A 115,343-nucleotide genomic window follows, 5' to 3' on the forward strand; every position below is an offset into this window, starting at 1 on the left:
GCCCTCTCTGCGGTGTTCCTCCCGCAACAACTTTTACAGCAAAAACAACAACTCAATAGCAACCTAGGTCAAGCAACTTTAGCCACCTTACAGTTTCAAGCTTTGCTTACTATACTGCTGATTGTCCTGTTTCCGCTATTGGAGGATACCTCTTCGACACAACATGGTATTGCCTACTTTGCGGCAATCATTGCCACCATTTCAGGGTTATTCCTCGCCAGTCGTTATGTCGTTCGACCTTCATTCCGTTTCTTAGCCCGTAAAAACAGTATCCATCTCATTCCTGTACTCAGCTTATTGATCCTGCTTACAGTGATCTTGATCATGGATATTCTCAACATTCATCTATTGATTGCTGCATTTTTAGCAGGGCTATTACTTGCCGAAACTGAATTTAAAAGTGAAGTTGAACGCATTCTCGAACCCTTTAAAGATGCTGCCATCGGATTGTTTTTTCTGGCGATTGGCTTAGGCCTATCCTTGAATCCCTTAAGCCAAACCCCACTGCTGATCTTGGCCTCAATTTTTGGTCTGGTTTTGATTAAGGCAGTGATCATTGGCGCAATCCGCTATTACCAACAAGGTCTTGCCAAGCCTAGCATCCTGTTAGCCATCACGTTGGCACAAAGTGGTGAATTCAGTTTTATTCTGCTCAAGTTGGCAGAAAATGAAAAATTACTCAGCACAGCGTTATTAGAATCAACCTTTCTAATTATCTTGGGTTCGATGCTGCTCACTCCGTTGCTGTATACCTTGTTTGATCGAAAAATTTTGCCAATGCTGCAACAGAATAAAGTCGCTGTATCTGATGCTGCAGCCGATGTTCCACAACATCCAATTCTTATCATTGGATTTGGCCGTTTTGGACAAGTCATCGCGCGCGCTTTACATGCGCAGGGCAAACACTTTAGTGTGATCGATAGCAACCAACCTGATGCTGATTTTATTGAACAATACGGGCATCGTTTTATTGATGCCGATGTGACTCAAGTTGAAAACCTGCGTGCTGCGGGAATCGAATATTGCAAGTTACTGATTGTTGCGATTGATGATGTTGAAGACAGTATGAATCTGGCGCGACACCTGAGCTTGAATTATCCAGATTTAACCATTTTGCTTCGGGCCCGTGATCGGCATCATGCCCATTTACTGCATGGCTTGGGCATCTCACAAATCTGGCGTGAAACCTATGCCTCTTCGTTAAATATGGCACAGCAGGCCTTGATTGAAACAGGTCTTGCTCATGACGAAGCACAAACCCAGATTGCGCAATTCAAACAGCAAGATGAACGACTCCTCACACAGCAACATTGGATATATGACCAACAAACGCTGGCTGAAAGTTACCCAAGCGCCATTGCAGAACTGGAGTATTTATTTGCCAATACTCCAACTTTGCTGACAGATCGTGTGAGCAATGAGCAAAACACACAAAGTGATGCAAATTCCCCCAATGAACAAGCTTGAGTTTTCACAAACTGACACCATTATTGACTGCATACATGCACCTTTTTATAAAGCTCAAAGTGCTTTTCAAAGCAATTTATTGCTTTGTTTTCCCCTCGCGGGGACTGGAGAAAAATATGTCTGATTTACGCCAACGCTTTTTTATCGAAGACTGTCCTGTTCGCGGTGAAGTGGTGCATCTGGAAGAAGCACTACAAACCATTTTGGCGCAACGAGAATATATGCCTGCGGTACAAAGCCTGTTGGGTGAAATGCTCAGTGCAACTGCCCTGTTGGCAAGTACACTCAAGATTCGTGGCCGTATTAGCTTACAGATTCAAGCCAGCGGTACATTTAAATGGGCAATGGCAGAGTGTAACCATTTAGGTGAAGTGCGTGCCTTGGCAGATTATGAGGAAGACCCTCGTTTTGTTGAGGGTGCAGATAGTCGTACCGTATTGGCGGCTTTAACAAGTCCCGTATTGTTCATTAATATTGAACCTGAGCACGGTGAACGCTATCAAGGCATCGTACCGCTTGATCAACCAACTTTAGCAGGTTGTTTGACGCAGTATTATGATTTGTCTGCACAGATCCCAACACATATTGTTTTAGCAACCAACAACAAACGTTCAGGTGGTTTATTGATTCAGTTACTTCCTCGTAATGATGAAGAAGAACAAAAGCTGGTGGATGAGGACTTATGGCCGCGTCTGACCATGCTCACTGAAACGCTTAAACCTGAAGAACTGACTGATCTTTCAGCCAATGAAATTCTGTATCGTTTATATAACGAAGAAGAAGTGCGCTTACCTGAAATCGAGCAGTTAAAGTTTGGCTGTACGTGTTCTAAAGAACGCTGTGCGCATGCCTTGATCCAGATCGGTGTTGCTGCAGTACATGAAACTTTAGAAGTACAAAACCCAATCCAGATGGATTGTCAGTTCTGTAATACACGCTATGAATTCACCGCCGAAGAAGCTTTAGGTTTATTCGGTGAACATTTAAGTTAATTAAATAGCGAGAAATAAAAAAAGACGGGCTTCCGTCTTTTTTTATTTTGTATTAAGGTCTACGGGATAAAACAAGATTCAAATCTCCCAATAACATAGACCGTCCTCTTACCTTATGAACTACTTCGAATACCTGCTGTTTATTATTAGTGTTGTTGTGCTGATTGCTACTCCCGGCCCTGTGATGATTCTCGTCGCCAGCGCAGGTCTCAAAGGTGGCTATAAAAAAACATTGCAAACCATTTTTGGCACCAATTTCGCCTCCTTAATCCTGATTTTTATTTCAGTGTTAATTCTCAAAGGCTTTCTGACGATTGATGAAAACTATCTAAAAGGTATCCGGGTATTGGGGTGCCTTTATATTGCCTACCTCGGTTATAGCATCATCAAAGAAGTGCTTCAGGCACCACATCCCGCAGCGATTCAAACGGTGTCCGCACAAAATGGCGGTTTTAAAAAAGGCTTTCTGGTGGGGATTTCCAACCCCAAAGATATTATTTTCTTTTCGGCTTTTTTCCCGCAATTTATTTCCATTTCACCAAATATCAATTTCAGTTTAAGTCTTCTGACTGTGACTTGGATTATCCTGGATTTCCTTACTCTATCTTTGGTTTATCTGTTTTTCCGTCGCTTGTCACAAAGCAGTATTTATCCCAAGATTTTGGGGCTATGTGGTGTCCTACTGGTCTTGATTGCAGTCTATGGGCTGGTTGAAACTTTTATTTAACACCGCCATAAAATAACCTCCAAGTTACAACCCAGCAGCTACGTTCAGCCAAGCAGAACAAGTCTTATACAATCGAATCCATTGAAATCTCTTGGATTCGTTTCATAATGAAACAAACATCTCATTATTATATTTAAGATCATGGCAAAAAATTATTATGAAGAGCTAGGTGTTTCCAGAGATGCCTCAGCAGATGAAATCAAAAAAGCCTACCGAAAATTGGCACGTAAATATCATCCTGACATTAGTAAAGAAGCAGATGCTGAAGCCAAAATGCAGGCGATCAATGTTGCTTATGACACTTTGAGTGATAGCAGCAAAAAAACCGAATACGATCAAATGCTGGATCATCCACAAGGGTTTTCTAATTTTGGACAAGGCAATCAAAGTGGCTTTGATGGTTCTCAGTTCTATCGACAAAGTTCAAGTGAAGGAGCTGATTTTAGTGGCTTTGAGGACTTATTTGGTCGCTTTGGATCAGGCTTTGGTGGCGGACAACAGCGCTCTCAACGCCAGCAGCGCAGCTATCGTGGTGAAGATCAGCATGCCAGTATTCAGGTCGACATAGACATTGCCTATCACGGTTCAACTCAACAGATTACACTGCAAATTCCAACCTATAATGTGTATGGTGAGCCTGAAGTCCAACGTAAAACTTTAGAAGTTAAAATTCCAAAAGGCATGAAAGAAGGCCAGCAAATCCGCCTCAATGGCCAAGGTCAAAGTGGTATCAACGGCGGTGAAAATGGCGATCTGTATATCGAGATTCAATATAAAGATACCGACCGCATTCGCGTTGAAGGCGCTGATGTTTATCAAACCATTGATGTCAGCCCTTGGGAAGCAGGCTTGGGCCAAAGCATTGAGCTGAGTACCCCCGCTGGACAGCTCAAGGTCAACTTACCGAAAAATGCCAAAAATGGACAACAACTACGCTTAAAAGATAAAGGGATTCCAAATAAAACTGCCGGGCAGTTATACCTGATTATTAATATTGTTTTACCGCCAGCGCACAGTGAGCAAGAGCAGCAGGCTTATCAACAATTTGCCGATGCCTTTGCTGCATTCAAACCTCGTGCCTCATAAGGAGTAAGATCATGACAACCATTCAATACAAAGAAATTCAATATGACGGTCACAGCCAAGTTGAAATCATTGATGAACAATTGGCACTCGATCTTGAGCACTTCGCTGAAGCATGTGGTCAAAGTACCGATTGGGTGTTAAAACTGATTGATTATGATATTTTGCAGATCTCTGTTGAACCACAAAGCTATCAGTTTATCGGTGAAGATGTCAGTCGCGCCAGACGAGCCTATCGCCTGCAACGTGATTTTGATGCCAGTCTGTCTGCCGTAGCGGTGATGCTGGATTTAATTGATGAAGTGCAACAACTGCGTAAACAGCTTAAACATTTTCATTAAGCTATGATACAAATGACCAAGTTCGAACTATTTCAGCTTGGTCATTTTCTCGACTTCTTTCAGCGTTTGCTTAATCGGTTCATAGTCAAGGAACCACAACAAATTAAAATTACGCTGCCGATGCTGTTGAGCCAGCAAATCAATCACACTGCGCTCACCACGTCCAACCAAATGCTGCTGATAAAAATAGTACAGTAATAACACGGTACTCATCAGCATCACACCCAGCATAATCCAGAAGCCCACAGGGGATTTTAATCCGGGAATAAACTCAAAGTTCATTCCATAGACCCCCGTCAGCAACGTTAAAGGCGCAAATATGGCCGTGATAATGGCCAAGATACGCATGTTTTCATTGGTTTGGTTGGCAATCGCAGAAAAGTGTAAATCGATTGCAGACTGAATCGCGCTCCTTAACCGCAAGGTATGCTTCTGTACCCGCTCAACATGGCTCATCAGGTCATTCAAACGCACCAACAGAATATCTTGTGCCTTGTGCTTATGCTCACCCACCACATGATGATAATTATCGACCAGCTCATCTCTAAACTCCTGCAAGGTCTCAACCTGTTCTTCGCATAAGTTTTCGATTTGTTGAAAGGCCATATCTTCATGGAACAATTGATGCCATTGTTTAAAACGACGATTGCCCTGTAATAACTGCTGCTGCCAATATTCAACACGACGTGTTAACGGTGTACGCAAATTCAGATAACCATCAATCATGCTATTCAGTAGGCGCAGACATAAATCAGCAGATGTGCCCGCTAATTTACGCGGTTTATTCTGTTCCATGATCGGACGACCCATGATGGTCTGGATACGTTGAATATAACTTTCCACCGCTTTATTGCCCTGCTCACGGACACTCACCAGCACATTGGGTGTCAAAATAAAACTCATCGGTGTCGTGGCCAATCCAAAAACACTTTCATGGCTTTCTGAAGCATTCTCATTTGCCAAAATCTGGTCATCTGGGCTAATCAGTTTGCGGAACACCAGCAGGTCATATTCCTCCACCGTATCAAATGCACAAGGATGCTCGATATTCAGTAAATCCCGCAAATGAAATTCATTCAGTACCAGTCCTGTATGCTCATAAATATTCTTCTGCCAAGCCTCAGTATGATTCACCAGATCTTGCCTAAGACTATCCACCCATAAAAATTCAAGCGTATGTTCTGTTTGTTGTTCCGCACTGATAAAAATCGTATTTTCACTGTTATGACGATAAAAATAATAAAGTTGCATAGGACAATAGAAATTAGAATGGCAAGAGAAATGCTGCCACGAAGCCAGATAAAAAGCTACGGCTATTACAGGACTGAAACGACATCCAATAAAAAAGCCTCACATGCAAGGCATGGAGGCTTTTGCTAATCTCAGCAAGATTACACTTCTTTCTTCTCAACCACACCATATTTAAGGGCTTGATCAAGTTGCTCTTTATCCAAGGCATTATCCCATTTTGCCACCACGATTGTGGCACAAGCATTCCCCACCAAATTGGTTAATGCACGGCATTCTGACATGAAACGGTCGATACCAAGGATCAAAGCCATACCTGCGACTGGAATCGCAGGAACAACCGAAAGGGTTGCAGCCAAGGTAATAAAGCCCGCGCCAGTAATCCCCGCTGCGCCCTTAGAACTCAGCATCGCAACCAATAAAATCGTAATCTGTTGTGTCAATGTCAATTCAATATTACAGGCCTGAGCAATAAACAAAGCGGCCAAGGTCATATAAATATTCGTCCCATCGAGGTTAAATGAATAACCTGTTGGAATCACCAGCCCCACCACCGACTTTTCACAGCCAGCCTTTTCCATTTTCGCCATCAATGACGGTAATGCTGCTTCTGATGAACTTGTCCCAAGAACCAACCAGAGTTCGTCCTTAATATAACGAATCAGGTCAATAATCGAGAAGCCGTTATAACGCGCAACTGCACCCAGAATCACAATAACAAACAGTAAAGCCGTGATATAGAACGTCGCAATCAGCAGCATCAGATTCCCAATCGAGCTAATACCATATGCCCCAATGGTAAATGCCATCGCACCAAATGCACCAATTGGCGCAAACTTCATCAGCATTCCAACCAAGGTAAATACAGGGTTGGTCAATTGTTGAAGAAAATCTGTGATTGGGCGGCCTAAATCACCTGATTTTGCCAAAGCCAAACCAAATAATACAGCCACAAAAAGCACTTGAAGAATCTGACCTGATACAAATGGACTAACCAACGTATCTGGAATGATATTCATCAAGAAGCCCGTAATGGTTGACTCATGTGCTTTGGCTGCATATTCATCTACTTTGGTGCTATGCAAAGTACTTGGATCAATATTTAATCCATGCCCAGGCTCAATCACATTCCCGACAATCAGACCGACAATCAAAGCCAAGGTCGAGAAAGTCAGGAAGTAGATCATTGCCTTCCCGGTGACTCGTCCAACGCTGCCAATATTTTTCATCCCCGCAATCCCGGTCACAACCGTCAGGAAAATCACAGGGGCAATGATCATTTTCACCATTTTAATGAAAGCTTCACCAAGCGGTTTTAAGCTTTCACCGAATTCAGGAAAGAAATGACCCAACAGGATCCCCGCAACAATGGCGAAGATCACTTGGACATAAAGAATTTGATAAAACTTTGGTTTCTTTGGAGGTTGTTGGTCATCTTGACCTGTGGCGACATGATCGACAAGCATGTGCAATATTCCTTCATATTGGGAGAAAAAATAGACTTCCGACTGTCTATCTAAAACCACATAAACACAGGCAGGCACGGAAATTTGGGGAATTTTACGTTAATTGCGGGACAGACATTTGACAGCTTAGACTAATGTCTAATATCAGGAAATTTTATGTTTATAGTTTTTATTTTTTATGTTCTTAACAATCATTTACTTAATAAAAAAGCGCATTGTTTACACAATGCGCTTTTTTTAAGCTAAAAGCTTGCTAGCCTTAAGCTTGCTCGATATCTTTCATTGTCAACTTGATACGACCACGGTTATCGACATCTGCAACTTGTACTTTAACGTCCTGACCTTCTTTCAATACGTCAGTCACATTGGCAATACGCTCATTTGAGATTTGCGAAATGTGAAGTAAACCGTCAGTACCCGGCAAGATATTCACGAACGCACCAAATTCAACGATACGAATCACTTTACCCACATAGATGGTACCTGGTTCAACTTCTGCAGTGAGTGCCTGGATTTTTGCAATCGCAGCTTTCGCAGCAGCTTTAGTTTCACCAAACACACGTACTGTACCATTGTCTTCGATATCAATCGCAGCTTTGGTTTCTTCAGTAATCGCACGGATAGTTGCACCACCCTTACCAATCACGTCACGGATCTTATCAGGGTTGATGTTGATCACTTCAAATGTTGGTGCATGTGCATTAATTTCTGAACGCGCACGTGAAATGACTTTGTTCATTTCATTCAGGATGTGCATACGACCAGCAAATGCTTGGTTTAATGCAACTTCCATAATCTCTTCAGTAATTCCTTCGATCTTGATGTCCATTTGAAGTGCAGTAATACCGTTGGCAGAACCCGCGACTTTAAAGTCCATATCACCAAGATGATCTTCATCACCCAAGATGTCAGAAAGCACTGCGAAACGCTCGCCTTCTTTTACCAAGCCCATTGCGATACCCGCAACTGGTGCTTTCAATGGCACACCTGCATCCATCAGTGATAGTGAAGCACCACATACAGACGCCATAGAAGATGAACCGTTAGATTCAGTAATATCAGATACGATACGAATCACGTACGGGAAGCGGTCAGCAGCTGGAAGAACAGCTTGAACACCACGACGTGCCAAACGACCGTGACCAATTTCACGACGTTTAGGGCCAGATTCACGGCCTGTTTCACCAACAGAGTATGCAGGGAAGTTATAGTGCAACATGAAGTTGTCAGTTTTGGTACCAGAAAGCGTATCCACCATCAACGCATCACGGGTATTACCCAAAGTCGTTGTTACTAAGGCCTGAGTTTCACCACGGGTGAATAGCGCAGAACCGTGTGCACGGTCTAATACACCCACTTGTACGTCGATACCACGAACAGTTTTGGTATCACGGCCATCAATACGCGGCTTACCTGACAAAATGTTGTCACGTACAGTACGGTATTTCAGGTCTTCAAATAATTCGTTCACTTCATCCGCAATACCAGTTTCGTCATTTTCAGGAACGAACTGCGCTACTGCTTCTGCATACAAAGCATCAAGTGCTGCATAACGGTCTTGTTTCACCGCAATGGTATATGCTTCAGAGATTTTCGCTTCGAAAGCCGTTTTTAATTGCTCAAGCAATGCTTCGTTTTTGCTTGGTGCAACCCAAGTCGATTCAACCGCGCCCGCAGCCGCAGCAAATTCTTTGATCGCTTGAATTGCAATTTGCATTTCGTCATGACCGAAAAGCACAGCACCGAGCATTTGGTCTTCTGAAAGCTCTTTCGCTTCAGATTCAACCATCAATACAGCTGATTCAGTACCTGCAACCACAAGGTCAAGGTCAGATTGTGCAAGTTGTTCAAAGTTCGGGTTAAGAACGTATTCACCGTTGATCAAACCAACACGCGCACCGCCGATTGGACCACGGAATGGTGTACCTGCAATTGACAATGCAGCAGATGTACCCAACATTGCAGCAATATCGGCATCCATGGTTTTGTCAGAAGAAACAACCGTTGCGGTTACTTGGATTTCGTTGAAATAGCCTTCTGGGAACAATGGACGAATTGGACGGTCAATCAAGCGTGAAATCAACGTTTCAGCTTCAGAGGCACGACCTTCACGCTTACCGTAACCACCCGGGATACGACCAGCAGCATATTGTTTTTCTTGATAGTTTACAGTTAACGGGAAGAAATCCTGACCCGCTTTTGCTTTAGGCTGAGCCACAACAGCAACGAGAACAGTCACGCCACCCATGGTAACTAAAACTGTATTTGCTTGGCGTGCAACACGACCCGTTTCTAAAACAACTTGGTGTTGACCAAATTGGAATTCTTTACGAACGATATTAAACATTGACATGTATTATATTTTCCTAGTTTTATTCTAGTGAGACCCCTAAGGTTTGGCATTCAGACTACCACTACTGTGTAGATAAATGACAAAGCTTAGAAGCCATCGCACTAGATCAAAATTTTTAAATAAATTTAAACACAAAGAAGGAGCGAACAAGCGCCCCTTCTAAAGTCATCTAAGATAAATTAGATGAAACTCTCTTTTCAGCAATAAAGCATAGCAACATGCGAAATAGCGAAAACAAAGTAAAATCGAATTAACGACGTAAACCTAATGCGCCGATCAAAGCAACATAACGACCGTGATCTTTACCGTTTAAGTAGTCAAGTAATTTACGACGTTGGTTAACCATACGGATCAAACCACGACGGCTGTGATGGTCGTGTTTGTGTTCTTTAAAGTGACCTTGCAAATCATTGATTTGTGCAGTCAATAAAGCAACTTGTACTTCAGGTGAACCAGTGTCGTTTTCAGCACGAGCAAATTTAGCGATGATCTCTGCGCGATCAGTGTTAGTTAAAGCCATTCGATTTCTCCGAGATGCTTACAAAAATAAATGATATTGATCAGTTGGAAACCAACCGACTGCCGTGCATCACTACAGCAAGGCGCTTATTTTAAGTGATCTATCGCTATATTGCAAAATTGTTTTCTATCCGCTGGCAATTCGGCAGCTGACAGCGTTGCACAAAATAGGCACACTAGCCTGATTCTGTTTTCAATTTATGACAGAGAAGAAAGAAAACGAAAATATTGCGAGGGAATCGTGAAAATTTTATCAACCAATACCTGTTATGTACCGCATGACCTGAGTCAAGTGATTCGCAGCAAAGATGAAGTCTCGGCTGAATTCGGGGGAATGACTGAGAGGCAGATTCAAAAAATATGGAACAGTGTTGAAAGCCTATATAAAACAGGAAACTACCCACTCATTACCTTATGTTTACGTCGTCAGGGGCAGATTCTTCTCAATCGTAGCATTGGGTATGCACAAGGCAATTCTGCTGAGGGCTTAGCAACGGATGCCAAGATTGGTACGCCCGATACACCCGTCTGTCTGTTTTCGGCCTCGAAGATGGTCACGGCAATGTTGATCCATATGCTGGATGAACGAGGTGATTTGAACCTGCTTGATCCGATTAGCTATTACATTCCTGAATATGGGGTCAATGGTAAACGTCGGGCCACCATTTTCCATTTGCTCTCCCATCGTGGCGGTATTCCGCGTATCGACACACAAGTCACGCCTGAGCTTTTATTTAATCAAGCAGAGATATTAAAACTGCTCTGTGCAGCCAAACCGGTTTCGCCTTCGGGGACTCACCTTGCCTACCATGCTGTGACCGCAGGCTATATTCTGGGTGAGATTGTGCAACGGGTGACAGGCCAAAGTGTGCGTGAATTTTTGGCTGAGCATATTGAGAAGCCAATGGGATTAGACTATTTCAACTATGGTTTAAAACCTGAGTATCGTGCCGATGTCGCGTTGAACTACGCTACGGGGATTCATCCAAGCCTAGGCACAGACCATTATCTCAATCATGTGCTCGGGGGCGGCCTACAGCTCGCAGTCGATGTTACTAATGATAGCCGCTTTATGGACACCATTTGCCCTGCTGGAAATATTTATACCAGTGCCGAACAGGTTGGGCGTTTCTTTGAAATGCTACTCAGTGGCGGTGCCTATCAAGACCAGCAGATTATGAGCGCCCAAACCGTTTTCCGATCTACCCTACCGACCTCTGGTGTGAGTCTGGATCGAACCTTGTTGGCACCAATGCGTTATGCATTAGGCCCAATGCTGGGCAGCAATCCGATTGGTTTATTTGGTCCAATGACTGGGCAAGCCTTTGGCCATATCGGCTTTTCCAATATTCTCTGTTGGGCTGATCCAGAACGTGATATCAGTGTATCTTTATTGACTACTGGAAAATCCGTTGTTGGCACCCATCTCCCGGCTTTAGCCAAAACGCTGTATCAAATTTCAGCCAACTGTCCCAAAATTGCCAAAAGTCAGCGCCGCTCTTTGTTTGCAACAGACCGTACAGAGGCAGATTTAGTCTAATTTCTGCCATTGCACAGGCACAAAAAAAGCCCAAGTAAACTTGGGCTTTTGCGCTTAGGTTTTATCGTTATCGTTTTGTCATTTTTATTTTTTATTCTCTTTTTTACTTCATCATTCAAGCCCTCTGAATGTAAATTACCCATCCTTTTCTTTATTCTTTTCTTTATTCTTTTTACTTCATGTTCGCTTTCTCTATACCGACTATTCTGTCAGAATCAATTGTGGAGAAAAATAGCATTTCTCTTATCTCTGTGTAAGAAAAAACGTACAAGTCTGTATAACATTTAACTTAATAATAACAAAAAATTGTCAGACAAGCCGATTTATATTTCTTCCTTTTATTTGACAGCTTGAGATCAGCCAAGTCATGCATATTTTTAAACATGTGAATTTTCAAGTATGAGCAAGAATGGCAGATTAAATGTATGGATTACACTGATTTCTATAGTGAATTTTGATGCAGAAATAAAAAAGCCCTGTAGTCTCTCCCAAAACTACAAGGCTTAGCGGCTGTAAGTTTCCTCTCTTATCACTTACTTCACTGTAAGTTCGCTGTCATACGACGTTATTGTTATATTTTTGCGATTTACCTAGCTTTCCATGCTAGGCTCTTTGTGTGTACATAATCTCAAAAACATTGTGTCTGCTCTAGCGACAATATCTCGAATCCTTGTAAGCTTTTACTTACAAAATAGTGAATTCTGAAGCTTAAGTTCACAATCTGTTCAAATTGATCTTTTGCACTAAACCGCTACGGCGCACTGTCCGAATGGTCAGTGCCTGTTGTAATGCCCTCCGATCCGCCAAAATACTCACAACTTTCTTGGCTCGGGTTACTGCGGTGTAGATTAACTCCTGACTTAATAATTTTTCTGCATGCGCATCCAATACGATTGCAGTATGGGTAAATTCAGAGCCTTGTGATTTATGAATGGTTAATACAAAAGCAGTTTGCATGCTTCGTGGTAGCCGGTGAGCGGCGATCCACTTGTTCAAGCTCGGGAAAAACACTTCGAATTGCTGTGGCTGAGTGCGATGTTTAAAACAGATCCCAATATCCCCATTGGAAATCCCCAATTGATAGTCGTTATAGCTCATCATCACGGGGCGGCCAACATACCAATCCCCGACTGCGATTTGCTTCAACTGCTGATTTAGCCACTGCTCAGCAAAACGATTAAGTTGTTCCAGACCCAATTGACCATGTCGCACTGCCGTCAAGATTCGATAATCATCGAAAGCATGTATAACTGGTTGAATCTGATCTTCAGGCTCATCGGCCTGTAGATAATGTTTTAAGGCAGCCACATATCCTTGGAAACCATACATCAGTTTTTGCTGATAGGATTCCATCTCGATCTGCTGCGACTCGGCTAAATATTCCAGCTGAATCAGATCTGGCATCTCTGGATTTAAGTGAATTGCGCCTAAGGGTGCGGCGTTGACAATCTCATGCTCTAGTTTCGAAAGCACTGAATCAGGTTCAGTTGCATCCTGTTGTGCCTGAATAAAGCGTGCCAATTGACCGATTTTGGCATCACCTGCAAAACGACGGCTGGTCTGCAACTGTACTCTGTTCTCGGTCAAAGCGGGGACTTGTTGTAAATCAGCTAAAACCGACCCCACATCAACTGAAGCCAATTGATTGGCATCCCCCAACAAAATGATCCGGCACCCTTCAGGAATCGCTTCAAATAATGCCGTCGCCAGACTGAGATCCAACATTGAAGCTTCATCAACGACGATGACATCATAAGGTAAAGGTTGCTTTTGATTAAAGCGTGGAATCTGCCGATTGCCCATCCCCAACAGTCGATGCAAGGTCTGAGTATTTTGATGACGCAACTCGTCCGTGATCAGGCCCGATTGCAATAGCTTTGGATCATTAAATGAGTTTTGTAATGCTTCTTGCATTCGTTGTGCCGCTTTCCCTGTGGGTGCAGCCATGGCTATACGAATATCTGGAATAATCTGGTTCAACGCCGCAATAATACGGGCCAAGGTATAGGTTTTCCCTGTCCCCGGCCCCCCAGTAATCAGGCTGAACCATTGCTGTAATACCATTTTAAGAGCAGCTTGCTGATGCGCATCACTGAGTAAATCCTGAAAATCTGAGGTATTGATCTGTTGAATCGTTTGTCGCTTTAATCGACAAATCTGCTGTGCGAGGCGTTGCTCTAGATGCCAATATCGGTATAATGCCAAGCCCTGCTGATCATAGACACATGGGGCGACTTGCGTCGTTGCGATTTCGCTAGAAACGGCTAAATCACCCAAGGCTTCCAGCTGTGTCGGATCAAGCGCAATACAACTATCCCCTTGCAAACTGGCTTCAATCAGTTGCTGTAATATTTGTGCAGCGCTAACTGTTTGAGCAGACTGAGAAAATGGGGCTTGTGTGAGGTAGTTGCTCCACATATTCAACCAGGTTATTTGTTCTGGTTCTTGACCACTTAGCTTGTCCACAGAGTTATCCTCAAACTTACCCACACGCTTGTCCACAAGGTTATAAACACACTTATCCACACGATAAGCTTTTGTTTAATTTAAAATCACACACTTTATCTACACCATTTTCCCAGCTTTATCTTCAGAGAAATATCCCAGAATTGCATCCAAACGCAGGATAAATTCGTCCGCAGGTTTCCAATACAGGCAGCCTTGCTGTGGCTGTCCATTCATGCCTCTTAAATACAGGTAGGAAGCGCCACCCAAATGTTGCTGCATATCATAATCCTGTAGCTTCACCCCAAGATAGCGATGCAAGGCCACCAAGTATAAGGCCGCTTGCAGCCAATAACTGGATAGTGACATGCTCTCGGCAATCTGTGCTTGCTGATAATCACTTTGTGCTGTGCCCAAATAATTACTTTTATAATCGGCAATATGGTAACGCTGACCACCAAAGTAGACCAAATCAATTGAGCCATTCAAGTAGCGGGCAGATTTAGCTTCGAGTAACTCAGGCATCTCGATGCCATATTCCTCAAACAACTGCTGCACACGCTGCATTGCCAACACCCGATCAGATAAGGCCAAATAGAAAGGACATTCAGACAGATATTGGCCGCTGGTTAATTGCTTGAGTTGAAAGCCTTGATCCAGTGGTGTGATCAATACCTCACCCAACCATTCAGCAATCCATTGATAGAGTTGCTGTTCTGCATTTTGTTGTTCTGGAAACTGCTGCTGATATTGCTCAAGCAACTCCAACCATAAACTTTGATAGGTGTTTTTAAAACGGCGACGGATTTCCTCAATCCATGTCTCGGAACGTTGAAAATCAATCTGTTCAAAGATTTCATGCAGAAAGTTTCCCGCCAAGGTTCCTTTAGGAAAGTGCTGTTTAATCCAAGCAATCGGTTGCGTCTCAGATGCCGTTTCAATCGCAATCAGATTTAACTCATCCTCTGCCTGTTCAAAATCAGGATTGATATTGGCCAGTCGATCGACACGGTTAGCCTTGTGTTTTAAATGTTGTGCCAGATAACTAAAGCTGGTCTTTGCACGTGCATAAAAACGTTGTTCAGGTAATTCCAGCGCACTTAACTGAAGCTGTTGTTGACGCTGTTGCAGATGTTGCGCTTGAGGGCGTTCTAATACAGGCAGCTCATCTGCACTATAGGCATGATGGAAGCTTTCCCCCTGATTCTTCCAGAAGGCGAGGCCTGAAAGTTTATTCTTTTCCCCTTTCTCTGGTTCAAAGACCGCATAGACGCGATGACTGGCGCGGGTCAGCGCTACATACCATAAGCGGTTTTGCTCTGCTAAAGCACGCTGTTGATGTTGATCAATCTCGATCGGTTGCAAGAAGTTTTTGTCTGCCACTGCGACAACACGCTGTGTCCTGATCTGTCCTGTCTCGGGGTTTTGCACATCTGTGGTAGAAAAATTCAAACTTTTCTGCATTTCAGAAAAGGCTTTATTCGCCCCTAACAGAAATACGATTTTGTATTCCAGCCCTTTGGACTGATGGATGGTCATCAACTGCACCCCAGCTTCACTGGACAGCTTATGCTCAAGCTCCCACTCTCGATCACTCGGTGCATGCAGTTGTTTTAAATACCAGTGATACAAGTTTTGGATGCCCTGTACATGCTCACTGTGCTGACTCAAAAGATCAGTCAGATGGCGTAAATTCACGACGGCCCGCTCATTGTCTTTACTTTGGGTTGCCACCAATTGCTGCCAGATCCCAAATTGATTCAAACAACGCTGCCATGCCGTCAAGAAACCTTGACTGAGCCACATTTCACGAATGTCATCAAATTGTTGAATGTAACGACTCAGACCTTCAGGGCTCTGTTCCAGTGCCAATAAATGGCTAAGATCAAAACCAAATAAACGACTGAGCAAAGCACGTTTGAGCTTGGCTTCATCATAAGGGTTGAGAATGGCCGTGAATAAGGCTGCTACATCCTGCGCAATGGCTGAATCGAAAACACTACGTTTTGATGGACGATTAACCCGAATCCCCAAGCGCTCCAGCATATATTGCACTTCATCCAACTGGCGATGGCTACGGGAAAGTACCGCAATATCATCTTCACAAATGGCTTGGTGACGCTCACCGTCCAAATACAATTGCTGCAAAGCAGCCTGATTCAACAAGGTCTGAATTTTCCAAGCCACCTGAGTGGCTTGTTCACTGCCCTCTTGCAGCTGTAACCAACGTAAAGGGGCAGGATTGACCTGATCATTTTCAATCAAGGCAGGATGTGGACGTGAGCCTGCCTGAATCGGGTCATATCTGACCTGCTCGCCAAAATCGACTTGTCGCTGAAACAGAATATCGACGACTTCAACCAGTTCTTTTACCGAACGATGGTTATGGATCAATTTATACTCACGCCCCTGTTTCGCCATAATATCTTGATGGGCGTTCAAGAAGGTCAACATATCGCCGCCACGGAAACCATAAATCGCCTGTTTCCGATCTCCAACCATGATCATGCAACCTTTTTGATAGCGTTGCGGATGTCGCCAAATACTGGCCAACATATCATCTTGATCTTGGTTGGTATCCTGAAATTCATCGACCAAAATTAAGGGATAGCGCGCTTGTACAAATACTGCAAAACGTTGTCCCTGCTCACCTTTCAGTGCCTCAGACAACGTTTTTATTTGCTGGGCGAATGTGGTTTCGCCTTTTTGCTGCAACACTTGCGGCAGTCTTTTTTTAACCTCAGTACATAGATAGGCTTTGAGATAAACCTGCAGTTGCTCAAATTGCTGCTGGGTGTTTTGAAGCTCCTGAAACAGTGCGCTCAGTTGCAGCAGCATCGGATGTTGATAAAAGCCTTCGCTGACGTCAACAGGGCATTTTTTAAAAATCTTTTGCTGCTCGAATTTATCTAAAAATTTAAAAACAGCTTCACGTGCATCGGCAAAATAGGCATCAAATACCTGACTGTTCTCTTGTTCTGCTAAAGCGTTCAAGAGCAAAGGAATCGACTCACAGAACAAGCGATTAAAGGCATTGTTACGAAAAGAAGTCCCATTAATAAAGGCGTAATAAGCCCCATCCAACTGAAAATAGTCTGCGAATTGCTCCAGTTCAATCTGTTGCGCTTGCTGCTGCCATTGTTGAGACTGAGCCAGCTCAATTTCAGGCATGGCCGGCAATTTAAACTGAGCCGAACTAAAGTTCAGCGAACTTTCCACCATCGAGACAAAATGATCGACACTTTTCAGTCCCCCCACCAGATACAATGTATCAATCACGGCTTGTGGCTGTGACTGGATCCATTCACGTAACACATCATGAATCAGTTGGCGGGTATAGCTTTTGGCATCATCCGTGATTTGCGCCGCTTCAATTTTTCCGCTTTCGAAAGCAAATTCCCTTAATAGTTTCTGGCTAAAACTGTCTAGAGTCCCAACAAATAACTCATCTAACTGATCAATCACCAGTTTTAAACGTTCACAGGCATACGCAATACGAGGCGCAAAGCTGTGTAAAATCTGTTGTTTGAGTGGATCGGCTTCTTGCTCCGCAAGCGTATGAATATCTGTTTCCAAGACGGTGCGTAATGGTTCCAGAAACTGCTGAACCTCAACCAGACGTAAACGAATACGGCTTTTTAACTCGGCCGCAGCAGCACGGGTAAAGGTGGTTGCTATCACCTGATTGGGTAAATACTTTTCTAGAAAAATCCGTACCATCAAACTGGACAAGGTGTAGGTTTTGCCTGTCCCTGCTGAGGCTTCAATCAGATGTAAACCTTCAAATTGAATATCACGAATCGGCTGGTAAGACACTGGATGTGATGCGTTCATGTCTTATTCCACCCGTAAAAATTCAAAAATAGGTTGGTACAGTGCGTACGCATAATGATCGCAGGCATAGTGTAATAATGCTGCGGCATCTTGCTCTTGCAAAATAAACTGCCAATCCCGATGCAACTTACACGCTTCATTCTGGGTCATATCAAAGCCAGAAAAATCACCCGTGTCATTCCAGTCCTTCAAGATTTGTGTTTGACTCTCTTCAACTAGTATTTGCTTGGAATCCAATTCCACCCATTCATGCTGTTTCGCTTTTTCCAGAGGCTTTAATAACAAAGCCGCTGGTAAGACTACAGGTTGCTGTTGGGCATCTTGCCAAAGCTGCAACCATGCCCGTAAATAAGTCTGTGCCTGCGCAGAACTTAGCCCTTCACAAATCACAGTATGATCACTAAACACCACAATACGGCGTTTTTCAGTTGCTGTCTCACTGTTCAATACAGCCAGCCACAATAAATATTCCAGCCAGACTTTGGCGAGACGCTTGGCGCGCGCGCTTGATGCATCCAGACTGACCCAGTCCTGAGCCAATTGTTTAGGCGTCACGCAAGCAATCTGTAACTGTTTCGACACTCGCCAAACCCGTTGCGTAGTTGCTGTCGGTGCAGCGGCGTATTGCTGTAAGCGCTCCATTAATCGTTGCTGTTCGAGATGGCTCTGTTGCCATGCACTATGTTGCACCTTGCCCACAGGCAACTGATCTTGCAAGACGCTTGGTGATATCTGTTCATCCTGTTGCTGTAAAAAGTGGCGAATGGCGTATTTACCTAATCCATCGAGTAATAAAGGCTCACTTTGATCCACCAACTCCGTGGCACTCAGATTTTCCACACCCAGTGTTTTTAAATACAACCGTGCGGGGAATGTCACATCCTGAATCCATTGCTGACTTTCCAGAATGGTCATTTCATCCTGCTCAATAGGATAAGCCCGATCCACCCATGTCTGTCGCTCCCCTTTGGGCTGCTGAATCTGCGATGCCACATGGAACCAGTGATTTTGGTAACGAATCAACTTGGATTCCGCCACGAACCCGAGTGGATCAAATGGCTGCAACGGATGTAAATGATAAAGTGGGTACAGCTGTGCTGGCGCGATCTTCTGCATTTCTACATGATCAGCATGTTGTATTTCTGCTGAAGTCCCCACAATAAGTGCCAAATGATCACGAAAGTTTTGCAGCACGCTCGATGGTTCTCTCACTTCTCCATCATTGATATCAAAACCATTATAGAACAGCCAGAGTTGTTCTTGTGCCAGCAGCACGGCATCTAGAAATGCACCTTGATCATCTTCCAGACGTGAACGATCCCCTAATTGTTGACGTAATGCATCCATCAAATCAAAGGGAATATGACTGTCACGATTTGGAAATTTACCTGTATCCAGATTCAACAAGACAATTAAACGATAAGGTAAGGGGCGAATCTGACCAATCTGGCTAAAGGTAATTTGCCCGGTCGGCTCAACCTGTGCGGACTGGCTTTCCAAGGTGCGTTGAATTTCTTCAATAACATAGGGCAAAGGCAACGAAATCTGGCGTAGCTGGGTTTCCTCATCTTCGTAATAACTGGCCAAGGTCAGCATCCGTTCTTGTTTCTGGATGATTTCCCGAACCGTTTTTAATGCCACAATCTCGGCTTGTTCAAACTCTTGAACATCCGCCTTAATCCTTGTTAACCATGCTTCTACAGGTAAACCCTGCCCTTGCTCATGGGCCACCAGCCAATGCCGCCGAGCCGATAAATCCTGATAGATCTGAATCAAGATGCCAATCAGCTCAAAATCACTCGGCTGTACCAAGGCATAGCTTAAGGTCTGCTGCACCATCACATGTGCAGGCACGGCGATTCCCAAGGCCAAGCGATCCAAGGCAAATTTAAAGCTATAACGATAGTCTTGATCGTCAGCACTCAAACCTTGTTTGAGATGTTGCTCGTCCAGACCACGCTTAAAACCAGCCTCATTCAGTAAACTCAGAATCCGCTGTGCCTGACTATAGTCCAGTCCGTAACGCTGTTGCGTTGCAGAAAGATTGAGCCAGTCGGCAAAGTCATCCTGAGTAAAGCGAGCTTGTGTCAATTGCATACGTCCCAAAACGGAACGCCAAGCATTTAACGTATCCAACTGTGCCACGCCTGCAATTTTCACGGGCAAAAACACCTCATGATCATTGGCAACGGCAGGAAAAACGCTGCGAATCAGCGGTTCCAATTCCGCCAGATTTGGCGTCAGAATCAAAATATCACTAGGTCGGCGTGGTGTGGTGTCTGATTGGGAAAGCCAATGTAGCAATTGTTCTTTTAACACTTCCAGCTGACGCAAACTGGAATGACAGACATGAATCTGGATCGAGACATCGTCTGCAGCCAAGGCATATTCTGCCGCAACCGGTTCCGCAAGATAGAAAATATCCGACTGGATTTTGCCCAGCAAGGTCTCAGGAAAGTAGTCCTCAAAAGCATCGACCCATTTTCCTTCTTCGCCTGTTGCAAGCTGTGACAACAATGAGAAGTTATCACGTGCCTGTTTACCCAAACGGGTCAATAAAGGATGTCGAGATTCACGATTTAAAGCATTAAAGCCTAAACTAAAACCTTCAAAGAATGCGGCAATTTCTGCATCGGTTGCCTTGGGATTTTTAGCAATAAAACGCTCTTTTACCCCTAAGTCATATCGTTGCTTCCACAAGGGATCGACGCTGTCGGCCCAGTATTCTTGTGAAGGGTTATAGTGCAAAATCACCACATCGAGATATTGCCCCAAGCGCCGTAAAAACTGCAACTGGCTCGGTGGTAAATCCAATAAGGTGAAGACAATCACTTGATTGGGAAGTTGTGCCAATGCCTGTAATCGGGTCTGGTCGTTGTCTAACAGATGCCAGAAATCCGCATCAATCCCTTGTATTTCAACAAAATCATCATGAAAATAGTTTTGCCATAACCAGCGCTGCCAGGCTTCCAACTGTTCAGTTTGTTGCAACGTAAATGCCGAGGTTTGCTGGTCGGTCTGAGAGATTAAATTTTCGATATCGAGTGCTTTGTTTTGTCCCCATGCCGATAACCAGTTGCCTGCACACTGACATTGGCCTTGGCATGCCTTTTGACAGTGCCCCCGATAAACCATGTAATGATTAAACAGCTGTGAAACCTGCTCGGCGACCCAGTACAACATACTTTGCTTTTTGAGTTGTTTTTCTGTGCCTTGCTGTAATTGATCGGCACTGGCATAAATCCGCTGCACAATTGAATACAACGGATGATCGACTGGCAGGTTGATCTGATCTGCTCGAATAAAAGGCTGTAGGGCTTGATGGATACGCCATTTCAAAATCAAGCGTGGAATATTGGCTTTGCGGACTTGTTCTTTATTTTCGAGGACTTGCTGATAGGCATACCATTGAAAACCACGGATGCGCTGGTGAAATTGATAGTTGGCAGTCATGCCCTGCTGTTCAGCAATTTTTTGGGTCAGCCATTGTTCTTGTGCCGGACTCGGCACAATAAAATGCTGGGTTTTAAACACCTGAAAGGGTGAGGGACTGGGCTGGGTAATTGATGCCATCACACCTTGTACGAGCACATCAAGGCGTTGACTTTGAATAACATGAATACCCATGTATTAATATAACCTCATCAAAAAATGATCATTTTATCGTACGAAAACGTTCATAATGCTCACTATACAACATTCAACTTCATATCACGAAGTCACGTTAAATACACAATCGAATAAAAAATTGTTTTGAAATTCACCATTCAATACGATTGAATGTACTATCAAGGGACAGAGCTTAGGTATAACTTTATGAAAATCGATAAAATTCCTGATTCCATTGATCCAAATTTAAACTTGGATCAGATTCGAGAAGAATGTTTAGAACTGTCTAAAAAGCGCGCCTACTGGTCAGCGGGTGCTGCAATTGTACCGATTCCATTTTTTGATGTTGTGGTCGATTTAGGCATGCTGACCCAGATTATTCCCTATATTAATGCCCGCTTCGGTCTCGCGCCTGAACATATCAGTGTCTATGATCCTGAAACCAAGAAAATCCATTGGGATGAACTGCGTAAACGTGGCTTTGAGTTCTCTGGCTTTGTGGTGGCACGTACTGCAATGAAGGCATCTTTTAATGGCTTTTTCACTAAAATTGCCACCAAACAGGTGACCAAATTTATTCCTTTGGGTGGGCAACTGGTTGCGGCGAGTCTGGGCTATTTCATGATGCGCAAAATTACTGAAGCCCATGTGCAAGATTGCTATAACCTTGCCAAACGGATTCAGCAAAAAAGTCGGAGCACCATTGTCGCTTAAATCGTTAAGGTGTTTACATGAAACACCTTTCCCTATTTTTTGACAGTCCTTGACATTCAAAGGCTTGGTCTCATCTTTGCGCGTGCATAAGTTCCTTGTCCATTTTTTCGGCCTAGCAGGATGCTTACAATCTATTAACAGATCCATAAAAAAACCACACAAATGCGTTAAGATTCACTTAATTTTTTAAGCTTTCATAAAGATTGTATTTTTATTCTCCACATCTTGATGATAAATAGATGATGGAGCGTCATTGTGCAAAATAGCCAATCCCCTTCTCGGGTCCGTTCAATTTTTAACGTGACCAGCGGGAACTTCCTTGAACAATACGACTTCTTCTTATTCGGTCTCTATGCACAGGCCATAGGTGAAACCTTTTTCCATTCAGACAGCAGCTACGCAGCACTGATGAAAACCTTTCTCGTGTTCGCAGTCAGCTTTCTGATGCGCCCGATCGGAGCTTTGGTGCTTGGCCCTTATGTGGATCGCATCGGGCGTCGCCGCGGTCTGATGGTGACTTTAAGCATCATGGCCTTCGGTTCAATAATCATTGCCTTCACCCCCAGTTATGCCAGTATTGGCTTTGCCGCAACCGTGCTGATTTTCGTTGGACGCCTTGCGCAAGGTTTTTCCGCGGGGGTCGAGCTTGGCGGCGTTTCAGTCTATTTAGCAGAAATAGCCGAACCGCATAACCGTGGCTTTATTACCAGTTGGCAATCTGCCAGTCAGCAAGTGGCGGTGATTTTTGCTGCAATCTTAGGTTATCTCGTCAGTGTGATTTTCACCAAAACTCAGGTTGATGCATGGGCATGGCGGATTCCATTCTTTGTGGGCTGTGCCATTATCCCCTTCATTTTCTGGTTGCGTAAATCTTTGGTTGAAACCGAAGCCTTCGCCTCCCGTAAAGAACATCCAACAACACGACAGATTTTGACCACCTTAGCGGCAAACTGGAAAATTGTATTGGCGGGTGTGTGTATGGTTGCGACCACCACCACCATGTTTTATTTCATTACCGTCTACACTCCAACCTACGGCAAAGAGGTCTTGAATCTAACCCGTGCAGAAAGTTTGATTGCCACAATTATGGTGGGTGTGAGTAACTTTATCCTGTTACCACTGGGCGGTCACCTCTCGGATAAATTTGGCCGAAAACCGCTTTTAATCACCACCACAGTCTTAATTTTTATCAGCGCCTATCCACTGCTGACTTGGCTGACACATACCATTAGCTTGTCGCATATGCTGATGGTGTTGTTATGGTTCTCGCTACTTTATAGCTTCTATAATGGCGCACTGGTGGTTTCATTGGCAGAAATGATGCCGAGCTCAGTGCGGATTGCTGGCTTCTCTGTTGCCTATAGCTTTGCCACTTCCATTTTTGGTGGACTCACCCCGATGATTGCAACCTATCTGGTGCAGACTTCAGGAAATAAAAGCATGCCAGCCTTTTGGCTCATGTTTGCAGCCATCACCAGTTTGGTTGCCACCCTCATTATTTTCCGTCAACAGCGCAGTACCGCACCACAATTGGCAAATAACAACTAAGATCTGGGACGAGAGCTTGAAGGCGGATCAATCCACCTTCAATTGTTTCAAGATGGCCTTTAATACTTCAATCCGAGCTGAATACTTATCATCGGTCGCAATCACATACCAAGGTGCATAATCCGTATCGGTCCGTTTAAACATATCAGACGCAGCTTTCAGATAATCATCCCACTTATCACGATTACGCCAGTCTTCTTCCGTAATTTTGAAGCGCTTATGTGGCGTTTGTTCACGTGCTTTAAAACGCAATGCCTGTTCGTCTTTACTAATCGCGAGCCAAATTTTGACCAGCACAGTTTGGCTATCCACTAAATTTTCTTCAAAACGGTTAATTTCACTATAGGCGCGTTGCCATTCTACAGTAGAGGCAAAGCCCTCAATCCGTTCAACCAATACGCGTCCATACCAAGTGCGGTCAAAAATGGTGATCTTGCCACTGTCAGTCAATTTGCTCCAGAAACGCCATAAATAAGGACGCCGCAATTCATAGCGCTCAGGTGCTGCAATGGTGTGAATTTCGTATTCTCTGGGATCAAGCTTTTTCACGATCCGTTTAATCGCGCCACCTTTTCCGGCCGCATCCATGCCTTCAAAAGCAATCACCACCTTGCGCTCATCATAACGCAGCGTGTCTGCAACTTTCTTGGTCAGCTGACGCAACTCATCTTTATAATCCTCTTTTTCTAAACTGGCTTGCGCAGGTTCAAGCAATGCTTTGGGAATCGCAGCCTGCTGCCATTTTTGAGTCACTTTGGTTTGATGTTCAGGCAATTCTTGCAAGGTTTGCAGCAAATATTGAGCAAAAGATTGATCACGCAGCTTTCCATCTTCGCCATCAATAATAAACCAGTCATCGGTAAAGCGTTGGCTTAAGCCTTGCAAGGTGTCGTATTGTTTTTTATTACGCCAATCCAAGCCATGGAGTTTATGCCAACGTTGTTCCGAAGCATCAATTTCATCCAAACGCTTTTGCAGAGACTTCCACGACAAATCAAACCAAACCTTGACAATCTGGACATGATTGTTTTGCAGATCATGCTCAAAAGCCCGCATCTGCTCCACATAAGCATCAAACAAGTTCTCATCCAATGGTTTGGAGACATGCATCGCTGTCGTGAGTAGGTCGCTATACCAATTACCAAACATCACCACGATTTGCCCTTCTGCAGGGATAAAACGGCTATAAGATTGCCAAAAGGTTTGATTGTTAGATAACAACTGCGGTGCATCCGCTTTCACTCTTAAATAGCGTGGATCAAGCCATTCACGTAATTGCTTGACTGCTTCGCCTTTGCCCGCCAGTTCAATCCCACTGACCAAGACCAAAACACTTTTGGCATTTTTTTTATCGCGACTTTGTTTGAGTGCATATTGGGCTTCAATGAGTTCTAAAGACAGTTCATCCTCATCACGTAATTCAAATGTCGGTTGTTGTATACTCATGTTCTGCTCTAAATGATTCATTCTTAATATTTAAAATCAGTATAGTCAAAACTGCTGCCGATCAAAGGCCAACCCGTGTACAATTTATGTAGAGGGTCATCACACGATCGCCATAGTGACCAATGATTAAACATTTAGAGTTTATGCTGTCATGGTTCTCCGTTATGATGCAGCCTATGATTTTATGGTTTTATTTTCTTTGAGTTCGAACATGTCAAAACTCGCTGCATTTGATAATCTTTTATTACAATATCAAACACTGAATTACCACCAGAATCCAGCGATTGCCCAGAGATTGCATGAAGTCCAAGCATGGATGAAAGCACGGATTGCACAGACACATGCAGCGTTTTTTGCTGAACCCAAGAACCAGCTGATGTCGGTGTATTTCTTAAACCGCTTATACGGCGGTCCAGATTTTGATGCCATGGCGCAACAAATCGAACGTCTGCTCAAATATGCACATAAAGCGGAGAGTCTTCTACCTGAAAATGCCATTAAGACAGGCACCAAGTCAGTCAGTTTGGCTGTTCTGGCAACGCAACTGGACGAGCAAGTGGCGATACAACTGTTAGAAGACTACCCACTTGAGACCCCATTAACAGATGAAATCATGCGTCAAACCCTGATCAAGCTGGATCAAGGCGAGGCTCGATATGAGCAACTTCAACTGCTGGATGAGTTAGGTCTGACCCTTGATAAATATATGCGTTCCACCATGATGTATGCCGCATTTAAAATGTGTAAAGGTATCGCACATAAATATCAATTCGAACAAATGTATGAGTTTATTCAGGAAGGCTTTGCTGCCATGAAACCGATGAAATCGGCAGCGACCTTTATCAGTACTTTCACCGAAAAAGAACGTGAAATTATTGAAAAGGTGCATAGTGGACATCCTTATCCATTTCGGGACTAAAGCTGATCTGGGCATGCTTCAGCAATGGGATTCATGGCTGAAGCAGAAAAATGAGACTTTTCAAATCTTAAGAAAAATTAAAACCCTTTTGAGAAAGTGACTTTCTGTATATTATTCATATCAATTACACGTGAAAGCCTGTAAAAAGATACAAAATCTGTCATCATGCTTGCTGATTCGTGCCGCTAGAGCGAAAGTTTAGGAGAAAACAATGTCTAACGAAAACCAACAGCCTACCCCAGAAGTTGAGCAAAATCCAAGTTCAGACAAAGTCAGTCCATTCCTAAGCTCGCCGCTTCCTCAAGGAGCGCCACAAGGTCAGCAGCAGTCTTTACAACAAGGTGCAGCAGCGACCTCAACAGCTTCGATCCCCAAATACAATCTACCACGCGGCGCCAATACCGGTAATGTGGGCGAAACAACTCACTTTGGTTTTCAAACCGTAAGCAGTGATGATAAAGCACAGAAAGTTGCAGAGGTTTTCCACTCGGTTGCCAGCAAATACGACATCATGAATGACTTGATGTCATTCGGTATTCACCGTCTCTGGAAGCGCTTTGCGATTAATATGTCTGGCGTGCGTCGCGGACAACATGTGCTTGATATCGCAGGTGGTACAGGTGATTTGGCTAAAGTCTTTAGCCGTGAAGTCGGCCCTCAAGGCCATGTGGTTCTTTCAGATATTAACGAATCTATGTTAAATGTGGGTCGTGATCGTCTAATCGATGCCGGCTGTACCAATGTGGATTTTGTGCTTGCCAATGCAGAAACGCTTGAGCCATTTGCCGATAATAGTTTTGATTTAGTGACGATCAGCTTTGGTTTGCGTAACGTGACCGATAAAGATGCGGCATTGCAAGCGATGTACCGTGTCTTGAAACCAGGTGGCCGTTTACTGATTCTCGAATTTTCTAAACCTGTATTTGAACCATTTTCAAAACTCTACGATCTTTACTCATTCACGGCATTGCCGATTATGGGTAAATTGGTGGCCAATGATTCGGAAAGCTATAAATACCTTGCCGAATCAATTCGTATGCACCCAGACCAACGTACCCTCAAAGGCATGATGGAAAATGCAGGCTTTCAAAGCTGTGACTACCACAACTTAACGGGTGGTATTGTTGCGGTTCACCGTGGATTTAAACTTTAAGGTTCTCAGATATGTGGTCGATTTTAGCACTCGGTGCAGTCGAACGTATCATTCATCATGTGATTGACCTGGATGCGATTACCCGCATTCAGCTCAACCAACTGCAAGGCCAATTATTGCGGGTTGTGATCGATAGTCCACAACTCTCGGTTGATGTGTTTTTTGATGAAAATAGAGTTCGCCTCGAACCGACCGTGACTGGACACAGTCAAAGTCCGTCTATTTTTGAACAACGTCCCTTTGATCCCCAACATAAAATAACGGATGCAACCGCAACCCTACATGTTGAAAATAGCGTTGAGCTGATTAAGTTACTGCTCAGTGACATGGATCAGATTGGCAATATTCCCTTGCAAGGTGATTACCACCTATTGCAGGAGATTCAAAAAATTATGCAGCAGGCCGAGCCTGATCTGGCAGCGCATTTATCACCTTGGATTGGTCCACAACTGGCACATGAGCTTGGTAAAATTCAGCTTGCACCGCAACAGCTCAAACGCTCACTGCAAAGCCATTTATTTTTTGTTGAAGATGCCTTAAAAGAAGATAGCGGTTTATTTGCTCCACGCTGGCAAATGGATGATCTCAATCGTGAGACACGTCAACTGAACCAAGAAATTGACCGTTTGGCAGCCAAGCTGCAACAGCTCAATGCCCAATTCAATCCCTCAAAGCCCACACAAGACTAGGTAAGACTTTATATGATTCCGCATGTTACACGGTTACTCGAACTCTGGCGTATTGCAGCACACTATCGCCTTGATACCTTGTTCCCTGCGGAAGAATTGCCAGTAAAAGCACGTCATGCATTAAACATCATTAAAATGCATCCTGCGGCGTGGTCAAGTCGTGAGAAGAAAAATCCGCTGAAGCTTAAGCAAGCCTTAGAAGATATGGGGCCATTGGCAATTAAGTTAGGACAATTGCTGTCTACACGCCGTGATTTGATTCCACCTGAAGTGTTATCACAATTGGTGTTATTGCAAGACCGTGTCAAACCCTATGATACCCAACTGGCCAAGCAACGTATTCAAGAATCACTGAAAGCAGACGTAAGTACCCTGTTCTCTCGCTTTGATGAACAGCCACTTGCAGCAGCATCGATTGCTCAGGTCCACACCGCGGCTTTGCATGATGGCCGTGAAGTGGTGGTGAAGGTCACTCGCCCAGATATTCGTCATCAGATTTTACAAGACTTTGAAATTCTGACGTGGTTGGGTGACTGGCTGGAAAATCGTTTAGAAGCAGCACGTGCCCTGCACCTCTCAGAAATTATCCAAGACTATCGTCAAATCATTTTAAATGAGCTGGATTTAAGTCTGGAAGCCGACAATACCCGCCGTATGCGTCACTACTTTACGGGCTCAAGCATGATGTATGTGCCTGAAGTGTATATGGACAGTGCAAATGTGATGGTGGCGGAACGGATTACTGGGGTTCCTATTTCAGATACGGCCACTTTTGATCGTTTAGGTATGGATCGTGCGGATCTGGCAGAAAAAGGCTTAACCATTTTCTTTACCCAGGTGTTCCGTGATAACTTTTTCCATGCCGATATGCATCCGGGAAATGTCTTCGTCGAGACCATTAATCCAAGCAATCCACGTTTTATCGCCTTAGACTGTGCCATTATGGGCGAACTGTCGAAGCATGATCAGATGACGGTTGCACGGATGCTACTCGCGGTGATGAACAGCAACTTTATGCAGTTGATTCAAATCGTGCATCAAGCCGGCTGGATTCCACCGGGTACTGATCAAGATGCCTTGTCACGCGAGATGCGTCGTACTGTTGGCCCAATGGTCTCCAAACCGATGGATCAACTGGATTTCGCTGGTATTTTGATTCAGGTAATGGATATTGCCCGCCGTTTCCATTTGGAAATTCCGCCGCAACTGATGCTGTTACTGAAAACACTAGTGCATGTTGAAGGTCTAGGTACCGATCTTTATCCACAACTGGATATCTGGAAACTGGCGAAACCGATTCTAACTGAATGGGTCAAGGCCAATATGAATCCAGTCAAAAATATGAAAGAACTGGGACAACAAATTCCGGACCTATTATTGGGTGCTCAAGATATTCCAAGCCTGTTAATTGACAGCTTAAATGGTTTGAAAAACCAATCTGCATGGCACGATAAACAGCTCCGTGAAATTCAGCAAATGCGTCTACAAATGCAACAGCAACAACGTCGTAGCTGGATGTTTGGTAGTACCCTGCTGATCTTGCTCACGATTGCCATCATCAGCCCATGGTTTATCTCGGTTATTCTGATTGTACTGAGTAGTTTGATTGCCCTGTGGCGTATTGCTAAATAAAACCTAGATCCCGAATCAAAGGCTGTATCGATTGATACGGCCTTTTTATTTGGCAGAACAATCCGATTGATCTACACATTCGCCGCAGCCACATCATCTGAGAGTCCCAGCTCAGTTTTCACACTTTAGGCAATATAAACATCCAATTCAGGCCATTATTAGCTAAAAACTTTTCATCCTTGAGCAGATCGCTCATCATCGGCTAAGTATTGAAATGTATCAGCACAGATTTTAAAGGAAGAACAGCATGAGTTTAAAAAATAGTAGGGATAACTATGGCTCGATTGCAAAATGGTTGCATTGGAGCACAGCACTGCTTTTTTTATGTGCCTATTGCAGTGTTTATTACCGACACTGGTTTACCGAAAAAGGAACACCTGAGAACTGGACGGCTTTGCAGCTACATCTTTCTGTCGGTATCAGCATTGCCGTAATTATTAGTCTCCGAATCATTTGGCGGCTAAGCAATCCACAACCCAAATTAGAACCTGCAAGTCCACTCGCAACATTTGCTGCACATGCTGGACATTTTGCACTGTATGCCATCATGATCATTGCACCGCTTACAGGCTACTTGGGTACAGGCGTCAATACAGAGTTTTTCTTTTTATTTGAGATTCCCAAATTCGAACAGACTGCATTGTTCCATAGTTGGGTCACCCAGGGTTTAGGCTTAAGTTTTGAACAGTTCGAGAAGCCAATTGATTTTATTCACAAAGAAATTCTTGGGAAATGGTTGATCTGGATGCTGATTTTAGGGCATGCAGGTGCGGCCCTTTATCATCACTATATCAAGAAAGATCGCACCCTGATCAAGATGACTACAGGCAAAGATCCTTCAAAATAATCCAGATCGAGCTTTTGCTAAAATTACAGACCAGTACCTTAGGCATTGAGCCAGAACAGATTTCATTTAAAAAAATCATCGGGATCAGTTAAGATCAAGGCTGACTGATCTAATAAACCTTTAAAAGAATAAACAATGAAAATACCTCATTTTGCCATTGTGGGTGCTGGAACCGCTGGACTGGCAACAGCGATTTTGCTTGCACGCGAAGGTAATCACGTCACTATTTTTGAACACGTGGATGAGCTTTCTCCTGTCGGCGCTGGTTTGTTGTTACAGCCCGCTGGCTTAGCCGTATTTGAACATCTAGGCGTGCTTGAGTATGCCCTAAAATTTGGTGCTAAAGTCACAGGATTAGAAGGTCAACTTCCCAATAAACGTCTGTTAGTCAATAGTCACTATCATCAAGCAGGCAGCAATCTCTATGGCCTCGGCATTCATCGCGCCAGCTTATGTCATGTGCTAACCCACAAACTGGCTGAATATGCCGGTCAAGTAACATGGAGAATGGGCCATAGTGTTGAGCATATTCAAGAACAGCAAAATGAAGTTCGACTGTTCGGCATTCAGCAGCAACAAACATTTGATGATGGCTTTGATGCCGTCTTGATTGCCAATGGCGCACGCAGCCAGTTACGCCCTTCTGCATGGGTGAAAGTCGATCAGGCTTATCCTTGGGGTGCGGCATGGAGTATCGTGCCTGAATGCCCAACACTTGATCCTGCAATTTTGCATCAGTTTTATGACCGCTCCAAAATCATGATGGGGGTATTACCTACCGGTGCAATCCCAACCGCCCCTCAGCAACGATTGTCGAGTGTGTTTTGGAGTTTGCCCAGCAAGCAACTGCACACATTCTTAGAAGATGAATCCGCAAAGCAACAATGGTTAAAACAAGTATCTGACCGCTGGCCTGATGTGGCGGAATGGCTCAAACAGCTGTTGTCGAATCAACAGCATCAACCACAATGGTTGTCTGCGCAATATCGCGATGTGGTAATGTCTCAATTTGGGCAAGAACGAATCGGGGTGATCGGTGATGCGGCGCATGCCATGAGTCCACAGTTGGGACAAGGGGCGAATATGGCCTTGCTGGATGCTTGGGCCTTTTCGCAATCATTGCAAATAGCACAAAAACATCAGCAAATTGACTGGTCGATACTATGGCAACATTATCATCAACAACGGCGTTCTTCGACCCAATTCTATCAGTTCCTCAGCCGCCTACTCACGCCACTGTATCAATCAGATCATTGGTGGGCGGGTGCTATACGTGATCTGACCTTTCCGTGGATGTATCAGATCCCGTATTTCCGTAAAGAAATGGCAATCACCATTTCTGGTTTAAAAACAGGACTGTTTCAGCAACTCGATTATCAACAAGTGGCACAATATACAGAAAGCGACAATAGCTTTAGTATCAAACTTGAATCTCTACCTGAATATAAATAAGCGCTGTGATATATGAAAATTAGCCATTTAGATCATTTGGTTCTGACCGTTGCCGATATTGAAATCACCTGTCAGTTTTATCAATCTGCACTGAACTTTGAAGTGATAAGCTTTGCTGAAAACCGCAAAGCACTACAATTTGGCAAGCAGAAAATTAACCTTCATCAACTGGGCAAAGAGTTTGAGCCTAAAGCACTTCGCCCGACAGCAGGTTCAGCAGATTTATGTTTTATTACAGAAACCCCATTAAATGAAGTGATGGCACATCTTCAAGCGCAGCACATTGACATCGTTGAAGGTCCAATCGAAAGAACTGGGGCAATGGGGAAAATTTTATCACTCTATTTACGAGATCCTGATCAGAATTTGATTGAAATCTCGAACTATCTTTAATGCCTTAATCCACGATTTTTACCCAACAAGCATAGCCAACCCTAGTCACAAACGCTACACTAGCTGCTTTCCACTCAATGGATTTTCACTCATGTCAAACTGGTTAGATGAAGTTAAATTTGATTCCAATGGTCTTGTTCCTGCCATTGCGCAACATCATCAAACTGGTCGAGTGTTAATGGTTGCGTGGATGAATCGTGAAGCTTTACAACTGACGGCTGAAAAAAATCAGGCGGTGTATTACTCACGCTCACGCAAAAAACTCTGGCATAAAGGCGAAGAATCTGGGCACTTTCAAACTGTGCATGAAATCCGTCTGGATTGCGATGCCGATGTGATTATTTTACAAATTGAACAGCATGGTGGCATTGCTTGCCATACCGGTCGTGAATCTTGCTTCTATCGCAAACTTACGCCACAAGGCTGGGAAATTGTAGATGCCCAACTGAAAGATCCAGCTGCGATTTATGGTGCATCAGCCAAAGTTGCAGTACATGATCACAGCCAAAATGAGCAGGTTGATGTACTTGGCTATTTAGGTCGTTTAATGCAACAACGCAAAACAGCCGAAGCGGACAGCTCTTATATTGCCAGCCTGTATAAAAAAGGCATTAATAAAATTTTAGAAAAAGTCGGTGAAGAAAGCGTTGAAAGTATTATCGCTGCAAAAGATTATGCCATGCTTGCTTCGCTAGAAAATAAACACGACCTGATTTATGAAGTGGCCGATCTGTGGTTCCACAGCATTGTCATGTTGGGTTATTTCGACCTTGACCCACAAGTGGTACTGGACGAGTTGGCACGTCGCCAAGGTCTATCGGGCTTAGTTGAAAAAGCCAACCGTAATCAAGAAGCGTAAGCAAAGCCTGTGTCAAATATAGAAAAACCTAAAGCCACTTATGAGCAAGCCATTGCCATCGACAACGCCCGTCTCGGTCAATCCTTTAAAGTGATTGCCTATGCTGGCACAGGTAAAACTACCACCTTACAGATGATTAGTGATGCCATGCCCGAACGGCGTGGCATGTATTTGGCCTTTAACAAAGCCATTGCCTCAGAAGCCCAGAATAAGTTTCACAGCAATGTGAATTGTCGTACCTTCCACTCACTGGCCTTTCGTAGTGTTCCACGTGGAGTAACCGACAAATTACGTCTGCCCCGCCTGAGCCCAAGTTTTATTGCCAAAGAATATCGTCTCGAACCGATTACGCTACGTCGCCTCATGGGTGGCCGTTATGAAAAATATGTACTGATGCCGAGTCGTCTGGCGAGTTTGGTTGCCAATGCGGTCAGCTACTTCTGTTCAACCAGTTCACAATATCCTGCACCCCGTCATATTCAGGCGCCAAGTTGGTTACATCTGGATGATATCGAAGCCTTGCAACAGCATCTCTATCCCGCGGTAGAACGACGCTGGCTGGAATCGATTGACCCGAATCATCAGGCAGGCATCGGGCATGATATTTATCTAAAACTGTGGGCCCTATCTGAACCGAATATCCCTGCCGATTATGTGCTTTTTGATGAAGCACAAGATGCCGATCCGCTCATGCTGGGTATTTTACTGCGCCAGAAAAGCACGCAAGTGATTTATGTCGGTGATGCACACCAGCAGATCTATGCATGGCGTGGTGCAATCAATGCCATGCAGCAAATGCCACTACCCGAAAGCCGCCTCACCACTTCGTTCCGTTTTGGTGAAGCGATTGCCGATGTTGCCAACAGTTTATTGGGGGCACTGAATGAAACGGTTCCCCTGCTGGGCAATCCCAACCAAAAATCCAGTGTGGTGAATAAACCGCATACCAAAATGCGTGATGCGATTTTATGTCGTACCAACGCACGGGCGATGGAATTGCTTTTATCTGGCTTAGTGCATGGCGATAAAGTCAGTCTGCAAGCAGATCATCAAAAACTCAGTCGCTTTGTCGATGCCGCCAGTTTACTTAAACAAGGTAAACGTATCACCGATGTACCTGAATTGGCTTGGTTTAACTCTTGGCACGACGTACATGAATATTGTGAAACCAATGACGGCAGTGATATCAAACCCTTAGTAAAGTTAGTGGATGATCATGGCACTGAGCCACTGAAAAAAGCACTGGCAAAAATCACGCCGATTGAACAAGCAGACTATGTGATTTCCACCGCGCACAAAGCCAAAGGCTTGGAGTGGGATCGTGTGCATATCGAAGACGATTACCAGTTTAAAATAAATGGACTAGAACATAAAATTACAGATGAAGAATTAAGATTACTTTACGTGGCCTGTACGCGTGCTAAAGTAAGTTTAAACATTCATCATTTATACGACTTAATACAACAATTAAAACAGCGCGCGCCCTCAAGTCTTCGTCAGTCCGCAGGTTAAAGCGCCCATGATTGAGGTCAGCTTATGCAACTTGAATCGGTTCATTTTAAACATATTGGCATGTTTCGAGAGCTAGATCTCGAGTTTGATCCAGAACAATATCCTATTACCCTGATTTTGGGCGATCAGGCGACAGGCAAAAGTACCATTTTAAAAAATATCTATCAAAGCCTGACCTGGTTTTCTGCACGCTATAAAGATATTCGTACTGCTGGTGTGGTGATTGCTGATCAAGATATTATGCTGAATCGCCTGCAAGCAAAAATTGAAATTCAGGTCCACATGAGTCAGGAGCTGGCTGGTAATCTGGTCGAGAGTAGCTCCGCCCAGCAGACAGACACTCAAAGTTGCGCTTGGAAACTCTACAAAACCTTTAATAGTCAAAGTGTCGGTATTAGTCAGGTCGAGACTCAACAACTCGATCAAATGGTTAGCCTATATCAAAAAACCGGACAGCAAGACCCCTTATTTGGCTTGCCATTGATCGCTTATTATCCCGCAGAACGCTTTGTACAAGACATCAATCTACAGAGCAAAAACACACCGGGGATCTTACAGGAAATCTCAGCCTACGATTTAACAGCAGTGCCCTATACCACCTTTACTCGCTTTTTTGAGTGGTTACGTGAAATCAGCGATGTTGAAAATGCACATTCAGCCCATATTGTTCGCCGGCTCATGGGCAATGATTTTAATCAGCACAATCAATCTGAGATTTTGCAAGAATTACAACAGGAACTGATTAACCACCCCAAACAATTATCCGCCCCCAATCTCTATGCCTTAAAAAATAGCCTGCATACCGTTTTCCCTGAATTAGACGATATTTATATTCAGTATGTACCGAAGCTGCAATTAATGGTGCGTTATCAAGATCAACTGGTCCCGTTTCAATACCTGTCCGCGTCACTTAAAACCTGGATTGCGTTGGTGGGAGATATCAGCCGGCGGCTTTGTTTATTGAATCAACATTGCTTTAATCCCTGCCTCGAGGGTGAAGGAATTTTGATGATTGATCAGGTTGATCATCAACTGGATCAAAGTCACTGTGCTGAAATTTTAGAACGCTTACATCAGGCTTTCCCTCAGCTGCAAATCATTGTCACAGGCAATCGAGATGCATTACTTGAACATGCCTTGCATTATCAATGTTTAAAACTTGATCAAAAAGGGGTCTACCAACTCAATCTGCAAGCATCCCAACTACAGCTTTCAAGTTTATATCAGACCTTATCACAGGCCGAAACCCCAGATTCCGTTCCAAGCCAAACCTTGCTGCAAGTTGATCCTTTAACTAGCAAAGTCGATGATTTATTTCAGCAAATTCAGGACTTAAACGAGCAAGAAAAGAGCAACTTACTTCACTTACTCAAAATTGATGATACACCTCAAGAAAGCCCCCTATAAAGGTGTATCACAAAGTGAAAATTGAAATGTTTTCAATGAAATGATGTTGTTAGTTTCATGTAATAACATTAAGTTTTTATGGTCTGTTTATAGTAAAATAAATCGCATTTTTTATTTTCAAGTTGTGCAATACAACTTGCTGCCTCCGTTAACTTGATTGGGCTTCAAGATTTAAAGTTTTTGGTATTCTCTTTGAGTGCCTGTAAGTCTTGAAAGAAAATTCACCCCTTAGGTCTTCGACCTAAATCATCGACATGGATACCAGTGTGCTACCGATTATTATCTTATTACCGCTCATACTCGGCACCACCCTTGTCTCACAATTACAGCGTATTTCGCGTGGCGTGACGGCACTTGGGGCGATTGGCATCAGCCTTAGTTGTTTTATTTTACTTCTGACTCAGGCAGAAACGGTTCTACAGGGCAATGCCCTGCAACAAAGCTGGGACTGGCTTCCACAGCTTGGAATTAATCTGAGTTTTCGCCTAGATGCATTAGGTTTATTGTTTGGTCTGCTGATTAGCGGTATCGGCACGCTCATTTATATTTATGCCTATTATTATCTAAGTCCCAAAAACTCCCTGAGTAAACTGTACCAGTTATTGATGCTGTTCATGGCAGCCATGCTGGGTATTTCACTCTCAAACAACCTGATTATCTTATTGGTATTTTGGGAACTGACCAGTATTTCTTCTTTCCTGCTCGTGGGTTACTGGAGTCAATACGAGGCGGCCCAACGTGGCGCACGTATGGCTTTAACTATCACTGGTATGGGGGGGTTGGCCATGCTGGGGGGATTTGTACTGATTGGACAAATCACCGGAACCTACCAAATTGATCAATTGGTGCTGATGAAAGATACCATTCAACAGCATGCACTTTTTGTGCCCGCCTTACTGCTTATTCTGTTGGGTGCATTTACCAAAAGCGCCCAGTTCCCCTTCCATTTTTGGTTACCGAATGCGATGGCAGCACCTACCCCGGTGTCAGCCTATCTGCATTCTGCAACGATGGTCAAAGCAGGAATTTTCTTGTTGGCACGTTTAGCACCTATTTTTATTGGTGCTGCGCTGTATCACAATATCGTGACTTTTGTCGGCTTATTCACCTTGTGTATGGCCGCAGGTTTTGCCATCTTCAAGGAAGACCTGAAAGGTTTACTGGCTTATTCAACCATTAGCCATTTGGGTTTAATTGTCTGCTTACTCGGCATTGGTTCTCCACTTGCCGTTGCAGCTGCAATTTTCCATATCATTAACCATGCAACTTTTAAAGCCGCTTTGTTCATGATTGCAGGGATTATTGACCATGAAACTGGCACGCGTGATTTACGCAAGCTCAGTGGTATCTGGCAACTCCTCCCTTTCACTGGAACCTTAACCATGATCACCGCTGCCTCAATGGCGGGTGTACCATTAACCAATGGTTTTATCTCGAAAGAGATGTTCTTTACCGAACTACTGGCCAACTTATCCGGTCCAGTGATGGTGATTTCAGCCATCGTCGCAACCTTAGCGGGTATTTTCGCAGTCAGTTATTCGATTCGTCTGGTACATGGTGTGTTCTTTGACGGGCCTATCGGCAAACATGTCCCTAATAAAGATGCACACGAACCTCCTTTGGGTATGCGCTTACCCGCCATCATTCTGGCGACCTTATGTATTTTAGTGGGTATCCTCCCTGCCCTATTTGCAGGGGCCATGGTCAACAGCGTGACCCGTGCCAGTTTGGCACAGCCTGAATTTGAAGGCGTACACCTTGCGATTTGGCATGGGGTTAATGCACCACTCATCATGAGTCTGATTGCCTTAATCGGCGGATCAATTTTCTACTTTGCACTGGCAAAAGAGGGACGTATCCGCAAAATCGACCTCGATCCTTATCTTGGAAAATTCCAAGGCAAGATCCTGTTTGATTTATTCCTTAAGCATTTATTGTTAACCAGTCGTAAAATCAAGCAAAGTACTGAAAATGGTTCCCTACAAAGCTATCTGCTCTGGATTGTGCTGTTCAGCATCGTCATGGTCGGCTTACCACTCTTTAACCAAGGTTTAACTACAGGTACCCGTGAACTGACGCATGCGCCATGGGTCGCCATTGTACTCTGGCTCACCTTGTTCTCTGCCTGCTGGATGATGCTGTGGTTCCACCATGAACGCATCAAAGCAGTACTGATCAGTGGTGCTGTCGGTCTAGTCGTGACCATGGTCTTTGTAACGCTCTCTGCACCAGACTTGGCATTGACTCAAATCACGGTTGATGTGGTAACGACCGTTTTACTGTTAATGAGTTTATCGCTTTTACCACAGCTTACGCCTTATGAATCGAGCCGTTCACGTCGTTGGCGTGATGCCAGCCTTGCCATCGCAGGTGGCTTAGGAATTGGCTGGATTACTTGGTTGCTGTTAACCCGTGATCACAATTCCATTTCATGGTTCTTTTTACAGCAAGCGATTCCACTGGGCGGTGGTTCGAATGTCGTCAATGTGATCTTGGTTGACTTCCGTGGTTTCGATACCTTCGGTGAAATTGGCGTTCTCGGGATTGCAGCAATCGGTGCACTCTGTCTGATGGATGGCATGCGTGCGCATGGTACCACCATGACCCAAGGCCTCACCTATCGCTTTAACCCATCTCCACTGATGTTGCGTATCACGGCTTCCTGGATTTTACCGCTCGCCTTAGTGGTAAGTGTTTATATCTTCATGCGTGGACACAATCTTCCAGGGGGGGGCTTTATCGCAGGTCTGATCACCTCCATGGCCCTTGTCATTCAATATATCGTATTAGGACAAGACCACACCGAACAGATGCTCAAGGCAAAATCTGGTCGTCTCTATGAACTTTGGATTGGTACAGGTTTAACCATTGCGGGCCTCACAGGCATTGCAGCCTGGTTCTGGGCACGCCCGTTCTTGACCAGTGCACATATTTATGTCGAGGCACCTTTGCTCGGAAAAATGCACCTCGCTTCCGCAGTTGCATTTGATACCGGGGTTTACATCACCGTTGTTGGTGCTGCCATGTTGTTGATTTCGGTCTTAGGTGATTCACGTCACTCCAGTATGTCAGGCCCAATCCCAAGTGGAGATAAACAAAATGATTAGTATTGAATTTTTACTCGCTTCCGGGATCGGCTTACTGACCGCAACAGGTATTTATTTAATTTTACGTGCCAGAACATTTCCTGTGGTTCTCGGCTTAGCCATGATTGGTTATGCCGTGAATCTATTTTTGTTTGCCATGGGGCGTTTACAAATCAACGCACCAGCCGTGCTGACTCAAGCCACCAAGGTGACCGACCCACTCCCTCAAGCACTGGTACTGACCGCGATTGTGATTGGTTTCGCAACCACCGCCTTTATCGTGCAACTTGCATTACGGAGTCGCTATGAATCTGGTACAGACCATGTCGACTCTAAAGAAGAACCCACTTTGACTTATGACCCACGTGAGGATGAGCCATAATGTTTGATTTTTATAGTTTCTGGCATGCTCATGCTCCAATTATCAGCATTTTAATTCCAGCATTCACCAGTTTTATTCTGGTGTTATTGGGCAATCCAGGTGCAGGTTCTTTAAAACAAGATTGGCGCCAACCTTGGCGTCGCGGTATCAGTCTCACGGCAGTGGTCCTCGGCTTAATCACGGCAATTAGCTATTTAAGTATTGCCAGCACAGGGCAAATTACGGTTTATCAACTCAGTGAATGGTCTGCGCCATTTGGTATCGTGTTAGTCCTTGATCGCTTATCAGCCTTTATGCTGGTGCTTACCTATGTCCTTGCCGTCCCTGTGGTCTGGTATGCAAGTGAGAACTGGGACACCCGCGGTCGTTATTTCCATGCCATGGTGCATTTTCTGCTCATGGGAATCACGGGGGCATTTCTCACAGGCGACTTGTTTAACCTATTCGTGTTTTTTGAAATCCTGTTGATGGCATCTTATGTGCTGTTATTGCATGGTCAAGGTCGTCCACGTTTTCAGCTTGGGATTCATTACGTCACCATTAACCTGTTGGCCTCTGCCCTGTTCCTGATTGGTTTAGGTATGATTTATGGCAGTGTGGGCAGTTTAAACATGACCGATGTGGGTCGTCTTGTTCCAACACTGGATGGCGACCAATACAAACTTGCTATTGCTGGCGGATTACTGCTGTTTGTGGTATTCGGAATTAAAGCCGCAATGTTACCTGTCGGCTTCTGGTTACCCAAAACCTATGCGGTTGCCAGTACACCGGTTGCCGCACTGTTCACCATCATGACCAAAGTCGGAATTTATGCCATTCTACGTGTCAATGGCACCGTTTTCGATGAAGCCATGGCGCAAAGTATTTTCAAAAACTGCCTGTTAATTATTGGTTTAGTTACTTCGATATACGGTGTAATTGGTGCCATTGGTGCAGAACGTTTACGTCGTTTTGTCGGTTTTATGGTGCTGTCCTCGATTGGCACATTGCTGATTGCCATTGCCATGTTTAATACTCACGCATGGGCAGCAGCACTGTATTATTTGGTTCACAGTACACTGATTGCTGCAGCATTCTATTTATTCTGTGGCTGGATGACTTCACAACGTGGTGCTTTTAAAGATCATTTAAAAGTTGCACCACGAATCAAACAGGAAAAAGCCGCTGCTTTTACTTACTTTACCATCGCCCTCATGATGGCAGGTCTGCCTCCGTTTAGTGGCTTTTTAGGTAAAGTCTTTATCTTGCAGGCCACCGCCGAAACCCCTTATCAAGGCTGGATTATCGCGGTGATTCTGATTGTGAGCCTGCTCAGCATTATTGCCATGACACGGGTCGGTTTTATTCTGTTCTGGCGAGCGACACCGCCCGAAGAGGATAAAAAAGAAGCGGCTTATGCAGAATATCAAGCCTTGCCTGAAGTTGCGCCGAAACGCAACGATACGGCAATCTATGTCCTGCTCGGCGCCTTAATGCTGTATGTGGTTTGTGCTGCACCGATTCAAAACTACACGCTTGCAACTGCACAGCAAATTCAGAATCATGCACTTTATAACCAAACCATTCTGAAACATGATGCACAAGGTCGCCCGATCAGCGTTCAACCGTATGATCCAAGCTACTTACCAGAAACCAAATATGGTGGTGAAGTTGAAGATGCCAATGCGCTGTTGATCCCAGATATTATTTCTAAGCCAACATTGCAAGGTGGGCATATTTCTGAGTACAAGCAACGTCAAATTGCAGAGCAAGTCTTAGAAGCACCCACGATTCCCAACACCACACAACTTAAACCGATGGAGGATCACTAATGCAAAAACGATCTTTGCTTGAGCGTTGGTTCCCCCATCCATTTGTGTCCGTTCTGATTTTTTTAAGCTGGTTGATGCTGGCGCATAGCCTGGATCTGACTGACATTTTAATGGCAGTGATTCTGGCGGTGGTGATTGCCCGCTTAGTCAGTCCATTTATTGCCAGAACGCCACATATTCATTGGCTTCCTGCCATTAAACTGGTCTTTGTCGTGCTGTGGGATATTGTGATTTCTAATTTTCGTGTGGCCAAAATGGTGCTTGGTCGCATGGATCAGTTACACCCCAAATGGTATCGCGTACCCTTAGAAACTGAACATGAGCAAGTCAATACCTTACTTGCGATGATTATCACCACCACACCCGGAACGGTTTCAGCTGGAATCGATCAGGAACGTGGTGATATTCTGGTGCATGCACTCAGTTCCGATGATACTGAACTCGACATTCAAGACATTAAAAAGCGCTACGAAGCACCTTTAATTGAAATCTTTGATGTCAAGATTACAGAAGGAGCAAATAAATGACCATTTTGCCTTATGCATTGGGTATCGGTTTGATTGCCATTACCATCTCTATGTTTCTGTGCTTGATTCGCTTGATTGCAGGCCCTTCAGTGATTGACCGTTTGCTGGCTTTAGACACGCTCTTTCTCAACGCGACCTGCCTGATTGTAGTCTTAGGCATCTATTGGGTCAGCACTAATTTATTTGAAGGTGCACTTTTGGTTGCCATGCTTGGCTTTGTCTCTACTGCTGCACTTGCCCGTTATTTCACAACGGGCCATGTAATCGATTAAGGAGCTTCACCATGCAACTAATACTTGAAATTGTCGTTTCATTTTTTGTGGTGTTTGGCGCATTCTTTATGCTGATCGGTTCGATTGGCATGATTCGCCTCCCCGACTTATTTATGCGCCTGCATGCACCCACCAAATCGAGTACCTTAGGCCTCGGGAGCTTCCTCATTGCAGCCATGATTTTTGCAGCAATGCATGGTCGCTTTGGTTTTGCTGAGTTGCTGATTACCTTGTTTGCCTTTATCACTGCACCCGTATCGGCGAATTTGATGGCACAAGCTGCGATTCACCTCCGCTTACGCTCAACCAGTGGTGATGTACCAGAAGCACTCAATCGCCCTCTGCCTTGGCAACGCTATCGTCGCCACCCGCTGAAAAAAGACTAATTAAAGCCTCGCAATAAAAAAAGCCACCCGAAGGTGGCTTTTTTTATATCTATTTACTTTTGTTCGTCTTGCTCTTGTTCAGGTAAATCCTTCACAGCTTCAGCAATCAGACCAAACATATAGTTGCCGTAGGCATTGGTTTTGTCATAGTGAAAACGTAACCGAGGCGTCACACGTGTTTTGATACGACGACTCAATTCATGGCGTAAGAAACCAGACGCTTTATTCAAGACATCTAGGGTTTCTTTATTCGCAGCTTCACTCTGATCATCACCGAGTTCACGTCCCATTACCGTGACATAAACTTCGGCATAACCCATATCTGCACTGACTTTCACGGCTGAGATGGTCACCAGACCACCCAGACGTGGATCTTTAAGCTCCTGACGGATCAGTTCAGACAACTCACGTTGTACTGAATCCGCCATGCGCTTTAAGCGTTGGCTACCCGCCATTAAAGACTCCGTTTAATCAATTGAACATCATACACTTCGATCTTATCTTGTGCTTTGATGTCTTTATAGCCTTTGACTGCAAGACCACATTCCATACCGGCACGAACTTCTTCAACCACTTCTTTATAGCGGCGAAGAGACTCAAGCTCACCTTGGAACACAACCACGTCATCACGTAATACGCGAATTGGCTTGTTACGGTGCAATACACCTTCAAGTACCATACAGCCTGCTGCAGCACCAAACTTACTTGAGTGGAACACTTCACGCACTTCCGCAACACCCAGAATAGTTTCACGGTGTTCAGGTGCAAGCTTACCGCTCATTGCAGCTTTTACATCATCAATCAATTGATAGATGATGCTGTAGTAACGAATATCGATACCGTCTTGGTCAGCTTTCTGACGTGCAGTATTGTCTGCACGTACGTTGAAGCCTAACAATACTGCTTCTGAAGATTCAGCCAAAGTCACATCTGACTCAGTGATTGCACCTACGCCAGAACCAATTACACGAACTTTAACTTCATCCGTCGCAAGCTCATCAAGTGCAACATGTAATGCTTCTAAAGTACCGCGTACATCAGTTTTGAGTACCACGTTAACGGTAGGAACATCTTTCTTGCCCATTGATGCCATGATGTTTTCAAGACGCATTGAGCTCGCACGCTCAAGACGTTTTTGACGTTCGCGATCTGCACGAGCATCAGCAACTTCACGTGCTTTCTTCTCGTCATTCACCACAAGAACTTCATCACCTGCCATTGGCGCTTCTGGCAAACCTAAGATTTCAACTGGAATCGAAGGGCCTGCAGAAGTAATACGTTGACCATTTTCATCTGACATCGCACGAACACGACCATAAGATGAACCTGCAAGAACCAAGTCACCAATGTTCAATGTACCGTTTTGTACCAGAATCGAAGTTACCGCACCGCGACCTTTGTCGACACGCGCTTCAATCACCACACCTTGCGCCGCACCTTCTGCTGAAGCTTTAAGCTCCATCAATTCAGCTTGGATCAAGATGAGATCAAGTAAACCGTCGATACCCGCACCTGAGTGTGCTGATACTTTGGCAATTGGCACATCACCGCCCCACTCTTCAGGTACGATACCCTTGGTGGTCAATTCGTTTAAGACACGGTCTACATCAGCTGACTCTTTGTCCATTTTGTTGATAGCAACAATAATTGGAGTTCCAGCTGCACGCGCATGGTCAATGGCTTCTGCTGTTTGTGGCATTACACCATCATCAGCCGCAACAACAAGCACCACGATATCAGTCGCTTTTGCACCACGTGCACGCATAGAGGTAAACGCTGCGTGTCCTGGTGTATCCAAGAAAGTGATAATTCCTTTCTCAGTTTCAACGTGATAAGCACCGATATGCTGGGTAATACCACCCGCTTCACCCGCTGCCACTTTAGAGCGACGGATACGATCCAGTAATGACGTTTTACCATGGTCAACGTGACCCATGATCGTTACCACTGGTGGACGAGTAGTTTGCTCACCACGTGCTTCTTCAGCAGCAACCAATAAGTTGTCTTCTGCTTGCGTATCCGATACCAATACTGGATTGTGGCCTAACTCTTCAACCACAAGCACTGCTGTATCTTGATCAATGGCTTGGTTCTGAGTCACAAGCTCACCCATTTTCATGAGGGTCTTGATCACTTCACGAACTTTAACAGCCATTTTTTGTGCAAGATCAGCAACAATGATTTTTTCGCCAATCTCAACATCATAAACTTGCTTTTTAACAGGTTTTTCAAAACCATGTTTATTCGCTTGGCTGGTTTTCAAGCCGCGCTTATGATGGCTCTTGCTGAAACTTTGTTCAGACTGAGCATCGCCACCGCGACCGCCTTTCTTACCAGCACGCGGATTTGCAGTTGCACCACCACGCTTGATTTCACGGTCTTCTTTATTAAAAGAATCTTCATACGCTTGGCCTACCAGACCAGCCGCCAAAGGTGAATCATCAATTACGCGAATCGTTGCAGTCGCATCATCATTTGAATATTTTGATGCCATCTGACGCATTTGTTCAAGCGTACGTTGTTGCGCTTCTTCAGCCGCTTTACGACGTACTGCTTCCTCAGTTGCTTTCAACTGAGCAGTTTGCTCTTCACGCGCTTTCTTTTGTTCTGGTGTTTCAGTCGGGCGAATAACAGGGGCTTTAATGACCTTGTCGCTATTACGCTTTTTCACTACAACCGCGGTTTTTGCTGGCGCTTGACCAGAACTATCAGAAGTATGCGCAGCACGCATCGCTTCTAAAGTTGCATTGGCTTTTTGTTCAGCGCTATGACGTGCTTTTTGATCTGCTTCGTCACGTACTTTTTGTTCAGCACGTACTTTTGCATCAGCTTCTACACGCGCTTTTGCTTCTGCAGCAAGCAACTCTGGATTTGGCTTCGCAAAAACTTGTTTTTTGCGAACTTCAACATTAATGCTTTTTGCCTTACCTGAAGTACTTGTTACTTTAGCAGTACTCGTTGTTTTACGTTTCAACGCAATCTTTCCTGTGTTACCACTTTCCTGACCATGTACTTTTTTCAAGTGATTGACCAAAGTATCTTGCTGTTCAGTGGTAATAATGTCATCTGCTTTACGCTGTGGTAGACCTGCTTCGCGAACCTGCTCTAGGAGTTTCTCTACAGGACGTTCTACGCTGAGCGCTAACTCTTGAATCGACTTGTCCGTCATCTATTATCTCCTAGTTAAACCATGATTCACGTGCTTTCATGATTAACTGACCCGCTTTGTCATGACCTAAACCTTCGATATCAGAGATATCATCAGTTGCTTGGTCTGCCAAATCATCAACAGTAACCACACCACGCGCCGCCAATGCATACGCAATCTCAGTCGTCATACCTTCCATACCGAGAAGTTCTGCACTTGGCTCTTGAATATTTTCTTGCTGTTTCAGTGCATCCGTCAAAGCAGCTTCTTTCGCACGGCTTTGCAGCAATTCAACTAAATCAGCCTCAAGCTCGATTTCGTCAAATGTTTCAGCAGGCACATAAGCAATCTCTTCTAATGAAGTGAAGCCCATTTCCACTAACGCCATTGCCAAATCTTCTTCAATATCAAGACGTGTAATAAACATATCTAAATATTGCTGTGCTTCATTTTGCTGACGAGCACGATACTCTTCTTCTAGCATCATGTCGAGTTTATAACCCGTCAATTCCGATGCTAAACGAACATTTTGCCCTTGCGAACCAATCGCACGCGCCAATTGATCATTGGTTGCAAAGATGATATCGGCACTGCGTGCATCTTCATCTAAAACAATACCTGACACATCTGCTGGCTCTAATGCGCTTGCAATATATTGCGCCGGATCATCAGACCACACCACAACATCAATACGCTCACCGTTCAACTCTTGCTGTACAGCCTGGATACGTGTACCACGCATACCAATACATGCACCCACTGGGTCAATACGATGGTCATTGGTTTTCACTGCAATTTTAGCACGAACACCCGGTTGACGCGCTGCTGCTTTAATTTCAATGATTTCTTCAGAAATTTCTGGAATTTCTTTTTTCATTAAAGCAATCAACATCTCTGGGCGTGCACGAGACAATAATAATTGTGCACCACGACCTTCACGGTTGACGTTATATAAAATTGCATTGATACGCTGTTTAGGACGTAAAATTTCTTTGTGAATGGTTTCTTCACGCGCCAAATAAGCTTCAGCGTTGTCACCCAGATCAATGATAAAGCCGTCTTTGGTTTGCTTTTTCACTTCACCGTAAATCAACTCACCCACTTTAGATTCGTAAGCATCGGCAACAAGTGCACGCTCTGCTTCACGAATCTTTTGTACAATCACTTGTTTGGCGATTTGTGCAGCGATACGACCGAACTCAATCGATTCGACTTCCAACTCACGCACATCACCAATTGACCATTGCGATGGATCTACATCAGAAATTGCATCTTGGCATGCTGGCATTTCATGATCTTCATCCGCAACAACAGTCCATTGACGGAATGTACGGTAATCACCTGTTTTACGATCAATCTCAACACGAAGTTGAGCTTCTTCTGAACGGGTACCTTCGTAAAACTTTTTCTTCGTTGCCGCAACCAGTGCTTGCTCTAACGCTTGGAAGATCGCTTCACGACTAACACCTTTTTCATTACTAACCGTTTCTGCAACGGTAAGAATTTCGCGGCCCATAAGTCACCTACCGATTTCTTATAAAATTAAGTTAATATTAGTCTTGATAGATTAAATTTGCTTTATCAATATTATTACTATCAATTTCAAGCACATGATTACCTTCAACTTCAACTTGAATCAATTCGTTTTCTAAGTCGACAGAAAGTAATTTTGCCTGGAATTTACGACGGTTCTCGACAGCAGCAATTAATCGTAAAGCCACTTGATGCCCGATATAGGCAGGTAATTGGTTGAGTTGGAAAAATGGACGATCCCAACCTGGCGATGACACTTCTAAAGCATACTCACCCGAGATTGGATCATGGACATCAAGCATTGCACCCACTTGTTGTGTGACTAACACACAATCTTGAACGCCAATACCACGCCCGAGTTCAACTTCACCATCTTCATTGAGGACAGGTTCTGCGTTTTCATCAATCGCTTTATCAATATAAATGCGCAACAAAGAACGTTTACCTTGTGGCAGGAATTCAATCCCCCACAGATCTACACCACATGCAGCCACAGCTGGTGCGATAAGATCATGCAATGCTTGAGACTTGTTTGATAATTTCATTTACTCTCGTCGCTCTTATACGAGCCAATCAATCTTAACCGTATAGTGAAGCACGACTATTTGACCAATTGATGTCGAACAACTACACGATAGCTAAACAACCAATAAAAAAGGGCGTAATCGCCCCTATGATACACAGAAAAGCATAGCCCACTGTGCAAAAAGGCCCACCTTATTGTGAGCCTCTTTTTAGAAACTTGGTAGCGGGAGCTGGATTTGAACCAACGACCTTCGGGTTATGAGCCCGACGAGCTACCAGACTGCTCCATCCCGCATCAACGTGCAAAAATTATATACAAATATAAAAAAAAGTCAATTTGAGTTTTCTCTACATTTGCTTGATTAAGTTGCACCTTAATCAAATGGTAGCGGGAGCTGGATTTGAACCAACGACCTTCGGGTTATGAGCCCGACGAGCTACCAGACTGCTCCATCCCGCATCAACACAAACACTGCATACACCGAACTTAACTGGTTATTAAGTTTGGTGCGGAAGGGGGGACTTGAACCCCCACGCCCGAAAGCACTACCACCTCAAGGTAGCGTGTCTACCAATTCCACCACCACCGCAGTTTGTGGGACGCATTCTAGCCCTTCAAGTACAAAAAGGAAAGAACTAATTCAACTTATTCAGTTGTTTTTGGTGCGTTTGATGAAGTTTCAGGCGATGTTGCTGGCGCAGATGTGGTTGTTTGAACAGTTTTCAAACTATACGCATCCGTCGTTTGTTTTTTGGCAAATACAGCCAGAGTCAAACTGGTCACAAAAAACAATGCAGTAAAAATCGCGGTTAAACGAGTTAAAAAGTTGCCTGCACCTGAAGCACCAAATACGGTTGCAGCACCGCCACCACCAAATGATGCACCTGCTTCTGCACCTTTACCTTGTTGCACCAATACCAAAGCAATAATTAGAATTGCTAAAATGATATGTACAACGAGTATAAAACTATACATCTCTCTTCCTCGTTATTTGCTTTGTGCAAATGCTTTTGCGATTTGGTAGAACGATTGTGCATTTAAAGATGCACCACCAACCAAAGCACCATTAATATCTGGACATGCAGCCAACTCAACTGCATTCTCGGCTTTTACACTTCCCCCATAGAGGATTGCCATCTCTGCACCGAATGTTGTGATTTGCTTCAAGCCTTCACGAATTTTTGCATGCATTGCCTGAGCATCGGCAGGAGACGCTGTTTTTCCTGTTCCAATGGCCCAAATCGGTTCATACGCTATCACAATATTTTGCCATTGTTCAGCTTTTACCACTGCTGCAATATCACAAATTTGTTGCAATACCACTTGCTCTGCCGCGCCCTGCTCACGCTGTTCTAAACTTTCACCTACGCAATAAATAATGGTCAGACCAGCAGTTAAGGCATTTTGTAATTTTGCTTTTAAAATTTCAACATCATCACCGAAGAGTTCACGGCGCTCAGAATGTCCAATTAAAACAAATTCAATTCCACTGTCCTTTAACAGTTCAGCACTTACCTCGCCCGTATAGGCGCCTGTACCAGCGATACGTGAAACATCTTGAGCCACGGTATAAACTGTTCTCGCTGCATCTTTAAGTTGCGTCTGAATGCCGCTTAACGCAATTGCAGTTGGTGCAACACCAATATGACATTGCTCAGCTGCAATATTTTCCTGTTGTAATAACTGTTTAAATTCTTCTACTAATTGGAAAGCATTCGCATGCATTGGATTCATTTTCCAATTGCCAACAACCCAAGGGGTAATGCCCGAGTTCGACATACTTCGCCCGCCTACTGTTAATTTCTCAAAAATGCTGCATATTTTACACGGATTTTTATAAAATTCAGTTTTTTCTTTTATGCGGACATAAATTATTCAAAAACGTCAGAATCAATAAAAATTACCACTCCACCCACATGCTATGATGGCGATGAATTTAACAATTAAAAGCCTACACATGATTTAACTTGTTTAATTCTTGGTAACACTGGCCTACATTGATGAAAATTAATTGGCAAAAAACTCGATCAGTTCAAAGTTTTAATGGGGAATCAAGGCAAAAACAACACTTTCTGTAGTGGTATTTTTGCATAACAAAAGTATAATTTTCAAAATACATATTATAAACATTTATTGTCATAAGGCGGACAGATGTCAGGATTACATACGTCTCCAAAGTTTTCGGGGTTTATTCGGCGCTTAGTTGAAGATGGGCAACTGTCTGCAACAACCATGCAAACTGCCATTGATGCAGCTAAAAAAGCACAACAAGACATCGTCGCACATCTGATTGAGCAACATCGCTTATCGCCACTCACAATTGCTGAAACCATTGCAGCCGAGTTTGGTGAGCCTCTTTTCGATTTGGCGGTCTACGATACAGCGCTCTTACCACGTGAGCTGGCAGATAATAAGCTCATCCAGAAGCATAAAGTTGCGCCTCTATTACAGCGCGGGCAAATTCTGTATGTTGCGACCAGTAATCCCACCAATATCGAAGCCTTGGATGCCATTCGTTTCAATACCAAGCTCAATATCGAACCGATTATTGTTGAACACACCAAACTCGAAAAACTGATCGAACAGCAGTTTGGTGATTCTGGTAGCTTTGATTTTGGCGAAAGTGAAGACTTTGACCTTGATATCGATGTTAGCCAAGACCCAAGTCAAGAAGAAGACGATGCACCTCAAGGCGATGAATCCCCAATTGTAAAATACATCAATAAACTGCTGATTGATGCAATTCGTATGGGTGCTTCTGATTTACATTTTGAACCCTACGAAAAAATGTACCGTGTTCGTTATCGCGTCGATGGGGTATTACGCCAGATTGCCAATCCACCATTGCAAATGGCAACCCGATTGGCATCACGTTTAAAAGTCATGTCGCAAATGGACATTTCAGAAAAACGAATGCCTCAAGATGGCCGTATCAAACTCAAACTCTCTAAAACCAAAGCCATCGATTTCCGTGTCAACTCACTCCCCACCCTATTTGGTGAGAAACTGGTGCTGCGTATTCTCGATCCATCGAGCGCCATGCTCGGCATTGAAGCTTTGGGTTATGAAGATGAACAAAAAGCCTTATTCATGGATGCCTTGGATAAGCCTCAAGGTATGCTCCTCATCACAGGTCCAACAGGTTCAGGTAAAACCGTTTCTTTATATACAGGTTTAAACATCCTCAATACCGAAGATACCAACATTTCAACCGCAGAAGATCCCGTCGAGATCAACCTGGAAGGGATCAATCAGGTCAACGTCAATCCAAAAACTGGACTCACCTTCTCGGCTGCACTTAAAGCCTTTTTACGTCAAGATCCAGACGTGATTATGGTCGGGGAGATTCGTGACCTGGAAACAGCAGAAATTGCAATTAAGGCGGCTCAAACAGGCCATATGGTCATGTCGACGCTGCATACCAACAGCGCACCAGAAACATTAACCCGTTTACGCAATATGGGGGTACCTTCTTTTAATATTGCAACTTCAGTCAATTTGGTAATTGCACAACGTTTGGCACGTCGTCTTTGTGGGCAATGTAAAGAAGTCATTGAGATCCCTAAACAAAGTTTATTGGAACTTGGCTTTACCAAACAAGACTTAAATGATCCCGAATTTAAAATCTTTCAGCCTGTCGGCTGTGCTGAGTGCCGCGAGGGCTATAAAGGCCGAGTCGGTATTTATGAGGTCATGAAAGTTACGCCAGAGATTTCTAAAATTATTATGGAAGACGGCAACGCCTTACAAATTGCGGCAGCATCAGAACAAGCAGGTTTTAATAATCTACGTCGTTCAGGTTTGAAAAAAGTCATGCAGGGAATTACCTCTTTGCAGGAAGTCAACCGAGTAACAAGTGAATAAAATCAATAAAAAGGATTAATAGTCATGGCAGCTAAAAAAGCGCAAATGATGCCAACTTTTGCTTACGAAGGGGTCGACCGTAAAGGGGCAAAAATTAAAGGGGAATTACCTGCACGTAATATGGCCTTGGCTAAAGTTACGTTGCGTAAACAAGGGGTGACCATCAAGAATATTCGAGAAAAGCGTAAAAACATTCTTGAAGGCTTGATGAAGAAAAAAGTGACCACTTTGGATATCACCATTTTTACCCGTCAATTAGCCACCATGATGAAAGCGGGTGTTCCACTGGTACAAGGCTTTGAAATCGTGGCTGAAGGCTTAGAAAACCCGGCCATGCGGGAAGTAGTTCTTGGGATTAAAGGTGAGGTCGAAGGGGGTAATACTTTCGCAGGTGCCCTGAAAAAGTATCCGCAATATTTTGATAATCTGTTTTGCTCGTTGGTTGAATCCGGTGAACAATCTGGTGCGCTTGAAACCATGCTGGATCGGGTTGCAATTTATAAAGAAAAGAGTGAGTTACTCAAACAAAAAATTAAGAAAGCTATGAAATATCCAATCACTGTCGTTGTAGTTGCGGTGATTGTGACTATTATTTTGATGGTCAAAGTCGTTCCTGTATTCCAAGACCTGTTCAGCTCTTTTGGTGCTGACTTGCCCGCATTTACCAAAATGGTGGTCGAAATGTCCAAATGGATGCAAGAATACTGGTTTATTATGATTATCGTGATTGGTGCAATTATTGCCTCCTTTTTGGAAGCCAAAAAACGCAGTAAAAAGTTTCGTGATACCTTAGACAAAATGGCACTCAAGGCACCTATTTTTGGAGATTTGGTCTATAAAGCCATTATTGCCCGGTATAGTCGTACTTTGGCAACAACCTTTGCCGCAGGTGTTCCGCTGATTGATGCACTCGAATCGACTGCTGGTGCAACCAATAATGTTGTTTATGAAGAAGCCGTCATGAAAATTCGTGAAGATGTCGCTACAGGCCAACAGCTACAGTTTGCAATGCGTGTTTCCAACCGTTTTCCATCGATGGCCATTCAAATGGTTGCGATTGGTGAAGAATCAGGGGCTTTAGACAGTATGCTCGACAAAGTTGCAACGCACTATGAAAATGAAGTCGATAATGCTGTCGATGGCTTGACCTCAATGATGGAACCATTAATCATGGCTATTCTTGGTATCCTCGTAGGTGGTCTGGTGATTGCCATGTACCTTCCAATCTTCCAAATGGGCTCAGTTGTCGGATAACTTGGTGTTTAAATGCTATCTTTATTTTCTTACTTGATCGAAAACCCCACTGCACTTTATCTTGCAGTTGGGCTTTTTAGTTTATGCATTGGTAGTTTTCTGAATGTTGTCATTTTTCGCACGCCTCGAATGATGGAACAGGAGTGGCAGCAAGAATGCCAAATGTTACTCCACCCTGAACAACCGATTATTGATCAAAGCAAGCTCAATTTGAGCCAACCCGCCTCGACTTGTCCCAAATGCGACTCACCTATCCGTTGGTACCAGAATATCCCTGTGATCAGCTGGCTCCTGCTCCGTGGTAAATGTGCGACTTGCCAAAATCCAATCAGTATCCGCTATCCTTTTATTGAACTGCTCACCATGGTCTGTTCATTGGTCGTGGTTGCCGTATTTGGTGCAACAGTACAAATGTTGTTTGGCTTGGTTTTAACCTGGGTATTGATCGCATTAACTTTTATTGATTTTGATACACAATTATTGCCAGACCGTTTTACCCTTCCCTTGGCAGCCTTAGGTTTAGGCATTAATAGTTATGCGATTTATACCAGTGCCAGCCTAGCTATTTGGGGCTATTTAATCGGCTTCCTCTGCCTCTGGATCGTGTACTACGTCTTCAAGCTAGTGACTGGTAAGGAAGGTATGGGCTATGGCGATTTCAAGCTACTCGCAGCGTTAGGTGCATGGATGGGACCAATGCTACTCCCCCTTATTGTGTTACTCTCCTCTATAATTGGTGCAGTTATTGGTATTATCCTGATGAAAATGCGGGGCGAAAATCAACCTTTTGCATTTGGTCCATATATCGCAATTGCAGGCTGGATCGCCTTCTTATGGGGTGATCAAATCATGAAAGTTTATTTAGGTGGTTAATATGAGTTTTATCTTGGGAATCACAGGTGGTATTGGCAGCGGCAAATCAGCGGCGACACAATGGTTTGAGTCTCAAGGTATTACGGTTATTGATGCTGATGTGGTAGCAAGAGAAGTGGTCGAGCCAGGCCAACCCACACTTAAAGCAATTCAGGACAACTTTGGCGATTGGGTACTATTGGCCGATGGCAATCTGGATCGACGGGCGCTGCGTGAGCATATTTTTCAATTTCCAGAGGCGCGTCAAACTTTAGAAAAAATCACCCATCCTGCCATTCGCCAGTCCATTATTCAGCAATTACAACAGGCTGAGAGTCCATATGTGATTTTGGTTTCGCCCCTACTATTTGAAACCAATCAACATCAACTCACTCATCACACGCTACTTGTTGATGCTGATGAACAAACGCAATTACAACGCGCTAGCCAACGTGACGGACAAAGTGAAGAACAGATTCGAAAGATTATTGCAGCACAAATGCCACGCACTCAGAAACAGCAATTAGCCAATGATATTGTACTTAATGATGGTCTGTTAGAGCATCTTCACCAACAGCTCAAACCCTTGCATTTCAGTTATTTGCAACGTGCAGAGCATTGTATCTAGCCTTGTTTCTGCTGCTCCAGCTGCGTAGTCAAACTGTCTTTGCGAAACCAACGCCAAGGTTGTAAAGCACCAATCCCCATTCCAACCAAGCCACAAAGAATCGCTGCATTGAGGGGTTCATTTAATAATGGAACAGCCACAATCGCTGCAATAAATGGCGCCAGCGTTACAATACTCCCTGTCTTAAATGCACCTAAACGCTCAATTGCAGCCACATAACTTAAGGTCGCCACGATCACCACCAAAATGCCATGAAAAAGCCCCTGAATCACCAGATGAATCGGCTCTGCATCTTGAAAATGTTTTGGAATAAATAATAGATAAATCGGAAAATAGAGAATTGCAGACCAAATCACTACACCTGCAGTCGAATGCCACGCCGATAATTTCCACTGTTTTAGCAGGACGGTGAAAAGCCCCCACCATGCCGCACTGATAAAAAGAAGCAGATCTCCCCACCCCAATGCGGCGGCCTGATCATGCAGCATTAAATAACTCATGAGCGCCAATGCACCCATCATAATCACCAAACTCAACCAAGTATTTTTATCAAAGGGTTGCTGAAACAGCAAATAGGCTGCAACAGCTGTACACAGTGGAATACAGCCATTGAGAAAAATCGCCGCATGCGCTGCTGGAGCATGTAAGAAAGCGGTATAGACCGTTAAGCAATAGGCCAAACCACCGATCAATGCCAAGATGACAGGACGTGGGTGCCATAAAAAGGCAAAATCTTTTTTATAGATTAATATAGGTATTAAAATCAGAGAGGCAATTGCAAAGCGCATTGCCATCAAATCCCACACACTGACGTGCCAATGTGCATTGAGACGGGAAAAAATAGTAAATCCCCCCCAAATACACATGGTGATAAAGACAAAGAAATAGCCTTGTGTACGAGCAGTCATTTGAGCTTACATGAACAAGATTGGGTTAAATTATACACCAGCACGTTGGCGGCATGCCTCATAAAGTGCCATCCCAGTTGCCACACTCACATTCAAGCTTTGTAAATCGCCCAACATTGGAATATAAACCGTATGATCGCACTGTGACTGGGTAATCGGCCTTAAACCTGTATCCTCAGCGCCCATCACAATCACCACAGGTCCATTGAAATCACACTGATGAATCGGCAATGCCTTTTCATCCAGCATGGTCCCAATCACTCGGGTATGGGTGGTGTCTTTTAAGTGTGCAAGCGTTCGCGCAAGGTTGGTCACCTGAATAAACTTCACTTTTTCAGCCCCACCTGCCGCAACCTTACGTGCTGTCGGCGTTAAGCTCGCTGAACGATCGCGCGGGACAATTACCGCCTGTACACCCATCGCCGCTGCCGTACGAATACACGCACCCAGATTATGGGGGTCAGTCACTTGGTCGAGCGCCAACAACAAAGCATCTGGTGATTGCTGTAGCAATTCGTCCAGATCTTTTTCATTCAAGGTGGGATGCGGGCGAACTGCTGCAACTACGCCTTGATGGAAAGGTAAACCTGCCAATTTTTCCAGACTATCTCGACTGGCTTTTTGAACACTGATCCCAAAAGGTTCTGCAAGCTGCAAAATTTTTTGCAGACGCTGATCATCACGACCTTTTAAGGTAAATAAAGTCAAAACACGTTCAGGCTCCAACTCCAACAATGACTCCACTGAATGAACGCCATAATAATATTCAGGTTTCGCCATGAACGACCTCTTGCAGTATTCCCTCTGATAGAAAGAAGGATAATTAGGGGAATTTTGAAAAAATAAAAATCCTGCAAAGCAACTTTACAGGTGAGGAGCTGTTATAGCTCCGCAAGGGAACTTAATAAAAAATCCTGCAAAATGACTTTTACAGGATTTCCATTAAATCTAGTGTACTCGATTTAGACAGGAATAGGTTAGCCTTCTAAATGACAGACATAATCGAGTACTTCATCTGCTTCGATGTGGAACATACTGTTCCCAGGCACGTAAAAAGACTGGCCTGCACGAAATAATTCACTCTCAGCACTATCTGCAATTTTTACACGGCATTCACCAGAAATAATTTCCATACGCTCTGGAACGTGTGTTTCAAAAGTCAAAGGCTGTTCAGTGGGTAAAATTACACCTAAAGTCTTTTTTGTACCATCTTCAAATTGTACTGTATGGCTAATACATGCCCCACCAAAATACACATTCGATTTCTTAATGACCGTTACATGATCAAATTGCACTGAACTCATGCGTACTCTCCAAATAATGCCGCATTTATATTAGGTTATGCTGGACGTAGTTTAATTGTGCCGTGACAACTAATCAATCCATTTTCTGGGCTAAACGTAGCAATTTTCATACCTGAGCTCAGATAAGCAAAGTGAAACTTTGCCTGAGCGCAAGACGAACAGCTTTGCTGTGAGTAGCGAAGATAAATAACGCGAAACTTTACCCGGGCGCAAGACGAACAGCTTTGCTGTGAGTGGCGAAGATAAATAAAGTATGAGAAGCATCGCTTCGCAAGGTTCGAACACAAAACCTTGTACCATAGATGGTGCATCAGCGACGACTGACGCACAAATACAAAGCGAAATCGTATCTTAAGCCCATAAACAATCAGTAATTCCTCAGTAAATCAGGAAAATCCAGTATTCCGCACTTGTCGTCACTTTAAAACTTCTCTATCTTTAAGCAAAAGATTCCGTGCATTGGATGCGTTTATGCTCACCCATTTAACTTTAATTAATTTTGCACTCGCTGACCATTTGGCTTTAGATATTGAACGAGGCTTCAATGTGCTGACTGGTGAAACTGGTGCAGGAAAATCATTATTGTTAGATGCACTTTCTGCGTGCTTAGGCGAACGTACCGATACCAATTATGTACGTTATGGTGCAGACAAAGCTGATGTCACTGCGGTATTTAGTTATCAGCCTGAAAGCGCAGAAGCGCATTGGCTGACCGAACATGAACTGGATGATGATTCAGGTGAAATCCATTTAAGACGTGTGATTTTTGCCACAGGCCGCAGCAAGGCTTGGATCAATGGCCGCCCGAGCAGCTTGGCCGAACTCAAAGAAATTGGACGCCTGCTGGTTCAACTGTATAGCCAGCACAGCCAGCAACAATTACTCGAACCGCCTTATCCTAAACATTGGCTCGATCGTTATCACAACTTTGCCGAACCTTCGCAAGCAGTACGTGATGCCTATAGCACATGGCAACGAAATATTCGCCAACACCAAGCCGCTTTAGATGCGCAAGCGACACGTATTCAAAAAATACAGCGCTTAGAATTACAAATTGAAGAACTGGAAGACGTTGTTCAAACCGATTATCGTGAAATCGAACAAGAGTTTGATCGTCTCAGCCATCATGAACATATCATGCAGGACTGTAGTTATAGTCTCAATGTCCTGGATGAAGCCGAGCAGAATATTACCCAAGAAGTTGCATCAATCATTCGTCGTCTGGAATCTCATGCGGGTCGTAGCGAACAACTCGCCAATATTTATAACTCCTTGTTAAATGCACAAAGCGAAATAGACGATGCAACCGCAAGCTTACGCCAGTTTATTGACCGTCAAAGCTTTGATCCTGAACGCATGGAACAGTTGAATGCAACCCTCGAAGTGTTCCATCGTCTGGCACGTAAACACCGCACTCAACCCGAATTGCTCAAACAAGACTATGAAACTTGGCAACAAGAATTAGAGCAACTGCATCAGCTGGAAGACCCAGAAACCTTGGCAGAACAAGTTGAGCTTTCCTATCAAGCCTTCATACAAGCTGCTCAACATTTGGATGACATCCGTCGCGCGGCGGCGGTTCCATTGGCAAAACAACTGACTGAACAAGTGAAGCCACTCGCACTTCCAGAAGCACATTTTGAGTTTAAATTTGAGCCACAGGAACCGAATGCCGAAGGACTCAGCTTTATTCAACTATTATTCACAGCCAATAAAGGCATCCCGCCACAACCGTTGGCACGCGTTGCCTCAGGCGGTGAGTTATCCCGTATTGCACTAGTGATGCAAGTGATGAATGCAGAGAAAACCGAGTCTGAAGTACTGGTCTTTGACGAAATTGACGTCGGGATCAGTGGTGGTACTGCTGAAGTCGTGGGACGCCTATTGGCTGATCTGGCTCAGCATGTACAACTGCTCTGTATTACGCATCAAGCTCAAGTTGCAGCCCAATCCGACCAGCATTTATTGGTGAAAAAACAACAAAGCGATCCAGCCAGCAGTACCATTCTCGAACTGGATGAAGATCAACGCATCTTAGAGTTAGCACGTATGTCGGGTGGGGTCGAAATTAGCGAAACCACTTTGCAACATGCTCGACAACTACGTCAGCTTAAATTCCAAACGGCCTAATTAAAGCGATAAAATTTCAGAAAAAGATTGGCGAAATCCGATCAACTCTTGTATGTTGATAAAAAGAACCTATATAGATAGATCAGCATAATATATTGATGGAGAACCGCCTAGGTGACGAAACAATACTTAACTCACCGTTGTCTCATCGCTCCACCAGACATGGCAGATGACTTTTTTGCCAATACTGTCATCTATGTTGCACGCCATGACGAAGACGGCGCCCAAGGCATCATTATCAATCGCCCTTCCGACTTACAAATCAAAGAACTCCTCAATGATTTAGAGATTGATGCCGACAATGTCCATCCACATGCTGTTTTGCAAGGTGGCCCATTACGTCCAGAAGCAGGCTTTGTCTTGCATACTGGTCAGCCGACTTGGCATTCATCGATTGCGGTCGGTGAAAATGTCTGCATCACCACCAGTAAAGATATTTTAGATGCAATTGCACATAACGAAGGTGTGGGACGTTATCAAATCGCCTTAGGCTATGCCAGCTGGACGAAGAACCAACTTGAAGAAGAAATTGCACGTGGGGACTGGCTCATCTGTGAATCAGACATGGATCTGATTTTTAATCTGCCCTATCACGATCGCTGGGATGCTGCCTACAAAAAAATTGGTGTAGACCGTACCTGGTTTGCCTCTGAGATTGGTCATGCCTGAGATGCAGAGTTTCCAATCCATCATGGCATTTGATTTTGGCACCCAAAAAATGGGGATGGCGATGGGTCAATCCTCAATTGAAAGCAGCAATCCTCTGCCCTTATTCCCGATGAAAGATGGTATTCCAGACTGGGATAAATTATTAAAGATTGTCAAAGAATGGCAACCGAATCTATTTATCGTGGGTTTACCGCTGAATATGGATGATAGTGAATCTGAGCTCTCTGCCCGTGCACGGAAATTTGCGCGTCGTTTACGTCATCAAACCAATATCGAAACCTGGATGGTGGATGAACGTTTGACGACACGTGAAGCCAGAGAAGAACTGGAGTCTTATCAAAGCAAAGGACAGGCAAAACGTTTATCGGCAGATAGTTTTGCAGCGGCATTATTGATTCAGAGTTGGTATCGTGATCCTGCGGGGATTACACCTTAAGACAGAATTTCCCAAATATTTGATCACCTCGCGGTATTAATACCGCGAGGTGATTGTATAAAACACAAAACGACAAGCTTAATCTCAATTAAAATCTTTAAGCTAAGTTGAATTATTTCTCGATAATTCGAACCGTCGCAGTACGTCCCGAAACAAAAGCCAGCGGATTTTGTGGTTGTTCATCCAAGACAATTTTCACAGGTACACGTTGTGCCAAGCGCACCCAACTAAAGGTTGGATTGACATTGGCCAATAAGTTCGAACTACCCGAACGTTCACGGTCTTCAATCCCGGTTGCGATACCTTGTACATGGCCTCGAATGCGTTGCTTATCTCCCATCAACTGGACAGTTGCAGCATCACCGACATGAATACGGTTTAATTTGGTCTCTTCAAAATAACCCACAACATAGAGTTGATGGCGGTCTAATAAAGCAGCAACGGCTTGCCCTACCTTCACATAATTACCAACACGCAAATCAAAATTCGATAAAGTCCCGTCCGCAGGTGCGACCACTTCAGAGCGATTCAAATTCAGTTGCGCCAAATGTAAATTGCTATTGGCCACTTCAATCAAAGCTTGCTGTTGTTGAATCGCCGCATTGGCTTGTTCAATACTCGCAGTTAATTGCTCGCGCTCAGCTACAGCTTGATCACGGGTCGCAAAAACTTGATCTTGTTCTTGCTTCGAGATTGCACCATCCATCAAGCTGGCATAACGTGCTGCATTTTTCTCCGCCAGTTTCATATTGGCTTCAGTTTTCACCAAACTCGCTTTTGAACCAGCCAGATTTGCATGCGCTTGCGCCAAACCGGCTTTGGCTTTGGCAAGATCTGATTTCGCTTGTTCAACATCCAAGGCCTGACGTGCGACATCAATCTTGAACAGCACTTGCCCTTTCTTCACGGTTTGGTTGTCTTGCACCAACACTTCAGTGACCAAACCATTCACATCAGAAGCGACCTGAATCACGTCTCCCCGTACACGTCCATCCCGTGTCCACGGTGCGGCGTTGTAGTAATTCCATAAATGCACGATGGTGTAAACAGCAATCACAACTGCAACGAGCAACACCATAGGACGTATAACTTTGCGCACATCAAATGCATTCATGTTGATGACCTCTACTACATTTCTTGACATCATTAAATTTTAAAATCAGCATCTTGTCCCAAACCTCAGGCCCATAGCCAAACAAAGAGGCAATGCACCAACAGCATCAGCCCCAAGTAAAAGCACAAGTTAAAAATGCTGGGCAACGCGATCCAGCCTTTGATGACCAAACGATCAATCCAGGGGCTGAGCAACTTAAACAGTACATAGGCAATAATGGCTTGTACCAAAAGGATCGGGATATAAATCCCGTAAAGATTCATTTCACCCATGAACTACCCCTAAACCAGATCTGTCCGAATCCATCTCTTGTATCGAGATATGACCAATACTTTCGCAAATATTATTCAGTGAAATGAGCAGTCGTTGCCGCAATTGCAGGTCTTCAATCTGCTGGGCAATCCCCTGTAAGCTTTCAATTTGCTGCACAATCTGCGTTGGAAAATGATGAATCGACAGTTGCTTTTCTTGTGCTTGAAAATAGTCCGCAAGCTGTTGCTGTAACTGCTTCAATTCATATTGTAGTTGCTGCAATTGCGGTAATTTTTGGCTAATTTCCTGCAAACGAACTAAATCAACAATCGAACTGCTTTCGATCAAGGCATTCTGAATTGCAGTCTTCACCTCAGGATTTTGCACCATTTTGCTATTCAATACCCCGACACGATCCAACATACTGCGTAAATGAATTTTGAAGTCACTGCCATAAGACAAATGCAAGGCTTGACGCATGGCTTGATAATGCAAAGCTAAAATTCGTGTCGCACTGGTATCTGGTGAAACAGCACGCACCAGATCAATCACAATCAGGGACACCAAAACGCCTAACACCATGGCAAAGGAACTATCCAGATAAGACACGGCATCCATGGTGTATTTGTTGTGTAGGTTCAGCCCCATCATGGTATTAATCCCAAGAACCATTCCTACAGGCATCAGCATTTGATTGGCCATCATGCTCACAGCAACCAGAAATACAGGAAATAAGACCAAGGCCAATTGCCAGAAATGTGTCACATGCGGAAAGATTCCAAAGGCATAGATAAAAACCAAAACTGCCGAGACAATACTGCCCCAGATAAAAATACGTAAGACCGGCACCGGATTATCCAAGGCCGTTAAGATACAAGCGGTAATCGCCCCCATCTGTGCCATCATAAAACCTGCTTTCCAACCGGATAGAATCCAGGCGGCAGTCACAATAAAGGTAATCAATACCGCGCTAATCCCCCCACGAATCGCAATGCCATGATCACGATGCAAACTTGGATATTTGGTGGTAATGGCGGTAATTTCAGAAGGAATCTCTTTGTTGCCCTGCTGAATCTGCTGCCAGATCAATTTCACCGCCAACATATTGGCAATGAAATGACGAACATCCATCTTCAAGGCGCCCAATACAATTTGCTGTTCAGCCGTAGCTTGTGCAATCAGTTCGGCAAAATCCTGTTCAAATTTTATGGGTAAACTTTGCAAATCACTGGCTTGCACAATGCGCTCTTGCTTTAAAAAAGCCAATGTATCCTGACGTATTCGGTCTAAATGCGGTGCCAGATTACTGAGTTGCATCTGTTCCAGCTGTTTGACCCGTTGCGACAAGGCCACCAGATTGGCCACCACCAAAGACACCTGATGCAGCATTTCCTGCAAAGTCTTGGTCATGCCTTTTAGCTCGCCTTTTTCATAAGCCAAATGCACGGCCAAGGCATGAATATCTGCCGTATCACGGGTAATTACCGACAAGATTTGGGTATAGTTTTCCGGGCTGTCTTGAACGGTAATTAATTTTTCAAAGGTACTTTCCAGATCATTCAGGGTTTTATTGACCCGCTGTTTAATCATGGCTCCGACATGTACAGGAAAAAAGGTGGCTGACACCACAGCAGTGGAAATCACCCCGACAGAAATCTCAAGCACACGCGCCAAAGCAATATCAAAAATATTATAGGTATCGATATAGGTAATGGCGTTGTAAACGATCATGGCCGTTGAATAACCCGCCAACATAAAGACATAGCTTCTTGCCGTACGATCTAGCAATGAGACATATAGGGCAAAACCCACCCACAAGGACAAAATAAGGGTAAATAGCCACGGCGTGTTAATGAAATGAGGGGTCAGTAACAAGGCGATCATCGCCCCTGCCGCTGTACCCACCAGCCGATAGACACACTTTGAAGACACCATACCCGAATAAGGACTGGCAATAATCAATACCGTACCAATCGACCACATCGGATTAATCAAATCCAGTTCAAACGAGATAAACAGTGCCAACATGCCTGCGACGAATGTTTTGCACGCAAAGATCAGGTCAAGTCGACTCGGTCTAAAAGCCAACAACTGTTTAAATAGCATGAATATGTCTCTGTTCAGCGTCAGTTTGATCACTCATCCCATCACCAAAAAAGTGACAAGTATCCTGACTGATTTGAAATCATTCAGATCAGGGCAATCAATATGAGTAAAACTGGATATAGGGAGTGATACACAATGTTGGCTATTTTCAGGAATTTCTGCCTAAAAATAATTATCCACATAAGACATTGCGTAGCTTATTTTTTCAAAATAGAGTAAATTAGTCAACATAAATTATCACCATTTGATAATTTTTAATTTTAATCTAAAATAATTGCGACAAAATTCGATGTTTTTCTCAACATCGGCGTTAATTTATTGATCTCGGATGATCAGGTTTAAAAGTACATACACGATCTTTCGCTTTTCTGTTATAAAGCAATAAAAGTTCGGTTTTCACGTTATTTTGTAAGGAGTAGGCATCCCATCATGGCCATTTCGAGTTTTGGTAAAATTCTTACTGTGCTGGATTTATTTTCAGTTTCACGTCCGATTATCAATGTCGATATCATTTGTGATGAGCTTGCGCTATCCAAACCTACCGCCTATCGTTATCTCAAAGAACTGGTCTCGACGGACATTTTAAAACGGATTAGCGGCACCTCAGGGGACTATACACTCGGCTCCAAAATTGCGGTTTTAGATTATATTTCTCACAGCACTGACCCGCTGATTCAGATCAGTATCCCCTTTATGCGTGATATCGTGGAACGTACGGAATTGTGCTGTTTATTGACCTATTTAAATCATGATTATTGTATCGATCTACATCATGAAACATTTAAAGATGCAGAATTACTGTCTTTTGGCCGAGGTTGCCCGCGACCCGTCTATGTCGGCGCGTCACCGAAAATCGTGATTGCACACTTAACCAAACAACGCATTCAAGCCTATTATCAGCAGTTTTCGAAAGAATTAGCACAAGTTGGGTTTGCACAGACTCAAGATGAGTTTATTCAACAGATGCGCAAAATCAAAAAACAAGGGTTCTACTTATCGCAAGGTGAGATTGACCCTCAACTTTGCAGCTTGTCAGTTCCGATCCGTTTTTCAAGCAAAGAAGCGCCGATTGCGCTTACTTTAGTGGCATCAAAGAATCGTTTTGACTTCATCAACATTCAAAAGTTAATTGAAATTTTGCAAAATAATGCAAATCAAATTGAACATAAATTTGCAACGCTGTCGGAGAGCCAAGGCAACCCGATTTGAGAATATTAAAAAACATTTACATTTTACACGGTTGTAAATATCAATAAATTCTCATATGATGATTATGTTCTTCAGCATACTCTCCCAAAAGAGCATGACTTTCCTCAGAGAACTAAGCTCATCGTTGTATGGGCTTTTTTCTTGTCTGAGCGTTCGTCAGGCAATAAAAAAGCCCTCTCAGGGGAAGGCTTTTAAGTATTCGTTTTGAATAAAATTAGGGCTGTTTCAAATAAGGCCACGCCGCTTTCATATAAATAAACATCGACCATAACGTTAGAATCACTGCAGCATACAGTAAAGCATAGGCCCAGATTTCCAATGGTTTCCAGTTCAATAGGAACACACTAATCGCAATCATTTGAAAGGCCGTTTTATATTTGCCGACGGTTGACACTGCAACACTGGTACGTGCCCCTAATTCAGCCATCCACTCACGTAGCGCAGAAACCGTAATTTCACGTGAAATAATCACAATTGCGGCAAAGGCCATTGAAATGGTTGGTTGCCATTGCACCAAAACTATCAGTGCGGCAGCAACCATTAACTTATCTGCGACAGGATCTAGAAAGCGTCCAAAGGCAGAGGTTTGATTCAGTGTTCTTGCCAGATAGCCATCAAACCAATCGGTCACTGCTGCCAGAACAAAAATCGCAGTCAGTACCATATGGCGCATCATTCCCCCATGATGCTCAGCAATACCAATTGCTGGCGGCCAATAAGCAATCGCCAAAAAAACAGGAATTAGGGCTATACGTGCCAAAGTTAAAATATTCGGAATGTTCAGGATTCGCCCTGTACTCATAAACACCGCCATGTTGTTCGCATCAAATATGCATGGTGCACAAAGGATGTGCCGAGATTGTATCCACGTGTAGGCAACTTTATACGAAATGTATCGCAGTGTCGACTAGGCAAAAACAGCAACTGTCTGTCTAAGCACCGCAATTAAACGGTTTTGCTGATCCCACACATGAGCATATTCAGTTGAATAACCATGCTCTGCATATTCAGTCACCACTTTATACTTCAACCAGTCCTGAATTTGTCCCACAATCGGTTGCAAATACGTGATCTGCCAAGTTAATGAACTGGCAGGTGCAGGAATCTTAAACATCGGCAACACGCCTGGCGGCCAGACATCCATTAAGACAAACAGATCAGCCAACTGCATCTCACGGTTCGGATGTAAACTTGGTGCAAACCGTCCCCAGCCCCCAAAGTCAGGCACTTTACTGCCCGCCATTGGATAGCTCCCCTCTGCCCAACACAATTCAAAATGCTGTAAACACTCAGGCATTAGCCCTTCAAGATAGAAGGTCTTATCCAGCTGCTCAGCTGTTGGATAATCAGGTACTTGCACTAAATTCTGAACATGAATACGTGAATCTCGTTGTGTACCAAAACTGGCAATCAAGATCGTTTGAACGGCATCATCCTGCCAAAGTCTGACTTCTAGACTGGTGACTGATTTTCCTTCGCGTAATACTTCAGCACTGAGTCGTGCTTGTCCTTGCTGTACTGGACCGACAAAGGTGATATTACAGCTTAACAGTTGCTTTGCTGCATCTTGTACCACACTCAATGCCTTCTGAAGCAGCAGCCCTGCAATCAAACCACCAAACACTGTACGACCTTGTAACCAGCCCGATGGAATATCAATCCATTCCTGTTGTTCAACCTGTTGATAGAGCGGAAGCAAGGCCATCATTTTTCCTTCATTATCGAAACACTTTATCTTTAAATGTTTTTAAGCATTTGTGAATGATCTTAAGTGCAAGAGTTGTTGGGAGATTTGGTCAATCGGTCTGATTATTCATGCAAAATTTTATAAATGGTTCTGGCCAAAACCTCACCGAGTCCAGGCACTAAGGTCAACTCATTTTCCGAAGCCTTTAACACTCCTTGTATACCGCCAAAATGCGTTAACAAATCGCGACGGCGTTTCGGCCCCAATCCCGGAATGGCCTCCAGAACTGAGCTACTACGGCGCTTATCACGCTTGGCACGATGCTTGGTAATGGCAAAACGATGTGCCTCATCACGAACCTGTTGAATCAAATGCAAAGCTTTATGGTCCTCTGGCAACTGAATCTTGGTACCATCGGTAAAATGCAGCGTCTCTAATCCGGGTTTACGCCCTTCCCCTTTAGAGACCCCAATCATAAAGGCATCTAGTTCAAGCTCCTGCATGACCTCCATTGCCATGTGTAGTTGTCCTTTACCGCCATCAATCAATAATAAATCTGGCAACATATTCTTTTTATAGCGACGAATTAAGGCTTGGCGCATGGCGGCGTAGTCATCACCCCCCGTAATGTCCTGAATCGCAAATTGGCGATAATCACGCTTTCTTGCTCCCCCCTGATCAAACACGACACAAGAGGCGATCGGGGCTTCACCCATGGTATGACTGATATCAAAACATTCAATTCGGTCTATCGGACGTCCTACCACCTGTTCAAGTTGGTGGAAGCGTTCATTCAGTTCCAGATGATTACTGAGCTTACCTTTAATCGCATGTTGCACATTCATTTGTGCCAGTTCTAACCATTCGGCTCGGGTCTCTCGTACTTTATGTTTAATCTGCACTTTTTTATTAAAGGTTTGCTGTAAGCCTTCTTCCAACTGCTGCTGATCTGGCACCGCAACATTGACAATGAGTTCTGTCGGTACCTCATCTGCCACTTGGAAGTAAAAATTGGCCATGAAATCACTGAGCATTTGCCCCAAATCATCGCCCAACATATCCGGAAAATAGCTTTTCCCTCCCAGCATTCGCCCATTACGCACATACATAATTTGGACACAGGTCACCCCTGCTTGATAAGCAATCGCCAGAATATCGGCCTCACCTTTGATTTTAAACACCGCTTGCTGCGCCTGTACTTCCCGTAACAAGGCGAGACGGTCACGATAGAACACAGCTTTCTCGAATTCCAGCGCTTCTGCTGCCTGCTCCATTTTCCCGATCAGTTCTTGATTCAGCTCTTTGGTATCGCCTTGCAAAAAACGGATGGAGTTATCGACATCTTCCTTATAGTCTTCTGGGCTAATCAAACCGACACAAGGCGCGGTACAACGTTTGATCTGATATTGCAGACACGGACGTTTACGCTGTGAAAAATAGCTGTTTTCACATTGACGCACATTAAACAGTTTCTGTAACACCAGTAAGGTATCCCGCGCACTATAAGCACTTGGGTATGGTCCAAAGAACTTGCCGATTTGATGCTTGCCTTTACCCCGTCCACTGGCAATCCGTGGATAGGGTTTATCTGATGAGACAAAGATATAAACGTAAGATTTATCATCCCGCAACATAATGTTATAAGGCGGGCGATGCAGCTTAATCAGATTTTGTTCAAGCAATAAGGCTTCGGTTTCAGAACGCACCACCAAGCTTTCAATATCATAAATACGGGCAACCAAGGCCTGTGTTTTGGGATGCTCGATGGTTTTAACAAAATAGCTCGAGACACGGTTTTTCAGATTTTTGGCTTTACCGACATACAATAACTCCCCATCCTTCCCCAGCATTTTATAAACGCCAGGTAACTGAGTCATATGTGCGAGTATTTTTTCAATGTGTTCTCGAGCGTTTGGGTTCACGACATGCCTATTCTCTCTGTTTACCCCACATGATGTGATGCTTGCTTAATTTTTTTCAAGTTTTAAATGTGAATATCGTGTAAGCGCCAAGTTTATAAGTGATTTAATACTCCGAAAGCTTTTGATTTAAGGCCTGACAAAAAGTTTGTTTATCTTTAGGTGAAACCAAAATATGGCTTGTAACTCCATTTTTTTGATAATCAATACGTAAACGATCTAAAGATAAAGCAGGAGATGAAATTAAATTATGACTCGCAGAGATTTTGAGGATGTCTGACTTATTGATCTGCCATTTAAACAACATTGAACGGATAATTAAATGATGTTCGGTCACAATATAACGGGTATTCAATATCGGCCACCACAAGCATGCAATCGTCAGAAAGTGCACAACCGTATGCTCAGGATATTCCTGTAGCGTACCTTTCAGATACATCGTCCATAACAATTGCAATAACAAACCTGTTGTTGCAATCACGATTCCCCACAACCACCAATCAATTTTAGAACGAAATGTTTGCATAGATTTTTTCAAAATAAATTGTGATGAATTAAAACTATTCTATGCCATATTTCATAAAAAAACGCCCTTACGGGCGTTGATTTTATTCAGACTTAAAAGACATAAGGACGAATAAAAATAAGGAAGAAGAGACCCAGCATAATGAACCACTTCAAGAAATAGTACAGTGAGCGGTTCGATGCTTTTAATGCTTTTGCCTTGATACGAATCTGATAGACATAACCAAAGGCTTTATTTAAACCACCTGTCTGGTCGCCTGCTTCATTGGGTGAACTTGCCGCAGTCATGACTTTTTTACCAAACCAGTGATTAAACTTTTCCATAAAGCGGGTCTTTAATGGACGTTCAACATCGGCAAAGAAAATAATACGGTTTTGGTCAGTGGTATTTTCTGCATAGTGAATATAGGTTTCATCAAACACTACACTCTCACCATCACGCCAAGAATAACGCTCACCATCAACATCAATAAAACAACGATCATCATTCGGGGTGATTAAACCTAAGTGATAACGCAATGAACCAGCATAAGGGTCACGGTGGCGAACCAAACGGCTGTCTGGTGCAAGTTCCGTAAACATGGCAGCTTTGATCGTTGGCAAAGTCTTCAATAAAGCAGTCGTTTTTGGGCAAAGCTCAGCTGCAGATGGATGCGCAGAGTCATACCACTTCAAGTAGAAACGTTTCCAGCCTGTTTTAAAGAAAGAGTTAAAGCCCAAGTCATCATAACTACTTGATGCCTTAATCCCCCCTTTGTCATACAGCGCTCTGGCTTCATCACGAATCATTTCCCAGTTTTCATCCAAAACTTTTAAGTCCTGAAAATGCTGGGTGTCGATATACGGTTGATTCGGCACTTTGGAAAACATGTACATTAAAAAATTAATCGGTGCGAGAATCGTCGAATGGTCAAAAAATTGACGATAAAACGAATGCTTTACTTTACCACGGCGCTGAATGTACAACGCAGATATGATAAAAATCGCTAATATGATCCACTTAATCATAGATTACTCTATCTTCTTAGCTAAAAACCCAATGCCAATTTGATAACCAAATTTCAAAATCGCACAAAAAAAATAAGCCTGCTATTCTAACAAACTTGTCGACTTAAATACCAATTTAGGTTACCTAAATCGGACAAAAGCACCTTGCAAATTCCTGATCACAATCAAGGAGTAAACACTCTATTTTGTGCAAAAAATTTATTTTTATTCATGATTTAGCAATTCAAGTCCAAGCTTACAATAAATTGATGACCCTAGCGTCACGGCTTGATACAACTTGTTATGTCCTTTTTGGATATAGTTATCGTAAGATTAGCGAAGCATTTTTTGTGTGCATCACTGCACATACGCTTTATGACATCAACTCAGAATCCTCCACAACAAGGGAGATCAGGCATGATCCACGCTGGCAATGCCATTACCGTCCAAATGCTTGCGGACGGAATTGCAGAATTCCGCTTTGACTTACAAGGTGAGTCGGTCAATAAATTTAACCGTGCAACCATCGAAGACTTCCAAGCAGCAATTGCTGCAGTAAAAGCCAATAAAGAGATTAAAGGCTTAGTTGTTACCTCTGGCAAATCAACTTTTATCGTTGGTGCTGATATCACTGAGTTTGGCGATAACTTCGCTGCGGGTGAGCAAGCGATTGTTGATTGGCTTATGCCTGTACATGAAATCTTCAACAGTTTTGAAGACTTAGATCTACCTAAAGTTGCTGCAATCAATGGTACAGCGCTCGGTGGCGGTTTTGAAATGTGCTTGGTTTGTGACTACCGTGTGATGTCAGAGCAAGCACAAGTTGGTTTACCTGAAATCAAACTCGGTATCTATCCTGGTTTTGGTGGTAGCGTACGTTTAAGCCGTTTAATCGGTATCGATAATGCCGTTGAATGGATGGCAATGGCGAATCCGAAAAAACCTGCTGCTGCACTGAAAGACGGTGCTGTAGATGCGGTTGTTGCTGCTGACAAACTCCTAGAAGCTGCTGTTGATCTGGTTAAACAGGCACTTGCTGGCCGTTTGAACTGGAAAGCAAAGCGTCAAGAAAAATTAGATGCAATCAAATTGAACCCGCTTGAACAAATGATGGCGTTCAATACGGCAAAAGGTGCGGTACTTGCAAAAGCAAATCCTGCGCAATATCCTGCGCCAAAACTATTGCTTGATTCATTACAAGCAGGTGCGAACTCAACTCGTGATGACGCATTAAAAGCTGAAGCTCAAGGTTTTGCCAAAGCAGCGATTACCCCACAAGCAGGCGCATTGATTGGTTTATTCATCAATGACCAAGTGGTGAAGAAAACTGCGAAAAAATATGAGAAAGGTGCTCACCCAGTCAACCAAGCAGCTGTATTAGGTGCGGGTATCATGGGTGGTGGTATTGCTTACCAAGCGGCAAGCAAAGGTACACCAATCATCATGAAAGACATTGGTAACCCACAACTTGCACTCGGTATGCAAGAAGCGAATAACTTGCTGACCAAGCAAGTTGAACGCAAGAAAATGAAACCTGCACAAATGGGTGAAACACTGGCTCGCATCCGTCCAACTTTAAGCTATGACGAGTTTAAAGAAGTGGATATCGTGATCGAAGCCGTGACTGAAAATCCAAAAGTAAAAGAAATCGTACTTGCTGACACTGAAAAGCATGTTCGTGAAAACACGATCATTGCATCTAACACCTCTACGATTTCAATTACCCGTTTAGCGAAAGCATTACAACGCCCTGAAAACTTTGTGGGTATGCACTTCTTTAACCCAGTACACATGATGCCATTGGTTGAAGTGATTCGTGGTGAAAAGACCTCTGAAGAAGCAATCGCAACAACTGTAGTGCTTGCTCAAAAAATGGGTAAAACACCAATCGTTGTTAACGACTGCCCAGGCTTCTTGGTGAACCGTGTATTGTTCCCTTACTTTGGTGCATTCGACCTTCTTGTGAAAGATGGTGCGGATTTCCAGCAAGTGGATAATGTGATGGCGAAATTCGGCTGGCCGATGGGCCCTGCATACTTGATCGACGTTGTGGGTATCGATACAGGTGTTCATGGCGCAGAAGTGATGGCTGAAGGTTTCCCTGACCGTATGAAGCCAGACTACAAAGGTTCGATCGAAGCAATGTATGAAGCAAAACGTCTGGGTCAAAAGAATGACGTTGGTTTCTACAAATACGTGTTAGACAAGAAAGGTAAGAAAGCGAAAACTGTTGATCCAACAGCATACGAAATCATTGCACCTTTCGTGACTGGCGAAAAACGCGAGTTTGATAGCCAAGAAATCATTGACCGTATGATGCTGGCTTTCTGTAACGAAACCGTTCGTTGCTTGGAAGACAAGATCGTTGCAACTGCTGCTGAAGCAGATATGGCGATGATTATGGGTGTTGGTTTCCCTCCATTCCGCGGTGGTCCATGCCGTTACATCGACCAAACAGGTGTTGCTGAATACGTTGCACTTTGCGACAAATATGCACACTTAGGTAAGGCTTATGAAGCGCCACAAATGTTGCGTGACATGGCTGCTAACAACACAAAATTCTACGGTTAAGGAGCGACGTGAATGGCTACTTTAAATCCACGTGACGTTGTGATTGTTGATGGCGTTCGTTCTGCCATGGGCAAATCACGTAACGGTATGTTCCGCAATGTACGTGCCGACAGTTTATCTGCTGAATTAGTACGTGCACTTGTTGCTCGTAACCCGTTTGATACCAATGAAGTTGAAGACGTAATCTGGGGCTGTGTCAACCAAACTTTAGAGCAAGGTATGAACATTGCTCGTAACATTGGTTTATTGGCTGATATTCCTAAAACTGCTGGTGGCCAAACGGTAAACCGTTTGTGTGGTTCTTCTATGCAAGCCATCCACACGGCTGCTGCACAGATTGCGACTAACCAAGGTGATGTGTTCATCATCGGTGGTGTAGAGCACATGGGCCACGTAGGTATGATGCACGGCATCGACCTGAACCCAGAAGCATCTAAACACTATGCCAAAGCATCAAACATGATGGGCTTAACCGCTGAAATGTTAGGTCGTATGAATGGCATCTCTCGTGAAGAGCAAGATGCATTCGGTGTTGAATCTCACCGTCGTGCGTGGGCTGCAACTCAAGAAGGTCGTTTCAAAAACGAAATCGTGGGTGTTGAAGGCCACGATGCCAATGGCTTCAAAATTCTTTGCGACATCGACGAAGTGATTCGTGCTGATGCTAACCTTGAAGCATTCAAAGCATTGAAACCTGTTTTCGACCCTAAAGGTGGTTCAGTGACAGCAGCGACTTCGTCTGCTCTTTCTGACGGCGCATCTGCAATGTTGCTTATGTCTGCTGAGCGTGCTCAAGCATTGGGTTTAAAACCACGTGCTGTGATTCGTTCAATGGCCATTGCAGGTTGTGACGCTGCAATCATGGGTTATGGTCCAGTACCTGCAACTCAAAAAGCGCTGAAACGTGCTGGTTTCACTATGGCGGATATCCAAACCATCGAGTTAAACGAAGCATTTGCTGCTCAAGGCTTATCAGTGATGAAAGGCTTAGGCGTTTATGACAAGCAAGACATCATCAACTTGAATGGTGGCGCGATTGCATTGGGTCACCCATTGGGCTGTTCTGGTGCGCGTATCACAACAACATTGTTGAACGTGATGGAACAACAAGATACACAAATCGGTCTTGCGACTATGTGTATCGGTCTTGGTCAAGGTATCGCGACCATTATCGAACGTGTTTAATCGACACTAAGATAAAAAGAAAATCCCCGCATTTTGCGGGGATTTTTTATAAAGTTTCTATTTTTTTAAGCCATTCATCAAACCCTTTACATTTTTGTCTAATATCATCAATACCAATATCTAAGGCTATCAAAGACCCCATTAGTACCTTATCGTAAGTTCTATTTAAAGATATCAATCTTTTGCTTGGAGCAGTTTGTGAACTATTGTTAATATGTTCTGGGGTTTCAAACTGTTGAATAATAGATTCAACACTACTCAAATTAACATTTAGGTTATCTGCCACAGCTTTCGGGCTAGAAAATAATAAGCCTTCAAACTCATACATTTGAACATAAGGAAAAAACTTCCTAGTTATCTCCTGTCCTAAATCATTAATAACTTTTTCTTCAAACATTTGTTCTAGAATACTTTTTTTGTTTTCCAAACAGGTCTGATTCAAAGCTTGTTGTTTGCCTGGAAAATCTTGGTCTAATCCATAAAAATCAAAGAATGTAGTGCAATATGCATTACTATCACCTAGACGATTTCGAATATCTCGTAACATTCTTTGATAGTTAACAGCTCCACCTTTATGACCAGGTCGACCAATTAGAGCAGGTAATAAATAAATCTCATTATGACTAAAAATGGGCTGAAGTACTTCTTTTATAAATGTTTCTTCAGTTTGACCTTCACAAATAATATGTACTCTTACCATGCATCAGGTCTCCCACCCAAAACATTTTTTTCCCAAAGCTCCCCTAAAGAATAATCTTCCAGCCAATTTTCAAACTCATCAGAATTTAACTTTTTAAATTTTGTTCCTTCATGACTTCTTTCAACAATAATTAAATTATCAATACTAAATTGATCAACTAAAGGAACTGACTGTGTTGAAACAATTACTTGCATACGACTTGATGCAGTTTTTAACAAGCTGCCTAATAGAACGATAGCATATGGATGTAATCCCAACTCGGGTTCATCAATGATTATTGTTGAAGGTGGAGAAGGTTGAAGCAAAGCCGTAGCCAAGCATATAAACCTTAATGATCCATCAGATAACTGTGTCGGCCACAAAGCATAATCACTATTCTTTTGTTTCCACAATAATCGTATCTGCTTTTCTTCTGTAAACAATTCCTCAGGCTCAAGCACAAAATCATCAAAGTAAGGTAATACTAATCTGATAACTTTCACAATTTTTTGATACTCATCCCTATGATGAAGCCTAAGTTCATACAAAAAAGCTGCTAAGTTATCAGCTGCGGGTCTTAAATATTTATTATCATGTAATGAACATTTTCTTTTTACTGCAGCTGTATCTGTCGTATCGTGAAAATGATAAACACGCCAGTTTTTTAAGGATTCATAACAATAACTAATTACGGATCCCGGTCTAGATTTATCATATTCATCTTTTAGTAAAGACTCTTTATGTCCTGAACCCAAAGATGTATATTTCTCACCATAGTATGGACCGTCAAAATAAGTTTTTTCCTCTTTAAAAACTAGACTACCATCAACAGAAGACCTTAAATCAAAGTAATAACCATTGAGACCGAAACTCACAAAAGACTGTATTTTTTCACACTCTTTGAGTCCATTTGAAAGAATTCTTTCTGCTCCACCCTGTTCAGAAACATAGTACTGTAAATTTTTATCAATCATTTGCCCTAATAGGCGGAAATAACTAACCAAGTTACTTTTACCCGCTCCATTAGCTCCAATTAGTACATTTAAAGAGCTTAGAGGGATCTCTACATCTACTAAAGATTTAAATCCCTTTATTTTTAGACTATTTATTGATTTAGCATAAGTCATAAAAAACACTTAGCGAAAAGAAAGAATTATTTTAACAGTTTATTTATTTCTAAACTGCATGTTAAGAATCTTTTCGAGCTAAAAAATCCTACTAATTTTTCTTATTTAAATCAATAATATATAAGTAACCCTAAGATACTTTTCACTAATTATTAAGAAAAAAATATCATTACAACTCCAAGCCTTAATCTAGATAGAACAATACACGGCAAATTATGATCGCTATTCCAACAAATAATAAGGTTCTAACAATATTTAAAAATATGGCAGCCGATTTAATGGGAATCAGTGATATCGGTAAGATTATTGAATCTCAAGATTATGATAAAACTGATATTGATGACTATATTCTCCTTGATGCCAATGGCTTCAAAATCCTTTGCGACATCGACGAAGTGATTCGTGCTGATGCCAACCTTGAAGCATTCAAAGCATTGAAACCAGTGTTTGACCCTAAAGGTGGTTCAGTGACAGCAGCGACTTCGTCTGCTCTTTCGGACGGCGCATCTGCAATGTTATTGATGTCTGCTGAACGTGCTCAAGCACTGGGTTTAAAACCACGTGCCGTGATTCGTTCAATGGCGATTGCAGGTTGTGATGCTGCGATCATGGGTTATGGTCCAGTACCTGCAACTCAAAAAGCGCTGAAACGTGCGGGTTTAACCATGGCGGATATCCAAACCATCGAGTTAAACGAAGCATTTGCTGCTCAAGGCTTATCAGTGATGAAAGGCTTAGGCGTTTATGACAAGCAAGACATCATCAACTTGAATGGTGGTGCGATTGCATTGGGTCACCCATTGGGCTGTTCAGGTGCTCGTATCACAACAACCTTGTTGAATGTGATGGAACAACAAGATACACAAATCGGTCTTGCGACCATGTGTATCGGTCTTGGTCAAGGTATCGCGACCATTATCGAACGTGTTTAATCGACACTAAGATAGAAAAATCCCCGCACTTTGCGGGGATTTTTATTTATTCAATCAGCTAATTTAATAAGGCTGTTTAAAGCCTCTTAGCCCATCTTGAATTTGCTGTTGTAATCGCAAAATATCATCGGTATTCAACTTAATCGTGCCATTACGAATCCCATCAATATTATTGCGGTTAATATTCAAAGGTTCCAGCATTTTGAAAATACCATTGGTTGGGTCAGACGACTGTAAACCTGAAGCAACTGCCAAGATATATTGCTGCAAAATCGGAGAATACTGGTTCAGATCTGGCTGCGCTACCACCGGCTGATAATTGACGATCAGTGGACTTTCACTCACGCCCGCATTCTGCATATCATTATTGAGCTTATAAACATAATGCTGCAATGCCTGACGAACCTGCTTGTCTTCTTGAAAGGGAACAAATCCCACTTCTTCACGTAATTCAGATTCAGCCATGACCCGAATGGTCGGTAATGAGGTCACTGCATCATTGGCTTGAACTGCTGGCAAGCCCATAAAAGCCAATACAGCCATCAGGATGGATCGTTTTAGAAAATTCATTGTTTGCTCCAAACATCCCTCATCCATAAGAAAATCATGAGTTAAATAAAAGCATCTATGAATAGGCTACAGCAAACTCAGCTTTGATTCAGTAGAGGTCGGATAAACGGTAAATATCATCCAAATCTGGACTCAGCCATGAAGATATTGTTTATCCTGCTGTGAGTCATCTTAAATCACTACAGCCACTCTCCAAGCCATATCGGGTGAAGATTCAATATCTTCACAATAGAAGTGGCAAAGTTGAGTGATCCACTAAAGAAAAACTGGCTCATTCACCGCTGCTTCCCTTTCTTTAACCCCTGATGCAATGGTATTGCCTTCTAAAGTTCTGGGTGTTATTTATCAACCTTAACAGAATCAACCCTCACCCTAAAATGATGATAAAGTTAAATCCAATACACAGATATAAGCGTTAAAATATAAGGAATACACGGATGTTGACATCACAAACAAAAACCGTAATTGCATTAGCCACGATCGCCGTACTTTCTACAGGCTGCGCCACCTCGACCCTGATCAAGAAAGACAATCGGACCTATACGCGGACAGAGAAAGTCACTTTGATTGAAGACAATGTGATTGCTTTTGGTCGACCAGCTCAAATAGTGACAAATTTACCCAAAGACAGTATTGTGATTGCTGGGCAAAAGAACAGTTATATCCTCACCCAAGGGGGTACTCAGTTTGTGACCTTGATTGGCAAACTAGATCCTAAAAATATTCAAATCACCCGCGATCTCAATTTCTATTCAGAAAAAAATGATGGTCATTTTTCAGGTACTTTGCCGCTTTCTTATGTGAAACTCAAAGAAGATCTAAGCAAGAAAGATCTAGAATTCTTTATTGAGAATGGCGCCAAAGAATGTTCATCTTCAAGTGATGAACGGATGCGAGCGCAACGCTTCTGTTTTGAGATTAAATTGGCAGGTGTCGTCTACCCTGCCGCCAATAATCTCAGCGCCTTAAAAGCATTAAGCAAGCCCTATCAAGTCACCATTTATACCCAGAAAGAAGAACGCTATCGCTCCAAATCAGGGTTAAATCCGCTAGAAAAACTGGTGCTGTTACCGTTTGCAGTTGCGATTGATGTGGTAAGTCTACCCTTCCAAGCCGCAGACAAGATTTTTGATTAATTCTGGACTAAGAACCATTTCAAATCGCATGATGAAGAGTAGCTAACTATGGGTTTCCTCTTCATCATCGCCTTCAAAGGTCTTGGAAATCTTTTCGATATTTAAACTTTTGGCCATCGCATCAAAGATATCCTTATAGACGCCTTGTTGCTGATACAGCTGATGATGCTCGCCATGTTCCACAATCCTGCCATCCTGCATCACATAGGTATAATCGGCATCAATAATCTGTGACAGGCTATGTGAAATAATAATCACCGTCCGCCCCTGCTTAATTTCATCCAGACTATGCTTGATCTGTTCAGTGGCAATCGCATCCAGACTGGCCGTAGGCTCATCCAGAAAAATAATCGGCGGATTTTTCAGGAACATGCGGGCAATCGCAATACGCTGTTGTTGCCCACCTGAGAGCAATAAGGCATCAGATTGATAGGCCTGCGGTAGTTTAAGAATCTGCTCGTGAATCGAAGCTTTTTTCGCAGCAAGGATAATCTCATCCTGTGTGGCATTCATTTTGCCATAACGGATATTTTCCTCAATCGTGCCCTGAAAAATATGATTTTTTTGTAGGACGAGGCCAATATGATCACGCAAATATTGAGTATCAATCTCTGTTAATGACGTTCCATTTAGTAGAATTTCTCCGGACTGCGGTAAATAGAATTTATCCAGTAGGCTAATCAACGTCGATTTACCTGCGCCAGATAAACCTACCAATGCTGTGATCTTATTCGGCTGAATGGTCAGGTTAATATCTTTCAATGCATGAAAACCATTGGGATAGAAAAAATTAAGCTGCTTTAATTCAAACTTGCCTGTCAATGGCTGTGGTTTAAGCTGGCCAGAAGTTTCTATTTCATCATCCGCTTCAAGAATCTTAAAAAAGCTTTCCGCATAAATCATTGCATCATTGACTTCATCATAGATTCGATGCAGAGAGCGAATCGGGGCGGAAACATTATTAAAGAGCAAGATATGAAACATGATCATGCCAATGCTCATATCACCGACCAGAACAAAATAGGCCGTTAGAATGATAATAAACACCACGCCAATCTGTTCAATAAAAGTTTTGAGTCCATCAAACAGAAAACTCAGCTGACGAGTCCGCATCTGATCATCAGTCAGCTGTTTTTGTAAGGTCAGTTGTTTTTCAGCTTCAATCTGCTCTCGGTTAAATGACTTAATCACCGTAATCGACTGAATGATACTTAAAGTCCCCTGACTTTTACGTTCTCGACCATCACGTAAATTACGGCGTGTACCACTGAGTTTCTGTGCCTGTTTAAAGGTAATCCAGAAATAAATCGGCACAATACTCAAAGCCACCAAGCCGATCCAGAAGTTGGCATAGAACATCAGACACAGGGCAATAATGGCACTACTAAACAAAGGAAAAATATCAATAAAGAAGATTTGCACCAATCGAGTAATCGAACCTATGCCGCGATCAATCCGGGTTTGTAATTTCCCTGCCTGATTGTCATCTTGGGTAAAGAAGGCCAGACGATATTGTAGAAACTTCACAATGATCGACTGTGCCACATCTTGTGAAATCAAAATCCGTAATTTCTCGCCAAAAAACTTTTGTCCGAACTGGATAAAAATATTCAGCACTTCTTTACTCAGTAAAATCACGCTGATAGTGATCAAAATATGCAATCCAGCAGTCAAACCCTGTCCAGACTCAACCACAGCATTGATCTGATCCACCGCATATTGCAAGGTCAGCGCATTGACCTGTGCCGTTAAGGCGCCGATCAGGGTCAACACCAACGTTACTGCAACCAGCCACTTATAAGGCAACACAAAAGGTCTTACTTTAAGAAACAACTGCCATAAGTTCATATTTGGGTCTTCTACCTGTGTTCTGAGCGCACTCTGTGGACTTAGTCGATCGGTATTACAATTCTTCTTCTAATACCTCAGCATTATTTTGTTTAATTTTCTCCATCTTGGCATTCAGCTTTAACACATCTTGATAGAGCGCATTGAATTTTTTCACTTGAGCGGTCTCTCGGAACAAAATGGTTTTATCTTTTCTCTGCCACTGATATTGCTTCAACATATCAAACATGGCCTGTGCTTTTTCCATAATCTGCTGTTCAATCGGGAAAATATCATGGGCTTTGTCTGCCTTCAGGTTATGCTCCAGTTTGGCTTGCAGTGAGGCTCTCATTTCATTGTGAATCGCCAAACTTTTTGCCTGCTGCATTGAATGCATCTGAATCTGTTGTCGTGCTTGTTCATATTCAGCAGATGCTTTACGCACCGCCACAAACATTTGCTCAGTGTCTTTATAGCCCTGTTTGCGGTCTTGGTCTAAGCGTTCAACATCTAAAAAAGTATCCCAATTGGCGGCTTTCAGTTCACGTAAATAACGATTACGCGCTTCTACATTCTGCATCCAATAGTTCAGCAGAAACTCAGACATCAATTTATAATCGCCAGATAAACGCTGATCATGGATATCCAGTTGTACAGGCGTTGACCAGTCTTGCGCCTGATCATAAAGTTCGCGCATTTTCTCGGACATTACCACCTCAAACATCTGCTGATTATTGATGGCACGTTGTTTTAGGGTATGTTGATAAAAGAAAAATGAACCGATACCAAGCACGACTATTGTAAGAAAAATTAAAAAACGGCGCATATAGCCTCCAAGTTTCATTATATTTTTTTATGTTGTTTAGCCAGTTTAATCCATAAAACACATGCAGTTATAGCCCTTTTTATTTCATTTCTCGTAACGGAGCATTACATATTCATCGCTTTAAATTCATGAGCTTCGCCCCTATTATCTGATTAAGTAAAATTGAAGAGAGCTGCTATGCGTGTAGATATTTGGTCAGATGTGGTCTGTCCATTTTGTTATATCGGTAAAAAACGCCTTGAACATGTTGCTGAAGAAGCTGGTATTGAGCTGGATATTCACTGGCATAGTTTTGAGTTAGATCCCAATGCGCCAGCAAAACATGAAACTTCAAACACTGAACGTTTAGCGCAGAAATACGGTCGTAGTTATGCCGAGATGGAAGAAATGGAGCGTAATGTTGCAGCCATGGCAGCCGCCGAAGGCATCGATTTCCAGTGGCAGAAAGCCAATTCAGGTAATAGTTTTAATGCACACCGTATTATTCATCTTGCACAAAGCAAAGGCTTAGGCAATGAAGCGGAAGAAGCCTTCTTCCATGCCTATATGACTGAAGGACTCGCGATTGGTGAACGTGAAGTCGTTGAAGAAATTGCCTCACGTATTGGCTTAGACAATGCTGAAGTTGAGTATGTACTGGATTCGGATGAACTGGCAGATTTTGTACGCCATGATGAACAAATCGCCCATGAACAACTAAAAGTCACTGGGGTTCCTTTCTTTGTCTTTGATCAAAAACTAGCACTTTCTGGTGCACAACCCCGCGAGATTTTCTTGCAAGCATTACAGCAGGCACAATCCGCTTCTCCAGAAGAGATTGAGCAAACAGATGCAGCCCAATGCAACGATGATCAATGCGAAATTAAACCTTAATTTCGCATTGATCACAAAAAACCGCTTCCATGTACATCTCGAAGCGGTTTTTTAATACCTACAGTCTAAGATTTCTTTTTCTTTCAGTCGTTTATCTTTTAAAAAACACCGTCTATCGGCTGTTATCAAGATTTCCCACAAAGTCGATTTTTATTTGCTGAGCTTTTCACCAATAGATATGTGAAAGTGATCACAACTCACCCAAAAATTTATAGATAACTTTTGAACTTATGATCTGCCAATCCGATTCATTATTTTAAAATGTTTTTATTTTCAAAGACAAACCATGATGAATATCTCGATTTAGCATATAAAAATGAGAATTTTAACGAACTTGACCGCTATAGATTTTGTCTCTTTTTCTTCTATAATCGTCATAAAGTGACAATCTTTTGTGATGAAAATACAAGCTTTAAATGCTTGATGTGCTGATCACCAAACAGAGAGATCGATGGATTACAGCCGTTGTCACACCTGTAAAACAGCAAACTTTGCCCACTATAATTGATTACAAACGATTCAGATTACTGTCACTTTTCCGTATTTATGATTTAAAACAGGCTCAAGCCTATCTCTAAGGAAACAATCGATGGACGTATTAGAGAAAGCACTCTTGGTTGATGAGCTCAAAACCCTCGTCGACGGGTTGAATGATGATAAAACATCACTTTTTGAAATTGCCAAATCAAAACAACGTATCAAAGATATCTGCGCATCTTGCGACGATCCAACCTTTCAGGATCAACTCAGCCCATTTAAAGAGTTTATTCTCAATGAAGAGTTTTCGGCTGACGACTTGGCTGAATATGGCTATGCCATGACCTATCGTGGTACCTATAATTTTATGGGTCGTGTAGAAAATGCCTTGTTTGCCTCAGCAGATATGGGCTGGGCTGCATTACGTCAAGGACAGCACTGGCAAGTCTGGGTCATTCGCCCTGCCTTGTCCTTCCTGAAAAGCCCTTGGTTAAGCAAGTCACAAGATGCCCTGCAATGGCTACGAAAACATGCCAGTGAATACGTGAAAACTGACCATGAATTGCAAAATCTGATTCCTGTTTTAGAGGCCACTCCAGCTGAAGAGATTGAAAATTTAAATCAAGACAGCCTCTCCCTGATTAAACAGCAAAGTGCAAACTTTCAGTCACAGCTAGATGCAATTATTCAAGAAAAAATTCAGCCTGCTGCTGTAAGCCCATCGATGCAGACAACACCGCGTGTAAAACCCGGTTTTAGGCCAGGCACCCTTGCTTCAGCCAACCTGAATAAGGCCCAGCCACTGGCTCTAAATGATTTCAGTCTGGATGGCTTACCGTGTCGATTGGAACGCGTAGATGCACGCACCTTCCCGTCACTGTATCGGGTCGATCTGCATAACGAGATTGATCAAAATATTAAAATCGACTGGCTCTATCTCAAAGCTGAAAACGAAGCACAGCCACTTTGGGGCTCAGCGCAAATTTTTATTGCTGAGCAGCTCTATGCACAAGGCCAATTTTCCCATTATGTGGTGTTGGTCGGCACGCATAGTGTTGAATATGCAACCACTATTTTACAGGCCTATACTGATCAACGTCACACCCGAACCAGTTCAATTCACCAAACCAGCTGGAATAACTTTAAACAACACTATCACCAGCATGAAAGCTTATTTAATGAATGCATCATGAATGGCACTTTGGTTTGGCAGCGTGATCAACGCGTGTATCCCTATATTCCCGCCTCATTTATCAATACACAAAAATTTATACCTTTTGAGGAAACTGCTGCAACCTTTTTCACGCCTGTGATTTTGCTCAGAGAACGTCAAAAAATCCGCGTGATTCATGGCCTAGAACGGGTCAAGCTCTCTAACGAGGATCAAGCCTATCCCTATTTACTGTTAGACCGTGCTGATGGTTATACCTGGCAACTGATTCGGCAAGTCATCAGCCATTTGCCGCAACCGATTTCTGTCCATGACCTTTATCAGGCTCTCGAAAATAGTACGGTCGAAAAATCGCCTTAAATAGAGCATGCAGCATCACAGCAACGCTCTAATATTCATTATTAAAGTCTGGCTCAAGGATGAGCAGATAGCCTCGGTAAGCCGAATGATGTTTACCACTGTGTATTACGCTAAATGCTTATGATTTCTCGCATTTTGTAGGAGTAAATTGCTGTTTTTTGTGTCTAATACTTGATTTTATTAAGCTAATCATCAAAAGTTAATCTAAGAACAATAGATAAGCCTTAATTATGAATAATTTACAGCAAATAGTACCATCGCGTATCTTTTTTGCTTTGCTGACACTATCGATCGGATCTTTAAGTGTAGCAAATGCAGAAACGCCCCCTGAAGAACAAAAACAGCAATCTAATCATACGACACGCTCAACCTTAGCACATGGTTCAGAGAATGCATTGGACTATATCCCGCGCTGGGTTGACGCTACACCAACGATATTTCCAGAGCAATCAGACCAATCTACGGTTCCTCCAACAGCTGAAACTGAAGACAAGACCTGGTTTGACAAAAAACAACGCCATATCCGTGAATGGGCAGACCGTACCTCGGTCAAGATTGATGATTGGTTTGGTGATGTAGACCCCGAAAATCCGGCCTCAGCCACGATCCGCGTCATGTTGGACAATTATTGGAACCAATATGATAACTATGAAATTAAACCTCGTATTCGAGGCAAGATTAAATTACCGACTTTAGAGAAAAAAGTCAGTGTGGTATTTGGTGATGACTCGCTTGATGATGAGTTTAAAAACAATGTCGCCAATACCAATAATCAGCCGAACCAAGATCCAGGTAAAAAATTTGACTCCAAACAAACTCGGGACAGCAATGGTTCATTGGCCTTACGTTGGTCTAATTTCTCGAAAAAACTTCCCTTTGAAACCGATGCTGATATTGGTATCCGTTCAGGCAGCGATATTTACTTACGTTTAAGAGCAGAAAAACACTGGGATTTACGCAATGATTTTCGCTTTAATGCCGAGCAGATTTATCGTTATGGCAGTCGAAGTGAAAACTATTTAAGAACCAATCTAGAGTTGATTCACGCTCGCCCGAATCAGCCGTTTTTATCCAACCAGTTCAGCTTAACCTATGCAGACAAACAGGATGATGATCTATGGTGGGATAACCGTCTCTTCCGCCAACATCAGTTCTTTGCACATAACACATTTAATTATGGTCTCTACACTGGCGGCTACTACAATAAAAACGAGTTACGCCTGAATAGTTGGGGGCCGTTTGTATCTTGGCGACAACCGTTATGGCGTGAATGGTTCTATGTCCAAGGCGACCTCAATTATTTTAATGATCACCGTGAGGACCGCAGTCATTATGTCAGTACCTTTGTACGGCTCGAAACCTTATTCTAGTGTTTAATCAACAAGCTTAACTAAGGCCCAGTGGAAAGTACGATTGGGTCTTTTAAAAATATTGACCGTGTCAATAAATGGTTAAGCTTAAGCTGCTATGCTTGTTTTCTTTATTTTTCTTCACCATAACATGTATCAACGATACGCTTTGGTGGTGTTTGTTTTGATTGCAGGCAATCTCAGTCTCGGTTATTTAATGACACCCCTATTTCCAATGCTATTTCCATTGAGCAGGCATGTCACACGCCTGCCCGTTTCGTTGTTACATCAACAGGCTTGGCACGCTCCCAAACAGTTTATTCACACCCATCCATTGATTTGTGATACGCCAACTGAAATAACGTCTGATCCAGACCATGATATCCAACTCAGTCAGGAGTTAATGGCGGTGTTTGGCGATGATTCATTGGCGCACCGTGCCCAACAGCCACAAGCCGTGAAGAAGCTTGGAAAAAGTACCAAACATAAGGCACACCACAATATCACCCGTCCCAATCCTCTCAGTGCCAGCTGGAGTACCATCTCAAGTTGGTTGCCCTTTAACAATGACCTCGACTTGGGTTCAAACTCCGACACCGACATTTATGTGCAATTCCTTGCCAAGAAGCAATGGGTCCTACATTCAGGACTCAATCTGGATACGGCACAAATCTTTCGTTATGGTTCCACCAGTAAGAATTATGCAGAAACCAATTTCAATTTAACTCAGAAATTTCAACAACAAAGTTTACTCTCAACCCAGTTCAACCTGTCTAAAACACAGGATGAGGATTATATCTGGCGCAACCGTACCTTTCAAAACTTTCACTTTTTATCCAAGGACAATCTCAGCTATGGCATTGTGAGTGAAGGTGATTATGAAAAGAAAGAACTTCGGGTCAATCAATGGGGGCCCTATTTTTCCTGGAAAAGACCGATTTGGCGTAATTGGCTCTATATGCAAAATGATCTGAACTATTTCAATGTGCCTGCGGATAAACAGGACAATCATTTCAGCTATCAAATGAGCTTTGAAGCGAACTTCTGAGGATAATATCAGCATCACTGTGGATAACTTCCTAGTTATCCATACCCATAAAAAAACCTCTGCCGAAGCAGAGGTCTTTGAGCAAAGCGCTTATTTCAATAACAAACTATTAATCCGTTTTACATAAGCTGCCGGATCTTCGGGTAATCCCCCTTCGGCAATCACCGCCTGATCAAAGATCACGTTAGCCAAATCATCAAATTGTGCTGAGTTTTCCAGTTTTTTCACCAATGGATGCTCAGGGTTAATTTCTAATGTTGGTTTAATTTCTGGAACTGCTTGGCCTGCCTGTTTGAGCATGCGAATCAGCTGTGGAGAAAGCTCGCCTTCACTAGTGACTAGACATGCTGGTGAATCGACCAGACGCGTAGTCACCCGCACTTCTTTGGTTTTGTCTTTTAATGAACTACTTAAACGATCAACCACTGGTTTAAACTGTTCAGCCGCTTGTTCTAAAGCCTTTTTCTCTTCGGCATCTTGCAAATCACCCAGATCGACTGCACCTTTAGACACGTTCTGCAATGGCGTACCATCGAACTCAAATACAAAGTTCATGGCCCACTCATCCACACGGTCTGCCATGAGCAGGACTTCAATGCCTTTTTTCTTGAACACTTCAAGTTGTGGCGAGTTTTTCGCAGCGCTTAAACTATCTGCAGTCACATAATAGATGGCTTTCTGCCCTTCTTTCATACGTGCTTTATAGGCCGCAAAAGAAGTCGTAATCTCATCATTATTCGAAGTCGCATAACGTAATAATTTGAGGATACGTTCACGGTTGCCTGTGTCTTCACCCAGACCTTCTTTCAAGACTGAACCAAATTCAGTATAGAAGGTTTTGAATTTTTCTTGGTCTTTCTCATCTTCCGATTTGGCCAAACCATCAATTAAAGTCAATACACGGCGTGCATTACCTTCACGAATGGTTTTTACATCACGGCTTTCCTGCAACAATTCACGGCTTACATTCAGCGGTAGATCAGCACTGTCCACAACGCCTTGAACAAAACGTAAATAGTTTGGAATTAAGTTATCCGCTTCATCCAAAATAAATACACGTTTCACGTACAGCTTAATGCCGGCCTTCGCTTCACGGGTAAACAAATCCTGTTTGGCCTGACTTGGAATATACAATAATTGCGTATATTCGGTGCTGCCCTCAACACGGTTATGTGCCCACGCCAAAGGCTCTGCAAAATCATGGCTCAGATTTTTATAGAACTCGATGTACTGTTCATCGGTGATTTCGCTCTTGTTACGTGTCCAAAGTGCGCTGGCAGAGTTAATGGCTTCCCATTCATCGGTCTTGACCATTTGACCGCCTTTAGGCTCTTCACCTTCAGCGACTTCTTCCTCCTGCCATACTTCTTTTTGCATTTCGATAGGCAAGCTGATGTGGTCTGAATACTTATTGATGATTTGTTTAACTTTCCACGATTCTAAATAATCCAGTGCATCATCACGTAAATGCAGAATGATGTCCGTACCACGCGTGGCTTTATCAATTTGCTGAACTTCAAATTCGCCAGTACCACCACTAATCCAACGTACACCTTCAGCTGTATCCAGACCTGCACGGCGTGATTCCACCGTAATTTTATCGGCAACAATAAAACCCGAATAGAAACCAACACCAAACTGACCGATTAACTGTGCATCTGATTTTTGGTCACCTGTCAGCTTAGACATAAAGTCTTTGGTTCCCGATTTTGCAATGGTGCCCAAGTTATCAATTGCTTCTTGCTGGCTTAGACCAATCCCGTTATCAGAAATGGTTAAGGTTTTATGCTCTTTATCTAGAGTTACACGAACGCGTAAGTCAGGATCATTTTCATAATATTCAGGATGATTAATGCCTTCGAAACGTAACTTATCGCAGGCATCTGAAGCATTGGAAATCAATTCACGTAAGAAAATTTCAGGGTTGGAATACAGTGAATGCGTCACTAAATGTAATAACTGAGCAACTTCAGCTTGGAAACTATAATTTTGGGTAACTTGTTCACTCATAAATCACTCCTTATCTGTGCTTATATCTTTGGAATGATTTATGAATGGTGCATATCTTGGATTTTTCAATCCTTGATCCTTATTTTTCAGGTAAAAATCGCACAAAAAGCACAATTAGAACGGTCCTTGGCTCAAGACCCGTGTTTGTAACAGCTGATCGAGCTGCTGTTGTCTCTGTGCATAAGCACGACGAAGGCACGGTGCATTGGCGCCACAGGAGTTACGCTGTTTCAACCATTGGAACTGCTGGTCTTTTTCTGCATCACGGCCACCCATCGGGAGGGCACGCAAAATAATTTGATAGGTGGTTGCCAATTTAACATCAGCATCATTTAAACCACGATCATTACAGATCTGTTGTTCAGCCTTTAGTTTTGCTGCCTTGCAGGAATAACTCGCCGCCTGCGCGTGAGATACCAGTAGCAGTGGTAAGCACAACAATATCGGTGTTATTAATCTTTTCATTATAAATGGCTCACTTTTATTTGTGATAATTTTTCAGCATACAAAACTCTCTGTGTAGAGCCTGTATCTGTTTTATATTGGAATTGCAAAAATGAAAAAGCCTCACTGTGTGAGGCTTTTTAAACGGTACTTTAGCTTAGAATTTGTAGCTATAACCTAAGGTATACACAACCGGGTTAAGGTCTAAGTCAAATTTAGTCCCATCTACCAGCTTAACTTCTGGACTTAAATCTGCATAACGCACATCCACATACACGCCCCAGTTTTTCGCATCGGCTGGCTGGAAATTAAAACCAAGCTGACCTGCAAAACCGAATGCTTCTTTTACGTCTTTTGCTACACCCTTTTCATTCCAAGGAATGAAGGCCGTACCACCAACACCGATATAAGGTGTGAAACGTGTTGAGTTTTTAAAATTATACTTGGCTGTAATGGTAGGTGGTAATTGGCGAACACTTGCAACTTTTTCACCATTTAATAGCACATCATGATGAATTGGAGTAGCTAATAATAATTCAGCAGAAAATGGTGTATCACCAAAGAAATATTCGACCGATGGTGTAAATGCAAACTCATGATCGCCTTTTACCGTTGCGCCAGGTGCAATTGTTGTATCCCCTGTTGGATCAATTAAACTTGCACCCACTTTAACTTGAAAGCCCCCTGCAAATGCAGTTGAAGATAACCCCAATAATGCAACAACCAATGCTTTCTTTAACATTAAAACAACCTCTTTAACAATTTATGTTCTTGTTCAACATAATAAACACGGGTTTTTACATTATGCAATAGTTATTAATTCCAACCTTTTAAATATATTTTGTAATATATTGAATCTTAATAAAATATAATTGTTAAAATATGTAATATTTATTAATTCCGACCATTTAAGTCCACTTAAATCACTATAAAACCTAGTATTTTAATCAAGTTTAAATAGTATATCAGCATAATTAAAAAATAAATTTAGTAAGATTTAAAAATATATTCATATAAAACTTAATATTAAAACCATATTATAAAAACAGAATAAAGAAGAGACAAAAAATGTCATTTAATGATCTTTTTTAGATTTTTAAATTCAGAAAATATCAGCAAAAAAAATGGCTCTTAATGAGCCATTTTTATTATAAAACCATCGCAGCAATCCAGCCAAAAATAAGCAATGGGATATTAAAGTGTATAAAAGTCGGCACAACAGTATCCCAAATGTGATCATGTTGGCCATCTACACCTAAACCAGCCGTTGGCCCCAAAGTCGAATCTGATGCAGGTGAGCCTGCATCACCGAGAGCCGCAGCCGTTCCAATTAAAGCAATGGTCGCCAACGGTGAGAAACCAAACTGTACGCACAGCGGCACGTAAATCACCGCCAGTACAGGTACACTTGAGAACGATGAACCAATACCGATGGTGACAAATAAGCCAATAAACAGCATAAGGAATGCCGCTAAAGCATGATTGTCGCCAATGATATGCACCACCCCATTGACCAGATGGGTAATATCGCCTGTATGCGTCATCACTGAAGCAAAACCTGCGGCAGAGATCATGATGAAACCGACCAGAGCCATCATGCGCATCCCTTGTACAAACACATCATCCGCATCTTGCCATTTAAAAATACCAGATGCTGACAACACCGCAAAACCGACTAGGCCACCCAAAATCATTGAACCTGAGTACAACTGTGCAACCAAGGTTAAACCAATAGCAAGCACGGCCATAAACATGGTTTTCTTGGAAATATACGGCACATTCTCGGCTTCTTGCTTAAGCTCTTCTGCATCCGCTTTGAGGTCATAATCTTCTTGTGCCGTTACTCTAAGTGGTTTGTCCAGATCAATGGTTTTGACTGTGTTAATGGTACGATCTACATAGATACGAGGTTTACGATAACTAATAAACACGGCAACCAGCGTCCCAAGCACCATACCTAAAACAGGAATTGCCATCCCGACTGGCATCATGCCTCGCTCAACATGCAGACCATAGGCTGCCCCAATTTTATTGATATTGCCCATCAGGATCTGTTCAAGGAAAATTGCACCAAAACCCACAGGCAGGAAAATATAAGTTCCGACTAAACCAAGGGTCATGACACAGGCTGCTGCACGTCGATCCAGCTTTAAATGGTTCATCACTTTCAGCAAAGGAGGAACCAGGACTGGAATAAAGGCAATATGTACAGGAATCAAGTTCTGAGAGAAAATCGCAGCGATCAGCAAAATCGTTAATAATAGATATTTCACCTTTCTTTGCTGATTTTTACCTGCTTCCATCCCCAATAAACCAATGAGTTTATGCGCCAGTAAATCAGGTAAACCAGACTTGGAAAGTGCCAAGGCAAATGCGCCTAACACGGCATAAGCCAAGGCAACTTCAGCGCCATCACCTAAGCCAGCATTAAATGCTTCTACGGTTTGGGAAAGACTTAGACCTGCGACCAAGCCGCCAATAATGGCTGAAATCACTAATGTGAGAACAACAGAAACGCGTGCCAGTGACAAAATAAACATCACGGCAATCGCAATTACGACAGCATTCATGAACAATTTTAGGAGCAAAGAAAAGGCGACATTCTAGCAGATTCATAATCATGAAGCTGAAAATATCGCCGTATTGTAGCGCATCTCAAGTGATTTTTAGCTTAATTATTCTACGAAAGCCTTAAGCTGCTTGGCGTTGTACGAATTGACGGATCAGTTCAGCAATTTTTTCTGGTTGGCTCAGTACGGCCCAGTGATTGGCATCAAGTTCAACATATTCAAATTGCTCCACCCATTTTGGCATCGATTCGGTAATGTACTCTGGGCTGACAAAGGCATCACGCTGTAACACAATCGCTTGTACAGGGCATTGTGCATAACGTTGACGAGGCTGAGTTAGAGAAGGGATAAAATTGGCACGATACAGATTAATGCCATATTTTCCATCTGCAACAATATTGGCATTCAATGGCAAATCTTTCTTCTTTTCCAATCCGCTTAAAATCTTGCCCCATTTCTCTGGACTAAAGAAGGTCCATACTGTTGGTGCAACCAAAGGCAGGTGAAAAGCCCCGATATACCAAGATTTAGTCAGCATTTTCAATACATTGCTCGGCGCTGATTTAAATTTTTCACGTAGATATAAAGACGCATGATCCAAACAAGGGCCTGAAATTGTCGTATAAGACAACAAACGGCCTTTTAATTTTGGCTCAGTTGCCGATTCCCACGACTGTAAAGAGCCCCAGTCATGTGCAGCCATATGGAAATTACGGTTGGGCAGGACTTGATCCACCACTTCTTGTAAATCCAAAGACAGACGTGGCAAGCGATAATCCTTAATCCGTTTCGGAATTGAGGAAAGCCCCGCCCCACGGACATCGTAGGTCACCACATAATAATCATCGACCAATTTCTCAATAATGGGTTCCCAAACTTCCTGATTGTCTGGATAGCCATGAACTAAAACCAAAGCTGTTTTTTTCTCATCACCCCATGTTTTCACACAAAGCGTTTGCTGATCCGAAGTCGTAACTGTTTTTACTTGTGCTTGCATAATTGTTTCCCATTTTGTTTTCTATCGGCTTGCTCATCAACAGCCATTGCCAGCGATGCAATAAAAATGATACTTATGAAGTATGAATAGAGTTGCAAGAAAAAAAATTGACCATGAAAGACTTTTTCAAAAAAATTCGAACCATTCCTGCGATTTCCAGATTTCTACTCAATCACTACTCCCCTTATCGTGGAGCAGGAATTAACATTGAAAACATTGATCTCGATGATTATCACATTCGCGTTAAGATGCCGCTTACAAGACGCAATCGCAATCTTGTCGGAACGCATTTTGGCGGTAGTTTATATTCGATGGTCGATCCTTTTTATATGTTGATTCTGATTCACCATCTGGGAAATAAATATATTGTCTGGGATAAAAGTGCCACGATTAATTTTATTGCTCCAGGCCGCAATACGGTTTATGCGGATATCCAACTCAATGCTCAGGAAATTACCGAAATTAAGCAACTGGCAGAAAATTATGAACCCGTTCTGCGTCATTATACGCTGAATATTGTAGATGAGGCAGGCACCCGAATCGCGGAAGTCGAAAAAGTACTGTATATCCGCCGAAAAAAACCGAAAGCCAGCTCCTAATGCGACTCAAATAAAAATGCCTGCAATCGATTGCAGGCATTTTTGAATTCGATATGAAGAGAGGATTATTTCTTCTCTTGAATTGCAGCACCAGCTCCGCCGCCAATGGCACCACCAATCGCAGCGCCAGAATCGCCACCAAAAATTGCTTTACCAACGACTGAACCAATACCAGCACCAATCGCACTACTGGTTGTAGAGCTGCTATTCGCACCCTTCGCATTGGCACCTACACCTGCACCCGCAGCTGCACCAACGCCAGCACCAAGGCCACCGCCAACATGGTTACCTAAACCACCACCGACAGCACCGCCAAGCGCTGCTGTACCAATACGCTGATCAGAGGCACTCATATTTTGACAGCCTGTAAACATCACCGCCGATAATGCCAAAGTAGAAACTAAAGCTATTGTTTTTTTCATGACCATACTCACTTCTATACGTTCTACACAAAAGCATAATCCTCTTTTATGGGGAATTTGATCACATTGTGTTATCACAATGTCCCAATCGATTGATATTTTGTAAAGAAGTCCCTTTTTAAAAGCAACCAACGCAATCTTATGAAGGTTCTATCGTCATGCCCATAAAAAAAGGCACCCGAAGGTGCCTTTTTTGAGCAATTTGAACTTAGAACTGGTCTGAGTTCAATGCTTGACTAAATGCTTGGTCAACTTCACTAAAGTCATTGTGAAGTTCAAATTCAGCAGCTTCTGCTTCTTGACGACGACGCTCTAAATGATACGCAAGACCTGTACCTGCCGGGATCAAACGACCCACAACAACGTTTTCTTTCAAGCCACGCAAGTCATCTTCTTTACCTGTTACAGCCGCTTCAGTTAACACACGTGTGGTTTCCTGGAACGATGCAGCAGAGATGAACGAGTCAGTAGAAAGCGACGCTTTGGTAATACCCATCAATTGACGTTCAAACTTCGCAGGGAACTTGTTCTGAGCCAAGACTGCTTGGTTCTCTTGAACAACGCGGATGTAATCCACTTGCTCGCCTTTGATGAAGCTTGTATCACCGCCATCAGTGATATCAACTTTACGCAACATTTGACGTACAACAACTTCAATGTGCTTATCGTTGATTTTTACACCTTGGAGACGGTAAACGTCTTGAACTTCGTTCACGATGTAGTTGGTAAGTGCCACTTCGCCTTTCAAACGTAAGATGTCATGTGGGTTTTGTGGACCATCAGAAATGGTTTCACCACGGTTCACATGCTCACCTTCGAACACGTTGATTTGACGCCATTTTGGAATCAATTCTTCGTAGATTTCTGAACCGTCATCTGGCGTGATGACTAAACGGTTCTTACCTTTGGTCTCTTTACCGAAACTTACAACACCTGATACTTCTGCAAGGATCGCATGTTCTTTCGGCTTACGTGCTTCGAACAAGTCAGCTACACGCGGAAGACCACCGGTAATATCACGAGTACGTGAAGTTTCTTGTGGTACACGACCAATGACGTCACCCACACCAATCGTTTCGCCATCACGGACAGTCACAATTGTGTTTTGTGGCAAGAAGTAGAACTGTTCGCCGCCATCGGTTGTATCCAACACGATTGCAGGACGTAAATCTTTACCAGAAGCAGGACGTGCTGTTACAGGCAAGATTTCAACAGTAGTCATACCTGTTGCATCATCAGTTTTCGATGTTGCAGTTACGCCATCAGCGATCTGGCTGAAACGCGCTTTACCAGCAACTTCTGTTACCAATGGATGTGTATGCGGATCCCAAGTCGCTACGATACCGCCAGCTTCTACAGCTTCACCATCTTTCAACAAGATGCTTGCACCGTAAGGAAGTTTATAACGCTCACGCTCACGACCTAAGTCATCTGCAATACCGATTTCACCTGAACGTGAAACAGAAACCAAGTGACCTTTGGCATGTTGTACAGTTTTCACGTTGTGGAAACGTACAGTACCTTTGTTACGGACTTGAACACTGTTTGCAGCAGACGTTCGGCTCGCAGCACCACCGACGTGGAAGGTACGCATCGTTAACTGTGTACCTGGTTCACCAATTGATTGTGCAGCCATTACACCGACAGATTCACCTGGGTTCACCAAGTGACCGCGTGCAAGGTCACGACCGTAACAACGCGCACACACACCGAATGTAGATTCACATGCAATCACTGAACGTACTTTAACTTCATCGACACCCGCTTCTTCAAGCTGAGCAGCGATTTTCTCGTCAATTAAGGTACCACGTGGAAGAACCACTTCATCATCAGATGCACGACGTACATCTTCAGCAGTTACACGACCCAATACGCGATCGCGTAATGGTTCGATTACGTCACCACCTTGAATGAATGGAGTCATGACCAAGCCGCCAGCTGTACCACAGTCAGATTCAGTAATAACTAAATCTTGTGCTACGTCTACAAGACGACGTGTCAAGTAACCCGAGTTCGCAGTTTTCAATGCGGTATCGGCCAAACCTTTACGCGCGCCATGTGTCGAGATGAAGTACTGAAGTACCGTCAAACCTTCACGGAAGTTCGCTTTAATTGGGGTCTCAATGATCGAGCCATCCGGCTTCGCCATCAAACCACGCATACCAGCAAGCTGACGGATCTGCGCCGCACTACCACGGGCACCCGAGTCAGACATCATGTAAATCGAGTTGAATGATTTCTGCTTCTCGTCTTCACCTTGTTTGTTTTTCACAAGGGTATAAGACAAGTTATCCATCATCGCTTTCGCAACTTGGTCGTTGGTACGCGCCCAAATATCGACAACTTTGTTATAACGCTCACCCGCAGTTACGAAACCTTGCTCAAACTGTTGTTCGATTTCACGAACTTCTGTTTCAGCTTTATCGATAATCGTATGCTTGGTTGGTGGAATCAACATGTCTTCCATACCAACAGATACACCTGAACGCGTCGCTTGACGGAAGCCCAAATACATCAATTGGTCAGCGAAGATAACGGTATCTTTCAAACCAAGTTTACGGTAGCAAGAGTTGATTAACTTCGAGATGTTTTTCTTGGTCATCTCAAGGTTGATCGATTCGAAGCTTAAACCTTGTGGAACAACTTCCCATAACAAGCAACGACCAGGTGTTGTATCAACAATGATGGTTTGCTTTTCACGGTTACCGTTTTCATCAATAACAGTCTGGTGTACACGTACTTTTACACGTGCATGGATTGCAACTTTACCCGTCGCTAACGCACGGTTAACTTCGTGAGTGTCCGCAAACACCATGCCTTCACCTTTGGCATTTACCGCATCACGTGTGATGTAGTAAAGACCCAAGACCACGTCCTGAGAAGGAACGATGATCGGCTCACCGTTTGCAGGTGACAAGATGTTGTTGGTCGACATCATCAACGCACGTGCTTCAAGCTGTGCTTCCAATGTCAATGGAACGTGTACCGCCATTTGGTCACCATCGAAGTCGGCGTTAAACGCAGCACAGACGAGTGGGTGAAGACGGATTGCCTTACCTTCGATCAGAATAGGTTCAAATGCTTGAAGACCTAAACGGTGAAGTGTTGGCGCACGGTTCAACATAACTGGATGTTGACGAATCACAGAAGCAAGAACGTCCCAAACTTCCGGTGTCTCGCGCTCAACCATTTTCTTCGCAGCTTTAATGGTTGTTGCTTGGCCAGAGGCTTGTAGTTTCGCGAAAATGAATGGCTTGAACAATTCAAGTGCCATTTTCTTCGGAAGACCACATTGGTGAAGACGTAAAGTCGGACCAACGGTAATAACCGAACGACCTGAATAGTCAACACGTTTACCGAGTAAGTTTTGACGGAAACGACCTTGTTTACCTTTGATCATGTCTGCCAAAGATTTCAATGGACGTTTGTTCGAACCTGTAATCGCACGACCACGACGACCGTTATCAAGCAAGGCATCCACAGACTCTTGTAACATACGTTTTTCGTTACGTACGATGATGTCTGGCGCAGCAAGGTCAAGAAGACGCTTCAAACGGTTGTTACGGTTGATCACACGACGATATAAATCGTTCAAGTCTGAAGTCGCGAAACGACCACCTTCAAGTGGTACAAGCGGACGTAAGTCTGGTGGAAGTACTGGCAGTACATTCATCACCATCCATTCAGGCTTGTTGTTCGAATCTTTGAAAGCTTCCATCAACTTCAAACGCTTAGACGCTTTTTTAAGTTTCGTCTCAGAAGTTGTTTGTGGAATTTCTTCACGTAAACGTGCAATCTCAGCTTCAAGATCGATATCTTTTAATAAATCCTGAACTGCTTCTGCACCCATTTTCGCAGTGAATTCATCACCGTGTTCTTCAAGTGCATTGTAGTATTCTTCGTCTGTTAAAAGCTGATACTTTTCAAACGGAGTCATACCAGGATCAGTTACTACATAAGATTCGAAATACAATACGCGCTCGATATCACGTAATGTCATATCAAGAAGTAAACCGATACGGCTCGGTAATGATTTCAAGAACCAAATGTGTGCAACTGGAGAAGCAAGCTCGATGTGACCCATACGTTCACGACGAACTTTCGCAGTCGTTACTTCAACGCCACATTTTTCACAAATGACGCCTTTGTATTTCATACGCTTGTATTTACCACACAAGCATTCGTAATCTTTTACTGGACCAAAGATTTTGGCACAGAACAAACCGTCACGTTCAGGTTTAAAAGTACGGTAGTTAATGGTTTCAGGCTTTTTAACTTCACCGTGAGACCATGACTTAATCATCTCTGGTGACGCAAGACCAATACGGATACGGTCAAATTCAATAGGTGCATGACCTTCTGAATCCGTTTTCTTACGCATGATATCGAGCAAGTCTTTCAATTTTTTTCTCCGTGTGTCGAGGAGCTAAGCTCACCCGACTGGGTCACAAATATTGTTTTTACTGAAATTTGGGAATCTCCCCTAACCCCTCTTTTAAAGAGGGGAACTCCCCCTTTAACAAAGGGGGACCGAGGGGGATTTAGTCACCATTTTTCAGTTCAATGTTGATACCTAAAGAACGGATCTCTTTGGTCAATACGTTGAACGATTCAGGCATACCCGGATCCATATAATGGTTACCATCTACAATGTTCTTATAGATGCGTGTACGGCCTTCGACGTCATCCGACTTCACAGTAAGCATTTCTTGGAGAGTATATGCTGCACCGTATGCTTCAAGTGCCCATACTTCCATCTCACCGAAACGCTGACCACCGAATTGTGCTTTACCACCAAGCGGCTGTTGAGTCACAAGTGAGTAAGAACCCGTTGAACGCGCATGCATCTTGTCATCAACCAAGTGGTTCAATTTGAGCATGTACATGTAACCTACAGTTACAGGACGGTCAAACTGTTCACCTGTACGTCCGTCAAACAATACCGTTTGACCAGTACGTGAGATGTCAGCAAGTTCAAGCAAGTCTTTGATCTGGCTTTCTTCAGCACCATCAAATACAGGTGTTGCCAATGGAACACCAGCACGTAAGTTGCCTGAAAGCGCCAAGATTTCTGCATCAGTCAAGCTATCAAGCTCTTCCTGCTCACCACCAACCTTGTTATAAATCTTGTCTAAGAATTCACGCAGTTCAATCACTGTACGTTGTTCTTTCAACATTTTTTCGATTTTATCGCCAAGACCTTTGGCCGCCATACCTAAGTGAGTCTCAAGAATCTGACCCACGTTCATACGTGACGGTACACCTAGTGGATTCAATACGATGTCGACTGGTACACCATTCGCATCATGCGGCATGTCTTCAACCGGTAAGATGTTAGATACAACACCCTTGTTACCGTGACGACCCGCCATCTTATCACCAGGCTGGATACGACGTTTCACCGCAAGGTAAACCTTAACAACTTTCAATACACCCGTTGTTAATTCATCACCTGTAGAAAGTTTACGTTTCTTCTCAGCAAACTTCTCGTCAATCTCGTAGCTCTTCTCTTTCAAGAACACTTGAATTTGAGTTAAACGCTCTGCGATTGCTTCATCAGTCGGCTGGATTTCAAGTAAGTCAACCAACTCTAAACCAGACAATACGTCTTCAGAAAGTTTATCGCCACGTTTGGTTGAACCACCACCGTTAGATTCTTGACCTTTCAACAAACGAACAATACGTTCACGTGCTGCTTCTTCGAAGATTTTGTATTCTTCTTTCAAGTCTTTACGGTATGCGTCAAGCTGAGCTTTCTCAATTGCTTGTGCACGTTCATCTTTTTCCAAACCATCACGTGTGAAGACTTGAACGTCAATCACTGTACCTTTGGTACCAGACGGAACACGTAAAGACGAGTCTTTTACGTCAGCCGCTTTTTCACCAAAGATTGCGCGAAGTAATTTTTCTTCAGGCGTTAACTGAGTTTCACCTTTAGGTGTTACCTTACCAACAAGGATATCACCCGCAGTCACTTCAGCACCGATATAAACAATACCTGACTCATCCAATTTAGACAGAGCAGCTTCACCGACGTTAGGAATATCGGCAGTAATTTCTTCTGCACCTAACTTGGTATCACGCGCTACACATGACAATTCTTGAATGTGAATCGACGTTAGACGGTCTTCTTGAAGTACACGCTCAGAAAGTAAGATCGAGTCTTCGTAGTTATAACCGTTCCACGTCATGAACGCGACGCGCATGTTTTGACCCAGCGCAAGTTCACCCATGTCAGTCGATGGACCGTCAGCCAAGATATCACCACGAGCAACTTTGTCGCCCAAGTTCACGATGACATTTTGGTTAATACATGTATTTTGGTTTGAACGTGTATATTTGATCAGGTTATAGATATCTACACCTGCTTCACCCGCGATCATTTCATCTTCGTTGACACGAATCACGATACGAGATGCATCTACATATTCAATTGCACCACCACGATCGGCGATCACACATACACCTGAGTCACGTGCTACGTTTGCTTCCATACCCGTACCAACAAGCGGCTTGTCAGCACGTAAGGTAGGCACAGCCTGACGTTGCATGTTTGAACCCATCAATGCACGGTTCGCATCATCGTGTTCAAGGAATGGAATCAATGACGCTGCGACAGATACAACCTGTTGCGCAGAAACGTCCATATGGGTTACGCGCTCAGGCGACATACGAACGAAATCACCTTGGTGACGTACAGAAACCATTTCTTCAGTTAACGTACCATCTTTATCAACTGCAGAATCGGCCTGTGCAATGACAGTCCCTACTTCTTCAATTGCAGATAAGTATTCAACTTCATCAGTCACACGACCATCTACAACTTTACGGTAAGGTGTTTCCAAGAAACCGAAGTCATTCGCTTTAGCATAGACAGAAAGCGAGTTGATCAAACCAATGTTTGGACCTTCAGGTGTTTCAATTGGACAAACACGACCATAGTGAGTTTGATGTACGTCACGTACTTCGAAGCCCGCACGTTCACGTGTCAAACCACCAGGACCAAGCGCAGATACACGACGTTTGTGTGTAATCTCAGACAATGGATTGTTTTGGTCCATGAACTGAGACAACTGGCTTGAACCAAAGAACTCTTTGATTGCAGCAGCAACTGGTTTCGCATTGATCAAATCTTGTGGAGACAAGTTATCTGTTTCTGCTTGGCTTAAACGTTCTTTAACAGCACGTTCAACACGGACTAAACCAACACGGAATTGGTTTTCTGTCATTTCGCCTACAGAACGTACACGACGGTTACCCAAGTGATCGATATCATCGACTTCACCTTTACCGTTACGAATCTCAACCAATGTACGCAATACATCGATGATATCGTCGTGCGATAAAATACCTTCAACTTCACGTGACTTCTGATCAGTACCCACTTCGTAAGGACGACCCAAACGACGGTTGAACTTCATACGACCGACTGGAGACAGGTCATAACGCTCAGAAGAGAAGAACAAGTTGTTGAATAAGTTTTCAGCAGCTTCTTTGGTTGGTGGCTCACCTGGACGCATCACTTTATAGATTTCGACAAGCGCTTCTTCACGGCCTGTCGTAGTATCTGCGCGCAAGGTATCTGCAACGAAAGAACCACGATCGATGTCATTGGTGAACAGGATGTTAAACTGCTTAACACCACCTTCAGCCAACTTCACCATAATTTCATGGCTAAGTACGGTATTGGCAGGAATCACATCACCACTTTTCAGTGTAATGTCTTCAGCCGTAATACGCTCATACAAATACTCATCAGGTACAGAAAGCTTGGCTAAGTTCGCCGCTTCCATTTGACGTACGTGACGTGCATTAATACGTTTACCTTGTTCAACGATTGTTTTGCCATCGTTATCCAAGATATCAAATTGCGCCATCTCACCACGTAAGCGATCTGGAACGAGGTCAATTTGATAGCTACCCATATCAAGATATACAGGTACTTTTTCATAGAACAAATTCAAGATTTGTTCATTGCTATAATTCAAGGCACGTAAAATCACCGTTGCAAGCAACTTACGACGACGGTCAATACGTACGAAAACTAAATCTTTGGCATCAAATTCAAAGTCTAACCATGAACCACGGTAAGGAATAATACGTGCTGAATACAACACTTTACCGCTTGAGTGGGTTTTACCCTTGTCATGGTCAAAGAATACGCCTGGCGAACGGTGTAATTGAGATACGATTACACGCTCAGTACCGTTAATAACGAATGTACCGTTATCGGTCATGAGTGGCATTTCACCCATGTAAACTTCTTGTTCACGAACGTCTTTAATTGATTTCGTTTCACGATCTTTGATGATCAAACGAATTTTTACGCGCATTGGTGCCGCATAAGTTGAACCACGTAAAATACATTCACGTACGTCAAACTCAGGCTTACCAAGGCTATACTCAACAAATTCTAAAGCAGCATTGCCAGAATAACTTTCAATAGGAAAAACTGAACGAAATGCGGCTTGGAGACCGATATCTTCGCGATTTTTTGGTGTTTTACCGCCTTGTAAGAATGTACGGTACGAATCGACCTGAATCGAAAGTAAGTACGGTGCTTCCATTACGTGGGGCAATTTACCAAAATTCTTACGGATCCGTTTCTTTTCGGTATATGAGTATGCCATCTGGAGTCCTCGGAAAGTAAACTAAGCCCGCCTGCAGAACGGGCTTAGAAGGAATTACGCAGGCCGATATGGCCACCACTGTTTACAAATGCTGCAATTTTTAGTGGTATTAAAACGCTTAACAATATTTTTATAAGCAAAAAAATATTGGTAAGCGTTTGATTTTGCTAAATTTGCTCAAATAACACGCGTATTATATGCAAAACTAACAAAAAACGAGCCGATTATTGTAACGCAAAAAGGCTGATGACCCAAGAGCCATCAGCCATTTTTTGGAGCCGATTTTGAAAAAATCGACTCCCTACAGAATTACTTAAGTGTAACTGTAGCACCAGCTTCTTCAAGCTTCTTCTTAAGTTCTTCGCCTTCTTCTTTAGAAACGCCTTCTTTAAGAACTGCAGGAGCGCCTTCAACAAGATCTTTAGCTTCTTTAAGACCAAGACCAGTAGCTTCACGAACTGCTTTAATTACAGCAACTTTGTTAGCACCGAAAGAAGTCAACTCAACGTTGAATTCAGTTTGTTCTTCAGCAGCAGCGCCAGCGCCTGGAGCAGCAGCAACAGCTACAGCAGCAGCAGATACGTTAAATTTTTCTTCGAAAGCAGAAATTAATTCAACAAGTTCAAGAACTGTTTTTTCAGCAACTGCGTTTAAGATTTCTTCGTTAGTTAAAGCCATGAGAGTAACTCCAAATGGGTATTGAATGGTGTGAAAGTAGATTTAAGCTTAAGCAGCTTCTGATCCGTTTTTCTCTTGAAGCGCTGTAAGTAAGCGACCCAATTTCGAAATCGGAGCTTGAAGAACAGAGGCAAGCATAGTAAGCGCTTTTTCTTGGTTCGGAAGGTTTGCAATAACGCTAACTTCAGCACCTTGATAAAGTTTGCCTTCAAATGCAGCAGCCTTTAATTCAAATGCTTTGTTAGTTTTCGCAAATTCTTCGAACAAGCGTGCAGCTGCACCCATGTCATCTTCAGAAGTTGAGAATGCTAAAATTGTTGGACCAACAAGGTCATCATTCAAGATCGCGAATGGCGTATCTTGAAGCGCACGTTTAGCCAAAGTATTACGTACAACACGTGTAGCAACACCTAACTTACGAGCTTCAACGCGAAGAGCAGTTAATTGCTCAACTGTTAAACCTTGGTAGTCAGCAACAACGGCAGCGAACGCAGTAGAAGCAACTTCAGTTACTTCTGCAACGATCTGTTTTTTGTCTTCGATAAGAAGAGCCATCGTAAAACCTCCTAACGGTGATTTATGCACTCTTACGAGTACACTCCCAATTCGTAAGTCGTATTCGGACTTACACGCGGAGGAGGAACAAATCACACCACCGCGTCTACTCAGGCTGGTCAATTAAGAAAAACATCCGAAAACATTTCTCGCCTGAGGTCTTTGACGCTGATAAATATTCATTTATCAATTCAAAGTTTGCCTAAGTTTGCAAGTCGTCCGAAACCGGTTTTCTTGCGTAATATTTGAAGCAGTGCTTCAAATATTACCCAGGGCTTTAAAATTCTGTCTAATTACTTAGATACGTTGCTTACGTCAACGATCAAACCAGGGCCCATAGTTGAGCTCAAAGTGATCTTTTTAACGTATACACCTTTAGAAGTTGCAGGCTTCAACTTTTTCAAGTCTGCAATTAAAGTTTCAACGTTTTGACGTACAGCTTCTTCGCTAAAGCCAAGTTGACCGATAGCAGCGTGGATGATACCCGCTTTGTCTACACGGTAACGTGCTTGACCAGATTTAGCATTCTTAACCGCGTTAGCAACGTCAGGCGTTACTGTACCCACTTTAGGGTTTGGCATTAAGCCACGTGGACCAAGAATTGTACCAAGCTTACCTACAACGCGCATTGCATCAGGAGCAGCAATCACCACGTCGAAATCAAGGTTTCCACCTTGAATGCTTTCAGCAAGGTCATCAAAACCAACGATATCAGCACCAGCAGCTTTAGCAGCTTCTGCAGCAGCACCTTGAGCAAATACAGCTACACGTACAGTTTTACCAGTACCTGCAGGTAAAGTAGTCGCGCCACGAACAACCTGATCAGATTTACGTGGATCTACGCCAAGGTTTACAGCGATATCTAAAGATTCTTTGAACTTCGCAGCTGGAAGGCTGTTAAGAACTTGAACTGCTTCTTCCAAAGTGTAAACTTTGTTTGCTTCAACAGCAGCAGCAATGGCTTTTTGACGTTTAGTTAACTTTGCCATGTCTTATAGCTCCACTTCCAAGCCCATAGAACGTGCAGAACCAGCGATGGTACGTACACGAGCGTCTAAATCAGCACCAGTTAAGTCTGGTTCTTTAGTAGTCGCGATTTCTTCTAATTGAGCACGAGTCAACTTACCAACTTTAGTTTTGTTAGGTACAGAAGAACCCTTTTGAATACCAGCAGCTTTCTTAAGAAGAATAGATGCAGGTGGAGTTTTCATGATGAAAGTGAACGACTTATCGTTGTACACAGTGATCACGACAGGAATTGGCAAACCAACTTCAAGTTTTTGTGTAGCAGCATTGAATTCTTTACAGAATGCCATGATGTTTACACCACGTTGACCTAAAGCAGGACCAATTGGTGGAGATGGATTTGCTTTACCAGCTGGAACTTGCAGCTTGATATAGCCGTCAATCTTCTTAGCCATTGAAAATTACCTCTGGGTACAGACGCCGTTAGGCTCCCCAAAAAATTAAACAACACCGAAGTGTTAGAACAACAATGCCCGATCAGATCGGGCGCTTATCAACCTAGGCAGGTTAAATCGTTTTTTCGACTTGGCGAAACTCGAGTTCAACCTGAGTCGGTCGATTAAATACATTAATCGTCAACGTTAAACGTGACTTATCGTACTGAACTTCCTCCACGACTCCTTTAAAGTCAGTGAACGGACCGTCAATCACGAGCAATTCTTCACCAGGTTCAAACATCGTCTTAGGACGAGGTGCTTCACCTGTATTACGTACACGTGCAAGAATCGCATCAGCTTCACGTTGTGAAATTGGTGCTGGCTTTTCTGGTGTACCACCGATAAAACCCAGAACCTTTGGACACTCTTTAACGATGTGCCAAGTATCATCATTCATTTCCATTTCGACTAACACATAGCCAGGAAAGAATTTACGTTCAGACTTACGCTTCTTACCATCCTTCATTTCCACTACTTCTTCAGTAGGGACGAGGACTTCACCAAAACTATCAGCAACAGTGCTGCGCTGGATTCGGTCATTAAGTGAACGCATCACTTGTTTTTCAAAACCTGAATAGGCATGAATAATATACCAACGTTTCATCGCACTCTTACCCGATAATTAACTTAATAAACCAACCTAACCCGTAATCAAAACACCATAAAACCAATGATGCAATGAATACAACCAAAAGTACTTGCCACGATGTCGTGATCGTCTCTTGTTTTGTTGGCCAGGTCACTCGACGCAGTTCAATTCGCGCATCTTGCAACAAACGCACAAAGCCTTTGCCTTGATGGGTGGCGTATAATAAACCTAAAGCGACAACGACACAAGCCAAAATTACCCCAACGCGCACCCAAATATCATTTGCAGGTGCCCAATAGGCCGGTAAATGCTGATTTACCAATGCGGCGCCGACCAATAAAACGATAGCAATCAACCACATGACTAGATCAAGTGGGGAGCCAGAGTTTACAACTTCAGCGGCATTATTTCTTTGAGGGATTGGCGCGTCGCTTAATGCGTCACGCGATTTATCATTCGACATTTTTTTACTCGTCGTAGAATTCGCGACTTATTATATGACAACTCAGCCAGAATTAAGCTTTTTTATAAAAAAAAAGTGGCAGGCCAGGAGGGACTCGAACCCCCAACATTCGGTTTTGGAGACCGACGCTCTACCAATTGAACTACTAGCCTATTATGCAAATCGAAAGCCGAAGCTTCCGATTTGAGTGTAACATAGTCTTGGGCTTATGCAGTTACTTTAGCAACAACACCAGCGCCTACAGTACGACCACCTTCACGGATCGCAAAACGTAGACCTGGGTCCATTGCGATCGGGTGGATTAACTCTACTGACATTTCTACGTTGTCACCAGGCATAACCATTTCAACGCCATCTTGTAATTTGATCGCGCCAGTTACGTCAGTTGTACGGAAGTAGAACTGTGGACGGTAACCGTTAAGGAATGGAGTGTGACGACCACCTTCTTCTTTAGAAAGTACGTATACTTCTGCATCGAATTTAGTGTGCGGCTTGATTGTACCTGGTTTAGCAAGTACTTGACCACGTTGTACGTCTTCACGCTTAGTACCACGAAGAAGAACACCACAGTTCTCGCCTGCACGACCTTCGTCAAGCAATTTACGGAACATTTCTACGCCAGTTACAGTTGTCTTAACCGTATCTTTGATACCTACGATTTCAACTTCTTCACCAACTTTTACGATACCAGCTTCTACACGACCAGTTACAACTGTACCACGGCCTGAGATAGAGAATACGTCTTCGATTGGCATCAAGAATGCTTTGTCGATCGCACGTTCTGGTTCTGGAATGTAAGAATCAAGTGCAGCAACTAAGTCGATTACAGCTTTCTCGCCATAAGGACCATCGTTACCGTTTAATGCTTGAAGCGCTGAACCACGGATGATTGGAGTGTCATCACCTGGGAAGTCATAAGTAGAGAGAAGTTCACGAACTTCCATTTCTACTAATTCAAGTAATTCTTCATCATCAACAAGGTCACACTTGTTCAAGAATACGATGATGTAAGGTACACCAACCTGACGTGAAAGAAGGATGTGTTCACGAGTCTGCGGCATTGGACCATCAGTCGCAGCACATACAAGGATCGCGCCGTCCATCTGAGCAGCACCAGTAATCATGTTTTTAACATAATCGGCGTGGCCCGGGCAGTCTACGTGAGCGTAGTGACGGATTGGAGAATCGTATTCTACGTGTGAAGTATTAATGGTAATACCACGTGCTTTTTCTTCAGGAGCTGAGTCGATTTGTGAGTAATCTTTCGCTTCACCGCCGTAAGTTTTTGCACAAATAGTTGCAATCGCAGCAGTTAAAGTTGTTTTACCATGGTCAACGTGACCAATTGTACCCACGTTTACGTGTGGTTTATTACGTTCAAACTTAGCCTTAGCCATTTTGATTTTCCTCGTTTACGTCGACGCCAGTTTAGAGAAAAACAACCCTGAAAAACCTTCTTAATCGACATTCGCCTAAAAAACTAGACACCTAATACTTGAAAAGCAGACTATAATAGCCTGCTTCTTTAAAATGTTGTGGAAATTCCACTAAGCTGTATATCTGGAGCTCTTATCGAGATTTGAACTCGAGACCTCTCCCTTACCAAGGGAGTGCTCTACCACTGAGCTATAAGAGCGACATCTTCGATATGGAGCGGGAGACGAGGATCGAACTCGCGACATGCAGCTTGGAAGGCTGCCACTCTACCAACTGAGTTACTCCCGCATGTTGGTACTGACCACTTCTATCGAAGTTAAATGGTGGTGAGAGAAGGATTCGAACCTTCGAAACTTTCGTAGCAGAGTTACAGTCTGCCCCCTTTGGCCGCTCGGGAATCTCACCACATCACACTTACACAGTGCTGTTCTTTTACTTTATACTATCACACTTTTAAGATGGTGCCGGCACACGGATTCGAACTGTGGACCTACTGATTACAAGTCAGTTGCTCTACCAACTGAGCTATGCCGGCGCTTTCTAAGTGTTTCGTACGTTTCGTATCGGAACGGTGTGCAGTTTAGCAAAACTCTGAATCGATGCAAGTGCTTTTTTCAAAAAAATCGCTAAAAACTCATAAAATCAATCCGTTTGACGATAATTCAACCGCTTTGATCACTGCGCGAGCTTTTATTTGGGTTTCATTCCACTCAGATTCAGGATTTGAGTCTGCAACCAACCCTGCTCCTGCTTGTACATAGACCTTTTTATCACGAATTACACAAGTACGAATCGCAATCGACATATCCATTTCGCCATGCCAGCCTAAATATCCAACAGCACCACCGAACACACCACGTTTTACAGGCTCAACTTCATCAATAATTTCCATAGCACGAATTTTTGGTGCGCCCGAAAGTGTTCCCGCTGGGAAAGTGGCTTTAAATACATCTAAAGCATCTACATCATCCCGAACTTCACCTTGCACGTTGGAGACAATATGCATGACATGTGAATAACGCTCGATCACCATACGGTCAGTGACTTGAACTTTCCCAATTTTAGAGACACGCCCCACATCATTACGACCCAGGTCAATTAACATCAAATGTTCTGCAATCTCTTTTTCATCTGCTAGTAAATCTTGTTCTAAGGCCAGATCTTCTTCCTTGGTCTTGCCACGTGGTCGTGTTCCCGCCAAAGGACGTACGGTTGCAATGCCATTTTCCAAGCGAGATAAGATTTCTGGCGATGAACCAACAATATGGAATGGCTTTTGATCCGTCAGGGTTTGCCCCTGTACGAGGAATAAATACGGCGATGGATTTAAATGACGCAACGCACGATACACCTGTAGCGCTTCACCATCAAAGTCAGACACCATACGCTGGCCGGGCACCACCTGCATCACATCCCCTGCACGGATATATTCTTTGACCTTTTCAACGGTTTCAAGAAATTTTGCTTTGCCTGTAATGGATTCAAAATGCGGTGCTGTATGCGGCTTTGCCTGCAAACTCACAGGGGTCGCCAATAGTTGCTCCAGTTGATCCAGTTTCTGCTGGGCTTGAGCATAAGCATCAGGCTGATTCGCATCGGCATGATGAATGAGAAATAAGGTATCTTTTAAATTATCAAACACAATCACGGTTTGAGAGAGCATTAGCCAAAGATCTGGCAGCGTTACAGGATCAGCAGCAGGCACGTTTTTCAGTTTTGGCTCAATATAACGTACAGCGTCATAACCTAAATAACCCACCAATCCTCCAGTAAAGCTTGGTAAATCAGGCAACTCAACTTGATTAGGGACTTTAAACTGGCTTTGAAACTCACGGATATAGTCAAAGGGATCAGCACAATCCTGCTGAATCACGGTGCCATCCGCCTGTTGTATGGTGAGTACCCCTGCATTACAGGAAAAAACGGTGGACTCACCCAAACCGATCATGGAATAGCGTGCCCAATTTTCTCCACCTTCAACCGACTCAAATAGATAGGCTTGCTTGTGTTGTTTAAAACGTGCAAAAACAGAAAGTGGCGTTTCAGTATCGGCCAAACGTTGGCGATAAACAGGAATGGTGTTATAGCCTGTAGCTTTTAATTGTTCAAACTGTATTAAGGTGGTCATGAATCTTCTCTATGGTTTTTAATTTCTGTGCGTTTTTTCTTTAGTGCTGTCTCAAGCCCGCCATCGAAAAACCATAATCATCTTCATGCTTGTCTCCTTACTAAATCTTCTTCTATCAATTCTGCCAAACTATCGACCACTTGCTGCGGCTGACAGTCATAGATGCTTTCTCCATGATTATAGCCATAGCTGACCACAATACAATCAATACCTGCACGTCTAGCTGCTTCAACATCATTACTTGAATCCCCAATCATCAGTGTTGCTGTTGTGGTGGTCTTCTGTGCCTGCACACAGTGTAGCAATGGCAATGGATGTGGTTTACGTTCAGCCAGACTATCTCCTCCTATCACCATTTTAAAATACGGACTCAAAGCCAAGAGATCAAGAATGCCTTGTGCCAGCTGTTCAGGCTTATTGGTTACACAGGCCATCGCAATATCATGCTTTTGACAATAATCTAAAAATGGTAAAACCCCCTCATATACTTGCGTATTGACACAGAGCTCCTGTGCATAAACAGCAACAAATGTACTGAGGAGTTGCTCTTGCTGTTGGGCCTCGACTTGTCCAAACAGATGTTCTAGCACAGCCTCACACAGTTTAGCTGCACCTTTTCCAACCCAGACCCGAACTTGCGCTTCGGTCACCTTCGCCAAACCCAGTTTTTCTAAACTCAGGTTCATCGCTCGATATAAATCAGCAGCGGAATCGACCAGCGTCCCATCCAGATCAAATAACACTAAACTACGGTTTTGTAACTGAGCAACGGACATATATTTCGACTCAAGAAATGAAAAAGGCATACCCACGTGGGCATGCCTTGATTGTAAAAGCTTCGCCCGATTATTTAAAGAACAGCCAAGCAATCACCGCCAGAATGATCAATACAACAATAGAAATAAGGCCAACCGAGGCATTCTTCTGTTGCTCTTTTTCTGCAGTAACACGAGAAACAGGCTCTTCAATTGCAACAGGTTGTGGCTCTGGTGCTGCCTGTACATTGATTCCTTCAGGGATTGGTGCTGGCTTTGGAATCGCCACTTGCTGCGGCATTCCATCACGCGTGATCGGCGTCTCGACTGCACGTTCAGCAATACTTGGCATACCCTGATCCGTAGAATTTGACGCTACAGGTTCAATCTCGATTTCCGGTAATTCAGCTTCAGATACCGCTGGCGCAAGTACTGAAAAGACAAAACTGGCAAACTGCAGAATATCGCCATCGTGTAGCTCAGTTTCCTGTTCAACACGCGTATCATTAATAAATGTACCATTCGACGAGTTCAGGTCTTGTACCCATAACTGCTGATCTTTCAGCAATAACGCCGCATGGCGACGCGAAATATCTGCTGACTGTAGCAAAATATCCGCATCTTGATGCCTTCCCACCAACATGTCACGTTCGACACTCAGTTCTTGCCCCGTAAATTCACCTGTAATGGCTTGCAATTTCCAAGTCATAGATGCATATCCTTATATAATTTCTTGCAATCATAACATTGTGACATAAGCGCTTCTGTGCATCTACTGTGAAGAGGCTGGTCGAATCGTCGTTGTGGTCACGGTGTTTTTACTGCGCTCGGTTTCCTTGACTGGCAACTGTACTGTTCGCTGTTGCACTTGGGGTGCTTCAACTGCAACAGGAGTTGTCACCACCACCGCTTTACCCTGCGTAGCAGTTGGAACCTTTTGATAAGGAGAATTCACCACAGGGGCTTGTCGATTATAAATATCCTCAACATTCTCTGGTAACTTGGCAAAATTACCATTCTTATCCATTGAAAGCTGCAAACTATAGAGCTGATTATAACGTTGTTGGGAAATACGACGCACATCATCAGCATCCCCTACAATTGTGGGATGGATGAAAACCAAAAGATTACGTTTTACATTACTTCTTGTATTTGAACTAAATAGACGACCCAAATAAGGAATATCACCTAACAGCGGCAGGCTCTGGCGAGATTGTTCCGTATCATCCGAAATTAAACCACCCAAAACCACTGTTTGACCATGATCAGCCAACACTGAGGTTTTAATCGCACGTTTACTGGTCACCAAATCCGCAGCTTGACCTTTATTGCTTTGAACATTGGAAACTTCTTGCTCAACCTCTAAACGTACAGATCCACCCTCACCAATATGTGGAATGACCTTTAAGGTCACCCCGACATCTTTACGTTCAACCGTCGTATAAGGGTTAACCGTACTGTTTCCTGTCGTTGCCACGGAACCTGTCACAAAGGGAACGTTTTGACCCACAACAATATAGGCTTCTTCATTATCCATGGTCACAATCGATGGAGAAGACAATAGGTTGGACTTGGTATTGGTCTTTAAGGCTTGAATCAAGGCGCCGTATGCACGTCGCGGATTACTAAAGTCACCAACCGCGAAACTTGCGCCACTACCAGTGCCCCCATTCGTACTTCCAAGCACGCCTGCCGCACCTGCTGCCCCACCGGTTAAATAACCAGCAGCAATTTTAGACAGGCTTGCCCCCACATTGCTAAAACTCAGTAAACCAATGCCGCTACTCAGGTCACCCAAAGCCCACTGCACACCAAGTTGATCCGCATCATCACCCGTCACTTCCATAATTGCAGCTTCGATTAATACCTGCTGACGACGCGTATCTAATTGCTGAATTGCCGCATCGATTTCCCGCATCAACTGCGGATCAGCTTTGACCACCAAAGCATTTTGTGCAGGATCTGCAATAATACTCACGCCACCTTGATTAAAACTGGTAATACTTGAGTTTTGACTATTGTTGGAATTGCTGTTTAAGTTAATTGACGGGGTAGAAACAGATGAACCTGTAGATGAACTTGAGTTCTGATTATTCGACATCAGATTGCTCACCGAATTCGATCGATTGGCGCTATTCAATGTTGAGGACGAAGATGCCGACTGTCCTGTTACTAAACCTTGTAAAATCTCAGCTAAGTTTTTTGCACTGGCATATTTCAAACGATAAACTTTAAGACCACCCAACCGATCTGCGGAAGGCACATCCAGCATTTCAATCATTTGACGCAAACGTTTCCGTGAGTCTGGGTCACCTTTGATCAGAATACGATTGGTTCGATTATCGGCAATGATACGGACCCGCGAACCAATAAAATCTTTCGATGCACCTGTTGCACTCATGGTCTCCAACAAGCCAATAATTTCTTCAGCTTGGCTCGACTGCAAACTAATCGCTTCAATATCATTTTGACCCGTGCCGTCCAAATTACGCACGATATTTTCGAGCTGATAAATATTGGTTGCGCGATCAGAAACGATTAAAGCATTGGTTCCCGCAACCGCCGCCAAATGCGCAAATTGTGGCATTAACGGGCGTAAAGCCGGAATCAGGTCATTCGGATTGGTGTTTTGCAACCAGATCACCCGAGTCACAATTTGGTCACCACCTGCACGACTACGTGCGTCGTAAGGAATCCCCGAGTTCTTCGCATTACTGTCTGGCACAAGTTTAACCGTATTGCCTGAGGGGAGCGCCACCACACCATTAACATTGAGCACGCCTAAAAATAGGTCATACACCTCATCTTTATTCAGCGGCTTATTGGAAATAACCGTTACATTGCCACGTACACGTGGGTCAACCGCAAAGTTCTTGCCGGTAATATCCGCAACTTCATTAATGAATGCGGTTAAGTCTGCATCACGTAGATTGATCTTCCATGTTTGTGCTTGCACATGGGTACTGACTGTCGCAATCAAAGGTGCTGCGGCAAGTAATGCCCAAAGTGGACGTTGATGATTTAAAAAAGCCATAACCTGCACTTATTCCTAACTGATGTGTGACGTGTGATCACTAAAAACTTTGTTGTATGGTCATCACTTGATCACCACGTTTTATTTCTATTTTGGCATGCCCTTCACGACGTACTTGCTCTAATAATTGTACTTCGTTGAGTCCCTGCCCGACAGTTTGACCATTGATCGATAGAATACGATCGCCAGCGCGCAAACCCAAGGTATTTTTTAAATTCGATGGGGTCTTATCTGATATTTCATAACCATCTGAACCACCGCCACTACTGACACCCATATTTTTCAGATATTGCTCTCGATTATCCTGTATTTGTTGAATTGCCTGTCCAATCGCAGATTGAGGAGAGTTCTGGCTCTGTGGTGCTGGTGTCGGCGGAGGTACTACACCATTACGATTATTCAATACGGGTTCAATCGGTTGATATAAGCCTTTATCCAAGCCCTTAAATTTAACTTCTCGGGTTGCACCATTGCCTTGCTTCAAAACCACATGATCCCAATACACTTCTGCCAGTTGATATGAAGTTGAACCCACCGTTTCTCCAACGCGATAGCGTTCAGCGGTATCATTCAATTTAATCACGGCAGAAGACAGGTAATTGGGTTGACCCAGTAATACACCTTGAAGTTCCAGATTGACATTATCATCGGCTGATGTTGCTGCAGGTTCATTAAATAAAGCAAAAGAACTAATATTAGGCACTTGGGCTTGCTGCGAGCCCAATTCAACTCGGTCAAACTGCATCGGTTGAGGTGGTGCAACCACCCACCAGAATAATGAAGCCAGTTTCCAGCACAGCCATAAAATCAATAATGCCAGAACCAAGCCACCGAGCTTATCCAGTTTTTGCCAACGCAATTGTTGCATTTTTTCAGTGATTGCTTTCATTAGAAACCACCTTGTAATAACGGCTGCCGCGAACTAATGACATAAGTATCTAAGCCCGCTTTACCTTCATAAGATGGAATATTTAACAACATCCGCTGGGTCAGTTGTACATCTAGCATCAGGTTGGCATCTAGACTAAGATTCGCCATTTTCTGACTGCGTTGATCACGAACATCGATTTGTAATTGTCCATTATCATCTTTAAGGCTAGCCACCAAAGACGGCATATTCATCCGATCTTGACGCTGACCAAAGGTATAAGCCAATGCACCGCCTCCCCAGTTCAGCTGACCTTCTGTCGCACTAAAGCCTTTTTCTTTTTGATAGCTCAACTGCACATCTTTCAATTGAATGGAGTTTTCAGGCCACTGCCAGTTTGCAAAATATTTTAAGGTTTCAGGCGAGATTTTGCCTTGCAAGTCTTTGATCATGATTTTTTTGCCAAGACCGTAAGCAAAAATCCCATTGAATTGAGTATTACCACTGTGAATATCGAGATTTGCGCCAACACGCAGTAATAGTAAATCAAGCGGACGAGTTTTCCAGTGCACTGAACCACGCAATTGACCACGTTGCCAGTCTGCCTGCCCCTGCCAAATGTTACCGCTGACATTATGTAATATTTGATTATCTTTTGAAAATTTCGCAATTAACCATGTTGCTGGAATTTGTAAAATAATAAAAATTAAAAATGCAAAAATGGCGAAAATCCACCATCTCCATTGCTTGGTTTTTTTCTTCATTCCACCCTTACCAACATGCAAATATTATCCTTTTTGAGACAATTGCCCCCTGAATGACATTATGCATACTTTTTCAACATCGCCAATTCTCTGATATAAAAAAACCAAGCTTTTTAAGCCTGGCTTTTGATAAAGGATAAAGTCATCGTATGACAAAACGATGACTTTAAAACTTGCTTAGATTAAGAAATCTTCAAGTTTTGCACCTTTCTCTAATTCTGCAACCAACCAACGTGGTTGTTTACCACGGCCAGTCCAAGTCTCTTCAGCATTGCTCTTATTACGGTAACGTGGCTCTACTGCTTTACGCGTTGTTTTCTTACGCTTTTGCTCACCCACTTCCAATAATTCTTCAACGCTATAACCAATCGCATCTGCAATCGCGATAATTTGATTATATGCATCTTCAATCGCTTGATCTTTTTTGCTTGCAATCAAAGCTTCTGCTTCTGCTTGTAAACGTTTTAAATCTTCTACAGATAAATCGCTAATATCTGGTTTCATAAGAACCACTCCAACTGAATAGGGGAAATATATCACTCAAAAAATAAAATGAATTTGAAATTCGATTCAATATTAATTTATAAATGATTAAATAATCAATATAAGAATAACCCACTTAATCGTATATACCGTATAAAATGGCACTTTATTTACAATAAAGCAAAAAAAGTGGGGCTGCTATATAAAAACATATTTTATAAATTGAGACAAAGAACACCAATCAACACGTTTTATATTAATTTAATCTTAATTTTATCTAAAAAATTATAATTTCATTAGTAAAAATTTTGGTGCAAATACCCAACCTTTTACAAATGAGCAATTTGAACCTTATTATATAAATTTTCTATATAATCAAACAAAAATAGACATAATCGTCTTTATAATAATTAATGAGATATTAGAGAATGTCCTACACCTTGCTCTAATTCAATTATTTTTTGTCTAATCGCATCAGGAATATTCAATTTCATTGCTGTTACTTTATCTACACAAACCATAACAGCTTCACCCGTCGCCACCATTTGGTTTTGTGTTGCACTCCAGAGAACATAATGCATACGAAAAGCACTATTTCTGAGCTCTTCAATAC

At 43.2% G+C, this 115,343-nt stretch carries 94 protein-coding genes, 8 tRNA genes and 1 pseudogene (2 of these 103 cut by a window edge); 42 read left to right on the forward strand and 61 right to left on the reverse strand.

The window, feature by feature from the left end; genetic code table 11:
* The 5 genes from F907_RS01930 to F907_RS01910 form a co-directional block, all read left to right on the forward strand.
* Positions 1 to 1,467: the 3' portion of a cation:proton antiporter domain-containing protein gene (locus F907_RS01930; protein ID WP_016653199.1), read on the forward strand. It extends 360 nt beyond the left edge of the window; 1,467 of the gene's 1,827 nt are visible here — the last part of the coding sequence; its start codon lies beyond the left edge, outside the window; it ends in the stop codon at positions 1,465 to 1,467.
* 116 nt (positions 1,468 to 1,583) lie between these two features.
* Complete coding sequence (gene hslO, locus F907_RS01925; protein WP_005278631.1) at positions 1,584 to 2,459, forward strand: Hsp33 family molecular chaperone HslO; 876 nt, start codon at positions 1,584 to 1,586, stop codon at positions 2,457 to 2,459.
* A gap of 115 nt (positions 2,460 to 2,574) precedes the next feature.
* A complete protein-coding gene (locus F907_RS01920) occupies positions 2,575 to 3,186 on the forward strand; it encodes a LysE family translocator (protein ID WP_016653200.1) in 612 nt (203 codons plus the stop codon).
* 141 nt (positions 3,187 to 3,327) lie between these two features.
* Positions 3,328 to 4,272 carry a DnaJ C-terminal domain-containing protein gene (locus tag F907_RS01915; protein ID WP_016653201.1) on the forward strand — a complete coding sequence of 315 codons (945 nt, stop codon included), beginning with the start codon at positions 3,328 to 3,330 and terminating at the stop codon, positions 4,270 to 4,272.
* Between the two features lie 11 nt (positions 4,273 to 4,283).
* On the forward strand, positions 4,284 to 4,610 hold the full coding sequence (locus tag F907_RS01910) for a chaperone modulator CbpM (protein ID WP_004802375.1): 327 nt from the start codon (positions 4,284 to 4,286) through the stop codon (positions 4,608 to 4,610).
* Between the two features lie 27 nt (positions 4,611 to 4,637).
* Here F907_RS01910 and F907_RS01905 read toward each other — a convergent pair whose 3' ends face one another.
* From F907_RS01905 to rpsO, 4 genes are all read right to left on the reverse strand, one after another.
* Positions 4,638 to 5,861 (reverse strand): magnesium transporter CorA family protein, encoded by a 1,224-nt coding sequence (locus tag F907_RS01905; protein WP_016653202.1) that lies wholly within the window; start codon positions 5,859 to 5,861, stop codon positions 4,638 to 4,640.
* 140 nt (positions 5,862 to 6,001) lie between these two features.
* On the reverse strand, positions 6,002 to 7,324 hold the full coding sequence (locus tag F907_RS01900; RefSeq protein WP_005278613.1) for a dicarboxylate/amino acid:cation symporter: 1,323 nt from the start codon (positions 7,322 to 7,324) through the stop codon (positions 6,002 to 6,004).
* A 259-nt stretch (positions 7,325 to 7,583) separates the two neighbouring features.
* Positions 7,584 to 9,671, reverse strand: a complete 2,088-nt coding sequence (pnp, locus tag F907_RS01895; RefSeq protein WP_171067855.1) for a polyribonucleotide nucleotidyltransferase — start codon at positions 9,669 to 9,671, stop codon at positions 7,584 to 7,586.
* A 256-nt stretch (positions 9,672 to 9,927) separates the two neighbouring features.
* Complete coding sequence (gene rpsO / locus F907_RS01890; protein ID WP_004656162.1) at positions 9,928 to 10,197, reverse strand: 30S ribosomal protein S15; 270 nt, start codon at positions 10,195 to 10,197, stop codon at positions 9,928 to 9,930.
* Between the two features lie 240 nt (positions 10,198 to 10,437).
* On the opposite strand from rpsO, the gene F907_RS01885 reads away from it, so the two are divergent.
* Positions 10,438 to 11,736 (forward strand): serine hydrolase domain-containing protein, encoded by a 1,299-nt coding sequence (locus F907_RS01885; RefSeq protein WP_005278610.1) that lies wholly within the window; start codon positions 10,438 to 10,440, stop codon positions 11,734 to 11,736.
* 714 nt (positions 11,737 to 12,450) lie between these two features.
* On the opposite strand, the gene recD is transcribed toward F907_RS01885, so the two are convergent.
* The 3 genes from recD to F907_RS01870 form a co-directional block, all read right to left on the reverse strand.
* Positions 12,451 to 14,154, reverse strand: coding sequence for an exodeoxyribonuclease V subunit alpha (recD, locus tag F907_RS01880; protein ID WP_373279039.1), 1,704 nt, complete (start codon positions 14,152 to 14,154; stop codon positions 12,451 to 12,453).
* Positions 14,155 to 14,301: 147 nt separating this feature from the next.
* Positions 14,302 to 18,015 (reverse strand): UvrD-helicase domain-containing protein, encoded by a 3,714-nt coding sequence (locus F907_RS01875; RefSeq protein WP_016653204.1) that lies wholly within the window; start codon positions 18,013 to 18,015, stop codon positions 14,302 to 14,304.
* Between the two features lie 3 nt (positions 18,016 to 18,018).
* Positions 18,019 to 21,642, reverse strand: coding sequence for an exodeoxyribonuclease V subunit gamma (locus tag F907_RS01870; protein WP_016653205.1), 3,624 nt, complete (start codon positions 21,640 to 21,642; stop codon positions 18,019 to 18,021).
* 189 nt (positions 21,643 to 21,831) lie between these two features.
* On the opposite strand from F907_RS01870, the gene F907_RS01865 reads away from it, so the two are divergent.
* Positions 21,832 to 22,338, forward strand: coding sequence for a hypothetical protein (locus F907_RS01865; RefSeq protein ID WP_005278603.1), 507 nt, complete (start codon positions 21,832 to 21,834; stop codon positions 22,336 to 22,338).
* Positions 22,339 to 22,593: 255 nt separating this feature from the next.
* The gene (gene tcuC / locus F907_RS01860) at positions 22,594 to 23,886 is read left to right on the forward strand and encodes an MFS transporter (RefSeq protein ID WP_016653206.1); all 1,293 of its coding nucleotides are present in this window, start codon (positions 22,594 to 22,596) and stop codon (positions 23,884 to 23,886) included.
* 27 nt (positions 23,887 to 23,913) lie between these two features.
* Here the strand turns inward: tcuC and pap are convergent, their stop codons facing one another.
* The gene (gene pap, locus F907_RS01855) at positions 23,914 to 25,332 is read right to left on the reverse strand and encodes a polyphosphate:AMP phosphotransferase (protein ID WP_016653207.1); all 1,419 of its coding nucleotides are present in this window, start codon (positions 25,330 to 25,332) and stop codon (positions 23,914 to 23,916) included.
* A 211-nt stretch (positions 25,333 to 25,543) separates the two neighbouring features.
* On the opposite strand from pap, the gene F907_RS01850 reads away from it, so the two are divergent.
* The 16 genes from F907_RS01850 to F907_RS01775 all read left to right on the forward strand — a co-directional run bounded on the left by F907_RS01850 (position 25,544) and on the right by F907_RS01775 (position 42,659).
* Positions 25,544 to 26,251: a DUF8198 family protein gene (locus F907_RS01850; RefSeq protein ID WP_164743245.1), complete on the forward strand. Its 708-nt coding sequence runs from the start codon at positions 25,544 to 25,546 to the stop codon at positions 26,249 to 26,251.
* A 211-nt stretch (positions 26,252 to 26,462) separates the two neighbouring features.
* Positions 26,463 to 27,404, forward strand: a complete 942-nt coding sequence (gene ubiE, locus F907_RS01845) for a bifunctional demethylmenaquinone methyltransferase/2-methoxy-6-polyprenyl-1,4-benzoquinol methylase UbiE (protein ID WP_005278596.1) — start codon at positions 26,463 to 26,465, stop codon at positions 27,402 to 27,404.
* Between the two features lie 11 nt (positions 27,405 to 27,415).
* A complete protein-coding gene (locus F907_RS01840; protein ID WP_016653209.1) occupies positions 27,416 to 28,093 on the forward strand; it encodes a ubiquinone biosynthesis accessory factor UbiJ in 678 nt (225 codons plus the stop codon).
* A gap of 12 nt (positions 28,094 to 28,105) precedes the next feature.
* Entirely contained in the window at positions 28,106 to 29,725 is a 1,620-nt protein-coding gene (locus tag F907_RS01835; protein WP_016653210.1) for an ABC1 kinase family protein, read from the forward strand.
* Between the two features lie 247 nt (positions 29,726 to 29,972).
* The gene (locus tag F907_RS01830) at positions 29,973 to 30,572 is read left to right on the forward strand and encodes a cytochrome b (protein ID WP_016653211.1); all 600 of its coding nucleotides are present in this window, start codon (positions 29,973 to 29,975) and stop codon (positions 30,570 to 30,572) included.
* A 135-nt stretch (positions 30,573 to 30,707) separates the two neighbouring features.
* A complete protein-coding gene (locus tag F907_RS01825) occupies positions 30,708 to 32,024 on the forward strand; it encodes an FAD-dependent oxidoreductase (RefSeq protein WP_016653212.1) in 1,317 nt (438 codons plus the stop codon).
* Positions 32,025 to 32,036: 12 nt separating this feature from the next.
* Positions 32,037 to 32,417, forward strand: a complete 381-nt coding sequence (locus F907_RS01820; RefSeq protein ID WP_016653213.1) for a VOC family protein — start codon at positions 32,037 to 32,039, stop codon at positions 32,415 to 32,417.
* Positions 32,418 to 32,508: 91 nt separating this feature from the next.
* The gene (hisIE, locus tag F907_RS01815; RefSeq protein WP_016653214.1) at positions 32,509 to 33,276 is read left to right on the forward strand and encodes a bifunctional phosphoribosyl-AMP cyclohydrolase/phosphoribosyl-ATP diphosphatase HisIE; all 768 of its coding nucleotides are present in this window, start codon (positions 32,509 to 32,511) and stop codon (positions 33,274 to 33,276) included.
* Positions 33,277 to 33,285: 9 nt separating this feature from the next.
* Positions 33,286 to 34,788 carry a UvrD-helicase domain-containing protein gene (locus F907_RS01810; RefSeq protein WP_005240058.1) on the forward strand — a complete coding sequence of 501 codons (1,503 nt, stop codon included), beginning with the start codon at positions 33,286 to 33,288 and terminating at the stop codon, positions 34,786 to 34,788.
* Between the two features lie 24 nt (positions 34,789 to 34,812).
* Positions 34,813 to 36,195, forward strand: coding sequence for an ATP-binding protein (locus F907_RS01805; protein ID WP_016653215.1), 1,383 nt, complete (start codon positions 34,813 to 34,815; stop codon positions 36,193 to 36,195).
* 254 nt (positions 36,196 to 36,449) lie between these two features.
* Positions 36,450 to 39,302: a monovalent cation/H+ antiporter subunit A gene (locus F907_RS01800; protein ID WP_016653216.1), complete on the forward strand. Its 2,853-nt coding sequence runs from the start codon at positions 36,450 to 36,452 to the stop codon at positions 39,300 to 39,302.
* Complete coding sequence (locus F907_RS01795) at positions 39,295 to 39,663, forward strand: Na+/H+ antiporter subunit C (protein ID WP_004656199.1); 369 nt, start codon at positions 39,295 to 39,297, stop codon at positions 39,661 to 39,663. The genes F907_RS01800 and F907_RS01795 overlap by 8 nt, the downstream gene beginning before the upstream one ends.
* On the forward strand, positions 39,663 to 41,474 hold the full coding sequence (locus F907_RS01790; protein ID WP_016653217.1) for a monovalent cation/H+ antiporter subunit D: 1,812 nt from the start codon (positions 39,663 to 39,665) through the stop codon (positions 41,472 to 41,474). Before F907_RS01795 ends, F907_RS01790 begins: the two co-directional genes overlap by 1 nt.
* Positions 41,474 to 42,001, forward strand: coding sequence for a Na+/H+ antiporter subunit E (locus tag F907_RS01785; RefSeq protein WP_016653218.1), 528 nt, complete (start codon positions 41,474 to 41,476; stop codon positions 41,999 to 42,001). The genes F907_RS01790 and F907_RS01785 overlap by 1 nt, the downstream gene beginning before the upstream one ends.
* Positions 41,998 to 42,273: a monovalent cation/H+ antiporter subunit F gene (locus F907_RS01780; protein ID WP_004656203.1), complete on the forward strand. Its 276-nt coding sequence runs from the start codon at positions 41,998 to 42,000 to the stop codon at positions 42,271 to 42,273. The genes F907_RS01785 and F907_RS01780 overlap by 4 nt, the downstream gene beginning before the upstream one ends.
* A gap of 11 nt (positions 42,274 to 42,284) precedes the next feature.
* Entirely contained in the window at positions 42,285 to 42,659 is a 375-nt protein-coding gene (locus F907_RS01775; protein ID WP_004802326.1) for a Na+/H+ antiporter subunit G, read from the forward strand.
* Between the two features lie 53 nt (positions 42,660 to 42,712).
* On the opposite strand, the gene F907_RS01770 is transcribed toward F907_RS01775, so the two are convergent.
* From F907_RS01770 to tpiA, 9 genes are all read right to left on the reverse strand, one after another.
* Entirely contained in the window at positions 42,713 to 43,114 is a 402-nt protein-coding gene (locus tag F907_RS01770; RefSeq protein ID WP_005240073.1) for a ribosome-binding factor A, read from the reverse strand.
* The gene (infB, locus tag F907_RS01765; RefSeq protein WP_005278558.1) at positions 43,114 to 45,828 is read right to left on the reverse strand and encodes a translation initiation factor IF-2; all 2,715 of its coding nucleotides are present in this window, start codon (positions 45,826 to 45,828) and stop codon (positions 43,114 to 43,116) included. The genes F907_RS01770 and infB overlap by 1 nt, the downstream gene beginning before the upstream one ends.
* Positions 45,829 to 45,838: 10 nt before the next feature.
* Positions 45,839 to 47,323 (reverse strand): transcription termination factor NusA, encoded by a 1,485-nt coding sequence (nusA, locus tag F907_RS01760; RefSeq protein WP_004656210.1) that lies wholly within the window; start codon positions 47,321 to 47,323, stop codon positions 45,839 to 45,841.
* 37 nt (positions 47,324 to 47,360) lie between these two features.
* Positions 47,361 to 47,885, reverse strand: a complete 525-nt coding sequence (gene rimP, locus F907_RS01755) for a ribosome maturation factor RimP (protein WP_005278551.1) — start codon at positions 47,883 to 47,885, stop codon at positions 47,361 to 47,363.
* 198 nt (positions 47,886 to 48,083) lie between these two features.
* Positions 48,084 to 48,160 (reverse strand) — tRNA-Met (locus tag F907_RS01750).
* An 88-nt stretch (positions 48,161 to 48,248) separates the two neighbouring features.
* Positions 48,249 to 48,325 (reverse strand) — tRNA-Met (locus F907_RS01745).
* Between the two features lie 45 nt (positions 48,326 to 48,370).
* Positions 48,371 to 48,455, reverse strand: a tRNA-Leu gene (locus tag F907_RS01740).
* Between the two features lie 56 nt (positions 48,456 to 48,511).
* The gene (gene secG, locus F907_RS01735) at positions 48,512 to 48,841 is read right to left on the reverse strand and encodes a preprotein translocase subunit SecG (protein ID WP_004656213.1); all 330 of its coding nucleotides are present in this window, start codon (positions 48,839 to 48,841) and stop codon (positions 48,512 to 48,514) included.
* A 12-nt stretch (positions 48,842 to 48,853) separates the two neighbouring features.
* On the reverse strand, positions 48,854 to 49,645 hold the full coding sequence (tpiA, locus tag F907_RS01730; protein WP_016653219.1) for a triose-phosphate isomerase: 792 nt from the start codon (positions 49,643 to 49,645) through the stop codon (positions 48,854 to 48,856).
* Between the two features lie 372 nt (positions 49,646 to 50,017).
* Here tpiA and pilB point away from each other — a divergent pair, with 372 nt between their 5' ends.
* From pilB to coaE, 4 genes are read left to right on the forward strand one after another with little or no spacing between them, the layout of a single operon-like run.
* Positions 50,018 to 51,730, forward strand: coding sequence for a type IV-A pilus assembly ATPase PilB (gene pilB / locus F907_RS01725; protein ID WP_016653220.1), 1,713 nt, complete (start codon positions 50,018 to 50,020; stop codon positions 51,728 to 51,730).
* Positions 51,731 to 51,754: 24 nt separating this feature from the next.
* Positions 51,755 to 52,984, forward strand: a complete 1,230-nt coding sequence (locus tag F907_RS01720) for a type II secretion system F family protein (protein ID WP_016653221.1) — start codon at positions 51,755 to 51,757, stop codon at positions 52,982 to 52,984.
* Between the two features lie 12 nt (positions 52,985 to 52,996).
* Positions 52,997 to 53,857 carry a prepilin peptidase gene (locus tag F907_RS01715; protein ID WP_016653222.1) on the forward strand — a complete coding sequence of 287 codons (861 nt, stop codon included), beginning with the start codon at positions 52,997 to 52,999 and terminating at the stop codon, positions 53,855 to 53,857.
* 1 nt (position 53,858) lies between these two features.
* Entirely contained in the window at positions 53,859 to 54,464 is a 606-nt protein-coding gene (gene coaE / locus F907_RS01710; RefSeq protein ID WP_016653223.1) for a dephospho-CoA kinase, read from the forward strand.
* Here the strand turns inward: coaE and F907_RS01705 are convergent.
* The 3 genes from F907_RS01705 to ppnP all read right to left on the reverse strand — a co-directional run bounded on the left by F907_RS01705 (position 54,461) and on the right by ppnP (position 56,676).
* Positions 54,461 to 55,372, reverse strand: a complete 912-nt coding sequence (locus F907_RS01705) for a DMT family transporter (RefSeq protein ID WP_016653224.1) — start codon at positions 55,370 to 55,372, stop codon at positions 54,461 to 54,463. The two genes, coaE and F907_RS01705, sit on opposite strands and share 4 nt — an antisense overlap.
* A 30-nt stretch (positions 55,373 to 55,402) precedes the next feature.
* On the reverse strand, positions 55,403 to 56,152 hold the full coding sequence (gene rlmB, locus F907_RS01700; protein WP_005278530.1) for a 23S rRNA (guanosine(2251)-2'-O)-methyltransferase RlmB: 750 nt from the start codon (positions 56,150 to 56,152) through the stop codon (positions 55,403 to 55,405).
* A gap of 197 nt (positions 56,153 to 56,349) precedes the next feature.
* Entirely contained in the window at positions 56,350 to 56,676 is a 327-nt protein-coding gene (gene ppnP, locus F907_RS01695; protein WP_004637677.1) for a pyrimidine/purine nucleoside phosphorylase, read from the reverse strand.
* Positions 56,677 to 57,147: 471 nt separating this feature from the next.
* On the opposite strand from ppnP, the gene recN reads away from it, so the two are divergent.
* From recN to ruvX, 3 genes are all read left to right on the forward strand, one after another.
* Positions 57,148 to 58,806, forward strand: a complete 1,659-nt coding sequence (recN, locus tag F907_RS01690; RefSeq protein ID WP_016653225.1) for a DNA repair protein RecN — start codon at positions 57,148 to 57,150, stop codon at positions 58,804 to 58,806.
* Positions 58,807 to 58,920: 114 nt separating this feature from the next.
* Positions 58,921 to 59,475, forward strand: coding sequence for a YqgE/AlgH family protein (locus F907_RS01685; RefSeq protein WP_005278526.1), 555 nt, complete (start codon positions 58,921 to 58,923; stop codon positions 59,473 to 59,475).
* Complete coding sequence (gene ruvX, locus F907_RS01680) at positions 59,468 to 59,911, forward strand: Holliday junction resolvase RuvX (protein WP_005278522.1); 444 nt, start codon at positions 59,468 to 59,470, stop codon at positions 59,909 to 59,911. The genes F907_RS01685 and ruvX overlap by 8 nt, the downstream gene beginning before the upstream one ends.
* A 112-nt stretch (positions 59,912 to 60,023) precedes the next feature.
* Here ruvX and F907_RS01675 read toward each other — a convergent pair whose 3' ends face one another.
* The 3 genes from F907_RS01675 to F907_RS01665 form a co-directional block, all read right to left on the reverse strand.
* On the reverse strand, positions 60,024 to 61,025 hold the full coding sequence (locus F907_RS01675) for an HlyD family secretion protein (protein WP_016653226.1): 1,002 nt from the start codon (positions 61,023 to 61,025) through the stop codon (positions 60,024 to 60,026).
* Positions 61,026 to 61,090: 65 nt separating this feature from the next.
* Positions 61,091 to 61,297: a DUF1656 domain-containing protein gene (locus tag F907_RS01670; protein WP_016653227.1), complete on the reverse strand. Its 207-nt coding sequence runs from the start codon at positions 61,295 to 61,297 to the stop codon at positions 61,091 to 61,093.
* Positions 61,290 to 63,383 (reverse strand): FUSC family protein, encoded by a 2,094-nt coding sequence (locus F907_RS01665; RefSeq protein WP_016653228.1) that lies wholly within the window; start codon positions 63,381 to 63,383, stop codon positions 61,290 to 61,292. The genes F907_RS01670 and F907_RS01665 overlap by 8 nt, the downstream gene beginning before the upstream one ends.
* A gap of 429 nt (positions 63,384 to 63,812) precedes the next feature.
* On the opposite strand from F907_RS01665, the gene F907_RS01660 reads away from it, so the two are divergent.
* The gene (locus tag F907_RS01660; RefSeq protein WP_005278514.1) at positions 63,813 to 64,592 is read left to right on the forward strand and encodes an IclR family transcriptional regulator; all 780 of its coding nucleotides are present in this window, start codon (positions 63,813 to 63,815) and stop codon (positions 64,590 to 64,592) included.
* A 214-nt stretch (positions 64,593 to 64,806) separates the two neighbouring features.
* Here the strand turns inward: F907_RS01660 and pgsA are convergent, their stop codons facing one another.
* The 5 genes from pgsA to lpxO form a co-directional block, all read right to left on the reverse strand.
* The gene (gene pgsA, locus F907_RS01655) at positions 64,807 to 65,394 is read right to left on the reverse strand and encodes a CDP-diacylglycerol--glycerol-3-phosphate 3-phosphatidyltransferase (RefSeq protein WP_016653229.1); all 588 of its coding nucleotides are present in this window, start codon (positions 65,392 to 65,394) and stop codon (positions 64,807 to 64,809) included.
* A 105-nt stretch (positions 65,395 to 65,499) separates the two neighbouring features.
* Positions 65,500 to 66,297 carry a thioesterase family protein gene (locus F907_RS01650; RefSeq protein WP_016653230.1) on the reverse strand — a complete coding sequence of 266 codons (798 nt, stop codon included), beginning with the start codon at positions 66,295 to 66,297 and terminating at the stop codon, positions 65,500 to 65,502.
* Positions 66,298 to 66,401: 104 nt separating this feature from the next.
* The gene (gene uvrC / locus F907_RS01645; RefSeq protein WP_016653231.1) at positions 66,402 to 68,201 is read right to left on the reverse strand and encodes an excinuclease ABC subunit UvrC; all 1,800 of its coding nucleotides are present in this window, start codon (positions 68,199 to 68,201) and stop codon (positions 66,402 to 66,404) included.
* Between the two features lie 103 nt (positions 68,202 to 68,304).
* A complete protein-coding gene (locus F907_RS01640) occupies positions 68,305 to 68,724 on the reverse strand; it encodes a PH domain-containing protein (protein WP_016653232.1) in 420 nt (139 codons plus the stop codon).
* Positions 68,725 to 68,816: 92 nt separating this feature from the next.
* Positions 68,817 to 69,731, reverse strand: a complete 915-nt coding sequence (gene lpxO / locus F907_RS01635) for a lipid A hydroxylase LpxO (RefSeq protein WP_016653233.1) — start codon at positions 69,729 to 69,731, stop codon at positions 68,817 to 68,819.
* A gap of 396 nt (positions 69,732 to 70,127) precedes the next feature.
* On the opposite strand from lpxO, the gene fadB reads away from it, so the two are divergent.
* Both fadB and fadA read left to right on the forward strand, forming a co-directional pair.
* Complete coding sequence (gene fadB, locus F907_RS01630) at positions 70,128 to 72,281, forward strand: fatty acid oxidation complex subunit alpha FadB (RefSeq protein WP_005278501.1); 2,154 nt, start codon at positions 70,128 to 70,130, stop codon at positions 72,279 to 72,281.
* 12 nt (positions 72,282 to 72,293) lie between these two features.
* The gene (gene fadA, locus F907_RS01625) at positions 72,294 to 73,466 is read left to right on the forward strand and encodes an acetyl-CoA C-acyltransferase FadA (protein ID WP_016653234.1); all 1,173 of its coding nucleotides are present in this window, start codon (positions 72,294 to 72,296) and stop codon (positions 73,464 to 73,466) included.
* A gap of 46 nt (positions 73,467 to 73,512) precedes the next feature.
* Here the strand turns inward: fadA and F907_RS01620 are convergent, their stop codons facing one another.
* Together F907_RS01620 and F907_RS01615 are read right to left on the reverse strand one after the other, a co-directional pair.
* The gene (locus tag F907_RS01620) at positions 73,513 to 74,166 is read right to left on the reverse strand and encodes a DUF4276 family protein (RefSeq protein WP_016653235.1); all 654 of its coding nucleotides are present in this window, start codon (positions 74,164 to 74,166) and stop codon (positions 73,513 to 73,515) included.
* Positions 74,160 to 75,272, reverse strand: a complete 1,113-nt coding sequence (locus F907_RS01615; RefSeq protein ID WP_016653236.1) for an AAA family ATPase — start codon at positions 75,270 to 75,272, stop codon at positions 74,160 to 74,162. Before F907_RS01615 ends, F907_RS01620 begins: the two co-directional genes overlap by 7 nt.
* A gap of 278 nt (positions 75,273 to 75,550) precedes the next feature.
* Between F907_RS01615 and F907_RS0118215 the strand changes: the two genes are divergently transcribed.
* Positions 75,551 to 76,204, forward strand: coding sequence for an acetyl-CoA C-acyltransferase (locus F907_RS0118215; RefSeq protein WP_373868479.1), 654 nt, complete (start codon positions 75,551 to 75,553; stop codon positions 76,202 to 76,204).
* A gap of 63 nt (positions 76,205 to 76,267) precedes the next feature.
* Here F907_RS0118215 and F907_RS01610 read toward each other — a convergent pair whose 3' ends face one another.
* Positions 76,268 to 76,774, reverse strand: coding sequence for a hypothetical protein (locus F907_RS01610; protein WP_016653238.1), 507 nt, complete (start codon positions 76,772 to 76,774; stop codon positions 76,268 to 76,270).
* Positions 76,775 to 76,920: 146 nt separating this feature from the next.
* On the opposite strand from F907_RS01610, the pseudogene F907_RS19330 reads away from it, so the two are divergent.
* Both F907_RS19330 and F907_RS01605 read left to right on the forward strand, forming a co-directional pair.
* Positions 76,921 to 77,129 (forward strand): annotated as a pseudogene (locus F907_RS19330) (hypothetical protein); the annotation flags it as partial.
* Between the two features lie 82 nt (positions 77,130 to 77,211).
* The gene (locus tag F907_RS01605; protein WP_016653239.1) at positions 77,212 to 77,910 is read left to right on the forward strand and encodes a YidX family protein; all 699 of its coding nucleotides are present in this window, start codon (positions 77,212 to 77,214) and stop codon (positions 77,908 to 77,910) included.
* A 42-nt stretch (positions 77,911 to 77,952) separates the two neighbouring features.
* On the opposite strand, the gene F907_RS01600 is transcribed toward F907_RS01605, so the two are convergent.
* Positions 77,953 to 79,758: an ABC transporter ATP-binding protein gene (locus tag F907_RS01600; protein WP_016653240.1), complete on the reverse strand. Its 1,806-nt coding sequence runs from the start codon at positions 79,756 to 79,758 to the stop codon at positions 77,953 to 77,955.
* 55 nt (positions 79,759 to 79,813) lie between these two features.
* Complete coding sequence (locus F907_RS01595) at positions 79,814 to 80,563, reverse strand: hypothetical protein (protein WP_016653241.1); 750 nt, start codon at positions 80,561 to 80,563, stop codon at positions 79,814 to 79,816.
* 177 nt (positions 80,564 to 80,740) lie between these two features.
* Here F907_RS01595 and F907_RS01590 point away from each other — a divergent pair, with 177 nt between their 5' ends.
* The 4 genes from F907_RS01590 (at position 80,741) to F907_RS01575 (ending at position 85,841) form a co-directional block, all read left to right on the forward strand.
* Complete coding sequence (locus tag F907_RS01590) at positions 80,741 to 81,436, forward strand: DsbA family oxidoreductase (RefSeq protein WP_005278485.1); 696 nt, start codon at positions 80,741 to 80,743, stop codon at positions 81,434 to 81,436.
* A gap of 589 nt (positions 81,437 to 82,025) precedes the next feature.
* Positions 82,026 to 83,444, forward strand: coding sequence for a hypothetical protein (locus F907_RS01585; protein WP_016653242.1), 1,419 nt, complete (start codon positions 82,026 to 82,028; stop codon positions 83,442 to 83,444).
* Between the two features lie 230 nt (positions 83,445 to 83,674).
* Positions 83,675 to 84,814, forward strand: coding sequence for a hypothetical protein (locus F907_RS01580; protein ID WP_016653243.1), 1,140 nt, complete (start codon positions 83,675 to 83,677; stop codon positions 84,812 to 84,814).
* A 130-nt stretch (positions 84,815 to 84,944) separates the two neighbouring features.
* On the forward strand, positions 84,945 to 85,841 hold the full coding sequence (locus F907_RS01575; protein WP_016653244.1) for a hypothetical protein: 897 nt from the start codon (positions 84,945 to 84,947) through the stop codon (positions 85,839 to 85,841).
* A 90-nt stretch (positions 85,842 to 85,931) separates the two neighbouring features.
* Here F907_RS01575 and htpG read toward each other — a convergent pair whose 3' ends face one another.
* The 5 genes from htpG to F907_RS01550 form a co-directional block, all read right to left on the reverse strand.
* Positions 85,932 to 87,851: a molecular chaperone HtpG gene (gene htpG, locus F907_RS01570; protein WP_016653245.1), complete on the reverse strand. Its 1,920-nt coding sequence runs from the start codon at positions 87,849 to 87,851 to the stop codon at positions 85,932 to 85,934.
* A gap of 114 nt (positions 87,852 to 87,965) precedes the next feature.
* Positions 87,966 to 88,316 carry a lysozyme inhibitor LprI family protein gene (locus tag F907_RS01565; RefSeq protein ID WP_005278467.1) on the reverse strand — a complete coding sequence of 117 codons (351 nt, stop codon included), beginning with the start codon at positions 88,314 to 88,316 and terminating at the stop codon, positions 87,966 to 87,968.
* Positions 88,317 to 88,452: 136 nt separating this feature from the next.
* On the reverse strand, positions 88,453 to 89,037 hold the full coding sequence (locus F907_RS01560) for an OmpW/AlkL family protein (RefSeq protein WP_016653246.1): 585 nt from the start codon (positions 89,035 to 89,037) through the stop codon (positions 88,453 to 88,455).
* A 406-nt stretch (positions 89,038 to 89,443) separates the two neighbouring features.
* Positions 89,444 to 90,865 carry a Na+/H+ antiporter family protein gene (locus F907_RS01555; protein WP_016653247.1) on the reverse strand — a complete coding sequence of 474 codons (1,422 nt, stop codon included), beginning with the start codon at positions 90,863 to 90,865 and terminating at the stop codon, positions 89,444 to 89,446.
* Positions 90,866 to 90,986: 121 nt separating this feature from the next.
* Positions 90,987 to 91,862, reverse strand: coding sequence for an alpha/beta fold hydrolase (locus F907_RS01550; RefSeq protein ID WP_016653248.1), 876 nt, complete (start codon positions 91,860 to 91,862; stop codon positions 90,987 to 90,989).
* Positions 91,863 to 91,975: 113 nt separating this feature from the next.
* Here F907_RS01550 and F907_RS01545 point away from each other — a divergent pair, with 113 nt between their 5' ends.
* Positions 91,976 to 92,461 (forward strand): DUF4442 domain-containing protein, encoded by a 486-nt coding sequence (locus tag F907_RS01545; RefSeq protein ID WP_005278454.1) that lies wholly within the window; start codon positions 91,976 to 91,978, stop codon positions 92,459 to 92,461.
* Positions 92,462 to 92,526: 65 nt separating this feature from the next.
* On the opposite strand, the gene F907_RS01540 is transcribed toward F907_RS01545, so the two are convergent.
* From F907_RS01540 to F907_RS01430, 23 genes are all read right to left on the reverse strand, one after another.
* Positions 92,527 to 92,883: a YMGG-like glycine zipper-containing protein gene (locus F907_RS01540; protein WP_005278453.1), complete on the reverse strand. Its 357-nt coding sequence runs from the start codon at positions 92,881 to 92,883 to the stop codon at positions 92,527 to 92,529.
* Between the two features lie 208 nt (positions 92,884 to 93,091).
* Positions 93,092 to 97,285, reverse strand: coding sequence for a DNA-directed RNA polymerase subunit beta' (rpoC, locus tag F907_RS01535; RefSeq protein ID WP_005278451.1), 4,194 nt, complete (start codon positions 97,283 to 97,285; stop codon positions 93,092 to 93,094).
* A gap of 139 nt (positions 97,286 to 97,424) precedes the next feature.
* On the reverse strand, positions 97,425 to 101,513 hold the full coding sequence (gene rpoB / locus F907_RS01530) for a DNA-directed RNA polymerase subunit beta (protein WP_016653249.1): 4,089 nt from the start codon (positions 101,511 to 101,513) through the stop codon (positions 97,425 to 97,427).
* A gap of 309 nt (positions 101,514 to 101,822) precedes the next feature.
* Positions 101,823 to 102,191, reverse strand: a complete 369-nt coding sequence (gene rplL, locus F907_RS01525) for a 50S ribosomal protein L7/L12 (RefSeq protein ID WP_005240161.1) — start codon at positions 102,189 to 102,191, stop codon at positions 101,823 to 101,825.
* Between the two features lie 48 nt (positions 102,192 to 102,239).
* Positions 102,240 to 102,746 carry a 50S ribosomal protein L10 gene (gene rplJ, locus F907_RS01520; protein ID WP_005278447.1) on the reverse strand — a complete coding sequence of 169 codons (507 nt, stop codon included), beginning with the start codon at positions 102,744 to 102,746 and terminating at the stop codon, positions 102,240 to 102,242.
* Between the two features lie 293 nt (positions 102,747 to 103,039).
* Positions 103,040 to 103,735, reverse strand: a complete 696-nt coding sequence (rplA, locus tag F907_RS01515) for a 50S ribosomal protein L1 (protein WP_004656290.1) — start codon at positions 103,733 to 103,735, stop codon at positions 103,040 to 103,042.
* Positions 103,736 to 103,738: 3 nt separating this feature from the next.
* A complete protein-coding gene (rplK, locus tag F907_RS01510; protein ID WP_004637639.1) occupies positions 103,739 to 104,167 on the reverse strand; it encodes a 50S ribosomal protein L11 in 429 nt (142 codons plus the stop codon).
* Positions 104,168 to 104,279: 112 nt separating this feature from the next.
* Positions 104,280 to 104,813, reverse strand: a complete 534-nt coding sequence (gene nusG, locus F907_RS01505; protein WP_004656291.1) for a transcription termination/antitermination protein NusG — start codon at positions 104,811 to 104,813, stop codon at positions 104,280 to 104,282.
* A gap of 7 nt (positions 104,814 to 104,820) precedes the next feature.
* Positions 104,821 to 105,261: a preprotein translocase subunit SecE gene (gene secE, locus F907_RS01500; RefSeq protein ID WP_016653250.1), complete on the reverse strand. Its 441-nt coding sequence runs from the start codon at positions 105,259 to 105,261 to the stop codon at positions 104,821 to 104,823.
* Between the two features lie 76 nt (positions 105,262 to 105,337).
* A tRNA-Trp gene (locus F907_RS01495) sits at positions 105,338 to 105,413 on the reverse strand.
* Between the two features lie 54 nt (positions 105,414 to 105,467).
* Positions 105,468 to 106,658, reverse strand: coding sequence for an elongation factor Tu (gene tuf, locus F907_RS01490; protein WP_004802222.1), 1,191 nt, complete (start codon positions 106,656 to 106,658; stop codon positions 105,468 to 105,470).
* Positions 106,659 to 106,822: 164 nt separating this feature from the next.
* Positions 106,823 to 106,897, reverse strand: a tRNA-Thr gene (locus F907_RS01485).
* Positions 106,898 to 106,910: 13 nt separating this feature from the next.
* Positions 106,911 to 106,986, reverse strand: a tRNA-Gly gene (locus tag F907_RS01480).
* Positions 106,987 to 107,019: 33 nt separating this feature from the next.
* Positions 107,020 to 107,103, reverse strand: a tRNA-Tyr gene (locus tag F907_RS01475).
* A gap of 54 nt (positions 107,104 to 107,157) precedes the next feature.
* Positions 107,158 to 107,233, reverse strand: a tRNA-Thr gene (locus F907_RS01470).
* Between the two features lie 99 nt (positions 107,234 to 107,332).
* A complete protein-coding gene (trpE, locus tag F907_RS01465) occupies positions 107,333 to 108,826 on the reverse strand; it encodes an anthranilate synthase component I (RefSeq protein WP_005278441.1) in 1,494 nt (497 codons plus the stop codon).
* Positions 108,827 to 108,909: 83 nt separating this feature from the next.
* Positions 108,910 to 109,602, reverse strand: a complete 693-nt coding sequence (locus F907_RS01460; RefSeq protein WP_016653251.1) for a phosphoglycolate phosphatase — start codon at positions 109,600 to 109,602, stop codon at positions 108,910 to 108,912.
* Between the two features lie 70 nt (positions 109,603 to 109,672).
* Positions 109,673 to 110,290, reverse strand: a complete 618-nt coding sequence (locus F907_RS01455; protein ID WP_005278435.1) for an FHA domain-containing protein — start codon at positions 110,288 to 110,290, stop codon at positions 109,673 to 109,675.
* A 63-nt stretch (positions 110,291 to 110,353) separates the two neighbouring features.
* On the reverse strand, positions 110,354 to 112,615 hold the full coding sequence (gspD, locus tag F907_RS01450) for a type II secretion system secretin GspD (RefSeq protein ID WP_016653252.1): 2,262 nt from the start codon (positions 112,613 to 112,615) through the stop codon (positions 110,354 to 110,356).
* Between the two features lie 40 nt (positions 112,616 to 112,655).
* Positions 112,656 to 113,504 (reverse strand): type II secretion system protein N, encoded by an 849-nt coding sequence (locus tag F907_RS01445; RefSeq protein ID WP_016653253.1) that lies wholly within the window; start codon positions 113,502 to 113,504, stop codon positions 112,656 to 112,658.
* Positions 113,504 to 114,247, reverse strand: a complete 744-nt coding sequence (gene gspN, locus F907_RS01440; RefSeq protein ID WP_005278418.1) for a type II secretion system protein N — start codon at positions 114,245 to 114,247, stop codon at positions 113,504 to 113,506. The genes F907_RS01445 and gspN overlap by 1 nt, the downstream gene beginning before the upstream one ends.
* Before the next feature lie 177 nt (positions 114,248 to 114,424).
* The gene (locus tag F907_RS01435; RefSeq protein ID WP_004656310.1) at positions 114,425 to 114,751 is read right to left on the reverse strand and encodes an H-NS histone family protein; all 327 of its coding nucleotides are present in this window, start codon (positions 114,749 to 114,751) and stop codon (positions 114,425 to 114,427) included.
* 389 nt (positions 114,752 to 115,140) lie between these two features.
* Positions 115,141 to 115,343: the final stretch of an acyl-CoA thioesterase gene (locus F907_RS01430; RefSeq protein ID WP_016653254.1), read on the reverse strand. The gene runs 235 nt beyond the window's last position; 203 of the gene's 438 nt are visible here — the last part of the coding sequence; its start codon lies beyond the right edge, outside the window; it ends in the stop codon at positions 115,141 to 115,143.

The sequence above is a fragment of the Acinetobacter colistiniresistens genome (assembly GCF_000413935.1).
Lineage (GTDB): Bacteria > Pseudomonadota > Gammaproteobacteria > Pseudomonadales > Moraxellaceae > Acinetobacter > Acinetobacter colistiniresistens.

What these genes read in the sequence shown, in the direction of transcription:
- hslO (WP_005278631.1), top strand. Translation starts at nt 1,584, where the DNA reads ATGTCTGATTTACGCCAACGCTTTTTTATCGAAGACTGTCCTGTTCGC.
- F907_RS01920 (WP_016653200.1), top strand. Translation starts at nt 2,575, where the DNA reads ATGAACTACTTCGAATACCTGCTGTTTATTATTAGTGTTGTTGTGCTG.
- F907_RS01915 (WP_016653201.1), top strand. Translation starts at nt 3,328, where the DNA reads ATGGCAAAAAATTATTATGAAGAGCTAGGTGTTTCCAGAGATGCCTCA.
- F907_RS01910 (WP_004802375.1), top strand. Translation starts at nt 4,284, where the DNA reads ATGACAACCATTCAATACAAAGAAATTCAATATGACGGTCACAGCCAA.
- F907_RS01905 (WP_016653202.1), bottom strand. Translation starts at nt 5,861, where the DNA reads ATGCAACTTTATTATTTTTATCGTCATAACAGTGAAAATACGATTTTT.
- F907_RS01900 (WP_005278613.1), bottom strand. Translation starts at nt 7,324, where the DNA reads ATGCTTGTCGATCATGTCGCCACAGGTCAAGATGACCAACAACCTCCA.
- pnp (WP_171067855.1), bottom strand. Translation starts at nt 9,671, where the DNA reads ATGTTTAATATCGTTCGTAAAGAATTCCAATTTGGTCAACACCAAGTT.
- rpsO (WP_004656162.1), bottom strand. Translation starts at nt 10,197, where the DNA reads ATGGCTTTAACTAACACTGATCGCGCAGAGATCATCGCTAAATTTGCT.
- recD (WP_373279039.1), bottom strand. Translation starts at nt 14,154, where the DNA reads ATGTGGAGCAACTACCTCACACAAGCCCCATTTTCTCAGTCTGCTCAA.
- F907_RS01875 (WP_016653204.1), bottom strand. Translation starts at nt 18,015, where the DNA reads ATGAACGCATCACATCCAGTGTCTTACCAGCCGATTCGTGATATTCAA.
- F907_RS01870 (WP_016653205.1), bottom strand. Translation starts at nt 21,642, where the DNA reads ATGGGTATTCATGTTATTCAAAGTCAACGCCTTGATGTGCTCGTACAA.
- F907_RS01865 (WP_005278603.1), top strand. Translation starts at nt 21,832, where the DNA reads ATGAAAATCGATAAAATTCCTGATTCCATTGATCCAAATTTAAACTTG.
- pap (WP_016653207.1), bottom strand. Translation starts at nt 25,332, where the DNA reads ATGAGTATACAACAACCGACATTTGAATTACGTGATGAGGATGAACTG.
- F907_RS01850 (WP_164743245.1), top strand. Translation starts at nt 25,544, where the DNA reads ATGTCAAAACTCGCTGCATTTGATAATCTTTTATTACAATATCAAACA.
- ubiE (WP_005278596.1), top strand. Translation starts at nt 26,463, where the DNA reads ATGTCTAACGAAAACCAACAGCCTACCCCAGAAGTTGAGCAAAATCCA.
- F907_RS01840 (WP_016653209.1), top strand. Translation starts at nt 27,416, where the DNA reads ATGTGGTCGATTTTAGCACTCGGTGCAGTCGAACGTATCATTCATCAT.
- F907_RS01835 (WP_016653210.1), top strand. Translation starts at nt 28,106, where the DNA reads ATGATTCCGCATGTTACACGGTTACTCGAACTCTGGCGTATTGCAGCA.
- F907_RS01830 (WP_016653211.1), top strand. Translation starts at nt 29,973, where the DNA reads ATGAGTTTAAAAAATAGTAGGGATAACTATGGCTCGATTGCAAAATGG.
- F907_RS01825 (WP_016653212.1), top strand. Translation starts at nt 30,708, where the DNA reads ATGAAAATACCTCATTTTGCCATTGTGGGTGCTGGAACCGCTGGACTG.
- F907_RS01820 (WP_016653213.1), top strand. Translation starts at nt 32,037, where the DNA reads ATGAAAATTAGCCATTTAGATCATTTGGTTCTGACCGTTGCCGATATT.
- hisIE (WP_016653214.1), top strand. Translation starts at nt 32,509, where the DNA reads ATGTCAAACTGGTTAGATGAAGTTAAATTTGATTCCAATGGTCTTGTT.
- F907_RS01805 (WP_016653215.1), top strand. Translation starts at nt 34,813, where the DNA reads ATGCAACTTGAATCGGTTCATTTTAAACATATTGGCATGTTTCGAGAG.
- F907_RS01800 (WP_016653216.1), top strand. Translation starts at nt 36,450, where the DNA reads ATGGATACCAGTGTGCTACCGATTATTATCTTATTACCGCTCATACTC.
- F907_RS01795 (WP_004656199.1), top strand. Translation starts at nt 39,295, where the DNA reads ATGATTAGTATTGAATTTTTACTCGCTTCCGGGATCGGCTTACTGACC.
- F907_RS01790 (WP_016653217.1), top strand. Translation starts at nt 39,663, where the DNA reads ATGTTTGATTTTTATAGTTTCTGGCATGCTCATGCTCCAATTATCAGC.
- F907_RS01785 (WP_016653218.1), top strand. Translation starts at nt 41,474, where the DNA reads ATGCAAAAACGATCTTTGCTTGAGCGTTGGTTCCCCCATCCATTTGTG.
- F907_RS01780 (WP_004656203.1), top strand. Translation starts at nt 41,998, where the DNA reads ATGACCATTTTGCCTTATGCATTGGGTATCGGTTTGATTGCCATTACC.
- F907_RS01775 (WP_004802326.1), top strand. Translation starts at nt 42,285, where the DNA reads ATGCAACTAATACTTGAAATTGTCGTTTCATTTTTTGTGGTGTTTGGC.
- F907_RS01770 (WP_005240073.1), bottom strand. Translation starts at nt 43,114, where the DNA reads ATGGCGGGTAGCCAACGCTTAAAGCGCATGGCGGATTCAGTACAACGT.
- infB (WP_005278558.1), bottom strand. Translation starts at nt 45,828, where the DNA reads ATGACGGACAAGTCGATTCAAGAGTTAGCGCTCAGCGTAGAACGTCCT.
- nusA (WP_004656210.1), bottom strand. Translation starts at nt 47,323, where the DNA reads ATGGGCCGCGAAATTCTTACCGTTGCAGAAACGGTTAGTAATGAAAAA.
- rimP (WP_005278551.1), bottom strand. Translation starts at nt 47,885, where the DNA reads ATGAAATTATCAAACAAGTCTCAAGCATTGCATGATCTTATCGCACCA.
- secG (WP_004656213.1), bottom strand. Translation starts at nt 48,841, where the DNA reads ATGTATAGTTTTATACTCGTTGTACATATCATTTTAGCAATTCTAATT.
- tpiA (WP_016653219.1), bottom strand. Translation starts at nt 49,645, where the DNA reads ATGTCGAACTCGGGCATTACCCCTTGGGTTGTTGGCAATTGGAAAATG.
- pilB (WP_016653220.1), top strand. Translation starts at nt 50,018, where the DNA reads ATGTCAGGATTACATACGTCTCCAAAGTTTTCGGGGTTTATTCGGCGC.
- F907_RS01720 (WP_016653221.1), top strand. Translation starts at nt 51,755, where the DNA reads ATGGCAGCTAAAAAAGCGCAAATGATGCCAACTTTTGCTTACGAAGGG.
- F907_RS01715 (WP_016653222.1), top strand. Translation starts at nt 52,997, where the DNA reads ATGCTATCTTTATTTTCTTACTTGATCGAAAACCCCACTGCACTTTAT.
- coaE (WP_016653223.1), top strand. Translation starts at nt 53,859, where the DNA reads ATGAGTTTTATCTTGGGAATCACAGGTGGTATTGGCAGCGGCAAATCA.
- F907_RS01705 (WP_016653224.1), bottom strand. Translation starts at nt 55,372, where the DNA reads ATGACTGCTCGTACACAAGGCTATTTCTTTGTCTTTATCACCATGTGT.
- rlmB (WP_005278530.1), bottom strand. Translation starts at nt 56,152, where the DNA reads ATGGCGAAACCTGAATATTATTATGGCGTTCATTCAGTGGAGTCATTG.
- ppnP (WP_004637677.1), bottom strand. Translation starts at nt 56,676, where the DNA reads ATGAGTTCAGTGCAATTTGATCATGTAACGGTCATTAAGAAATCGAAT.
- recN (WP_016653225.1), top strand. Translation starts at nt 57,148, where the DNA reads ATGCTCACCCATTTAACTTTAATTAATTTTGCACTCGCTGACCATTTG.
- ruvX (WP_005278522.1), top strand. Translation starts at nt 59,468, where the DNA reads ATGCCTGAGATGCAGAGTTTCCAATCCATCATGGCATTTGATTTTGGC.
- F907_RS01675 (WP_016653226.1), bottom strand. Translation starts at nt 61,025, where the DNA reads ATGAATGCATTTGATGTGCGCAAAGTTATACGTCCTATGGTGTTGCTC.
- F907_RS01670 (WP_016653227.1), bottom strand. Translation starts at nt 61,297, where the DNA reads ATGGGTGAAATGAATCTTTACGGGATTTATATCCCGATCCTTTTGGTA.
- F907_RS01665 (WP_016653228.1), bottom strand. Translation starts at nt 63,383, where the DNA reads ATGCTATTTAAACAGTTGTTGGCTTTTAGACCGAGTCGACTTGACCTG.
- F907_RS01660 (WP_005278514.1), top strand. Translation starts at nt 63,813, where the DNA reads ATGGCCATTTCGAGTTTTGGTAAAATTCTTACTGTGCTGGATTTATTT.
- pgsA (WP_016653229.1), bottom strand. Translation starts at nt 65,394, where the DNA reads ATGAGTACAGGGCGAATCCTGAACATTCCGAATATTTTAACTTTGGCA.
- F907_RS01650 (WP_016653230.1), bottom strand. Translation starts at nt 66,297, where the DNA reads ATGGCCTTGCTTCCGCTCTATCAACAGGTTGAACAACAGGAATGGATT.
- F907_RS01640 (WP_016653232.1), bottom strand. Translation starts at nt 68,724, where the DNA reads ATGCAAACATTTCGTTCTAAAATTGATTGGTGGTTGTGGGGAATCGTG.
- lpxO (WP_016653233.1), bottom strand. Translation starts at nt 69,731, where the DNA reads ATGATTAAGTGGATCATATTAGCGATTTTTATCATATCTGCGTTGTAC.
- fadB (WP_005278501.1), top strand. Translation starts at nt 70,128, where the DNA reads ATGATCCACGCTGGCAATGCCATTACCGTCCAAATGCTTGCGGACGGA.
- fadA (WP_016653234.1), top strand. Translation starts at nt 72,294, where the DNA reads ATGGCTACTTTAAATCCACGTGACGTTGTGATTGTTGATGGCGTTCGT.
- F907_RS01620 (WP_016653235.1), bottom strand. Translation starts at nt 74,166, where the DNA reads ATGGTAAGAGTACATATTATTTGTGAAGGTCAAACTGAAGAAACATTT.
- F907_RS01615 (WP_016653236.1), bottom strand. Translation starts at nt 75,272, where the DNA reads ATGACTTATGCTAAATCAATAAATAGTCTAAAAATAAAGGGATTTAAA.
- F907_RS0118215 (WP_373868479.1), top strand. Translation starts at nt 75,551, where the DNA reads ATGGGAATCAGTGATATCGGTAAGATTATTGAATCTCAAGATTATGAT.
- F907_RS01610 (WP_016653238.1), bottom strand. Translation starts at nt 76,774, where the DNA reads ATGAATTTTCTAAAACGATCCATCCTGATGGCTGTATTGGCTTTTATG.
- F907_RS01605 (WP_016653239.1), top strand. Translation starts at nt 77,212, where the DNA reads ATGTTGACATCACAAACAAAAACCGTAATTGCATTAGCCACGATCGCC.
- F907_RS01600 (WP_016653240.1), bottom strand. Translation starts at nt 79,758, where the DNA reads ATGAACTTATGGCAGTTGTTTCTTAAAGTAAGACCTTTTGTGTTGCCT.
- F907_RS01595 (WP_016653241.1), bottom strand. Translation starts at nt 80,563, where the DNA reads ATGCGCCGTTTTTTAATTTTTCTTACAATAGTCGTGCTTGGTATCGGT.
- F907_RS01590 (WP_005278485.1), top strand. Translation starts at nt 80,741, where the DNA reads ATGCGTGTAGATATTTGGTCAGATGTGGTCTGTCCATTTTGTTATATC.
- F907_RS01585 (WP_016653242.1), top strand. Translation starts at nt 82,026, where the DNA reads ATGGACGTATTAGAGAAAGCACTCTTGGTTGATGAGCTCAAAACCCTC.
- F907_RS01580 (WP_016653243.1), top strand. Translation starts at nt 83,675, where the DNA reads ATGAATAATTTACAGCAAATAGTACCATCGCGTATCTTTTTTGCTTTG.
- F907_RS01575 (WP_016653244.1), top strand. Translation starts at nt 84,945, where the DNA reads ATGTATCAACGATACGCTTTGGTGGTGTTTGTTTTGATTGCAGGCAAT.
- htpG (WP_016653245.1), bottom strand. Translation starts at nt 87,851, where the DNA reads ATGAGTGAACAAGTTACCCAAAATTATAGTTTCCAAGCTGAAGTTGCT.
- F907_RS01565 (WP_005278467.1), bottom strand. Translation starts at nt 88,316, where the DNA reads ATGAAAAGATTAATAACACCGATATTGTTGTGCTTACCACTGCTACTG.
- F907_RS01560 (WP_016653246.1), bottom strand. Translation starts at nt 89,037, where the DNA reads ATGTTAAAGAAAGCATTGGTTGTTGCATTATTGGGGTTATCTTCAACT.
- F907_RS01555 (WP_016653247.1), bottom strand. Translation starts at nt 90,865, where the DNA reads ATGAATGCTGTCGTAATTGCGATTGCCGTGATGTTTATTTTGTCACTG.
- F907_RS01550 (WP_016653248.1), bottom strand. Translation starts at nt 91,862, where the DNA reads ATGCAAGCACAAGTAAAAACAGTTACGACTTCGGATCAGCAAACGCTT.
- F907_RS01545 (WP_005278454.1), top strand. Translation starts at nt 91,976, where the DNA reads ATGAAAGACTTTTTCAAAAAAATTCGAACCATTCCTGCGATTTCCAGA.
- F907_RS01540 (WP_005278453.1), bottom strand. Translation starts at nt 92,883, where the DNA reads ATGAAAAAAACAATAGCTTTAGTTTCTACTTTGGCATTATCGGCGGTG.
- rpoB (WP_016653249.1), bottom strand. Translation starts at nt 101,513, where the DNA reads ATGGCATACTCATATACCGAAAAGAAACGGATCCGTAAGAATTTTGGT.
- rplL (WP_005240161.1), bottom strand. Translation starts at nt 102,191, where the DNA reads ATGGCTTTAACTAACGAAGAAATCTTAAACGCAGTTGCTGAAAAAACA.
- rplJ (WP_005278447.1), bottom strand. Translation starts at nt 102,746, where the DNA reads ATGGCTCTTCTTATCGAAGACAAAAAACAGATCGTTGCAGAAGTAACT.
- rplA (WP_004656290.1), bottom strand. Translation starts at nt 103,735, where the DNA reads ATGGCAAAGTTAACTAAACGTCAAAAAGCCATTGCTGCTGCTGTTGAA.
- rplK (WP_004637639.1), bottom strand. Translation starts at nt 104,167, where the DNA reads ATGGCTAAGAAGATTGACGGCTATATCAAGCTGCAAGTTCCAGCTGGT.
- nusG (WP_004656291.1), bottom strand. Translation starts at nt 104,813, where the DNA reads ATGAAACGTTGGTATATTATTCATGCCTATTCAGGTTTTGAAAAACAA.
- secE (WP_016653250.1), bottom strand. Translation starts at nt 105,261, where the DNA reads ATGTCGAATGATAAATCGCGTGACGCATTAAGCGACGCGCCAATCCCT.
- tuf (WP_004802222.1), bottom strand. Translation starts at nt 106,658, where the DNA reads ATGGCTAAGGCTAAGTTTGAACGTAATAAACCACACGTAAACGTGGGT.
- trpE (WP_005278441.1), bottom strand. Translation starts at nt 108,826, where the DNA reads ATGACCACCTTAATACAGTTTGAACAATTAAAAGCTACAGGCTATAAC.
- F907_RS01460 (WP_016653251.1), bottom strand. Translation starts at nt 109,602, where the DNA reads ATGTCCGTTGCTCAGTTACAAAACCGTAGTTTAGTGTTATTTGATCTG.
- F907_RS01455 (WP_005278435.1), bottom strand. Translation starts at nt 110,290, where the DNA reads ATGACTTGGAAATTGCAAGCCATTACAGGTGAATTTACGGGGCAAGAA.
- gspD (WP_016653252.1), bottom strand. Translation starts at nt 112,615, where the DNA reads ATGGCTTTTTTAAATCATCAACGTCCACTTTGGGCATTACTTGCCGCA.
- F907_RS01445 (WP_016653253.1), bottom strand. Translation starts at nt 113,504, where the DNA reads ATGAAAGCAATCACTGAAAAAATGCAACAATTGCGTTGGCAAAAACTG.
- gspN (WP_005278418.1), bottom strand. Translation starts at nt 114,247, where the DNA reads ATGAAGAAAAAAACCAAGCAATGGAGATGGTGGATTTTCGCCATTTTT.
- F907_RS01435 (WP_004656310.1), bottom strand. Translation starts at nt 114,751, where the DNA reads ATGAAACCAGATATTAGCGATTTATCTGTAGAAGATTTAAAACGTTTA.